This is a genomic window from Achromobacter sp. MUI-25009338 (assembly GCF_057359325.1).
This window is the reverse complement of sequence record NZ_CM170627.1, coordinates 4,554,943-4,667,399: the sequence shown is the minus strand read 5'-3', so window position 1 is coordinate 4,667,399 and position 112,457 is coordinate 4,554,943. Positions and strand designations below refer to the sequence as shown.

Annotated in this window: 98 protein-coding genes (2 of these 98 only partly in view); 53 read left to right on the top strand and 45 right to left on the bottom strand. The window is 68.0% G+C overall.

What is annotated here, in order from left to right:
* Both AC1IQ6_RS22020 and AC1IQ6_RS22015 read left to right on the top strand, forming a co-directional pair.
* A protein-coding gene (locus AC1IQ6_RS22020; protein ID WP_102774314.1) for a sulfatase family protein crosses the window boundary here: on the top strand, positions 1 to 307 show its final stretch. 1,280 nt of this gene lie to the left of the window's left edge; only the last 307 of its 1,587 coding nucleotides appear in the window; the start codon falls outside the window, past its left edge; it ends in the stop codon at positions 305 to 307.
* Between the two features lie 20 nt (positions 308 to 327).
* Entirely contained in the window at positions 328 to 1,299 is a 972-nt protein-coding gene (locus AC1IQ6_RS22015) for a Bug family tripartite tricarboxylate transporter substrate binding protein (RefSeq protein WP_111826530.1), read from the top strand.
* Positions 1,300 to 1,305: 6 nt separating this feature from the next.
* Here AC1IQ6_RS22015 and AC1IQ6_RS22010 read toward each other — a convergent pair whose 3' ends face one another.
* Positions 1,306 to 2,805, bottom strand: coding sequence for a methyl-accepting chemotaxis protein (locus tag AC1IQ6_RS22010; protein ID WP_102774315.1), 1,500 nt, complete (start codon positions 2,803 to 2,805; stop codon positions 1,306 to 1,308).
* Positions 2,806 to 2,971: 166 nt separating this feature from the next.
* Between AC1IQ6_RS22010 and AC1IQ6_RS22005 the strand changes: the two genes are divergently transcribed.
* On the top strand, positions 2,972 to 3,400 hold the full coding sequence (locus tag AC1IQ6_RS22005; RefSeq protein ID WP_102774316.1) for a VOC family protein: 429 nt from the start codon (positions 2,972 to 2,974) through the stop codon (positions 3,398 to 3,400).
* Positions 3,401 to 3,431: 31 nt separating this feature from the next.
* Here the strand turns inward: AC1IQ6_RS22005 and AC1IQ6_RS22000 are convergent, their stop codons facing one another.
* From AC1IQ6_RS22000 to AC1IQ6_RS21980, 5 genes are all read right to left on the bottom strand, one after another.
* Positions 3,432 to 3,722: a DUF4148 domain-containing protein gene (locus AC1IQ6_RS22000; RefSeq protein ID WP_111826532.1), complete on the bottom strand. Its 291-nt coding sequence runs from the start codon at positions 3,720 to 3,722 to the stop codon at positions 3,432 to 3,434.
* Between the two features lie 190 nt (positions 3,723 to 3,912).
* A complete protein-coding gene (locus AC1IQ6_RS21995) occupies positions 3,913 to 4,998 on the bottom strand; it encodes a LuxR family transcriptional regulator (protein ID WP_479730389.1) in 1,086 nt (361 codons plus the stop codon).
* Positions 4,999 to 5,118: 120 nt separating this feature from the next.
* Positions 5,119 to 6,249, bottom strand: coding sequence for an ABC transporter substrate-binding protein (locus AC1IQ6_RS21990; protein WP_485865297.1), 1,131 nt, complete (start codon positions 6,247 to 6,249; stop codon positions 5,119 to 5,121).
* Entirely contained in the window at positions 6,239 to 7,648 is a 1,410-nt protein-coding gene (locus AC1IQ6_RS21985; protein ID WP_479730387.1) for a sensor histidine kinase N-terminal domain-containing protein, read from the bottom strand. The genes AC1IQ6_RS21990 and AC1IQ6_RS21985 overlap by 11 nt, the downstream gene beginning before the upstream one ends.
* 3 nt (positions 7,649 to 7,651) lie before the next feature.
* Entirely contained in the window at positions 7,652 to 8,341 is a 690-nt protein-coding gene (locus AC1IQ6_RS21980) for a response regulator transcription factor (protein ID WP_102774321.1), read from the bottom strand.
* Positions 8,342 to 8,493: 152 nt separating this feature from the next.
* On the opposite strand from AC1IQ6_RS21980, the gene AC1IQ6_RS21975 reads away from it, so the two are divergent.
* Entirely contained in the window at positions 8,494 to 9,834 is a 1,341-nt protein-coding gene (locus tag AC1IQ6_RS21975) for a CitMHS family transporter (protein ID WP_485865296.1), read from the top strand.
* A gap of 9 nt (positions 9,835 to 9,843) precedes the next feature.
* Positions 9,844 to 10,584, top strand: a complete 741-nt coding sequence (locus tag AC1IQ6_RS21970) for an SDR family oxidoreductase (protein WP_102774323.1) — start codon at positions 9,844 to 9,846, stop codon at positions 10,582 to 10,584.
* A 10-nt stretch (positions 10,585 to 10,594) separates the two neighbouring features.
* Here AC1IQ6_RS21970 and AC1IQ6_RS21965 read toward each other — a convergent pair whose 3' ends face one another.
* A complete protein-coding gene (locus tag AC1IQ6_RS21965) occupies positions 10,595 to 11,560 on the bottom strand; it encodes a tripartite tricarboxylate transporter substrate binding protein (RefSeq protein ID WP_111826536.1) in 966 nt (321 codons plus the stop codon).
* A 53-nt stretch (positions 11,561 to 11,613) separates the two neighbouring features.
* Entirely contained in the window at positions 11,614 to 12,945 is a 1,332-nt protein-coding gene (locus tag AC1IQ6_RS21960) for an arylsulfatase (protein ID WP_102774550.1), read from the bottom strand.
* Positions 12,946 to 13,044: 99 nt separating this feature from the next.
* Here AC1IQ6_RS21960 and AC1IQ6_RS21955 point away from each other — a divergent pair, with 99 nt between their 5' ends.
* The gene (locus AC1IQ6_RS21955) at positions 13,045 to 13,947 is read left to right on the top strand and encodes a LysR family transcriptional regulator (protein WP_111826537.1); all 903 of its coding nucleotides are present in this window, start codon (positions 13,045 to 13,047) and stop codon (positions 13,945 to 13,947) included.
* Positions 13,948 to 13,973: 26 nt separating this feature from the next.
* On the opposite strand, the gene norR is transcribed toward AC1IQ6_RS21955, so the two are convergent.
* Positions 13,974 to 15,506 carry a nitric oxide reductase transcriptional regulator NorR gene (gene norR / locus AC1IQ6_RS21950; RefSeq protein WP_485865295.1) on the bottom strand — a complete coding sequence of 511 codons (1,533 nt, stop codon included), beginning with the start codon at positions 15,504 to 15,506 and terminating at the stop codon, positions 13,974 to 13,976.
* 151 nt (positions 15,507 to 15,657) lie between these two features.
* On the opposite strand from norR, the gene ytfE reads away from it, so the two are divergent.
* The gene (ytfE, locus tag AC1IQ6_RS21945; protein WP_209165044.1) at positions 15,658 to 16,353 is read left to right on the top strand and encodes an iron-sulfur cluster repair protein YtfE; all 696 of its coding nucleotides are present in this window, start codon (positions 15,658 to 15,660) and stop codon (positions 16,351 to 16,353) included.
* A gap of 32 nt (positions 16,354 to 16,385) precedes the next feature.
* Here ytfE and AC1IQ6_RS21940 read toward each other — a convergent pair whose 3' ends face one another.
* Entirely contained in the window at positions 16,386 to 16,694 is a 309-nt protein-coding gene (locus AC1IQ6_RS21940) for a DUF1272 domain-containing protein (RefSeq protein ID WP_209165043.1), read from the bottom strand.
* 151 nt (positions 16,695 to 16,845) lie between these two features.
* On the opposite strand from AC1IQ6_RS21940, the gene AC1IQ6_RS21935 reads away from it, so the two are divergent.
* Positions 16,846 to 17,760 carry a DUF808 domain-containing protein gene (locus AC1IQ6_RS21935; RefSeq protein ID WP_102774329.1) on the top strand — a complete coding sequence of 305 codons (915 nt, stop codon included), beginning with the start codon at positions 16,846 to 16,848 and terminating at the stop codon, positions 17,758 to 17,760.
* On the opposite strand, the gene AC1IQ6_RS21930 is transcribed toward AC1IQ6_RS21935, so the two are convergent.
* From AC1IQ6_RS21930 to AC1IQ6_RS21920, 3 genes are read right to left on the bottom strand one after another with little or no spacing between them, the layout of a single operon-like run.
* Positions 17,726 to 19,207, bottom strand: a complete 1,482-nt coding sequence (locus AC1IQ6_RS21930; protein WP_485865294.1) for an efflux transporter outer membrane subunit — start codon at positions 19,205 to 19,207, stop codon at positions 17,726 to 17,728. The two genes, AC1IQ6_RS21935 and AC1IQ6_RS21930, sit on opposite strands and share 35 nt — an antisense overlap.
* The gene (locus AC1IQ6_RS21925; RefSeq protein ID WP_209165042.1) at positions 19,204 to 22,350 is read right to left on the bottom strand and encodes an efflux RND transporter permease subunit; all 3,147 of its coding nucleotides are present in this window, start codon (positions 22,348 to 22,350) and stop codon (positions 19,204 to 19,206) included. Before AC1IQ6_RS21925 ends, AC1IQ6_RS21930 begins: the two co-directional genes overlap by 4 nt.
* On the bottom strand, positions 22,347 to 23,438 hold the full coding sequence (locus tag AC1IQ6_RS21920) for an efflux RND transporter periplasmic adaptor subunit (RefSeq protein WP_209165128.1): 1,092 nt from the start codon (positions 23,436 to 23,438) through the stop codon (positions 22,347 to 22,349). The genes AC1IQ6_RS21925 and AC1IQ6_RS21920 overlap by 4 nt, the downstream gene beginning before the upstream one ends.
* A 197-nt stretch (positions 23,439 to 23,635) precedes the next feature.
* On the opposite strand from AC1IQ6_RS21920, the gene AC1IQ6_RS21915 reads away from it, so the two are divergent.
* Complete coding sequence (locus AC1IQ6_RS21915; RefSeq protein ID WP_102774333.1) at positions 23,636 to 24,274, top strand: TetR/AcrR family transcriptional regulator; 639 nt, start codon at positions 23,636 to 23,638, stop codon at positions 24,272 to 24,274.
* Here AC1IQ6_RS21915 and AC1IQ6_RS21910 read toward each other — a convergent pair.
* Entirely contained in the window at positions 24,271 to 24,651 is a 381-nt protein-coding gene (locus AC1IQ6_RS21910; protein ID WP_102774334.1) for a VOC family protein, read from the bottom strand. The two genes, AC1IQ6_RS21915 and AC1IQ6_RS21910, sit on opposite strands and share 4 nt — an antisense overlap.
* Before the next feature lie 141 nt (positions 24,652 to 24,792).
* Between AC1IQ6_RS21910 and AC1IQ6_RS21905 the strand changes: the two genes are divergently transcribed.
* The 5 genes from AC1IQ6_RS21905 to AC1IQ6_RS21885 all read left to right on the top strand — a co-directional run bounded on the left by AC1IQ6_RS21905 (position 24,793) and on the right by AC1IQ6_RS21885 (position 33,356).
* Positions 24,793 to 26,760, top strand: a complete 1,968-nt coding sequence (locus AC1IQ6_RS21905) for a BCCT family transporter (protein ID WP_102774335.1) — start codon at positions 24,793 to 24,795, stop codon at positions 26,758 to 26,760.
* A gap of 179 nt (positions 26,761 to 26,939) precedes the next feature.
* Positions 26,940 to 28,073: an efflux RND transporter periplasmic adaptor subunit gene (locus tag AC1IQ6_RS21900; protein WP_485865293.1), complete on the top strand. Its 1,134-nt coding sequence runs from the start codon at positions 26,940 to 26,942 to the stop codon at positions 28,071 to 28,073.
* Between the two features lie 16 nt (positions 28,074 to 28,089).
* Positions 28,090 to 31,179, top strand: a complete 3,090-nt coding sequence (locus AC1IQ6_RS21895) for a MexW/MexI family multidrug efflux RND transporter permease subunit (protein ID WP_485865292.1) — start codon at positions 28,090 to 28,092, stop codon at positions 31,177 to 31,179.
* Between the two features lie 14 nt (positions 31,180 to 31,193).
* The gene (locus AC1IQ6_RS21890; protein WP_485865291.1) at positions 31,194 to 32,633 is read left to right on the top strand and encodes an efflux transporter outer membrane subunit; all 1,440 of its coding nucleotides are present in this window, start codon (positions 31,194 to 31,196) and stop codon (positions 32,631 to 32,633) included.
* A 66-nt stretch (positions 32,634 to 32,699) separates the two neighbouring features.
* A complete protein-coding gene (locus AC1IQ6_RS21885; RefSeq protein ID WP_102774338.1) occupies positions 32,700 to 33,356 on the top strand; it encodes a helix-turn-helix transcriptional regulator in 657 nt (218 codons plus the stop codon).
* 4 nt (positions 33,357 to 33,360) lie between these two features.
* On the opposite strand, the gene oprZ is transcribed toward AC1IQ6_RS21885, so the two are convergent.
* Genes oprZ through AC1IQ6_RS21870 form a run of 3 tightly spaced genes read right to left on the bottom strand, consistent with a single transcriptional unit; the run spans position 33,361 to position 39,041 of the window.
* Positions 33,361 to 34,743 carry a multidrug efflux RND transporter outer membrane subunit OprZ gene (oprZ, locus tag AC1IQ6_RS21880; RefSeq protein ID WP_485865290.1) on the bottom strand — a complete coding sequence of 461 codons (1,383 nt, stop codon included), beginning with the start codon at positions 34,741 to 34,743 and terminating at the stop codon, positions 33,361 to 33,363.
* A complete protein-coding gene (locus AC1IQ6_RS21875) occupies positions 34,740 to 37,877 on the bottom strand; it encodes a multidrug efflux RND transporter permease subunit (protein WP_209165036.1) in 3,138 nt (1,045 codons plus the stop codon). The genes oprZ and AC1IQ6_RS21875 overlap by 4 nt, the downstream gene beginning before the upstream one ends.
* Positions 37,878 to 37,883: 6 nt before the next feature.
* Entirely contained in the window at positions 37,884 to 39,041 is a 1,158-nt protein-coding gene (locus AC1IQ6_RS21870) for a MexX/AxyX family multidrug efflux RND transporter periplasmic adaptor subunit (RefSeq protein ID WP_485865289.1), read from the bottom strand.
* Between the two features lie 219 nt (positions 39,042 to 39,260).
* Here AC1IQ6_RS21870 and axyZ point away from each other — a divergent pair, with 219 nt between their 5' ends.
* The 7 genes from axyZ (at position 39,261) to AC1IQ6_RS21835 (ending at position 46,855) form a co-directional block, all read left to right on the top strand.
* Positions 39,261 to 39,899 (top strand): multidrug efflux transcriptional repressor AxyZ, encoded by a 639-nt coding sequence (gene axyZ, locus AC1IQ6_RS21865; protein ID WP_111826545.1) that lies wholly within the window; start codon positions 39,261 to 39,263, stop codon positions 39,897 to 39,899.
* A 43-nt stretch (positions 39,900 to 39,942) separates the two neighbouring features.
* Positions 39,943 to 40,839, top strand: a complete 897-nt coding sequence (locus tag AC1IQ6_RS21860) for a LysR family transcriptional regulator (protein WP_209165034.1) — start codon at positions 39,943 to 39,945, stop codon at positions 40,837 to 40,839.
* Positions 40,840 to 40,951: 112 nt separating this feature from the next.
* A complete protein-coding gene (locus tag AC1IQ6_RS21855; protein WP_485865288.1) occupies positions 40,952 to 42,454 on the top strand; it encodes an ABC transporter substrate-binding protein in 1,503 nt (500 codons plus the stop codon).
* 18 nt (positions 42,455 to 42,472) lie between these two features.
* Positions 42,473 to 44,272, top strand: a complete 1,800-nt coding sequence (locus AC1IQ6_RS21850) for a gamma-glutamyltransferase family protein (RefSeq protein ID WP_485865287.1) — start codon at positions 42,473 to 42,475, stop codon at positions 44,270 to 44,272.
* A gap of 52 nt (positions 44,273 to 44,324) precedes the next feature.
* A complete protein-coding gene (locus tag AC1IQ6_RS21845) occupies positions 44,325 to 45,299 on the top strand; it encodes a diacylglycerol/lipid kinase family protein (protein ID WP_485865286.1) in 975 nt (324 codons plus the stop codon).
* On the top strand, positions 45,296 to 46,078 hold the full coding sequence (locus tag AC1IQ6_RS21840) for a metallophosphoesterase family protein (protein WP_485865285.1): 783 nt from the start codon (positions 45,296 to 45,298) through the stop codon (positions 46,076 to 46,078). Before AC1IQ6_RS21845 ends, AC1IQ6_RS21840 begins: the two co-directional genes overlap by 4 nt.
* A gap of 39 nt (positions 46,079 to 46,117) precedes the next feature.
* Positions 46,118 to 46,855, top strand: coding sequence for a phosphatase PAP2 family protein (locus AC1IQ6_RS21835; RefSeq protein ID WP_111826551.1), 738 nt, complete (start codon positions 46,118 to 46,120; stop codon positions 46,853 to 46,855).
* On the opposite strand, the gene AC1IQ6_RS21830 is transcribed toward AC1IQ6_RS21835, so the two are convergent.
* The 3 genes from AC1IQ6_RS21830 to AC1IQ6_RS21820 are packed head-to-tail and all read right to left on the bottom strand — an operon-like array spanning position 46,803 to position 48,345.
* Complete coding sequence (locus AC1IQ6_RS21830; RefSeq protein ID WP_111826552.1) at positions 46,803 to 47,294, bottom strand: NAD(P)-binding domain-containing protein; 492 nt, start codon at positions 47,292 to 47,294, stop codon at positions 46,803 to 46,805. The genes AC1IQ6_RS21835 and AC1IQ6_RS21830 overlap by 53 nt on opposite strands.
* On the bottom strand, positions 47,291 to 47,734 hold the full coding sequence (locus tag AC1IQ6_RS21825) for a PaaI family thioesterase (RefSeq protein ID WP_111826553.1): 444 nt from the start codon (positions 47,732 to 47,734) through the stop codon (positions 47,291 to 47,293). Before AC1IQ6_RS21825 ends, AC1IQ6_RS21830 begins: the two co-directional genes overlap by 4 nt.
* Positions 47,731 to 48,345, bottom strand: a complete 615-nt coding sequence (locus tag AC1IQ6_RS21820) for a TetR/AcrR family transcriptional regulator (RefSeq protein ID WP_111826554.1) — start codon at positions 48,343 to 48,345, stop codon at positions 47,731 to 47,733. The genes AC1IQ6_RS21825 and AC1IQ6_RS21820 overlap by 4 nt, the downstream gene beginning before the upstream one ends.
* A 480-nt stretch (positions 48,346 to 48,825) precedes the next feature.
* Between AC1IQ6_RS21820 and AC1IQ6_RS21815 the strand changes: the two genes are divergently transcribed.
* The 17 genes from AC1IQ6_RS21815 to AC1IQ6_RS21735 all read left to right on the top strand — a co-directional run bounded on the left by AC1IQ6_RS21815 (position 48,826) and on the right by AC1IQ6_RS21735 (position 67,739).
* Positions 48,826 to 49,935: a porin gene (locus AC1IQ6_RS21815; RefSeq protein WP_485865284.1), complete on the top strand. Its 1,110-nt coding sequence runs from the start codon at positions 48,826 to 48,828 to the stop codon at positions 49,933 to 49,935.
* 295 nt (positions 49,936 to 50,230) lie between these two features.
* Entirely contained in the window at positions 50,231 to 50,590 is a 360-nt protein-coding gene (locus tag AC1IQ6_RS21810) for an NADH-quinone oxidoreductase subunit A (RefSeq protein WP_006217959.1), read from the top strand.
* A 39-nt stretch (positions 50,591 to 50,629) separates the two neighbouring features.
* Positions 50,630 to 51,106, top strand: a complete 477-nt coding sequence (locus AC1IQ6_RS21805) for a NuoB/complex I 20 kDa subunit family protein (protein WP_006217960.1) — start codon at positions 50,630 to 50,632, stop codon at positions 51,104 to 51,106.
* A 73-nt stretch (positions 51,107 to 51,179) separates the two neighbouring features.
* Positions 51,180 to 51,806, top strand: a complete 627-nt coding sequence (locus AC1IQ6_RS21800; RefSeq protein ID WP_102774344.1) for an NADH-quinone oxidoreductase subunit C — start codon at positions 51,180 to 51,182, stop codon at positions 51,804 to 51,806.
* A gap of 3 nt (positions 51,807 to 51,809) precedes the next feature.
* On the top strand, positions 51,810 to 53,066 hold the full coding sequence (locus AC1IQ6_RS21795; RefSeq protein ID WP_102774345.1) for an NADH-quinone oxidoreductase subunit D: 1,257 nt from the start codon (positions 51,810 to 51,812) through the stop codon (positions 53,064 to 53,066).
* Between the two features lie 47 nt (positions 53,067 to 53,113).
* Positions 53,114 to 53,608: an NADH-quinone oxidoreductase subunit NuoE gene (gene nuoE, locus AC1IQ6_RS21790; protein WP_043543414.1), complete on the top strand. Its 495-nt coding sequence runs from the start codon at positions 53,114 to 53,116 to the stop codon at positions 53,606 to 53,608.
* A complete protein-coding gene (gene nuoF, locus AC1IQ6_RS21785) occupies positions 53,605 to 54,972 on the top strand; it encodes an NADH-quinone oxidoreductase subunit NuoF (RefSeq protein WP_102774346.1) in 1,368 nt (455 codons plus the stop codon). Before nuoE ends, nuoF begins: the two co-directional genes overlap by 4 nt.
* A 15-nt stretch (positions 54,973 to 54,987) precedes the next feature.
* Entirely contained in the window at positions 54,988 to 57,315 is a 2,328-nt protein-coding gene (nuoG, locus tag AC1IQ6_RS21780; protein ID WP_102774347.1) for an NADH-quinone oxidoreductase subunit NuoG, read from the top strand.
* Positions 57,315 to 58,388 carry an NADH-quinone oxidoreductase subunit NuoH gene (gene nuoH / locus AC1IQ6_RS21775; protein WP_102774348.1) on the top strand — a complete coding sequence of 358 codons (1,074 nt, stop codon included), beginning with the start codon at positions 57,315 to 57,317 and terminating at the stop codon, positions 58,386 to 58,388. The genes nuoG and nuoH overlap by 1 nt, the downstream gene beginning before the upstream one ends.
* Before the next feature lie 21 nt (positions 58,389 to 58,409).
* Complete coding sequence (gene nuoI, locus AC1IQ6_RS21770; protein ID WP_043543405.1) at positions 58,410 to 58,898, top strand: NADH-quinone oxidoreductase subunit NuoI; 489 nt, start codon at positions 58,410 to 58,412, stop codon at positions 58,896 to 58,898.
* Between the two features lie 17 nt (positions 58,899 to 58,915).
* Positions 58,916 to 59,566 carry an NADH-quinone oxidoreductase subunit J gene (locus tag AC1IQ6_RS21765; RefSeq protein ID WP_102774349.1) on the top strand — a complete coding sequence of 217 codons (651 nt, stop codon included), beginning with the start codon at positions 58,916 to 58,918 and terminating at the stop codon, positions 59,564 to 59,566.
* Entirely contained in the window at positions 59,563 to 59,871 is a 309-nt protein-coding gene (nuoK, locus tag AC1IQ6_RS21760; protein ID WP_050448548.1) for an NADH-quinone oxidoreductase subunit NuoK, read from the top strand. The genes AC1IQ6_RS21765 and nuoK overlap by 4 nt, the downstream gene beginning before the upstream one ends.
* A 17-nt stretch (positions 59,872 to 59,888) precedes the next feature.
* Entirely contained in the window at positions 59,889 to 61,904 is a 2,016-nt protein-coding gene (gene nuoL / locus AC1IQ6_RS21755) for an NADH-quinone oxidoreductase subunit L (protein ID WP_485865283.1), read from the top strand.
* Positions 61,901 to 63,403 (top strand): NADH-quinone oxidoreductase subunit M, encoded by a 1,503-nt coding sequence (locus AC1IQ6_RS21750; protein WP_102774351.1) that lies wholly within the window; start codon positions 61,901 to 61,903, stop codon positions 63,401 to 63,403. Before nuoL ends, AC1IQ6_RS21750 begins: the two co-directional genes overlap by 4 nt.
* A 9-nt stretch (positions 63,404 to 63,412) precedes the next feature.
* Positions 63,413 to 64,897: an NADH-quinone oxidoreductase subunit NuoN gene (gene nuoN / locus AC1IQ6_RS21745; RefSeq protein ID WP_102774352.1), complete on the top strand. Its 1,485-nt coding sequence runs from the start codon at positions 63,413 to 63,415 to the stop codon at positions 64,895 to 64,897.
* Between the two features lie 14 nt (positions 64,898 to 64,911).
* Positions 64,912 to 65,241, top strand: coding sequence for a DUF2818 family protein (locus tag AC1IQ6_RS21740; RefSeq protein WP_102774353.1), 330 nt, complete (start codon positions 64,912 to 64,914; stop codon positions 65,239 to 65,241).
* Between the two features lie 257 nt (positions 65,242 to 65,498).
* Complete coding sequence (locus tag AC1IQ6_RS21735) at positions 65,499 to 67,739, top strand: TonB-dependent receptor (RefSeq protein ID WP_485865282.1); 2,241 nt, start codon at positions 65,499 to 65,501, stop codon at positions 67,737 to 67,739.
* A gap of 189 nt (positions 67,740 to 67,928) precedes the next feature.
* On the opposite strand, the gene serB is transcribed toward AC1IQ6_RS21735, so the two are convergent.
* Together serB and mfd are read right to left on the bottom strand one after the other, a co-directional pair.
* Positions 67,929 to 68,786: a phosphoserine phosphatase SerB gene (serB, locus tag AC1IQ6_RS21730; protein ID WP_111826558.1), complete on the bottom strand. Its 858-nt coding sequence runs from the start codon at positions 68,784 to 68,786 to the stop codon at positions 67,929 to 67,931.
* Positions 68,787 to 68,808: 22 nt separating this feature from the next.
* Positions 68,809 to 72,279 carry a transcription-repair coupling factor gene (gene mfd, locus AC1IQ6_RS21725; protein WP_485865281.1) on the bottom strand — a complete coding sequence of 1,157 codons (3,471 nt, stop codon included), beginning with the start codon at positions 72,277 to 72,279 and terminating at the stop codon, positions 68,809 to 68,811.
* A gap of 29 nt (positions 72,280 to 72,308) precedes the next feature.
* Between mfd and ispD the strand changes: the two genes are divergently transcribed.
* The gene (ispD, locus tag AC1IQ6_RS21720; protein ID WP_102774356.1) at positions 72,309 to 72,992 is read left to right on the top strand and encodes a 2-C-methyl-D-erythritol 4-phosphate cytidylyltransferase; all 684 of its coding nucleotides are present in this window, start codon (positions 72,309 to 72,311) and stop codon (positions 72,990 to 72,992) included.
* The gene (gene ispF / locus AC1IQ6_RS21715) at positions 72,989 to 73,474 is read left to right on the top strand and encodes a 2-C-methyl-D-erythritol 2,4-cyclodiphosphate synthase (protein ID WP_102774357.1); all 486 of its coding nucleotides are present in this window, start codon (positions 72,989 to 72,991) and stop codon (positions 73,472 to 73,474) included. The genes ispD and ispF overlap by 4 nt, the downstream gene beginning before the upstream one ends.
* Before the next feature lie 60 nt (positions 73,475 to 73,534).
* On the opposite strand, the gene AC1IQ6_RS21710 is transcribed toward ispF, so the two are convergent.
* The 4 genes from AC1IQ6_RS21710 to risA form a co-directional block, all read right to left on the bottom strand.
* Entirely contained in the window at positions 73,535 to 74,056 is a 522-nt protein-coding gene (locus AC1IQ6_RS21710) for a carboxymuconolactone decarboxylase family protein (protein ID WP_102774358.1), read from the bottom strand.
* A gap of 75 nt (positions 74,057 to 74,131) precedes the next feature.
* Positions 74,132 to 74,680: a peroxiredoxin gene (locus tag AC1IQ6_RS21705; protein WP_003813886.1), complete on the bottom strand. Its 549-nt coding sequence runs from the start codon at positions 74,678 to 74,680 to the stop codon at positions 74,132 to 74,134.
* A 57-nt stretch (positions 74,681 to 74,737) separates the two neighbouring features.
* Positions 74,738 to 76,132, bottom strand: a complete 1,395-nt coding sequence (risS, locus tag AC1IQ6_RS21700) for a sensor histidine kinase RisS (RefSeq protein WP_168202245.1) — start codon at positions 76,130 to 76,132, stop codon at positions 74,738 to 74,740.
* A gap of 34 nt (positions 76,133 to 76,166) precedes the next feature.
* Positions 76,167 to 76,901, bottom strand: a complete 735-nt coding sequence (risA, locus tag AC1IQ6_RS21695) for a response regulator transcription factor RisA (protein WP_003813882.1) — start codon at positions 76,899 to 76,901, stop codon at positions 76,167 to 76,169.
* A 131-nt stretch (positions 76,902 to 77,032) separates the two neighbouring features.
* On the opposite strand from risA, the gene tsaB reads away from it, so the two are divergent.
* Entirely contained in the window at positions 77,033 to 78,286 is a 1,254-nt protein-coding gene (tsaB, locus tag AC1IQ6_RS21690) for a tRNA (adenosine(37)-N6)-threonylcarbamoyltransferase complex dimerization subunit type 1 TsaB (protein WP_485865280.1), read from the top strand.
* Entirely contained in the window at positions 78,283 to 79,203 is a 921-nt protein-coding gene (locus tag AC1IQ6_RS21685; RefSeq protein ID WP_485865279.1) for a uracil-DNA glycosylase, read from the top strand. Before tsaB ends, AC1IQ6_RS21685 begins: the two co-directional genes overlap by 4 nt.
* 66 nt (positions 79,204 to 79,269) lie before the next feature.
* Here AC1IQ6_RS21685 and lplT read toward each other — a convergent pair whose 3' ends face one another.
* Positions 79,270 to 80,583 carry a lysophospholipid transporter LplT gene (lplT, locus tag AC1IQ6_RS21680; RefSeq protein WP_111826561.1) on the bottom strand — a complete coding sequence of 438 codons (1,314 nt, stop codon included), beginning with the start codon at positions 80,581 to 80,583 and terminating at the stop codon, positions 79,270 to 79,272.
* 283 nt (positions 80,584 to 80,866) lie between these two features.
* Between lplT and smc the strand changes: the two genes are divergently transcribed.
* Genes smc through ligA form a run of 3 tightly spaced genes read left to right on the top strand, consistent with a single transcriptional unit; the run spans position 80,867 to position 87,611 of the window.
* The gene (gene smc, locus AC1IQ6_RS21675; RefSeq protein WP_485865278.1) at positions 80,867 to 84,400 is read left to right on the top strand and encodes a chromosome segregation protein SMC; all 3,534 of its coding nucleotides are present in this window, start codon (positions 80,867 to 80,869) and stop codon (positions 84,398 to 84,400) included.
* 46 nt (positions 84,401 to 84,446) lie between these two features.
* On the top strand, positions 84,447 to 85,511 hold the full coding sequence (locus AC1IQ6_RS21670) for a cell division protein ZipA C-terminal FtsZ-binding domain-containing protein (protein ID WP_102774364.1): 1,065 nt from the start codon (positions 84,447 to 84,449) through the stop codon (positions 85,509 to 85,511).
* Positions 85,512 to 87,611: an NAD-dependent DNA ligase LigA gene (ligA, locus tag AC1IQ6_RS21665; RefSeq protein WP_485865277.1), complete on the top strand. Its 2,100-nt coding sequence runs from the start codon at positions 85,512 to 85,514 to the stop codon at positions 87,609 to 87,611.
* A 211-nt stretch (positions 87,612 to 87,822) separates the two neighbouring features.
* On the opposite strand, the gene AC1IQ6_RS21660 is transcribed toward ligA, so the two are convergent.
* From AC1IQ6_RS21660 to msrB, 4 genes are read right to left on the bottom strand one after another with little or no spacing between them, the layout of a single operon-like run.
* Entirely contained in the window at positions 87,823 to 88,599 is a 777-nt protein-coding gene (locus tag AC1IQ6_RS21660; RefSeq protein ID WP_102774371.1) for a peptidylprolyl isomerase, read from the bottom strand.
* A 16-nt stretch (positions 88,600 to 88,615) separates the two neighbouring features.
* Complete coding sequence (locus tag AC1IQ6_RS21655) at positions 88,616 to 88,885, bottom strand: BolA family protein (protein WP_102774372.1); 270 nt, start codon at positions 88,883 to 88,885, stop codon at positions 88,616 to 88,618.
* 53 nt (positions 88,886 to 88,938) lie between these two features.
* Entirely contained in the window at positions 88,939 to 89,520 is a 582-nt protein-coding gene (locus AC1IQ6_RS21650) for a septation protein A (RefSeq protein ID WP_102774373.1), read from the bottom strand.
* Positions 89,521 to 89,919 (bottom strand): peptide-methionine (R)-S-oxide reductase MsrB, encoded by a 399-nt coding sequence (gene msrB / locus AC1IQ6_RS21645; protein WP_102774374.1) that lies wholly within the window; start codon positions 89,917 to 89,919, stop codon positions 89,521 to 89,523. It abuts the gene before it with no gap.
* A 52-nt stretch (positions 89,920 to 89,971) separates the two neighbouring features.
* On the opposite strand from msrB, the gene AC1IQ6_RS21640 reads away from it, so the two are divergent.
* From AC1IQ6_RS21640 to AC1IQ6_RS21610, 7 genes are all read left to right on the top strand, one after another.
* A complete protein-coding gene (locus tag AC1IQ6_RS21640) occupies positions 89,972 to 90,649 on the top strand; it encodes an energy-coupling factor ABC transporter ATP-binding protein (RefSeq protein WP_102774375.1) in 678 nt (225 codons plus the stop codon).
* Positions 90,646 to 91,242 carry an energy-coupling factor transporter transmembrane component T family protein gene (locus tag AC1IQ6_RS21635; RefSeq protein WP_485865276.1) on the top strand — a complete coding sequence of 199 codons (597 nt, stop codon included), beginning with the start codon at positions 90,646 to 90,648 and terminating at the stop codon, positions 91,240 to 91,242. The genes AC1IQ6_RS21640 and AC1IQ6_RS21635 overlap by 4 nt, the downstream gene beginning before the upstream one ends.
* Before the next feature lie 25 nt (positions 91,243 to 91,267).
* Positions 91,268 to 91,822 (top strand): biotin transporter BioY, encoded by a 555-nt coding sequence (locus AC1IQ6_RS21630; RefSeq protein WP_479730366.1) that lies wholly within the window; start codon positions 91,268 to 91,270, stop codon positions 91,820 to 91,822.
* A 241-nt stretch (positions 91,823 to 92,063) separates the two neighbouring features.
* Positions 92,064 to 93,227 (top strand): ABC transporter substrate-binding protein, encoded by a 1,164-nt coding sequence (locus AC1IQ6_RS21625; protein WP_102774378.1) that lies wholly within the window; start codon positions 92,064 to 92,066, stop codon positions 93,225 to 93,227.
* Positions 93,228 to 93,360: 133 nt separating this feature from the next.
* Entirely contained in the window at positions 93,361 to 94,398 is a 1,038-nt protein-coding gene (locus tag AC1IQ6_RS21620; RefSeq protein WP_102774379.1) for a branched-chain amino acid ABC transporter permease, read from the top strand.
* A 5-nt stretch (positions 94,399 to 94,403) separates the two neighbouring features.
* Positions 94,404 to 96,239, top strand: coding sequence for a branched-chain amino acid ABC transporter ATP-binding protein/permease (locus tag AC1IQ6_RS21615; RefSeq protein WP_111826569.1), 1,836 nt, complete (start codon positions 94,404 to 94,406; stop codon positions 96,237 to 96,239).
* Positions 96,239 to 97,000: an ABC transporter ATP-binding protein gene (locus AC1IQ6_RS21610; RefSeq protein WP_102774381.1), complete on the top strand. Its 762-nt coding sequence runs from the start codon at positions 96,239 to 96,241 to the stop codon at positions 96,998 to 97,000. Before AC1IQ6_RS21615 ends, AC1IQ6_RS21610 begins: the two co-directional genes overlap by 1 nt.
* 60 nt (positions 97,001 to 97,060) lie before the next feature.
* Here AC1IQ6_RS21610 and AC1IQ6_RS21605 read toward each other — a convergent pair whose 3' ends face one another.
* Positions 97,061 to 98,533, bottom strand: a complete 1,473-nt coding sequence (locus AC1IQ6_RS21605; protein WP_246842513.1) for an MFS transporter — start codon at positions 98,531 to 98,533, stop codon at positions 97,061 to 97,063.
* A 101-nt stretch (positions 98,534 to 98,634) separates the two neighbouring features.
* Between AC1IQ6_RS21605 and AC1IQ6_RS21600 the strand changes: the two genes are divergently transcribed.
* A complete protein-coding gene (locus tag AC1IQ6_RS21600; RefSeq protein ID WP_479730364.1) occupies positions 98,635 to 99,267 on the top strand; it encodes a TetR/AcrR family transcriptional regulator in 633 nt (210 codons plus the stop codon).
* Positions 99,268 to 99,306: 39 nt separating this feature from the next.
* Here AC1IQ6_RS21600 and AC1IQ6_RS21595 read toward each other — a convergent pair whose 3' ends face one another.
* The 13 genes from AC1IQ6_RS21595 to fdxA all read right to left on the bottom strand — a co-directional run.
* On the bottom strand, positions 99,307 to 101,460 hold the full coding sequence (locus AC1IQ6_RS21595; protein ID WP_485865275.1) for a phosphocholine-specific phospholipase C: 2,154 nt from the start codon (positions 101,458 to 101,460) through the stop codon (positions 99,307 to 99,309).
* Between the two features lie 60 nt (positions 101,461 to 101,520).
* A complete protein-coding gene (locus AC1IQ6_RS21590) occupies positions 101,521 to 102,366 on the bottom strand; it encodes a branched-chain amino acid aminotransferase (protein WP_102774384.1) in 846 nt (281 codons plus the stop codon).
* A 94-nt stretch (positions 102,367 to 102,460) separates the two neighbouring features.
* The gene (locus AC1IQ6_RS21585; protein WP_485865274.1) at positions 102,461 to 103,486 is read right to left on the bottom strand and encodes an ABC transporter substrate-binding protein; all 1,026 of its coding nucleotides are present in this window, start codon (positions 103,484 to 103,486) and stop codon (positions 102,461 to 102,463) included.
* Between the two features lie 121 nt (positions 103,487 to 103,607).
* Positions 103,608 to 104,591 (bottom strand): branched-chain amino acid ABC transporter permease, encoded by a 984-nt coding sequence (locus tag AC1IQ6_RS21580; protein ID WP_102774386.1) that lies wholly within the window; start codon positions 104,589 to 104,591, stop codon positions 103,608 to 103,610.
* Positions 104,588 to 105,475 (bottom strand): branched-chain amino acid ABC transporter permease, encoded by an 888-nt coding sequence (locus AC1IQ6_RS21575; RefSeq protein ID WP_102774387.1) that lies wholly within the window; start codon positions 105,473 to 105,475, stop codon positions 104,588 to 104,590. The genes AC1IQ6_RS21580 and AC1IQ6_RS21575 overlap by 4 nt, the downstream gene beginning before the upstream one ends.
* 91 nt (positions 105,476 to 105,566) lie before the next feature.
* A complete protein-coding gene (locus tag AC1IQ6_RS21570; protein WP_102774388.1) occupies positions 105,567 to 106,781 on the bottom strand; it encodes an ABC transporter substrate-binding protein in 1,215 nt (404 codons plus the stop codon).
* Positions 106,782 to 106,846: 65 nt separating this feature from the next.
* A complete protein-coding gene (locus AC1IQ6_RS21565; protein ID WP_102774389.1) occupies positions 106,847 to 107,557 on the bottom strand; it encodes an ABC transporter ATP-binding protein in 711 nt (236 codons plus the stop codon).
* Positions 107,554 to 108,327, bottom strand: a complete 774-nt coding sequence (locus AC1IQ6_RS21560) for an ABC transporter ATP-binding protein (RefSeq protein WP_102774390.1) — start codon at positions 108,325 to 108,327, stop codon at positions 107,554 to 107,556. Before AC1IQ6_RS21560 ends, AC1IQ6_RS21565 begins: the two co-directional genes overlap by 4 nt.
* A 328-nt stretch (positions 108,328 to 108,655) precedes the next feature.
* Entirely contained in the window at positions 108,656 to 109,291 is a 636-nt protein-coding gene (gene nth, locus AC1IQ6_RS21555; protein ID WP_111826574.1) for an endonuclease III, read from the bottom strand.
* Positions 109,288 to 109,920 (bottom strand): electron transport complex subunit RsxB, encoded by a 633-nt coding sequence (gene rsxB / locus AC1IQ6_RS21550; RefSeq protein WP_209165126.1) that lies wholly within the window; start codon positions 109,918 to 109,920, stop codon positions 109,288 to 109,290. Before rsxB ends, nth begins: the two co-directional genes overlap by 4 nt.
* Before the next feature lie 52 nt (positions 109,921 to 109,972).
* Positions 109,973 to 111,196 carry a polyhydroxyalkanoate depolymerase gene (locus tag AC1IQ6_RS21545; RefSeq protein WP_102774392.1) on the bottom strand — a complete coding sequence of 408 codons (1,224 nt, stop codon included), beginning with the start codon at positions 111,194 to 111,196 and terminating at the stop codon, positions 109,973 to 109,975.
* Between the two features lie 203 nt (positions 111,197 to 111,399).
* Positions 111,400 to 112,200 carry a ferredoxin--NADP reductase gene (locus tag AC1IQ6_RS21540; RefSeq protein ID WP_102774393.1) on the bottom strand — a complete coding sequence of 267 codons (801 nt, stop codon included), beginning with the start codon at positions 112,198 to 112,200 and terminating at the stop codon, positions 111,400 to 111,402.
* A 47-nt stretch (positions 112,201 to 112,247) separates the two neighbouring features.
* Positions 112,248 to 112,457, bottom strand: the 3' portion of a protein-coding gene (gene fdxA, locus AC1IQ6_RS21535; protein WP_102774394.1) for a ferredoxin FdxA. Its footprint extends 114 nt past the window's final position; the window shows 210 of its 324 coding nt (coding positions 115–324); the start codon falls outside the window, past its right edge — the gene reads right to left on this strand; its stop codon occupies positions 112,248 to 112,250.

Sequence of the window (112,457 nt, the reverse complement as noted above, 5' to 3'; positions counted from 1 at the left end):
GCTGATGTCCGGCGCGGCGACGGCGGTGCGCGACGCTGCGCTGATCGAAGAAGAGGGCCAGCGCACCATGTTCGGCTTTGCGGGCCGCACCCGCATGCGCACGCTGCAGACGCCGCGCCACCGCCTCAGCGTGTACGCGGACGCGGACTGGGGCGAACTCTACGACCTGCAGGAAGACCCTCACGAACTGCGCAACCTGTGGAGCGATCCGGCCGCCGCCGCGCTGCGCGGCGAGCTGCTGATGACGCTTGCGCGCAGCATGATCCGCCACGCCGAAACCAGCCCGCACCCCACCGCCATCGCCTGACATCCAGGCAGGAGACAACCATGATCAAGCCCATGCTGCTGTTCTGTACCGCGATGTTGCTGGGAGGCGCCGCGGCCGCCGCGCCGTCGGACTACCCCACGCGCCCCATACGCCTGGTCGTCAATTTTCCGCCCGCCGGACCGCTGGACCTGGAGGCCCGGGCCATCGCGCAGCATGCCGGACAACTGCTGGGGCAGACCGTGGTGGTCGAGAACCGCTCGGGCGCGTCCGGCAACATCGGCGCCCAGTCCGTGGCCCAGGCCGCTGCCGACGGCTACACACTGCTGATGACCCTGGACACGCTGATGACGGTCAATCGCTTTATCTTCAAGGACCTGGAGCGCGACGTCACCGCCCGGCTGGAACCGGTGAGCCTGGCCGGCAGCTTCGGCATGGCCCTGGCGGTGCGGCCCGAACTGGGCGTCGCTTCCCTGGACGAGTTCCTCAGCTACGCCAGGTCGCATCCCATCAGCTACGCCTCCGCCGGCTACGGCAGCCCGGGCAACCTGGCCTTCGAAAAGCTGCGCCTGGCCGTCGGCATACCGGCCGCGCACGTGCCTTACCGCGGCAACGCCCCGGCCGTCAACGCGCTGCTGGGCGACCAGATACAGGCCGCCTTTCTCGCCACGCCCGGCATTCTGCCGCACGTCAAGGCGGGCAAGCTGCAGGCCCTGGCCGTGTCGGGCGGGCAACGCGACGCCGACCTGCCCGAGGTGCCGACGGTGGCGCAGTCCGGCGTGGCCGGCCTGAAGAACTACGACGTGGCCTTCGGTTTCCTGGTGATGGCGCCCAAGGGCACGCCCGAGCCGATCGTGCGGATCTGGGAAAAGACCCTGGCGCAGGTCTATGCCATGCCGGAATTCCAGCGCAGCATGGCGAGCCTGGGCATACGCCAGCCTTACGCCGGCCAGGCGCAGGCCCGCGAATGGGTGCGCAAGGAATCCGAGGGCTGGAAGGCCGTGATCGAGCAGGCCGGCATCAAGGCGCAATAAGTCCCGTCACGCGCCGGCCAGCGCCGGCGCCGGCGGATGGCCGGGCGCCGCCTGCGCGCGCAGGCGCGGCGCTTCGGCGGAAGGGCCGTCGTCCTGCAGGCGGAACACGCCCACGGCCTGCAGCAGATGCGCGGCCTGCGATTGCAGCGCCGTCGACGCGCTGGCGGCCTGGGCCACGCGGGCTGCGGTCTGGCGGGTCAGCTCGTCCATCTTGTCGACCGCCTGGTTGACTTCTTCGATGCCGGCGCTCTGGGCGCGGCCGGCCTCGCCGATCTCGGCGACGATGCCGGCGACGCGGTCGATGCTGGAGACGACCTCGCGGATCACGCCGGCGGCGGCGTCGGCCTGGCGGAACCCGTTGCTGGTTTTCTCCAGCGAGCCGTCGATCAGGCCGCGGATCTCGCGCGCCGCGCCGGCGCTGCGCTGGGCCAGCGCGCGGACTTCGCTGGCCACCACCGCGAAGCCGCGTCCGCTTTCGCCCGCGCGGGCCGCTTCCACCGCCGCGTTCAACGCCAGGATGTTGGTCTGGAACGCGATGCTGTCGATCAGGCCGGTGATCTCGGAGATCTTCTGCGATTCCTGCTGGATCTCGCCCATCACGGCCGCCACGCCGGCCACCGCGGCGCTGCCCTGTCCGCCGATCTGCCGCGCCTGCTCGCTGAGCTGGCCGGCCTGCTGGGCGCGCTGCGCGTTGTCATGGACGTTGGCGGCCAGCGCATGCATAGAGGTTGCGGTGCGCGCCAGCGATTCGGCCTGGGTGCGCGCGCGTTCGTCCAGCTGCAGATTGTCCTGCATCATGTGGTGCGAGGCGGCCGACAGGGCCGACGCGGTGGAGCGCACTTCGCTCATGGTGCGATGCACGGCGTCCATGGTGGTCTTGAAGCTGCGGCCCAGGCCGCTGGCCATGCTCAGCCCGCCGAAGCGCAGGTCGAACATGCCGGGTTCGCGTCCGATGTGCGCGCTGAGCCGCGCCAGTTCTTCGGCGGCGACGGCGGCGCGCTCCATTTTCCAGGCCAGCCATCCCAGCGCCGCGGCCTGCACCACCACATAGGCCGCATGCAGCAGCACCATGCCCAGGCTGGGCTCGGTGAAACAGAGCGTGCCGTATCCCCATTGCTGCAGGTAATTGAAGGACAGGTGATGCACGGCGATCACCAGCGCCGCGCACAGGATGGTGCGCCAGTCGCGATAGGCCAGCAGCAGCGACAGCAGCACGAAAATGCCGAAGTGCACTTCCGTCTGGCCGGATGCGAGGTGGATGTGCAGCGCGGCCAGCACCATCAGGCCACAGGCCACGGCCAGGCGGGTGGAGAGGCGGCCGGGACGCCAGAGGATCAGCAGCGTGGGTATACCCGCCGCCAGCAGCCCCGCGGTGGTGGCTTCGCCCCAGCGGTTGTAGAGCGGCGCCATGCCCAGCCCTACGATGAACAGCAGCCACAGGAGCGGCAGCATGGCGCGGTCAGTCCGGCGATACGAGTCTTCCAGCAAGCGGCTTGCGGTGCTCATGGGGCGGTTCCTCGGGCTAGGTGGCGCGCGGTGTCGCGCAACCGCGATTCTGCTCGAAAAATCGCAATTTGTGAACAATTATGGCAAATTATGCAGCGATGCAACAAAGGCCCCGGCGGCGGCCGGCGCTATAGTCGAAATCCACACTCTTCCCACGGGAGCTCCCATGCAGACGCACGAAATCCATCGCGGCCGGCTGATCGACCACATCCAGCTGGTGGTGCGCGACCTGGCCGCCAGCAGGCGCTTCTATGAGGCGGTGTTCGACGTGCTGAAGGTGCCGCTGGGCGGCGCCGGCGAGGACTATTTCTGGGCCGACGAGCTGTTCGTGTCCACGGCCGACAGCAAGGCCGCGCTGGGGCAATTGACGGGCCGCCACCATCTGGCGTTCCAGGCGCGGGACCAGGCCATGGTGGATGCCTTCTACCAGGCGGCGCTGGCAAACGGCGGCAAGGACAACGGCGCGCCGGGACCGCGCAACTATCACCCGGGCTATTACGGGGCCTTCGTGCTGGACCCGGACGGCAACAATATCGAAGCGGTATTCCACGGCGAGGCGCAGCGCAGCGCGCCGTCGGTCAAGGTGACGTTCTGACCGAAGGCGGCGCGCCGGCTGCGGACCGGGTTCACTGTGCGCGGACCGGGGGCGCGGCGGCGGGCTTCACCGTGTCCATGTATTGCCGGTAGCTGGCGCGGTATTGCGGGCTGTAGACGTCAGGCGTGCTGTCGCCGCTCCAGCTGTTTTCCAGTCCGGCCTGCTTCCAGGCGGCCAGGTCGCGCATGACGTCCTCGCGGGTGACGGTGGAATTGTCGTCGGGCGAGGCCGCGGCCGATTGCGCGCTTGCCGTACCGGACAGCAGCGCGGCGGCCGCCAGGGCGGCCGGGACGGCGACACGGAAGAATAGGGCGGTTTTCATGAGGTGCTCCTCGATGGCAAGAGTGAGCGCGGCGTTGGGACCGGTGTCCTCGGGGCTTGCGGGAAGGCAGTCTCGGCAAGGGCAGCCGCGCGACCGGTTACATGCATCCGGCTTCATGCTTTCGAGTCCATCGTAGGTCGCATACCGATGCGGCCGCATACCCAAAATGGAGTACGCGGCCGGGCGCGGCCTACAGCAGGGAGGCGAGCCGCACCAGTTCGGACTGGCGGCTGCATTCCATCTTGCTCAGCAGCGACGCCACCTGTTTGCGCACGGTCAGCACCGAGGCCTGGCGCAGCGTGGCGATCTCTTCGACGCTGTGGCCGGCGGCCAGTCCGGCCAGCACGGCGGCTTCGGCATGCGTGATGGCGAACACGGATACCAGCCGGTCGATGTCGGGCGGCGCGAAGGCGCTTTTGCGCCGCATGCGCACCAGCAGCATGTGCTCGCCGACCAGGTTGAGCGCTTCCGGCGCCACGCTGACGTCGATCCAGCACAGCTCGCCCCAGCCGGTGGACGAGGCCAGCGAATGCGTGCGTCCATCGCGCACGACGGCCGCGCGGCAGGCGTCGAGCTGCGCCTGCATCTTTCCATCGGCATGGCGCAGGCGCCCGCCGTTCACGTTCCAGCCGTGTCCGTCGTCCAGGTAGCGCGCGGCCAGCGGCGACATCCTGGCCACCAGGCCGTTGTTGGTCATGAGCAGGACCGCTTCGCCGACGTCGCCGAATGCGCTCTCGATGGAGCGCCAGCCGATGGCCAGCGCTTGCTCGCGTTGCGCCAGCAGGCCGCGCAGCATGCGGAAATAATGCGCGTAGGCGCCTTGCTGGACGCGTTCATAGGTCTTGTCGTCGATCGTCGAACGCTGGAAGCCGATGCCCGCGTGCATGGTGGCGTTCGATTCGACCACCAGCGACACGATCTGCGCCATGCGGTGCTTGACCATGAAGTCCGCGTAGTATTCGGTGCGATGCAGCTGTCCGCGCTGGTGGAGGTTGGCGGTGTCCAGCCACGTGCCGGCCGGCGACAGGCGCGCATCCTTTTCGAGCACGTCGTGGCGGTAGTAGTGCTGCTGGTAGTCCGCGGTGCAGCCCTCGGGACAGCCGTGCGAATACAGGTTCACCAGGTTGTTGCGCCTGTCGAACACCAGCAGCGCGCTGCTGTCGGCGCCCACCATGTCGCGCGCGGTAGTGAGTATGTCCTGCCAAGGCGGATCGGGATCGGTAAGGTGGCTGACGGCCTCGATGGCTCGCCGGACCGCAAGCATGTGTTCGGCCATTTGACGCCTCCGACTCTGGTTCAGGCAGGCATGGCAGCCGCTGCCGCTTTTGCAAATTATCCTCGCAAATGCGCGCTTCGGATGAGAATCATCGATCTGGTGCGGCCGTACCGGAGCGTTTCAATCAAGCGCGCCGCCGGGGCCCGGGCCGCCCGTCGCCGGCGCGCCCGCGGGACCGGCGGCCGGCGCCTGGACCGCCGCACGCCACAGGTCCAGGAAGTGTTTTTTCTTCAGCGGGTCCAGGTACACCAGCAGGCCCACGCCCAGGCCCACCGGGCGCACGCCGGCGGCGGCGATGACCGAGGCGTTCACCGGCCGCATGCCGGATTGCTCCTGCACCATCTGCTGGCCGCGCGGCGACAGCAGGTAGTCCAGGAATTGCGCGCCGAGATCGGGACGCGGCGCCTGGCGCGGGATGATGGCCGAGCGCGACAGCATCAGCGTGTAGTCCTGCGGGTACACGATGGCCAGCGGCGCGCCGCGCGCGATGCGGTGGCGCGTATAGGATTCCAGCAGGTTGTAGGCCAGCGTGGTCTGGCCGCGCTCGAGCTGATCCAGCGCATGTTCGGTGGACGCGTGCATGGCGACGCGGTTGCGTCCGAACGCGGCCAGCAGCGCGCCGGCCATGCTGTCCAGGCGCGTGTCCTGCGTGGCGGCCAGATAGCCGATGCCGCTGCCCTGCACGTCATAGGTCGAGATGCTGCCGGCCAGCGGCTGGTCCGGCGCCTGCAGCAGCGACAGCAGTTCGCGCCGCGTGCGCGGCGCGCGCGCGGCCGGCAGCCTGTCGGTGTTGTAGACCATCACGATGGGATCGGTGCCGATGCTGAAGACCTCGTCGCGCCAGTTCGCCCAGCGCGGCAGCGACTGCGTCTGCGGCGACACATGGGGCAACGCGTAGCCGTCGTTGACCAGCTTGGTCTGCAGGTCCATGGCGCTGCTGATGACGATGTCCGGGCCGGTGCGCGCGCCGGGCGCCTGCCACGCGCGCGCCACGGCCTGCGCGTACAGGTCCTGCGTGGAGATCTCGGTGTATTCCAGCCGCACGGAGGGATTGAGCCGGCTGAAATCCTCCAGCACGCCGCGAAACACCTGCACGCTGTTGGAGGCATGCACCACCAGCACGTTGCGGCTGTCGGCCGGCCCCAGCGTCAGCCCGTCGCCGCTGGTTTCGGCGGCCTGGCCGGCCAGCGGCAGCAGCACGGCGGCGGCGATGGCGAGTCCGCGCCAGGCGGCGATGAGCCTACTTTTCATGGGCCGTCCCCGGCAGCGTGATTGCGGCTTCCAGTCCGCCGTCCACCCGGTTGCTCAGGACCAGCCGGCCCTGGTGGATCTCGACCACGCGCTTGACGATGGACAGCCCCAGGCCGGCGCCGGACGAGCGCGGATTGGGGCCGCGGGTGAAGCGCTCGAACGCCGCGTGGGCCAGCGCCGGCGGTATGCCGGGGCCGCGGTCCGACACGGCGACGCGCCAGCCCGCGTCCGCGCGCTCCAGCCGCACTTCGATGTGGCCTTCTTCGTTGGCGCCGTGGCGCAGCGCGTTGTCGATCAGATTCTTGAAGGCTTCGCGCAGCATCAGGCTGTCGCCCGGCACGACCGGCGGATGCGCGTCGCCGGCGTCGGGCAGGCGCAGCCGCACGTCGGGCTGCGGGTCGGCCTGCGGCACCGTGTCATACACCGCCTGGCCGAGCAGTTCGGCCAGGTCCACCGGCTGGAACTGCCTGACGTTGCTGCGGTGGATCACGCTGGCGTCGGACAGCAGCTGGTTGACCAGGCGCGAGAGTTTCTCGGCGTTGCGCAGCACCGCCAGCAGGCTGCGGCGCTGCTCGGCCGGGTCTTCCTCGTCCAGCGCCACTTCCATCTGGGCGTGCAGCGCGGCCAGCGGCGTGCGCAGCTGGTGCGCGGCCTCGGCGATGAACAGGCGCAGCGTGTCCAGGTTTTCCGACAGGCGCGCCATGAAGCCGTCCAGCGCATGCACCAGGGTGTCGAGCTCCTGCGGCACGGGCGCATCGATGGGATGCAGTTCGGAGGCGCCGCGCGCGGCCAGTTCGCGCTCGATGCGCTGGATCGGCGAGAGCGAGCGCTGCAGGCCCCAGTAGGCCAGCGCCAGCGCCGCGGCGGCAAAGCCGATCAGGGCCAGCGTGCCCTGCCACAGTATGCCGGCGGCCAGCGCGTTGCGCGCCTCGCGCGTCTGGGCGACTTCGATGACGGCGGTTTCTGCGTCGCGCGGGCCGGCGATCTTGCGCTCCATCCAGGCCACGCGCACCGGCTCGTCCTGGTAGCGGGCCTCGAACAGGCGCGGCGTGTCGGCCGGCGCGGCCTCGGCGCGCGCGGGCGGCGAGGGCAGGTCGGCGTAGCCCGAGACCAGTTCGCCGCCGCCGGCGGTGACGCGGTAGAACACGCGGTCGCGCGGCGCCTGCTCCAGCAGCGCCAGCGACGCGTAGGGCATGTCCATGCGCCATTCGCCCTGCACCAGCTGCAGGCTGTCGGCGATCGACAGCACCGAGGCGCGCAGCAACTGGTCGTAGGTGGTGTCGGCGGTCTGGTAGGCGTAGCCGCGCACCAGCAGGTAGAGCGCGGCCAGGGCGGCCGCGAACAGCGCCAGCAGCGTGGCCAGCATGCGGCGGCGGACGGAGATTCGGCGCTGCGGCACGGGCTACTCGGAATCGTCGGCCGCCTCGCCGACCGCCGTCAGCAGGTAGCCGGTGCCGCGCTGCGTTTCGATGCGCAGCGGCGTGCCTTCGAGCTTGCGGCGCAGGCGGGCGATGTAGACCTCGATGGCGTTGGGGGCGGCGTCGTCGTCGAAGGCGAACAGCTTGCTGGCGATTTCGGCCTTGCTGACGCTGCGGTTCATGCCGGCCAGCAGGATCTCCAGCAGGCTGTATTCGCGCTTGGGCAGTTCGATGCGCCGTCCGCCCAGCGTGACCTGGCGCGCCGCGCTGTCGATGGCCAGTTCGCCGAAGCGCAGCACGCCCGCGGCCTGGGCCGCGGGCCGGCGCAAGAGGGCGCGGCAGCGCGCCTCCAGCTCGCGGAAATCGAAGGGCTTGGCGAGGTAGTCGTCGGCGCCGGTATCCAGGGCGTGGACCCGGTCTTCGATGTCGATGCGCGCGGTCAGCGCCAGCACCGGCGTCTTGCTGCCCCGGTCGCGCAGGCGCAGCAGGATGTCGAAGCCCGACATGCGCGGCAGGCCGATGTCCAGGATGACCAGGTCGAAGGTCTCGTATTGCAGCACGCCGTCGGCGCTCAGGCCGTCGTTCTGGCTGTCGACCGCATGGCCGAGCCGGCGCAGCCGGCGCACGATGGCGTCGGCCAGGTCCTCGTCGTCTTCGATCACCAGTATGCGCATGGCGGGAATTGTCGCACGGAGATTCAGGGGGACGGACCAGCGTCCGCCACGAAAAAGACAGGTTGTCGACAGCTTTAGTTTCTAGTCTTGCGGTCCAGCTTCCCCCGCCGGAGGCTGCCTCGCATAACAACGACGAGTCGGAGATAACCCTCATGCTATTGACCCTGCTTGGCTTCGGCATGGTGATCACGTTCATGACGCTGATCATGACCAAGCGCCTGTCGCCCCTGGTGGCGCTCATTCTTGTTCCCATTCTTTTTGCCTTGCTGGGCGGCTTCGGGGCGGGCATAGACAAGATGATGCTGGACGGCATCCGCAAGATCGCGCCGACCGGCGTGATGCTGATGTTCGCCATCCTGTACTTCGGCGTCATGATCGACGCCGGCCTGTTCGACCCCATCGTGGGCCGCATCCTGCGCGCGGTGAAGGGCGATCCGCTGAAGATCGTGGTGGGCACGACCGTGCTGGCGCTGGTGATCTCGCTGGACGGCGACGGCTCGACCACCTACATGATCGTGGTGGCCTCGATGCTGCCGCTGTACCGGCGTCTGAAAATGAACGCATTGGCCATGACCTGCCTGGCCATGCTGGCCAGCGGCGTCATGAACCTGACGCCCTGGGGCGGGCCCACGGCGCGCGCGGCCAGCGCGCTGCACGTGGACGCCGGCGACATCTTCGTGCCGCTGGTGCCGGTGATGGGCGTGGCCATCGTCGCCATCCTGGTCCTGGCGTTCTGCCTGGGGCTGCGCGAACGCCGCCGCCTGGGCGTGCTGTCGCTGCCCGAGGGCGCGTCGCTGCACGCGGGCTACGACGAGGACGGTCCCAAGACGCTGCCCGAGATCGAGGTCGACCACGACCTGCGCCGTCCGCGCCTGCTGTGGGTGAACGCCGGCCTGACGCTGGCGCTGATGGTGAGCCTGGTCCTGGGCGTGCTGCCGCTGCCGGTGCTGTTCATGATCGCCTTCGCGATCGCGCTGGTCATCAATTATCCGGACCTGGCCGAGCAGCGCCGCCGCGTGACGCAGCACGCCGGCAACGTGCTGTCGGTGGTGTCGCTGATCTTCGCGGCCGGCATCTTCACCGGCATCCTGTCGGGCACCGGCATGGTCGAGGCCATGTCGCGCAGCCTGCTGGCGGTGATCCCGGACGCGATGGGGCCGTACCTGGCCGGCATCACCGCGCTGGTGAGCCTGCCCTTCACCTTCTTCATGTCCAACGACGCTTTCTACTTCGGCGTGCTGCCGATCCTGAGCGAAGCGGCGCAGGGCTACGGAATTTCCGCGGTCGAGATGGCGCGCGCCTCGCTGGTCGGCCAGCCCGTGCACCTGCTCAGCCCCCTGGTTCCTTCCACCTACCTGCTGGTGGGCCTGGCCGGCGTCGACTTCGGCGACCACCAGCGCTATTCGCTGAAGTGGGCCACCATGGTCTGCCTGGTGATGCTGGCCGCCGCGCTGGCGTTCGGCCTGTTCCCGCTAGTGGGTCAAACTTCCTGAGGACTTGTCATGGCTTTGCGCATTGCTTATGTCACCAGCGGAATGGGCCACACCGGCACCGCGATCTGCCAGGCGCTGCACCTTGCGGGACACCGTGTGGTGGCGGGCTGCGGCCCGCGCTCCACGCGCAAGGATCACTGGCTGAAGGAACAGAAGTCGCTGGGCTACGACTTCATCGCCTCCGAGGGCGACGCCACCGACTGGGCCTCGACCGAGGCGGCCTTCGCCAAGGTGCGGCGCGAGGTCGGCGAGATCGACGTGCTGGTCAACAACGCCGGCGCCATGCTGGACATGCGTTTCCGCCAGATGAGCCACGCCGACTGGTCGGCGGTGCTGCGCAGCAACCTGGACACGCTGTTCAACAGCACCAAGCAGGTGGTCGACAGCATGGCCGACCGCGGCTGGGGCCGCATCATCAACATCGGTTCGGTGGCGGCCGAGAAAGGCCAGATCGGCCAGATCAACTACGCTACGGCCAAGGGCGCGGTCATCGGCTTCACGCGCTCGCTGGCGCAGGAAGTGGCCGCGCGCGGCGTGACCGTCAACCTGGTGTCGCCGGGCTTCATCGCCGACGATACGGTCAAGGCCTTCCCGCCGGCGCTGCTGGACCGCATCGTCGAAAGCGTGCCGGTCGGCCGCCTGGGCACCGCCCAGGACCTGGCCGGGCTGTGCGCGTGGCTGGCCTCGGACGAGGCCGCTTTCGTCACCGGCGCGAACTACGCGATCAACGGCGGCGTCTACATGAGCTGAAGCGCCTGCTTCAGTTCTGCAGCTTGACCGCGCCGCTGTCGAGCAGCTTCTTCCACTTGGCGTCGTCGGCCTCGATGAACTTCTGCAGGTCGGCCGGCGAGCCGCCGCCGGCGATCATGCCGGCGTTGTCGACGGCGGCCTTGAATTCCGGGGTGGCGATGGCGGCACGCAGCGCCGCGTTCACCTGTTCCAGCTGCGCCGCCGGGATGCTGTTGGCGGCGGCGACCGAGAACCATTGCGTGGCGGCGTAGCCCTTGAAGCCGGTTTCCTCCACCGTGGGCACGTCGGGCAGGCTCTTGAGGCGGTACGGCGTGGTGACCGCGTAGGCCTTGAGCGCGCCGGCCTTGATCTGTGGCATGACGGGGGCCGAGCCCAGTATCGCCAGCGGAATCTGGCCGCCGGCCACGTCCGACACCGCCTGTCCGCCGCCCTTGTAGGGCACGTGCACCATGCGCGTGCCGGCATACTGGTTCAGCAGTTCGCCGGCCAGGTTCTGCGAAGTGCCGTTGCCCGAGCTGCCGTAGCTCCACGCTTCGGGCCGGCGCCTGGCGTCGGCCAGCACGTCCTGCAGCGTGGCGCGCGCGTTCTTGGCCGGTCCGACGATGACCATGGGGCCTTCGGCCATCAGGATGACGGGCGACAGTTCATGGCCGATCCGCGGCTGCGGCGTGGGGTAGACCAGCGGCCCCGGCACGGTCAGCAGATAGCCGTCTTCCGGCTTGCTGCGCGCCACCAACTGCAGCGCGATGGCGCCGGCCGCGCCCGGGCGGTTTTCCACGATCACGTTCAGCCCGCTTTGCCGCGCCAGTTCCTGGGCGGCGATGCGGGTCAGGACGTCGGCGGTGCCGCCGGGCACGAAGCCCACGACCCAGGTGATCTGCCTGGCGGGCCAGTCCAGCCCGGCCTGCGCCGCGCCGGCGGCGGCGAAGGCCGCGGCGCCGAACAGCAGCGCGCCGCAACGGATGACGAACTTCATGGTATTCCCCTGATGCTTTTTCTTGTGTTGTGTTGGCGGTTCCACCCGGGCCTTCAACTGGGGTCCGGCTTGCCGGGCGGCGTGTTCGGGTGGGCGAGGCACGACTGGTTGAACGCCTGCACCATTTTCAGAATGGGGCCGAGCACCCAGGTGTTGAAGATGAGGATGTCGCTCTCTTCCTTGGGGTCCTGCTTCAGGTTGAACAGATAGGGCGACTCCAGCTTGCCCTTGCCTTCGTTGACCTCCGGCTCCCAGTAGAAATGCAGTTTCCAGTCGCGCCACTTGACCGCGCGCAGGTCGTTCTTGATGTAGAACAGAAAGCCCTCGCGCGCCGAGGCCGGGCTGGCGCCGGTGAAGAAGTCGGTCTGGTCCACGCCGTCGATGGGCCGGTCCTGCGGAATCGGCGCGCCGCCGATGCGCGACAGCGTGGTGTACAGGTCGGTAACGTGCACGATCTCGTTGGAGACCCGGCCCGGCTCGACCTTGCCGGGCCAGCGGATGATGAAGGGCACGCGCAGGCTGCCTTCCATGGCGGTATGGTAGGTGCCGGTCCAGGGGCCGGCGGTGCCGCGGTACGGCTTGCGGAACTCGGGGCCGTTGTCGCTGCAGAAGATGAAGACGGTATCGTCGCGCAGGCCCAGCTCGTCCACCGCCTGCGAAATCTGGCCCACGCGGTGGTCCATTTCCACCATGGAGTCGGCGAAGTCGCCGGCCCCGGTGCGTCCGGCGAAATCCGGGTGCGGCAGGGTGGGGAAATGCAGGTGCACCAGCGGCAGGTACAGGAAGAAGGGGCGCGCGGCCTGCGCGTGCCTGCGCATGAAGCCGATGGAGCGCTCGACCAGTTCGGCGTCGATGCCGCGGCGCGTGTCCAGGTCGTAGACCTTCACGTTCTCCGAGGGCGAGCCGGCCTGCCCCTGCATGATGTGCGGGATGTCGGCGACCGCGGGATCGAAACCGATCGAGGACGTGAACTGGCTCTCGTCGGTGGTGCGCGGAATGCCGTACCACTCGTCGAAGCCGCGGTCGCTGGGGTAGCGGCCGGGGATGTCGCCCAGGTGCCATTTGCCGTAGTGCGCGGTGGCGTAGCCCTGCGCCGACAGCTGCTGCGCCAGCGTGATTTCGTCGCGCGCCAGCCCCTGCGGCAGCCCGGGAGGCACCGATTGCAGGCAGCCGGTGCGGATCGGATGGCGGCCGCTCATCAGCGCGGAGCGGGTCGGCACGCAGTCGCTTTCCACGTTGAAGTTCTGCAGCAGCAGGCCTTCGGCGGCGAGATGGTCGATGTGCGGCGTGGGCGCGCCGCGCAGGGCGCCGCCGCCATAGCAGCCCAGTTCTCCCCATCCCAGGTTGTCGGCCACGATCAGTACGATGTTGGGCTTGTTTGCCACGCGCTGCACCCTCTGTTTTTTGTCGGTTACGACGGAAATTCTAGGTCGGGGCGCTTGGCGTAATATTCCTGAAGGTATGAATTTCCATAAATAATATTCATGAACCTGTCGCTGCGTGACATCGAATACTTCCTGGCGGCCGTGGAACACGGCAACCTGGGCCGCGCCGCGGCGGCCTGCGACATCAGCCAGCCGGCGCTGTCCAAGTCGCTGCAGCGCCTGGAGGCCGACACCGGCCTGGCGCTGCTGGACCGCGGCGGGCGCGGCCTGCGCCTGACCTCGGCGGGCCTGGTGTTCCTGGAGCACGCGCGCAAGCTGTGGGCCGAGTATCGCGACGCGGTCAGGCACGCGATGGAGTTGCGGGTGGGCGCGGCCGGACTGCTGCGCGTGGGCGCGACCGGCGCCACGGTGGACAGCTTCGTGATGCCGGCGCTGCGCCTGCTGCTGCCGCGCCGTCCGGCCCTGCGCATCGAGCTGACCCAGGGCCTGTCCGACGACCTGAACGAACAGGTGGCCAGCGGCCGGCTGGACCTGGCGGTGACGCCGGTCTATGCGCCCGCGCCGGCGGCGCTGCTGCAGGAGCCCATCATCGAGGACCAGTTGTGCGTGGCGGCCAGCCGCAAGCATCCCCTGGCCGCGCGCCGCAAATTGTCGCTGCGCGATCTGCAGGGACAGCGCTGGATACTGCCGGCTTCCAGCTCCATCGCGCGCAAGGCGCTGGACGCGCGCTATGCCGAAGCCGGCCTGGGCCTGCCGACGGCCGCGCTCGAGGTGGAGCATTTCTCCAAAGGCACGCTCGCGCTCCTGGCCGGCTCGGACCTGCTGGCGGTCGCGCCGCAAAGCGCGCTGGACGCCGAGCGCAGCATCGCGGTGCTGCCGGTCGCGCTGGGCCGGCCCCTGCAGCGCCACATCGCGCTGATTTCGCGCCACGACACCACCTGGTCGCCGTTGATGACGGAGTTCCGCGAGGCGATTCTGGATAGCACGGGGATGGGCGGGTAGATGGCGGCAGGGGCCGCCTCAGACCCTCACCCCTTCAACCCGATACGCCGCGCCAGCTTGTGCAGGTTGCTCGGGTCCACCTCCAGCGCGCGCGCGGCGTTGGCCCAGTTGCCCTGGTGCGCCTGCAGCGCGCGGCGGATCGCCTGGCGCTGGCAGGCGTCGACGGCGGCGCGCAGCGGCTGCGTCACGCCGGCGGCGTGCGCGTCGGAATCCGCGTCGTCTTCCGGCGGCGGCGAGGGCATGTCGCCGTCGGCCAGGTCCAGCAGCTTGGCGCCCAGCGTCACGATTTCATTGCGGCTGGCGCCGTGGCTGACGGCCTTGATGGCCGCGCGGCTGATGACGTGCTCCAGCTCGCGCACGTTGCCCGGCCAGCGGTAGCGGCGCATCACTTCCTCGGCCTCGGCCGACAGCCTCAGGCTGCGCAGGCCCAGGCGCGCGCGGTCCAGTTCCAGGTAGCGGCCGGCCAGCAGCAGCACGTCGTTGCCGCGGTCGCGCAGCGGCGGGATCGGGATCGGGTAGACCGACAGGCGGTGATAGAGGTCGGCGCGGAAATCGCCCGCCTGCACCAGGTCGCGCAGGCTGCGGTTGGTGGCGGCCACGATGCGCACGTCCACCCGGCGCGGGCGGTCGTCGCCCAGGCGCTGGATTTCGCCGTTCTGCAGGGTGCGCAGCAGCTTGGCCTGCACCAGCAGCGGCAGTTCGCCCACTTCGTCCAGGAACAATGTGCCGCCGTTGGCGGCCTCGAAGCGGCCGGGGCGGTCGGTGACCGCGCCGGAGAAGGCGCCCTTGGCGTGACCGAACAGTTCGCTCTCGGCCAGCGATTCGGGCAGCGCGGCGCAGTTCACGTGGACCAGCGGCTTGTCGCGGCGGCGCGAGAGGCGGTGCACGCGGTGCGCGAACAGCTCCTTGCCCACGCCGGTCTCGCCCAGCAGCAGGATGGGCAGCTCGGAATCGGCCACCACTTCGATCTCGTGCAGCAGCCGGCCGATGGATTCGCTCTGCCCCAGGATCTCGTTGCCGTCGAGCGCGGCGCTGTCAGCCGGTTCGGCGCCGCGCGCCACGCGCAGCGCGCGGATCTCGGCTTCCAGCCGGGTGGTGCGCAGCGCCGCTTCCAGCAGCACGATGTAGTCGCGCAGGTCGGCCTGGGCCTCGGCGTCGAAGGTGCCCACCTCCAGCGCGTCCAGCGTCAGCACGCCCCAGGGCCGGCCCTCGGTGTGCAGGCTGGTGCCCATGCAGTCGTGCACCGGCAGCGGTTCGCCGGCCATGCCGTTGATCAGGCCGTCGTAGGGATCGGGCAGGGTGCTGTCGTGGTGGAAACAGGTGACCCCGCGCCGCGCCAGGATGGCGGCCAGCCGCGGGTGCTGCTGCACCGCGAAGCGGCGCCCCAGCGCGTCCTGGGTCAGCCCGTCGACCGCGACCGGGCGCAGGTGGTCTTCTTCCAGTTGCAGCAGCGCCACCGCGCCGCAGCGGAAATGCGTGCGCAGGCTGGAGACCAGCCGCTGCAAGCGGATGGCGGGAGGCAGGTCTACGACCAGGTCGGCGAGCAGGAGGTTTTGCATGGGGTGAATTCTACCGCCGAGGGTGATTATTACCCAGAATCGATAGGGTGATATTCACCCATTAAATTGCAGGCAATTGATAAATAACAAGTTTTTCCTGGCACGGATTTCGCTCTATTCCAGTTACCCGTTACGCACACTGGAGAATACGATGAGCTTGGTTGAGCAATCCCTGGGGCAATTGGCCCGCAGCATTCCTGGCGCCACCCAGGTCTTTCACGAGTATGAGCTGGACTTCTGCTGCGGCGGCAAGAAAAGCCTGGCCGAGGCCGCCGCCCAGCGTTCGCTGGACGTGGCGCAGATCGAAGCACGCCTGGCCGAACTGGCCAGGAACCCGTCCACCGAAACGGACTGGGGCCTGGCCACGCCGGCCGACCTGATCGACCACATCGTGCAGCGCTATCACGAGGTTCATCGCCGCCAGCTGCCCGAACTGATGCGGCTGGCGCTGAAGGTCGAGCAGGTGCACGCCGACAGCCCCGACTGCCCCGCCGGCCTGGCCGACCACCTGCGCGTCATGCAGCAGGAACTCGAAAGCCATATGCAGAAAGAGGAACAGGTGCTGTTCCCGATGCTGGCCCGCGGCCACGGCGCCATGGCCACCATGCCGATCCGCGTCATGCGCATGGAGCACGACGACCACGGCGTGGCGCTGGAACGCCTGCTGGCCCTGACCAACAACGCGACCTTGCCGCGCGCCGCGTGCAACACCTGGCGCGCGCTGTACCTCGGCATCCGCGCCTTCAAGGAAGACCTGATGGCGCACATCCACCTCGAAAACAACATCCTGTTCGAGAACGGTTCCGGCGACGGCGGCGCGTGCTGTGGCGGGCAGGCGTCAGGCTGACGACGCGGCAGGTGAGCCCGCATCGAAACGCGCTAGCGCTCCTCGGGCGCAACGCCTTCCAGGCTGCGGCGCAGGGCCTCATGCGCCGCAAGATCCACCGGCCGGTGCCGGCGTTCCTGGCTGGCCGGATACCGGCCCAGGTAGTTGCCGCCCTTGCGGTCGCTGGCCGGCCGCACCGGCCGGGGGGCGAAGCCGCCGCCGCAATTGGGGCAGACGTTGCCCAGCAGGCCTTCGGCGCAATCGGCGCAGAACGTGCATTCGAAGCTGCATATCCGGGCCTGGGTGGAGGCCGGCGGCAGCGCGGCGTCGCAGTGTTCGCAGGTGGGGCGCAGGGCGAGCATGGCAATCTCCCGGGACGGAAAACCTACAGAGTAGGCGGCGGCGGGCCGTCCGGCCATGCCGATCCGGACACAAAAGGAATGAAAACGGCCATACGCGCGGCGGTGCGCCGCCTGTACACTCGGAAAACCTTACGAGGACAGGGGTCTGCCGATGGCCGGAAGCAGTTTCTTCGCGTTGTTCGACGATATCGCCACCATCCTGGATGACGTCTCCGTCATGACCAAGGTGGCGGCCAAGAAAACCGCCGGCGTGCTGGGCGACGACCTGGCCTTGAACGCGCAGCAGGTCACCGGGGTGCCGGTGGACCGCGAACTGTCGGTGGTCTGGGCGGTCGCCAAGGGCTCGTTCGTCAACAAGCTGATCCTGGTTCCGGCGGCGCTGCTCATCAGCGCCTTCGCGCCCTGGGCGATCACGCCGCTGCTGATGCTGGGCGGCGCGTTCCTGTGCTACGAGGGCGTGGAGAAGCTGGCCCACAAATACCTGCCGCACGGCGATTCGCCCGAAGGCAACCATGCGGCCCGGGCCGAGGCCCTGCAGGACCAGGCGGTCGACATGGTGGCGTTCGAGCGCGACAAGATCAAGGGCGCGGTGCGCACCGACTTCATCCTGTCGGCGGAAATCATCGTCATCAGCCTGGGCGCGGTGGCCGACGCCGACTTCACGCGCCAGGTGCTGGTGCTGTCCATCATCGCCATCGCCATGACGGTGGGTGTCTACGGCCTGGTCGCCGGCATCGTCAAGCTCGACGACCTGGGCCTGTACCTCAGCCGCAAGTCCTCGCAGGCCCTGGCCTGGCTGGGCCGGCGCATCGTCGGGGCCGCGCCCTATCTGATGAAGACGCTGTCGGTGGTGGGCACGGCGGCCATGTTCATGGTCGGCGGCGCCATCCTGACCCATGGCATCGCGCCGGTGTCGGCCGCGATCGAACACGCCGCTTCCGCGGTGGGCGGCGGCGTGGCCGCGGCGCTGGTCTCGACCCTGCTCAACGCCTTGTTCGGCATGGCGGCCGGGGCCGTGGTGCTGGGCGCGGTCAGCCTGGTGAAGCGGCTGCTGGGGAAGCGCTGACCGGCGCGGGGCTCGCTGGCGAGCCCATGGCCTGGAACAGCGCCGCCGTTTCGGTCAGGCGCGCCTCGGCGTAATCGAGTTCGCGCAGCCGGGCGGCGACGTAATGCTGCTCGGCCGCGTATTCGGTGTAGGGCGGCAGCGCGCCCAGCCGCACGCGGCTGGCCGTGTTGCGGTAGGACTGTCCGGCCGCCTGCCGCGAGGCTTCGGCCGAAGCCAGCGCCTGGCCGCCGCCCTCCAGCCGCGACAGCGTGTCGGCCACGTCCCGGAACGCCATCAGCACCGTCTGCCGGTATTGCAGCAGCGAGGCCTGGTAGCGCTCCTTGGCCGCATCGCGTTCGGCCAGCAGCGCGCCGCCGTGGAACAGCGGCTGCGTGAGCGAGGCGCCCACGGCCCAGATCGCGCCGGCGCCCGACATGGCCGCGGGCCAGTTGAAGCCGGCCTGGCCCATGGAGGCCGACAGCGACAGGCTGGGAAAGAGCTGCGCGGTGGCCGCGCCCACGTCGGCCGCGGCGGCCTGCACCACGGCGTCGGCCAGCAGAATGTCCGGGCGCGAGGCCAGCAGTTCGGACGGCACCACCACCGGCACCTGCTGCGGCACGGCCAGGCTGTCGAAATCCAGGTCGGGCGGCGCCTGGTCGGGGTTGCGGCCCAGCAGCACGGCCAGCGCATGGCGTGTGGCGTGCCAGCGCGCCCGCAGCATCGGCAGCGCGGCTTCCAGCGCGGCGGCGTCCTGGTCGGCGTCGAGCGCGTCGTTCTGCGAGGCCGCGCCCAGCTCGTAGCGGCGTTGCGTATCGCGCGCCACCTGCCGCGCCAGCAGCGCCTGCTTTTCGTTCAAGGCCACGCGCTGCGCTAGCGCCGAGGCGGAGATGGCGCCGGTGACGATATTGCCGGCCAGTGCGCGCCGCGCGGATTCGAGCCGGAACGCCTGCTGCGCGAACTGCGCCGTCAGCGACAGGTTGGCGAAGCGCGCCGCGCCGAACAGGTCCAGGTCGTAGCGGGCCTGCACCTGGCCGGTGAAGACGTTGTAGCGGGCCGTGGGCTCCGGCAGGTTGGGCATGGTGAGCGCGCGCCGGCGCGTGGCGTCGGCGCCGGCGTCCACGGCCGGCATCAGCGACGAATTGACCTGGCCGCGCAGCTGTTCGCGCGCGCCGGCCAGGTTGCGCTCGGCCGCGGCCAGGTCGGGACTGTTGGCCAGGCCTTCCTGCACCAGCGCGTCCAGCGCCGCGGAGCCGTAGCGCTTCCACCATTCGGGCACCGGCCGCGCGCCGTGTTCGAAGCGCTGCGCCACGCCCTGGGCCGTGGCGCCGGCGGCCGGCGTGGGGGCCACGCCGTATTGCGCGGGCTGCGTCACGGCCGGCGGCTTGCCGTCGGGCGCGAAGGCGCAGCCGCCCAGGGCCAGCAGCAGCGCCAGGACGGCGGGACGGATCGGGGTTCGTGGCATCGTCATGCTCCGCGCTCCACGGTATCGCCGGCGTTGGCGCCGGGCGGCACGCCCGCGGGTTCGTCGCGCTCGTCGCGGCGCACGCGGAACCAGGCCGCATACAGCGCCGGCAGGAAGAACAGGGTCAGCACCGTGGCGCTGGTGATGCCGCCCATGAGGGCGGTGGCCATCGGGCCGAAGAAGTTGCTGCGCAACAGCGGGATCAGCGCCAGCACGGCGGCCGCGGCCGTCAGCGTGATGGGCCGGAAGCGCCGCACCGTGGCGCCGACGATGGCGTCCACGCGCTTGTGGCCGGCGGCGATGTCCTGTTCGATCTGGTCCACCAGGATGACCGAGTTGCGCATGATGATGCCGAACATGGCGATCACGCCCAGCATGGCGACGAAGCCGAACGGCTTGCCGAACAGCAGCAGCGCGGCGACCACGCCGATCAGCCCGAGCGGGGCGGTCAGCACCACCATGAGCACCCGCGCGAAACTCTGCAGCTGCACCATCAGCAGCGTCAGCACGGCCACCGCCATCAGCGGCATCTGCGCGTTGATGGACGACTGGCCCTTGCCGCTTTCCTCCACCGGCCCGCCCACTTCGATGCGGTAGCCCACCGGCAGGCCGGCGCGCAACTTGTCGAGCCGGGCGTCGATGGCGCGGGTGACGTCGATGCCCTGGGCGTCGCCCAGCACGTCGGCCTGCACCGTGATGGTGGGCTGGCGGTCGCGTTCCCAGATGACGCCGTATTCCAGGTCGTAGCGCACCTGGCCCAGGCTGCCCAGCGGCACCGGGCCGTTGGGCGTGGGCATGGCCAGCGTGGCCAGGCGCGCGGGGTCGACCCGTTCGTCGCGCGGCGCGCGCAGGCTGACGGTGATCAGCTTGTCGCGTTCGCGGTATTGCGTCACCGCGTAGCCCGACAGCGTCATGGCGAGGAAGTCGGAAATGTCGCTGGAGCTCACGCCCAGTTCGCGCGCCTTCTGCTGGTCGATCTCGAAGCGCACCGAGCGCTCGGAGGGTTCGTCCCAATCGAACTGCACATTGGTCGAGCGCGCGTCGGCGCGGACTTCGGCGGCCACCTGCTCGGCCACCGCGCGCACGTCGGCGATCTGGTCGCCGCTGACGCGGAACTGCACCTGGAAACCCACCGGCGGCCCGTTCTCCAGCCGCGACAGGCGGCTGCGGATGGCCGGGAATTTTTCGCGCAGCATGGGCTGCAGCCATTGCGCCAGCTTTTCGCGGTCTTCCACCGAATGGGTGGTGATGACCAGCTGGGCGAAGTTGGGCGTGGCCAGCTGCTGGTCCAGCGGCAGGTAGAAGCGCGGCGCGCCGGCGCCGACGTAGCTGACCGAATGCTCGATCTCGGGACGGCCCTGCAACGCCTGTTCCAGCCGTTCCACCTGGCGCAGCGTGGCGTCGAACGAGGCGCCTTCCTGCAGGCGCAGGTCCACCAGCAGTTCGCTGCGGTCGGAGCTGGGGAAGAACTGCTGCGGCACCAGCCCGAAGCCGGCCATCGCCAGCGCGAAGGCCGCGACCGTGCCGCCCAGCACCAGGTAGCGGCGCTCCACGCACCAGGCGACCCAGCGCCGCAGCCGCCGGTAAAAGCCGGTGTCGTAGATGTCGTGTTCGTGGTCCTCGGGCAGGTGGGCTTCGCGCTTGCGCTCGGGCAGCAGGCGATAGCCCAGCAGCGGAATCAGCACCACGGCGGCGAACCACGAGACGATCAGCGCGATGGCCGAGACCTGGAAGATGGAGCGGGTGTATTCGCCGGTGCTGGACTTGGCCAGCGCGATCGGCAGAAAGCCCGCCACCGTCACCAGCGTGCCGGTCAGCATGGGAAAGGCGGTGCTGGTGTAGGCGAACGCGGCCGCGCGCGCGCGGCTCCAGCCCTGTTCCAGTTTCACCGCCATCATCTCGACGGCGATGATGGCGTCGTCCACCAGCAGGCCCAGGGCCAGCACCAGCGTGCCCAGCGACACCTTGTGCAGGCCGATGCCGAACATCTCCATGAAGAGCGCCGTGACGGCCAGCACCACCGGAATCGAGATCACCACCACCATGCCGGTGCGCAGCCCCAGCGAGACCAGGCTCACGATCAGCACGATGGCGACCGCTTCGGCCACCGAGCGCAGGAATTCGTCGACCGAATGCGACACCGCCCGCGGCATGCTGGAGACTTCCTTCAGGGTCAGGCCCGCCGGCAGCTGCGCCTGCAGCTCGCCGAACCTGGCGCTCAGCGCGCGGCCCAGGTGGACCACGTCCTGGCCGGGCTGCATGGTGATGCCGATGCCCAGCGCCAGGCGTCCGCCCAGGCGCATCTGCTCCACGGGCGGGTCGTCGTAGCCGCGGCGGATGGTGGCGATGTCGCCCAGCCGCAGCGACTTGCCGTCGATGCGGATCAGCGTGTCGGCCAGGGCCTGCGGGCTGTCGTACTGGCCGGTGGGGCGCACGAAGACGCGGTCGTCGGCGGTGGTCAGGGTGCCGGCGGCGGTGACGGCGTTCTGGCTGTTGATGGCCTGCGCGATCTGCTGCGGCGACACGCCCAGCCGGCTCAGCCGGGTGTTGGAGATCTCGATGTAGATGTGTTCGGGCTGCTCGCCGAAGTAATCCACCTTGGCCACGCCGGGCACGCGCAGCAGCACCGTGCGCAGCTTGTCGGCGTAGTCGCGCAGCTGCGCGGGCGTGAAGCCGTCGCCCTGCAGGGTGTAGATGTTGGTGTAGACGTCGCCGAATTCGTCGTTGAAGAAGGGGCCCTGTACGCCGGGCGGCAGCGTGGCCGAAATATCCCCGACCTTCTTGCGGATCTGATACCACTGGTCGGCCACGGTGCCGGCCGGCGCCGAGTCCTTCATGGTGTAGAAGATCAGCGACTCGCCGGGCCGCGAATAGCTGCGCAGGAAGTCGGTGTTGGCGGCTTCCTGCAGTTTTCTGGCGATGCGGTCGGTGACCTGTTCCTGCACCTGGCGGGCGGTGGCGCCGGGCCACATCGTCTTGATCACCATGACCCGGAACGTGAAGGGCGGGTCTTCCGATTGCGCCAGCCGGGAGTAGGACAGCACGCCGAACAGCGTCACCAGCGTGATGATGAATATCACCAGCGGCTGGTGGCGCAGCGCCCAGGCCGAGAGGTTGAAGCGGCCTTCCTCGTGGCCCGGCGCGCTCATGAGGCGTGGTCCTCGGGATGCAGCGGCGCCACCGGGCGTACTTTTTCGCCGGCGGACACGGTATGCACGCCTTGCCACACCACGCGTTCGCCGGCCTGCAGGCCGCCGGCCAGGGTCACGGTGCGCGCGTCGAAGCGCAGCACCTCGACGCGGCGCAGCTCCAGCGTGTCTTCGCCCTGCCTGACGATCCACACCGCGGGCGCGGGGCCGTCATGGAACAGCGCGGTGGCCGGCAGCGTATACGTGGGCGGCCCGTCGCCGGCCGGGTTGTCGAAACGGATATTGGCCGTCATGCCCAGGCGCACGTCCGGGGTGGGCGCCTGCAGCGTGAGCTTGGCGCGATAGGTGCGGCTGCGCGGATCGGCGGCCGGCGATATTTCGCGCAGCACGGCGGCAAAGCTGCGGCCGGGCAGGGGGCCGAGCGTGACGCTGGCCTGCTGGCCGATCTCCAGGCCCGCCAGCACGCTTTCCGGCACGTCGCAGATGGCGTCGATGTCGCCGGACCAGGCCAGGCTGTACACCGGTTGGCCGGCGGCCACGTTCTGGCCGGTGTCGGCCTGCTCGGCGGTGATGACGCCGGCATGGTCGGCCCGCAGCGTCGTGTATTCGAGCTGGTCGGCCGCCAGCCCCGCCTGCTGCGCGGCCTGGTCGCGCTGCGCCAGCGCCGCGGCGTAGGCGTTGCGGGTCTGTTCCAGTTGGGTCGTGGCGATCAGGTTTTCGCGCGCCTGGGCGCGGTCGCGGTCGAGCTGCCGGCGCGCATAGTCCAGCTGGTGCTGGGCGGCGGTCAATTGGGCGCGGGCGCTGGCCGCGTTCTTGCTGGCGTCGGCGGGATCGAGCCTGGCCACGACCTGGCCGGGTTCGACCGCGTCGCCCAGCCTGACCGCGCGTTCGACGATCTTGCCGCCCACGCGAAACGACAGCGGCGTGCTGTAGCGCGCCTGGACTTCGCCGGGCAGGGTCCAGGCCGGCAGGCGTTCGTCGGCCTGGGCCGGCATGGCGACGACCGGGCGCGGCGCCGGCGCGGGCGCCGGCTCGCGTCCGCAGCCGGCAAGCGCAAGCGCCAGCAGCGCGGCGGCGGGCAACCGCAGCAAATGGGTACTCGGGGAAGAGGACGCCGCGCCGGGGGCGGCACGGCGCAGGCCTGGGCCAGGGCAATTCACGGAACACCTCGCGGCGCGGAGAAACAGGCGGCCGCTACCGGCCGATACGGCCTGGATTCTAATACATCAATGTATCTGGATTCAATGGTGAATCCGAAACTGCGTCCGATGCTAAACTTGCCGCCATGTCAAAAGTCCGTCTTACGCGAGAGCAAAGCCGTGACCAGACGCGGCAGCGTCTGCTCGACGCTGCGCAATCGATTTTTCTTGCCAAGGGGTTCGTGGCCGCCAGCGTCGAGGACATCGCCGAGCAGGCGGGGTACACGCGCGGGGCGTTCTATTCCAATTTCTCCAGCAAGTCCGAGCTCTTCCTGCAGCTGCTCAAGCGCGACCACGAAAGCGTGATGGCCGACATGCGCGCCATCTTCGAGGACGGCGAGTCGCGTGCGCAGATGGAGGCGCGGGTGCTGGAGTATTACTCCACGCACTACCGCGAGAACGATTGCTTCCTGCTGTGGATGGAAGCCAAGCTGCAGGCCGCCCGCGATCCGGAGTTCCGCGTCGGTTTCGCGACCTGTATGCGCGAGCTGCGCGAGGCCACCACCGAATACATCCGCCAGTTTTCGGCCCGCGTCGGCACGCCTTTGCCGCTGCCGGCCGAACAGCTGGCGCTGGGCCTGCTGGCCCTGTCGGACGGCATGCAGTTCAGCTATGCCTTCGATCCGCAGGCCGTCACCCCGGAGATGACCGAGGCCGTGCTGGCCGGATTCTTCCGCCGCGTGGTGTTCGGCGAATCCGGCCCGCCGCAGGCGGAGCAGCCCTAGGGCAGCAGCTCGGAAATCTCGATCAGGTTCAGGTCGGGGTCGCGCAGGTACACCGAGCGGATCTTGCCGGTGGCCCCGGTGCGCGGCACCGGGCCTTCGATGATGGCGGCGCCGGCCTGGCGCAGCCGCTCGATGACTTCATCCAGCGGGCGATCGGCGATGAAGCACAGGTCCAGCGCGCCCGGCACCGGCAGATGGGCCTTGGGTTCGAACTCGCGGCCGCGCACGTGCAGGTTGATCTTCTGGTTGCCGAAACGCAACGCCTGCCGGCCTTCCCCGAAAGTTTCCAGGCGCATGCCCAGGATACGGGTGTAGAAATCCACTGTGGCTTCCGGGTCGGTGCAGGTCAGGACCAGGTGGTCCAGATGGTCGATCATGAGGGCTCTCCGGCTGGCCGCCTGCATTGGGATCGAGTTTGGCAGACGGCGCTTGGCCGTGATAGTAATACTTGCGGCGCGCAGCCGGACTGAGGGGGGCGCGCGCCGGATTTTCCCACCCTCGCCGCAAGGATCTGCTGCATGACTTCAGAAACCCGGCCATCCACCATAAACCGACCCGTGTTCTTTCCCGCGGCCCTGTTCACGCTGCTGCTTGTGGGCTTCGCGATACTCGCGCCCAAGGCCGCGCAAAGCCTGTTCGGGTCCGTGCAAAGCTGGATACTGGGCAACGCCAGCTGGTTCTACATACTGGTGGTGGCCATCATTCTGCTGGCCGTGGTGTTCCTGGCGGTCAGCCGCTACGGCGACATCAAGCTGGGCCCCGACCACAGCGAGCCCGACTACCGCAACTTCACCTGGTTCGCCATGCTGTTCTCGGCGGGCATGGGCATCGGCCTGATGTTCTTCGGCGTGGCCGAGCCGGTCATGCACTTCATGTCGCCGCCGGTGGGCGAGGGCGGCACGGTCGCGGCCGCGCGCGAAGCCATGAACATCACCTTCTTCCACTGGGGCCTGCACGCCTGGGCCGTGTACGCGGTGGTGGCGCTGATCCTGGCGTTCTTCAGCTATCGCCACGGGCTGCCGCTGACCCTGCGCTCGGCGCTCTATCCGCTGATCGGCAACCGCATCCACGGGCCGATCGGCCATGCCGTCGACATCTTCGCCATCATCGGCACGGTGCTGGGCGTGGCGACCTCGCTGGGCCTGGGCGTGGCGCAGATCAACAGCGGCCTGAACCAGCTGTTCGGCATCTCGGTGGGCGTGCCCACCCAGATCGTCCTCATCATCATCACCTGTGGCCTGGCGACCCTGTCGGTGGCCAGCGGCCTGGACAAGGGCATCCGCATCCTGTCCGAAACCAACCTGGCGCTGGCGGCGGTGTTGCTGCTGTTCGTGCTGGTCGCCGGTCCCACCGTGTTCCTGCTGCAGACCTTCGTGCAGAACACCGGCGCCTACCTGTCCGACATCGTCAACAAGACCTTCAACCTGTACGCCTACGAACCCACCGACTGGATCGGCGGCTGGACCCTGTTCTACTGGGGCTGGTGGATCGCCTGGTCGCCCTTCGTGGGCCTGTTCATCGCGCGCATCTCGCGCGGACGCACCATCCGCGAATTCGTGACCGGCGTGCTGCTGGTGCCGGCCGGCTTCACCCTGTTCTGGATGACGGTGTTCGGCGATACCGCCATCCACATGATCCTGGTCGACAAGGTGCAGGGCTTCGCCGAGGTCGTGCAGGCCGATTCGTCGCTGGCGCTGTTCGCGTTCCTCGACCAGCTGCCCTGGAGCAGCGTGCTGTCGGTCATCGCCATCGCGATGGTGGCCGTGTTCTTCGTGACGTCGGCCGACTCCGGCGCGCTGGTGGTGGACCTGCTGGCTTCCGGCGGTTCGGACCGCACGCCCGTGTGGCAGCGGATTTTCTGGTCGCTGCTGATGGGCGCGGTGGCCATCGCGCTGCTGCTGGCCGACGGGCTGACCGCGCTGCAGACGGCCACCATCGCCAGCGCGCTGCCGTTCTCCATCATCCTGCTGCTGTCCCTGTGGGGGCTGTTCAAGGCGCTCAAGCTGGATGCCACCAAGCGCGGCATCCGCTACCAGTCGCTGACCCTGTCGCGTCCGGCCCGCGGCGGCCAGTCCTGGGAGCGGCGCCTGCGCAACATGGTCATGATGCCGCGCCGCGCCCACGTGCTGCGCTTCATCGCCGACGTGGTGCGCCCGGCGCTGGAAGACGTGGCCGACGAACTGCGCCGCCAGGGCTACGCCGTGGCCGTGCGCGACGACGAGAACGAAGGCGCCGTCACGCTGGAGGTCTCGCATGGCGATTACCTGGACTTCTGGTACGCGGTGCGCCCCGAGGCCTTCGTGCGGCCCAGCCTGACGCCGGAAGAGGCGGCCGACGAAGACGAACGCAAGTACTTCCGCGCCGAAGTCCACCTGCGCGAAGGCGGGCAGGACTACGACATCATGGGCTGGAGCCGGGATGCCGTGATCGGCGACATCCTCGACCAGTACGAACGGCACCGCCATTATCTGCACATGGTCCGCTAGCGCGCGCCGCCGCACCATCCATCGCCGCCGGATTTTTCCGGCGGTTTTTTTTCGCCGGGCCATCCCCGTTCATCAGCAATAGGCCGACGCTATGTAGGGTTTTGCGTTTTCTTCTTTGACGAAATCTACGATTTCAAGGATTATTCAAAGCCGTGTCTTTGATAAATAACGAGACGGGCATGAGATCGAATTCTGGAACGTGGAAGGCGGGCGCCGTGGTGCTGGCGGTGGCGCTGGCCGGCGCGGGGCTGTACTGGAAGTATGGCGGCGCGAAGCAGAACGGCGGCTGGAGCATGGCGCCGGTCAAGGTGGCGGTGGCGGCGGCGCAGCAGGCGGATTTCCCGGTGACGCTGGGCGGCATCGGGTCGCTGGAGGCCACGCGCCAGGTGCAGGTGGCCGCCGAGGTCGACGGCCGCCTGGCCCGCATCCTGTTCTCGCCGGGCGAGCGGGTGCGGGCCGGCCAGCTGCTGGCGCAGCTCAACGACGCGCCCGAGCAGGGCGAACTGGCGCGGCTGCAGGCCCAGGCCCGCAATGCGCGGGCGCAGCTGGAACGCACCCGCCGCCTGCTGCCGCAGCAGGCGGCCACGCGCGAGCAGCTGGACCAGGCCCAGGCCGACTACGACCAGACGGCCGCCGATATCAGGCGGGTGCAGGCGCTGATCGAGCAAAAGCACATCAAGGCGCCGTTCGACGGCGTGCTCGGCGTGCGCCGGGTGCACCTGGGGCAGTTCCTGCGGGCCGGCGATCCGCTGGTGTCGCTGACCGACGCGTCCGTCATGTACGCCAACATCACGCTGCCCGAACAGGCGCTGGGGGCGTTGCAGGTGGGCCAGCCGGTGACGCTGACGGTCGACGCCCATGCCGGGCGCGAGTTCACCGGCAAGGTCACCACTGTCGAGCCGCAGGTGGACCCGGGTTCGCGCACCGTGCGCATCCAGGCGACGCTGCCCAACGCCGACGGCGCGCTGGCGGCCGGGATGTTCGCGCATGGCGAAGTCGGCCTGCCCGCCCGTCCCGGCGTGATTACCGTGCCGGAAACCGCCATCAGCTACAGCGCCTACGGCGATTCGGTCTATGTGCTGACCCCGCCCGAGGCCGGGCAGGAGTCGGCCCCGCCGACCGTCAGGCAGGCCTATGTCAGGACCGCCGAGCGCGTGCGCGGCCGGGTGGTCGTGACCGAGGGCCTGCGGCCCGGCGACCGGGTGGTGACCTCGGGCCAATTGCGGCTGCACAACGGCGCCGCGGTGGCCGTCAGCCCCGACGACACGGTGGCGCTGGACGGCGCGCCGCGGGCCGTGGCGCAGGCTCGGTGACGGCGCGGAGACCGACATGAAATTCACCGATCTCTTCGTGCGCCGGCCGGTGCTGGCCCTGGTGGTCAGCACCCTGATCCTGCTGCTGGGCATCAAGGCCCTGAGCGGGCTGCCGGTGCGGCAGTATCCGCTGACCGAAAGCACCACCATCACCATCACGACGCAGTATCCGGGCGCCTCGCCCGACCTGATGCAGGGCTTCGTGACCCAGCCCATCGCGCAGTCGGTGGCCACCGTCGAGGGCATCGACTACCTGTCCTCGTCCTCGACCCAGGGGCGCAGCGTCATCACGGTGCGCATGAAGCTCAACGCCGATTCGAACAAGGCCATGACCGAAGTGATGGCCAAGGTCAACGAGGTCAAGTACCGGCTGCCGCAGGACGCCTACGACCCGGTGCTGGTGAAGTCCTCGGGCGAGGCGACCGCCGTGGCCTATGTGGGCTTCTCCAGTTCGACCCTGTCGCTGGCCGCGCTGACCGACTATCTGTCGCGCGTGGTGCAGCCGCAGCTTTCCTCGATCGACGGCGTGGCCAGCGTGGAGCTGTACGGCGGCCAGAAGCTGGCCATGCGCGTGTGGCTGGACCCGTTCCGCATGGCCGCGCGCGGCATCTCCGCCGGCGAGCTGGCCGACGCGCTGCGCCAGAACAACGTGCAGGCCGCGCCGGGCCAGGCCAAGGGCCTGTACGTGGTGTCCAACATCCAGGTCAACACCGACCTGGTCAACGTGGCCGAGTTCCGCGACATGGTCGTCAAGCACGACGGCGACGCCATCGTGCGGCTGGGCGACGTGGCCACGGTCGAGCTGGGGGCGGCGTCCTCGGATTCCAGCGGCCTGATGGACGGCGAGCCGGCCGTGTACTTCGGGCTGAACGCCACGCCGGTGGGCAATCCGCTGGTCATCGTCGAGCGCCTGAACGAACTGCTGCCCGGCATCAAGCAGAACCTGCCGCCGGGAACCAGCGTGCAGGTGCCGTTCGAGCTGGCGCGCTTCATCAGCGCCTCGATCGACGGCGTGGTGCGCACGCTGCTGGAGGCCGTGGTCATCGTGGTGGCCGTGATCTTCCTGTGCCTGGGCTCCTTGCGGGCGGTGCTGATCCCGGTGGTGACGATCCCGCTTTCCATGCTGGGCGGAGCGGCCATCATGGCCCTGTTCGGCTTCAGCGTGAACCTGCTGACCCTGCTGGCGATGGTGCTGGCCATCGGCCTGGTGGTGGACGACGCCATCGTGGTGGTGGAAAACGTGCACCGCCACATCGAAGAGGGCAAGTCGCCGGTGCGCGCCGCGCTGATCGGCGCGCGCGAGGTGGCCGGGCCGGTGATCGCCATGACGATCACGCTGGCCGCGGTGTACGCGCCCATCGGCCTGATGGGCGGGCTGACCGGCTCGCTCTTCAAGGAGTTCGCCTTCACGCTGGCCGGGGCGGTGGTGGTCTCCGGAGTCATCGCGCTGACGCTGTCGCCGGTGATGAGTTCGTTCCTGCTGGACAGTCGCGTCTCGGAAAACTGGATGGCGCGCCGCGCCGAGCATTTCTTCGGCTGGCTGGGCGCGGCCTACGGCCGGCTGCTGGACGTGTCGCTGCATCACCGCTGGGTCACCGGGCTGGTCGCGGTGGCGGTGCTGATCAGCCTGCCGTTCCTGTACAACGCGGCCCAGCGCGAGCTGGCGCCGGTGGAAGACCAGTCCACCGTGCTCACCGCGATCAAGTCGCCGCAGCACGCCAACATCGACTACGTGGAGAAGTTCGGCAAGAAGTGGGACGACGTGATGAAGACCCTGCCCGAACAGAACGGGCGCTGGCTCATCAACGGCTCCGACGGTGTGTCCAACAGCATCGGCGGCGTGGATTTCGTACCGTGGGAGCAGCGCAGGCGCTCGGCCGACGAGATTCAGGCCGACATGCAATCCATGGCCAACCAGGTCGAAGGCAGCAATATTTTCGCTTTCCAGCTGCCATCGCTGCCGGGATCGACCGGCGGGCTGCCGGTGCAGATGGTGCTGATGAGCGCCGCCGACTACCCGGTGGTCTACGAGGCCATGGAAGCGCTCAAGCAGGCGGCGCGGGAAAGCGGCCTCTTCATGGTGGTAGACAGCGACCTGGACTACAACAACCCCGTCGTGCGCCTGAAGGTGGACCGGGCCAAGGCCAACAGCCTGGGCGTCACCATGAAAGCCATCGGCGATACCCTGGCCGTGCTGGTGGGCGAGAACTACGTCAACCGCTTCGGCATGGACGGGCGATCGTATGACGTGATTCCGCAGAGCCTGCGAGCCCAGCGTATTTCGCCCGAATCGCTGGCCCGCTACTACGTCAAGAGCGCCAGCGGCGCGCAGGTGCCCCTGTCGAACCTCGTGAGCGTGTCCATGGGCGTCGAGCCCAACAAGCTGACCCAGTTCAACCAGCTCAACGCCGCCACCTTCCAGGCCATCCCCATGCCGGGCGTGACCATGGGCGACGCGGTGCAGTTCCTGACCCGCCAGGCGCAGGCGCTGCCGGCCGGCTTCAGCTACGACTGGCAGTCCGACGCGCGCCAGTTCAGCCAGGAAGGCGCGGCGCTGATGATCACCTTCATCTTCGCCATCATCGTGATCTACCTGGTGCTGGCGGCGCAATACGAAAGCCTGCGTGACCCCTTCATCATCCTGGTGAGCGTGCCCATGTCCATCTGCGGCGCGCTGATTCCGCTGGCGCTGGGCATGGCCACGGTGAACATCTATACCCAGATCGGGCTGGTGACGCTGATCGGCCTGATCAGCAAGCACGGCATCCTGATGGTGGAGTTCGCCAACGAGATACAGGTCAGCCACGGGCTGGACCGGCGCGCCGCCATGGAGCAGGCCGCGCGCATCCGCCTGCGCCCGATCCTGATGACGACCGCCGCCATGGTGATGGGGCTGATCCCGCTGCTGTTCGCCACCGGCGCGGGCGCGCACAGCCGCTACAGCCTGGGCCTGGTCATCGTGGTGGGCCTGCTGGTGGGCACGCTCTTCACGCTGTTCGTGCTGCCCACCGTCTACACCGTGTTCGCCCGCGACCACCGGGCGGCGAGCGATACGCCGCGCGCGCGGGAACTGGCGCTGGCGCAGGCCGAGGACGCCGCGGCCTGACCGAAGGAATCATCATGAAACACTCGACCCCGGATTTTCCTCTCCGCACACGGCTGCGCCGCGGCGCCGTCGCGCTGCTGGCGGCGCTGGCCGCCGCGGGCTGCGCCGTGGGGCCCGACTACCGGGCGCCCAGGCCCGATCCCGTCACCCTGGCCAGCCCCGAGCAGGCCCTGTTCTCCACCGACCGGGTGCAGCGCGACTGGTGGAAGCAGTTGCAGGACCCGCAGCTGGACCGGCTGATCGCGCTGGCGCTGGAGCGCAACCTGGACATCCGCCAGGCGCAGGCGCGGCTGGCCGAATCGCGCGCGGTGCTGGACGAGCGCGAACTGGACCGGCTGCCCGCCGTGACTCTGGGCGGGGGCTACGAACGCAGTCTGTCGCAGGCCAACCCCGGGCCTGCCGGACGGCGCAATCTGGCCGAAAGCTACCGGGTCGGCTTCGACGCCACCTGGGAGCTGGACCTTTTCGGACGCCTGCGCCGGGCGGCCGAGGGCGCGGCGGCGCGCAGCGAGCAGCAGGCCGCCGACCTGGCCCAGACCCGCATCGTCGTGGCCGCCGAGGTGGCGCGCAATTACTTCGAGCTGCGCGGCGCGGAACAGCGGCTGGCGGTGGCGCGCGCCAATCTGGCGAGCCAGCGCGACAGCCTGCGCGTGATCCAGGCGATGGTGACGGCCGGGCGCGGCGACGAGGGCGACCTGGCCAGCGCGCGGGCCGAACTGGAAACCGTGCAGGCCAGCGTGCCGGTGCAGATCGCGGCGCGCCGGCTGGCGTTGTACCGGATCGCGGTGCTGGCGGCGCTGCGCCCGGTGGAGCTGGGCGAGCTGGAGGCGGGCAAGCCCCTGGCTCCGCTCAACGTGCGCCTGCCGATCGGCGACGTGAGCGCCTTGCTGTCGCGCCGTCCCGACGTGCTGGCGGCCGAGCGCGGCATGGCGGCCGCCAACGCGGACGTGGGCGTGGCCACCGCGGAGCTGTATCCGCGCATCGACCTGGGCGGCTTCCTCGGCTTCGTCGCTCTGCGCGGGGCGGACTTCGGCTCGTCGTCCAGCCGCGCGTTCAGCGTGGCCGCCGGCGCCGACTGGCCCGCGTTCCACCTGCCCACGGCGCTGGCGCGCAAGCGCGGCGCGGTGGCGCGGGCCGACGGCGCCACCGCCGGCTACGAGCAGACCGTGCTGCGCGCGGTCGAGGAACTGGAATCGGCGCTGACCGAATACGGCCAGACCCAGCAGCGCCTGGGCAGCCTGGTGCAGGCGGCCGCGCACAGCGGCCGGGCGGCGGAGCTGGCGCAACTGCGCTACCGCGAAGGCAGTGCGCCGTATTTGACGGTGCTGGACGCGCAGCGTACGCTTTTGCGCGCCCAGGACGCCGTGGCCGTGGCCGAAACCGAGTCCTATACCCGGCTGATCGCGCTGTACAAGGCGCTAGGCGGCGGATGGGAGGCGCCGGACGCCGGCTGACCGGCGGCCGCGGTTCGTGGCACCATAGCCGAACATCCCAGGCAAACATCCGGAGAATCCACATTCATGTCTGACAGCCCGTCCCGCCCCGTCGTCTGGGAGCACCAACCCGCGGACCGCGTGCTCATGACCTTGAAGACGCGCGGCCCGCAATCCGTGACCGTCATCGCCAAGGCCCTGGACGTGACGGCCGAGGCGGTGCGCCAGCAGATGGCGCGCCTGCACGCGGAAGGACTGGTGGATTGCGAAAGCCATAGCGCCGGCCGCGGACGGCCCACGCAGATCTGGTTCCTGACCGATGCCGGGCACGGCCGCTTTCCGGACACGCACGCCGAAATGACGGTGCAGATGATCGGTGCCATCCGCCAGGTGTTCGGCGAAGAGGGCGTCGAAAAGCTGATCGCGGCGCGCGAAGCGGCCATGCTCAACGGCTATCGCCAGGCCATGCAGGGCGCGCGCAGTCTGAAGGAGCGCCTGGAGCGGCTGGTGGAAGTCCGCTGCGCCGAAGGCTATATGGCCGAGCTGCGCAAGGACGGTCCGGACTTCCTCTTCATCGAGAACCATTGCCCGATCTGTTCCGCGGCGAAAACCTGCATGGGCTTTTGCCGCAGCGAACTGGAACTCTTCCACAAGGTGCTCGGAGACGAGTTCCGGGTCAGGCGCGAGGAGCACATCCTCACGGGCGCGCGCCGCTGCGCCTACCGCATCGACAAGGCCGGATAAGCCCTCATGAGCCGGGCGGCTCCCAGCCGCCCAGCGCCTTGTAGAGCGCTACCGCATTGACCAGCCGGCGCTGCTGCAGCCGGATGAATTCCTGCTCGGACTCGAACAGGCTGCGCTGCGCCTCCAGCATTTCCAGATAACTGGCCACGCCGCGCTCGTAGCGCCTTTCGGTCAGGCGCTGGCGGTCGCGGTCGGCGTCGCGGACCTTGCGCTGCGCATCGATCTGGGCGCGCAGCGTGTCGCGCGCGGAAAGCGCGTCGGCCACTTCGCGAAAGGCCTGCTGGATGCTGCCTTCGTACTGCGCCACCGCGATGTCCTTGCGCGCCTCGGCCAGCGACAGGTTGGCGCTGTTGCGTCCGGCGTTGAAAATGGGCAGCGTCAGCCTGGGCGCGAAGGTCCAGGCGCCCGTGCCCGCGCCGAACAGGTCCGAGAAGCTGCCGGCCGTGGTGCCGATGTCGGTCGTCAGCTGCACGGACGGAAAGAACGCCGCGCGCGCCGCGCCGATGTCCGCATTGGCGGCCCGCAGCATGTCCTCGGCCTGGCGCAGGTCCGGGCGCCGGACCAACAGGGCCGAGGGCAGGCCGGCGGCCAGCGGCGTCAGGCTCTGGCTTTCCAGCGTGACGGCGTCGGTGTCCGGCGGCAGGGTGAAGTCGCCCGCCAGCAGGCCCAGGGTGTGCACGGCCTGGCGGTATTCCCGGCTCAGCTCGGCATGCGTGGCGCGCGAGGATTCCACCAGCATCTGCGCGGTGCGCAGGCCCACCGCGGTTTCCAGCCCGGCGTCGTAGCGGCGCTGGGTGAGCCTGAGCGTCGCCTCGCGCAGCGCCAGCGTGCTGTCGGTCAGGCGCAGCTGCTCGGCCAGCGAACGCTGGTTGAAGTAGGCCGTGGCCGTTTCCGACACCAGCGACAGCGTGGCGGCGCGGTGCGCTTCCTCGCTGGCCAGGTAGCGCGACAGCGCGGCGTCGCTCAGGCTTTTCACGCGGCCGAAGAAATCCAGCTCGAACGCGGCGATGCCGACGGCGGCGCGATAGCGGTCCGCCACCGGCATGCGCGGCTGGCCCGGTTCGACGGCGCGTCCGCGGCTGAACTCGGCCGCGCCGTCGATGGCGGGCAGGCGGTCGGCCTGCTGCACGCCGTACAGCGCGCGGGCTTCCTGGATGCGCAGCGCCGCCACCCGCAGGTTGCGGTTGTTGCGCAAAGCGGCGTCGATCCAGGCCTGCAGCGCCGGGTCGTTGAAATAGGCGCGCCAGTCCTGCGGCATGGCGGCCTGTCCGTCGGCGGCGGGCGCGCCGTAGGCGTCGGGGACCGGCGCGGCCGGACGTTCATACACAGGGGCCAGCGAGCAGCCGGCCAGGGCCAGCGCAAGCAGGGGTGTTGCCATAGCCTTCATGGCGAGGTCTCCAGCGGTTCGCGGCCTTGCGGACGCGCGGGGCGCACGCGCATGCCGAGCGCGCGGCCCACGATGAGAAAGAAAAGCGGCACCAGGAAGATGGCCAGCACCGTGGCGGTGACGATGCCGCCCAGCACGCCCGTGCCGATGGCGGCCTGGGCGCCCGACGCCGCGCCGGTGGCCAGCGCCAGCGGCAGCACGCCCACGCCGAAGGCCAGCGAGGTCATCACGATGGGCCGCAGGCGCAGCCGCGCCGCCTCCAGGGTAGCGGACACGATGCCCTGGCCGTCGCGCACCAGGTCCTTGGCCACTTCGACGATCAGGATCGCGTTCTTGGCCGACAGCCCGATCGTGGCGATGAGGCCGACCTTGAAGTAGATGTCGTTGGGCATGCCGCGCAGCGTCACGCCCAGCAGCGCGCCGATCACGCCCAGCGGCACCACCAGGATCACCGCCAGCGGGATGGACCAGCTTTCGTACAGCGCGGCCAGCGCCAGGAACACGACCAGCACCGACAGCGCGAACAGCATGGGCGCCTGGTTGCCGGACAGCCTTTCTTCATACGACTGTCCCGACCAGTCGAAGCCGATGCCGCGCGGCAGCTCGGCCGCCAGCGCCTCCATGGCGCGCATGGCCTCGCCGCTGCTGTGCCCGGGCGCGGCAGCGCCGTTGATGGTGAAGGAAGGAAAGCCGTTGTAGCGCTCTAGCTGCGGCGGTCCCATCGACCATTTCAGCGTGGCGAAGGCCGACAGGGGCACCATCTGGCCCTGCACGTTGCGCACGTGCAGGCGCGACACGTCGTCCATGTCGACGCGGCTCCGGCCGTCGGCCTGCACGGTCACGCGCCGCACCTGGCCGTTGAGCATGAAGTCGCCGATGTAGTCCGACCCGTACATCACCGCCAGCGCGGTGTTGATCTCGTCCATCGGCACGCCCATGGCCTGGGCCTTGTCGCGGTCGATGCGCAGCTCCAGCTGCGGCGCCTCTTCCTGGCCGGCGAAGACGACCTCCGCGAGCGCGGGATGCTCGGACGCGGCCGCCAGCAACTGCCGGCGGGCCCGGGTCAGCGCCTCGTAGCCCAGGCCGCCGCGGTCCTGCAGGCGGAAGTCGAATCCCGACGTGGAGCCCAGGTCCGGCAGCGGCGGGGCGTTCAGCGCGTGCACCATGACGTTCTTGCGGTCGGCGAAGGCGTCGTTGATGCGGTCCACCACGGCGTTCACGTGCAGGTCGGCGGCGCCGCGCTCCTTCCAGTCCTTCAGCGTGACGAAGAACATGGCCGAGTTGGGCCCGCTGCCGTAGTTGCTGAAGCCGTTGACCGAATACACGTACTCGACGGGTTCGTTCTCCATCATGTAGCGCTCGACCTCTTTCACCATCGCCATGGTTTCGGCCTGCGGCGACCCCTGGGGCAGGATGACCATGGCCATGAAGCTGCCCTGGTCCTCGTCCGGCAGGAAGGAGGAGGGCAGCCGCGCGAACAGCAGCGCCGCCGCGGCGATCACCGCCAGGTAGGCCAGGCCGAAGCGCACGGGGCGCGCCAGCACGCCGGACACCTTTGCCGTGTAGCGCGCGGTCAGGCGCGCGAAGGCCCGGTTGAACCAGCCGAAGAAGCCGCGCTTGTCGTGATGGCCGGCGGCGATGGGCTTGAGCAGGCTGGCGCACAGCGCCGGCGTCAGCGACAGGGCCAGGAACGCCGAGAAGGCGATCGAAACGGCCAGCGTCACGGCGAACTGGCGGTAGATATTGCCCACCGCGCCGTCGAAGAACGCCATGGGCACGAACACCGACACCAGTACCACCGTGATGCCCACGATGGCGCCGCTGATCTGGCCCATGGCCTTCACCGTGGCCGCGCGCGGCGGCAGTCCCTCTTCGGCCATGATGCGCTCGACGTTTTCCACCACCACGATGGCGTCGTCCACCAGGATGCCGATGGCCAGCACCATGCCGAACATCGTCAGCACGTTGATGGAATAGCCCAGCCCCAGCATCACGCCCAGGGTGCCCAGCAGGGCCACCGGCACGACCAGCGTCGGGATCAGCGTGGCGCGCAGGTTCTGCATGAACAGGTACATCACGCAGAACACCAGCGCCACGGCTTCCAGCAGGGTCATCAGCACCTTGCTGATGGAGATCTCGACGAAGGTGGAGGTCTCGTAGGGAATGTCCCAGGTCACGCCCGGCGGGAAGTACTGGGCCAGCTCCTCCATGGTCGCGCGGATGCGCCGGGTGGTGTCCACGGCGTTCGAGCCCGGGGCCAGCTTGATGCCCAGGCCGGTGCCCGTCATGCCGTTCACGCGCGACAGGTACATATAGTCGGTGCCGCCCAGCTCCACCCGGGCCACGTCCTTCAGGCGCAGGGTGGCGCCGTCCGGCTGCGCGCGCAGCGGAATGTTGCCGAACTGCTCGGGCGTGCGCAGGGATTCGCCGGCGACGATGCTGGCGTTCAGCGGCGCGTCCTTGGGCACGGCCTGGTTGCCCAGCTCGCCGATGGTGACGCGCGCGTTGTGGCTGCGCAGGGCCGAGACGATGTCGCCCGGCGTCAGGGACATGGCCGTCAGCTTGGCCGGGTCCGGCCAGATGCGCATGGCGGCCTCCGCGCCGAAGGCCTGCACCTTGCCCACGCCTTCCACGCGGCGCAGCGCCTGCAGCACGTTGGAGGCGGCCAGCTCGCCAAGCTGCATGTCGTCCAGGCTGCCGTCCGACTTCAGCGACACCACCAGCTGGATGTTGTCGGCCGCCTTCTCCACGCGCACGCCGTCGCGGCGCACGGATTCGGGCAGGCGCGGCTCCACCGCCTTCAGGCGGTTCTGCACTTCCACGGCCGCCAGGTCCGGATTGGTGCCCTGCTTGAAGGTCAGGTTGATGCTGGCCCAGCCCGTCGAGTCGCTGCTGGACGAGGTGTACATCAGCCCCGGGGCGCCGTTCATCTCGCGTTCGATGATGGCGGTGACGGCCTCTTCGACCACCTTGGCCGAGGCGCCGGGATAGCTTGCGCCGACGTTGACCACCGGCGGTGCGATGTCGGGATATTGCGCCACGGGCAGCGCGCGGATCGACAGGATGCCGACCAGCACGATGAGCAGCGAGATCACCCAGGCGAAGACGGGGCGATCGATGAAAAAACGCGCCATTGCGGTTTATCCTTGGTGGCCGGATGCGGGCGCGGCTGCCCGTTCCACCGGCTTGATTTTCTGTCCCGCCGCCAGCTGCGCGGCGTTCTCGACGACGATGCGCTCGCCGCCCGCCAGTCCCTGCGTGACGACCCAGTTCGGGCCTTGCAGCCGTTGCGCGGTGACGGCGATTTTCTGCAGTTCCCCGTCCGGCCCGGCGGCCAGCACGTGCGCGCCGTCGGCGCTGCGCAGCAGGGCGTTGCGCGGCACCAGGTAGGTGTCGCGGTTGATCGCCTGTTCCAGCCGCACCCGCACGTACATGCCGGGCAGCAGTTCGCGGTTCGGGTTTTCGAACAAGGCCCGCATCGTGACGTTGTCCGTGCCCGGGTCCACCGCCAGGTCGGCGAAGGACAGCGCGCCGCCGCGGCCGTACTCGGTGCCGTCGGGCAGCAGCAGCCGCACCCGCACCTGTTCCGGCGCCACGCCCTCCAGCGCGCCCGCGCGGATCTGCTTCTGCAGCTGCATCACCTCGGCGGCCGGCTGCGCGAAGTTCACGTAGATGGGGTCGATCTGCTGCACCACCGTCAGCGGCGTGGCCTGGCCTTCGCCCACCAGCGCGCCCTCGGTCACCAGCGCGCGCCGCGCGCGGCCGTCGATGGGCGAAGTGACGCGCGCATAGTCCAGCTTGAGCCTGGCGCTTTGCAGGTTGGCGCGGGCCAGGGCGACTTCGGCGCGGGCCTGCCGTTCCTGCGCCACGCTTTCGGCGTGGTCGCGTTCGCTGATGGCGCGGTCCGACACCAGGTCGGCGTAGCGCCGCAGCTTGTCGGCGGCGGCGGACAGGTTGGCCTGGGCGCGCGCCAGGTTCGCGGCTTCGGAGTCGTAGGCGGCCTGCAGCGGCTCGGGATCGATCTGGAACAGCGCGGCGCCGCGCGCCACGTCCTGGCCTTCCTCGTACAGGCGGGCGGTCACGATGCCGGCCACGCGCGCGCGCACTTCCGCTTCGCGGTAGGGCTCCAGGCGGCCCGGCAGTTCGGTGGCGACGCTGGTGGGCGTGGCCCGGGCGACGATGACGCCGATCTCGGCCGGGGCGTCGGCGGCTTGCGGGGTTTCGGGCTTCGAGCACCCGGTAATAAGAATTAATACGGAAGATAGGGCGAGCGTGCGTAGGGAGACTTTTTGCTTCATTTTTGAAATTGTCTTGATGGGCCCGCGGCGGGGCTTACGTGGGGAAAGGCGCCAACTTTCCCGGGTGGGGAAGCGAGTCTATCATTTAATCCGTCACGCTTGATTAATTATTTTGTTCGGAAGTATGCTCTTCGCTTCACACATGTTCACAGTGTCCAAAAAGGCGGCTTCGAGGCCGCCTTTTTTTTGCACCCCGTTTTTTGAGAAGGAGGTCCCCGCATGGCCCGCAAGACGAAAGAAGAGTCCCAACGCACCCGCGACCGCATCCTGGATGCGGCCGAGCACGTGTTCCTGTCCAAAGGGGTGGCCGCCACCACCATGAGCGACATTGCCGACCACGCGGGCGTGTCCCGGGGCGCCGTCTACGGCCACTACAAGAACAAGATCGACGTCTGTATCGCCATGTGCGACCGCGCGCTCGGCGAGGCGGCGCCGCTCACCCAGGTGTCGACCGAGGGCGAGGCCCTGGAATCGCTTTACGCCTCCATGCGGCAGTACATCCAGATCTACGCGCAGGAAGGATCGGTGCAGCGCGTGCTGGAAATCCTGTACCTGAAATGCGAGCGCAGCGACGAGAACGCGCCGCTGCTGCGCCGCCGCGACCTGTGGGAGCGCCATGCGCTGCGCACCTCGGAGAAACTGCTGCGCGCCGCCGTCAGGCGCGAGGACCTGCCGCGCGCGTTGGATGTGCGCCTGTCCAATCTGTACCTGCACGCCCTGGTCGACGGGGTGTTCGACAGCATCTGTTGGTCCGATCGCCTCAAGGGCGATATGTGGCCGCGCGTCGAGCGCATGCTCCGCGCCGCCATCGACACCCTCCGGTTCTCCGCGCACCTGCTGACGCCCAAAACCGCGTGATTCCACGGGTCGCCCGGGCGCTGCGCGCCTCTACAATCCGGGCATGACCCTCAAGCAACTCGAAGCCTTCTACTGGGCCGCCACCTGCGCAAGTTTCGCCGTGGCGGCCGAGCGCCTGCATCTGTCGGTGTCGTCGCTGTCCAAGCGCATCGCCGAACTCGAACAGGCGCTGGGCCAGCCGCTGTTCGACCGCAGCGGCCACAAGGCGGTGCTGACCGACGCCGGCCAGCGCCTGTTGCCGCAGGCCGGCGAACTGCTGGCCGCGGCCGAGCGGGTGCGCGCCTCGCTGGCGCAAAGCCCGGGCCTGCGCGGACGCTGCCGCTTCGGCGTGGGCGAACTGAGCGCGCTGACCTGGCTGCCGCGCCTGATCCGGGGCGTGCGCAGCGCCTACCCGGAGCTGGTGCTCGAACCCTATGTGGACATCGGCCAGGTGCTGGAGCAGCGCGTGGCCGACGGCGAACTGGATTTCGCCGTGATCGCCGGCCGTTCGTCGCGGCCCGGCATCGCCTCCGCGCCCATCGGCCAGGCCGAATTCTGCTGGACCGCGGCGCCGGCCGCGCTCGACGGCGCCACGCGCATGTCGCCCGAACTGCTGGCGCGCCTGCCGCTGGTCACGCTGCCGGCCGGGGCCGGCACCACGCGCATCATCGACGACTGGCTCGCCGGCCGCGACGCCGGCGGCGAACGCCTGTGCTGCAACAACTGGGGGGCGGTGGTCGGCCTGCTGATCGAAGGCACCGGCGTGGGGCTGCTGCCCAGCCATTGGGCCCGCAAGCTGCAGGACGAAGGCAGCCTGCGCGTGCTGGACTGCGAGCCGGCGCTGGCGGCCTTGCCCTACGCGTTTCAATACCGGCGCGACGACGCGCGTCCGCTGGTGGCCAGCCTGCGCGAGCAGGTCCAGGCCTGCGTGGACTTCGCCGCGCCCTGCCGGATTCCCTGAAGCGTCCGCATGGCGGCCGCCGCCGGCGCCCCGGGCGTGAGGGGCGTCCGCCGCTCTATACAATCCCCGCGCGCCTGGCGCAGAATCGAACCCTATATAGACGGAGACAAGCATGCGTAAACTTTGCCTCGCCATGGCCATGGCCGGAATGCTGGCCAGCGGATGGGCCCAGGCCCAGTCCACCCTGCGTATCGGCCTGCAGGACGACCCGGACGTGCTCGATCCGGTGCGCGCCCGCACCTTCGTCGGCCGCATCGTGTTCGCCTCGCTGTGCGACAAGCTGGTGGACATCACGCCGGACCTGAAGATCGTGCCGCAGCTCGCGCAGTCCTGGACGGTGGCCGACGACGGCAAGACCCTGACCTTCAAGCTGCGCACGGACGCCGTGTTCCATGACGGCACGCCGATAGACGCCGCCGCGGTCAAGGCCAACCTGGACCGCGCCCGCACCCAGCCCGACAGCAACCGCAAGAGCGAGCTGGCCACGGTCGCCAGCGTCGAGGCGCCGGACGCCGGGACCGTGGTGCTCAAGCTGTCCGAGCCCGACGCGTCGCTGTTGTCGCAGCTGTCGGACCGCGCCGGCATGATGATGTCGCCGGCCAGCTTCGACAAGGACCCGGGCGGCAAGCCGGTGTGCTCCGGTCCGTACCAGTTCAAGGAGCGCGTGCAGAACGACCGCATCGTGCTGGAGAAATTTCCCAAGCACTGGGACGCGGCCAACTATCACTTCGACCGTCTGGTCTACACGCCGATTCCCGACACCACGGTGCGCCTGAACAACCTGCGCGCCGGCGACCTGGACATCATCGAGCGCGTCGCGCCCAGCGACGCCAAGGCGGTGAAGGACGACAAGAACCTGCGGCTCGCGCCGGTCACCGGCCTGGGCTTCCAGGCGATCTCGGTCAACCTGGGCAACGGCGCGCGCGCCGACAACCCGCTGGCCAAGGACAAGCGCGTGCGCCAGGCGCTGGACCTCGCGATCGACCGCGACGTGCTCAACCAGGTGGTCGGCGAAGGCATGTTCCAGCCCGCCTACCAGCCGTTCCCGCCCGCCAGCTTCGCCTACGACAGGGCCTTCGAGCACAAGGGCCGCGACCCGCAGAAGGCCCAGGCGCTGCTCAAGCAGGCCGGCTACGACCGCGTCAAGTTCGAGATCACCTACGGCAACAACACCACCATGCAGCAGGTGTTCGAGCTGGTGCAGGCCATGGGCGCCGAAGCGGGTTTCGATATCACGCTGCGCCCGGTGGAATTCGCGTCGCTGCAGTCTTCGCTGGCGCGCGGCGACTTCGAAGTGGGCCAGAGCGGCTGGTCCGGCCGGGTCGATCCCAGCGGCAACATCCATCAGTACGTGAGCTGCAAGGGCAACCTGAACGACGGCAAGTTCTGCGATCCCGCCGTGGACAAGCTGCTCAACGACGCCCGCGCCGAATCCGACGAGGCCAAGCGCCGCGCCCTGTATGACCAGGTGCTGGCCGCCATGCAGGACCAGCGTCCCATCGTCTACCTCTTCTACCTGCCGTGGACCTTCGGCGTGCAGAAGAAGCTCGATGGCTTCGTGCCGTATCCCGATGGCCTGATCCGCCTGAAGGGCGTGAGCCTCGCCAAAAAGTAAATCAGCCCAGGTGCCCCCATGTTCACCACGCGTCCGGAAATCCTCGGCACCTTCGGTGTCGTCACGTCTACGCACTGGCTGGCCAGCGCGGCCGGCATGTCGCTGCTGGAACGCGGCGGCAATGCGTTCGACGCCTGCGTCGCCTCGGCCTTCGTGCTGCAGGTGGTCGAGCCCCACCTGGTGGGGCCGGCCGGCGAAGTGCCCGCCGTGTTCTATTCGGCCCGCACCGGCCGCGTCGAGGTGCTGTGCGGGCAGGGCGCCACGCCGGCGGCGGCCACGCTGGAGCGCTACCGCGCCGAAGGCCTGGCGCTGATTCCCGGCAACGGCCTGCTGGCCACGGTCATTCCGGGCGCGTTCGACGCCTGGATGCAGCTGCTGCGGGACCACGGCACCATGCGCGTGCGCGACGTGCTGGAACCGGCCATTTATTACGCCGAGCACGGCCACGCGCTGATGCCGCGCATCGCCAACACCATCGCCGGGCTCAAGGACTTTTTCGAGACCCACTGGCCGACCACGGCCCAGGTCTACGTGCCGGGCGGCCAGGTGCCGCAGGCCCGCAAGCTGTTCCGCAACCCGGCGCTGGCCCGCACCTGGACCCGGGTGCTGCAGCAGGCCGAAAGCGCGGGCGGAGACCGCGACCGGCAGATCGAGGCGGCGCGCGACGCGTTCTACCGCGGCTTCGTGGCCGAGGCGATCGACCGCTACGCGCGCGGCAACGAGGTCATGGACGAGAGCGGCGTGCCGCATCGCGGCGTCATCACGGCCGACGACCTGGCGGGCTGGTCGGCCGGCTACGACACGCCGGTCACCTACGATTACCACGGCTATACCGTGGCCAAGGCCGGCGCCTGGAGCCAGGGACCGGTGTTCCTGCAGACCCTGGCGCTGCTCAAGCACATGGATCTGGGCGCCGCCGGGCCGAACAGCGCCGAGTTCGTGCACCGGCTGACCGAGGCCATGAAGCTGGCCTTCGCCGACCGCGAGGCGTATTACGGCGATCCGGCATTCGTCGACGTGCCGCTGGCGCATCTGCTGTCGGACGCCTACAACGACGAACGCCGCGCGCTGATCGGCGCCGCGGCCTCGCACGAACTGCTGCCCGGCATCGTGCCGGGCTACGAGGCGCAGGTGGCGCGCGTCATGGAGACGCTCGCGCGCCTGTCGCCGGTCACGGCGCCCGGCAGCGCCACCAACGAGCCCACGCTGGCCGACATGCGCGCCTCGGCCAGGCGCGGCGACACCACGCACGTGGACGTGATCGACCGCTGGGGCAACATGATCTCGGCCACGCCGTCGGGCGGCTGGTTTCAGTCCTCGCCGGTCATTCCCGAACTGGGCTTCGGCCTGAACACGCGCGCCCAGATGTTCTGGCTGGAAGAGGGGCTGCCGGGCACGCTGGCCCCGGGCAAGCGGCCGCGCACCACGCTCACGCCCTCGCTGGCGCTGCGCGAAGGCAAGCCTTACCTGGCCTTCGGCACGCCCGGCGGCGACCAGCAGGAGCAATGGCAGCTGCTGTTCTTCCTGCGCCACGTCCACCACGGGCTGAACCTGCAGGAAGCGATCGACCTGCCCATGTCGCACACCATGCATTTCCCCACTTCCTTCTATCCGCGCGACCGCAAGCCGGGGCACCTGGCGCTGGAGGCCGGTTTCGGCGCCGAGGTGATCGAGGCGCTGCGCCAGCGCGGCCACCGGATCGAAGAGGTGCCGCAATGGTCGGTGGGGCGCCTGACGGCCGCCTCGCGCGACGCCGACGGCCTGCTGCACGCGGCCGCCACGCCGCGCCTCATGCAGGCCTACGCGATCGGCCGCTGATCGGCCAGGGGCTTTGTTGCGGCGCGTCGCCGGCATGGGGTATGTTTTACCCATGACGCCATCCCAGCAGAGCCCCGCGGCGGGGGCCCGGTCCCTGACGGGACAAGAGCCGCTCTTCATCGTCCTCAATACCGGATCGGGGCGCGGCGACGCGCAAGCGCTGCAGGACACCATCCGCGGCATGCTCGATGCGGCCGGACGGCGCTACGAACTGATGCCCGTGCAGGACCCGTCCCGTTTGACCGAACAGGCCCGCGAGGCGCTGCGGCGCGCCCAGCAGGAGCAGGGCGTGGTGATCGCCGCCGGCGGCGACGGCACGCTCAGCGCCGTGGCCGGCGCCGTGCTGGGCCAGGGCGTGCCCTTCGGCATCCTGCCCCAGGGCACCTTCAATTACTTCGGCCGCAGCTACGGCATTTCCCAGGATACGGAAACGGCGCTGCGCGGGTTCCTGCAAGGCCGGATCCAGCCGGTGCAGGTCGGCCTGCTCAACGGCCGGCTGTTCCTGGTCAACGCCAGCCTGGGCCTGTATCCGCAACTGCTCGAAGACCGCGAAGCCTACAAGCAGAAGTACGGCCGCAGCCGGCTGGTGGCCCTGTGGTCCGGCATGGTCACGCTGCTGCGCGCGCCGCGCCAGCTGAGCCTGACGCTGGACTACGAGGGCAAGGCGCGCAGCCTGCGCTCTCCCACCCTGGTGGTCGGCAACAATCCGCTGCAGCTCGAACACATCGGGATTCCGGCCGAGGAACTCGAACGCGGACGCCTGATCGCCATGGCGGCGCGGCCGGTCGGCACCCTGGCGCTGTACGGCCTGCTGCTGCGCGGCCTGGCCAGCCGGCTGGGCGACGCCGAGCACGTCGTCAACTTCGCCTTCGACCGGCTGTCGGTGGGCGTGCGCGGACGGCGGCGGGTCAAGGTGGCGATGGACGGCGAGATCTCCTGGATGGACACGCCGCTGGAATTCAAGGTGGCCCCCGAGCGGTTGCCGCTGGTGGTGCCCACGGACCCGCAATACCTGGACCGTTCATGACGCGCATCCTGCATCTTTCCGATACGCACTTCGGCACTGAACGCAAGCCGGTCGTCGAGGCCGTGCTGGACCTGGCCCGCAGCCTTGCGCCCGACCTGGTGGTGCTGAGCGGCGACATCACGCAGCGCGCGCGGCGCGGCCAGTTCGCCGCCGCCCGCAAGTTCATCGAGCGCCTGTCGCTGCCGGTGCTGGCCGTGCCGGGCAACCATGACATCCCGCTTTTCAACGTGTTGGCGCGCGCGCTCAACCCCTACGGCAACTACAAGCGCGCCCTGGGCGCGGTGCTCGAACCGGTCTTCGAAAGCGACGGCCTGCTGGCCATCGGCCTGAACACGACGCGCCCGCGCCGCCACAAGGACGGCGAAATCTCCGGCGGCCAGATCGCCCGCGTGGCCCAGCGCCTGCGCCAGGCCCGGCCGGGCCAGCTGCGGGTGGTGGTGGCGCACCATCCGGTGCGCGCCAAGGTCGAGTCCGACCTGTCCAACCTGCTGATCGGGCGCGAGCGCGCGCTGCAGGCCTGGGGCGAGGCCGGGGTGGACCTGGTGCTGGGCGGCCACATCCATCTGCCTTATGTGCTGCCGCTGCGCCCCGAGGCCGGGGGCGGGGGCTGGATCGTGCAGGCCGGCACCGCCTGCTCGCACCGCGTGCGCGGCAGCATTCCCAATTCCGTGAACGTGATCGAGCGCGACGCCGACGGCGGCTGCCGGGTCGAGCGTTGGGACTACGCCGCCGGGACCCATGCTTTCGCACCGGTCGACAAGACGCTGGTCGCGCTGTAGCGTGGCCGGCGGCGTGAATTTCCTCATGGACGCTTGCAAATGACCAACGTCTATGCGGCGTGGGTCGCGTCCCATGCCTTGCTATTGTTCATCGCGCTGCCGCTTCTGAGCGGCGCGGCGGCGATGCTGGCCGCGCGCGGCTGGCAGCAGCTGCCGTGCCGCGGCCGCGCGCCGTGTTTCGCGGCGGCCGCCGGCGCTTCGTTCGCCCTGTTCCTGGTCTTCGCCTACGCGGTCGGGCAGCAGGGCGCCGTGGTGGCGTTCGACGAGGCGCTGGCCGGCGCCCTGAGCCTGTCCATGTCGATGTGGCTGCTTTGGCTGCTGTCCTGGTTCACCTACCTGGGCGACCGGAATTTCCTGACAGTGGTGAGCGTGCTGATGACGCTGGGCCTGCTGTGGAACCGGCAGTGGCGGCTGGCCCTGTTCTGCGCGGTCGCCACCGCCGCGGGCGGCGCGCTCAACTGGATGCTCAAGCACAGCTTCGAGCGCGTGCGCCCCGAGCACGGCTACGGCTACATCAACGTGTCGGGCTGGAGTTTCCCCAGCGGCCACGCCTCGGCGGCGATGGCGGTCTACGGCACGGCCTGCTACCTGGTGTGGCGGCTGGCGCCGCCGGCCTGGCGGCTGCCGGCGGTCGCGATCATGGCGGCGCTGGTCATGGCGGTGGGGCTCAGCCGCATCCTGCTGCAGGTCCATTTCGCCAGCGACGTATTCGCCGGCTTCGCGGTCAGCTTCGGCTGGCTGGCGCTGTGCGTGGCGGCGGCGCAGCGCTGGCGCTGAACGCCAGCGCCAGCAGCAGGCGGGCCTCGGCGCTGCCGGGGGCCGCGGCGCCGGGCAGCGGCGCGCAGATATAGCGCCCGCCGGCCTCCACGATCGCCTGGTCCAGCCGGCGCGCGCGTTCGGCCGAGGGCGGCTCCAGGTCCACGATCAGCTTGCCGGCCACCGGCGCGGTGACGTGGCCGTCGCTGAAGCGTTCCAGGGTGCGGTCGATCTCGCGCTCGCGCGGCAGGGCCAGCACGATGGTGTCGGACTCGGCCAGGGCCTCGCGCGCGGAGGTGGCCAGCGTGGCGCTGCCGCGGAAATCCTCGCAGCGGTCGGGCTCGATGTCGTAGAGGGTCAGCGCGATGTCCGGTTCGGCCGCCAGCAGGCGGCGCGCGGCCCGCGTGCCGGTCCTGCCCATGCCGACGATGCTGACGCGCAGGCTGGCGGGCGGGTTCATGGCCTGGGCACCGACCAGGTGCTGACGATATGGGCCAGGGGCTCGTCCGAGCCTTCGCCCGTCAGTATCACTTCGCCGGCCGACAGCCGCCCGACCTTGAGCAGGCGGGCGTCGGCGTAGATCGCGCCGGCGGGACTCTTGCGCAGGAAATTGATGGTCAGGCTGGCGGTGACGGCGTGCGCCTGCCCGGTGGCGCCCACCACCGCCGCATACATGGTCAGGTCGGCCAGGCCCATCAGCATGGGACCGGCCACGATGCCGCCCAGCCGCTGGTGGGCGTCGCGCGCCGGCAGCACGGCGCGCGCGGTGCCGTAGCCGATGCTGATCACGTCGATGCCGAGCAGCATGGAGAACGGATGCTGGTCGGCCAGCAGGATGTGGAAGTCGGCCAGGCTGATGAGCGGGGCCTCGGCGCGGGTGTCCAGGTCGGTTGCGGTCATCGTTGCTCCAGGGCGTTGCAATAGCTGTCCAGCAGCGCGTCGGCGCGCTGGCCCAGGGATTTCAGGCGGTGGGTGTGCTGCAGCAGGAGCAGGCCCATCAGGTAAGTGAAGAGATTCATCTGTTCGACCTCGACCACGGCGGCGTCCCAGGACTTGGTGCGGGCCAGGGCCAAGCCCAGCAGGTCCACGCATTGCCGCAGCCGGGCGTTGAGGCGTTCGTCCATCTCGCGGCCCAGTCCGCGCGGGCCCAGGCCCTGGAACAGGTACATGCCCAGGGAGAAATCGGTGCGGCGCTCGGCGTAGTAGCCATAGAAGGCGTGGATCGCCCGGCGCGCGGCCGTGCGCGCCTCGCCCGTGGCCGCGGCTTCGCTCAGGTGGGCGTGCAGGCGCTGCAGCGAGGCTTCCAGCAGCGCACCGTAAATGGTTTCCTTGCCCGCGAACCAGGGGTAGATGGCGCCGGTGGTGCAGCCGGCCTCGTTGGCGATGGCGCGGATCGTGGTCTTCTCCAGCCCGTCGCGTTCGAACACGCGCTGGGCGGCGTCGAGGATGAGCTGGCGGCGCAGCGCGTTCAGGCTTTCGCTACGGCCGCTGCGGGGGGAAGTGGAGGGCATGGCGCGGGAACCGGTTGTCGATGCGTTCGATCATAGCGGCGATTTTTATTGATAACAATGTTATTGAAAGCCGGGGGACGGAAACGGATCGGCATATGGATTGCAGCCGCCAAACCGATCGCGGCTGAAAGGTTTGTTCCGGCCGGGCGCGCCGGATCGCGGCCGCGCGGCAACGTAGCTCGCGCCAAAAACAGGGCTCCGAAATGCCTCAAAAAATTAGGGGCAGGGCTGAAAGTCGCATGAATAGGGGCTTGGTCAGTTTCATCAGGGTTAGCCCTAGGCCGATCGGCCAGGCCTTGCCGTGATGTTGCAATATCCCAACAAGCCTGTCGCAAACCTGCACTTTTCTGATGCCGGCCGTAGCCAGCCCCCCTGATTTTTGATGCAATAGCGTCAACTTCCCTTCGCGGAGTTAGGGGGGCGGCAGGCTGGTTTGCTGGATTGCTGCTCTTGTCACTCAAATCAACGGAGATTTCTTAAATGAAAAAGACTCTGCTCGCTGCCGCCCTGCTCGCCGGTTTTGCCGGTGTCGCCCAGGCAGAAACGTCTGTCACCCTGTACGGCATCATCGACACGGGTATCGGTTACAACAAGGTCAAGGGTGACGGCTTCGACGGCAGCCGTATCGGCATGATCAACGGCGTGCAGAACGGTTCGCGCTGGGGTCTGCGTGGTTCGGAAGATCTGGGTGACGGCCTGCGCGCTGTTTTCCAACTGGAATCGGGCTTTGACTCGGGCAACGGCAAGTCGGCTCAAGGTGGCCGTCTGTTCGGCCGTCAAGCCACGATCGGTCTGGCCTCCGACAGCTGGGGTCAGCTGGACTTCGGCCGTCAGACCAACATCTCGTCGAAGTACTTCGGTTCGATCGATCCGTTCGGCGCCGGTTTCGGCCAAGCCAACATCGGCATGGGCATGAGCGCCATGAACACGGTTCGCTGGGACAACATGGTCATGTACCAGACCCCGTCCTTCAGCGGCTTCCAGTTCGGCGCTGGCTACTCGTTCAGCGTTGATGACAACGCTGGTGCCGACCGCGTCGGCTTCCGCACCGCCGACAACGTCCGCGGCATCACCACCGGCCTGCGCTATGTCAACGGCCCGCTGAACGTCGCTCTGTCGTACGACCAACTGAACGCCAGCAACAACCAGTCCCAAGCTGCTGTTGACGCCACCCCGCGTTCGTATGGCATCGGCGGTTCGTACGACTTCGAAGTGGTCAAGCTCTCGCTGGCCTACGCTCGCACGACCGACGGCTGGTTCGGCGGCCAAGGCATCAACGGTATCACCTCGGGTGACACCCTGGGCACCAACATCTTCGCTGACGGCTTCAAGGCCAACTCGTACATGGTCGGTCTGTCGGCCCCCATCGGCGGCGCTTCGAAGCTGTTCGGTTCGTGGCAGATGGTTGACCCGTCGAACGACAAGCTGACGGGCGGCGACGACAAGATGAACGTCTTCTCGCTGGGCTACACCTACGACCTGTCCAAGCGCACCAACCTGTACGCCTACGGTTCGTACGCCAAGAACTACGCCTTCATCGACGACGTCAAGTCGACCGCCGTCGGCGTCGGTATCCGTCATCGCTTCTAATCCAACGCAGGGCGCAAGCCCTGCCTGGATTTGAAAAAGTGCGCGAACGGGCTTCGGCCCGTTCGTACGAAAACCACTCTCCGGAGTGGTTTTTTTTCGTTCCGGCGTTGTTTTTCGCCGCCTTGTCGACGGCGCGCAAAGCGCTTGTAGTAAGCTTGTCCGGTCGCTGCGCAAGCCGCGATTGTTCCGGTGAAGAAATGCAGTCTTTCACCCGCTGTTCAGGCTACAGAGTTCAGCCAGAAGTAACCCCGCGAATGCTACAATCCTAAGGTTTGCGCATTTGACGGACGCCTGAATGAACCTGCAACAGTATTTCCCCGTCCTGCTGTTTATCGTAGTGGCCACCCTCATCGGGTTCGCGCTGCTGACGGCCGGCTCCCTCCTTGGTCCGCGGCGTCCGTACGCCGAAAAGCTTTCGCCGTACGAGTGCGGCTTCGAAGCTTTTGAAGACGCCCGCATGAAGTTTGACGTGCGCTACTACCTGGTGGCGATCCTGTTCATTCTTTTCGACCTCGAAATTGCGTTCCTGTTCCCGTGGGCCATCGCCCAGGGCACGGTCGGGCTCGTCGGATTCTGGACGGTCATGGTCTTCCTGGCCGTGCTCACCGTCGGCTTCATCTATGAATGGAAAAAGGGCGCGCTGGACTGGGAATAAGCCCCGGGCTTCCTGTACAGCACGCTATCAGAGACGAATATGGCTATAGACGGCATTCTCAAGCAAGGGTTCATCACAACCAGCGCCGACAAGTTCCTTAACTGGGCGAAGACCGGCTCCATGTGGCCCATGACCTTCGGTCTGGCCTGCTGCGCGGTTGAGATGATGCACGCGGGCGCGGCCCGCTACGACCTGGACCAGTTCGGCATCATTTTCCGGCCCAGCCCGCGCCAGTCCGATCTCATGATCGTGGCCGGCACGCTGTGCAACAAGATGGCGCCGGCGCTGCGCAAGGTCTATGACCAGATGCCCGAGCCGCGCTGGGTGGTCTCGATGGGCTCCTGTGCCAACGGCGGCGGCTACTACCACTATTCGTATTCGGTGGTCCGTGGCTGCGATCGCATCGTACCGGTAGACGTCTACGTGCCGGGCTGTCCGCCTACGGCCGAGGCGCTGGTCTACGGCTTGCTGCAAATGCAGAACAAGATCCGCCTGACCAACACGATTGCGCGCTGAGCCTTCGCCCGCCGGGCGGCAACCCGCCGCCGGCCTCGCGAAACCAGCGTATCGGTTCACCTAAGCGTACAAGATGATGACCAGGCTCGAAACCCTGAAAAACAATTTGCAGACCACCCTCGGCGCCGATATCGCGCTGACCGAGGCGCTGGGCGAGCTGACGCTCGAAGTGCCCGCGCAGCAGTGGTTCTCGGTCTGCAACAAGCTGCGCACCGAAGCCGGCCTGCGCTTTGAAACCTGTATCGACCTCTGCGGCGTCGACTACCTGACCTGGGGCAACGGCACCCGCCAGATGCCCGAGGAAGCCAACGCCAAGGTCCAGCGCGCGCGCTTCGCCGTCGTCGTGCACCTGCTGTCGATCGAGCACAACTGGCGCCTGCGGGTGCGCACCTGGGCCGAGGACGACGAGTTCCCGGTGGTCGCCTCGCTGATCGAGTGCTGGCCGGGCGTGGGCTGGTTCGAGCGCGAAGCCTTCGACCTGTACGGCATCGTCTTCGAAGGCCACCCGGACCTGCGCCGCATCCTTACCGACTACGGCTTCATCGGTCACCCGTTCCGCAAGGACTTCCCGTTGTCCGGCACCGTCGAAATGCGCTACGACCCCGAACAACGCCGCGTCATCTACCAGCCGGTCACGATCGATCCGCGCGAGATCACCCCGCGCGTGGTCCGCGAAGATTCCTACGGCTTGGGGCGTTAAATCATGGCAGAAATCAAGAACTACACGCTCAACTTCGGTCCCCAGCACCCGGCCGCGCACGGCGTGCTGCGCCTGGTGCTCGAGCTCGACGGCGAAGTGATCCAGCGCGCCGACCCGCACATCGGCCTGCTGCACCGCGCCACCGAAAAACTGGCCGAACACAAGACCTACATCCAGGCGCTGCCCTACATGGACCGCCTGGACTACGTGTCCATGATGTGCAACGAGCACGCCTACGTCATGGCCATCGAGAAGCTGCTGGGCATCGAAGCGCCGCTGCGCGCCCAGTACATCCGCGTGATGTTCGACGAAATCACGCGCCTGCTGAACCACCTGATGTCGCTGGGCTCGCACGCCCTGGACGTGGGCGCCATGGCGGTGTTCCTGTACGCCTTCCGCGAGCGCGAAGACCTGATGGACTGCTACGAAGCGGTCTCGGGCGCGCGCATGCACGCGGCCTACTACCGTCCGGGCGGCGTCTACCGCGACCTGCCGGATTCCATGCCGCAGTACGGCGCCACCAGCAAGTACCGCGGCGACAAGGAACTGCGCGCCATGAACGACGCGCGTTCGGGTTCGCTGCTGGACTTCATCGAAGACTTCACCAACCGCTTCCCCGGTTGCGTGGACGAGTACGAAACGCTGCTGACCGACAACCGCATCTGGAAGCAGCGCCTGGTCGGCATCGGCGTGGTCGATCCCGAGCGCGCCAAGGCGCTGGGCTTCACCGGCCCGATGCTGCGCGGTTCGGGCGTGGCCTGGGACCTGCGCAAGATGCAGCCCTACGAGGTCTACGACCTGGTCGATTTCGACATCCCGGTGGGTGTCAACGGCGATTGCTACGACCGCTACCTGGTCCGCGTCGCCGAAATGCGTGAAAGCAACCGCATCATCCGCCAGTGCGTGGAATGGCTGCGCAACAATCCGGGCCCGGTCATGATCGAGAACCACAAGATCGCCCCGCCCAAGCGCACCGCCATGAAGACCAACATGGAAGAGCTGATCCATCACTTCAAGCTCTTCACTGAAGGCTTCCACGTTCCTCCCGGTGAAGCGTATGCCTCGGTGGAACACCCCAAGGGCGAATTCGGCATCTACGCGGTGTCCGACGGCGCCAACAAGCCCTACCGTCTGAAAATTCGGGCGCCGGGCTTTGCCCACCTCCAATCGCTGGATGAAATGTCTCGCGGTCACATGATCGCCGACGCCGTCACCATCATTGGCACGCAGGACATCGTTTTCGGCGAGATCGATCGCTGATCCGCCCAGACAGTCACGAGCACGCCCGCATAACCCGGATTCAAACTATGCTGCTTTCCGAACAGGCCTACCAGAAAATCGACCGAGAACTCGCCAAGTTCCCGGCCGACCAGCGGCAGTCCGCCATCATGGCCTCGCTTGCCATCGCGCAAGAAGAGAAGGGCTGGTTGGCTACCGAAATCATCGAAGATGTGGCCAACTACATCGGCGTCCCGCCCATCGCGGTCCAGGAAGTCGCCACTTTCTACAACATGTTCGACGTCAAGCCCGTCGGCAAGAACAAGATCGCCGTCTGCACGAACCTGCCCTGTGCCTTGCGCGACGGCGAACGCGCCGGCGACTACCTCAAGCGCAAGCTGGGCGTCGACTACCGAGAAACCACCGCCGACGGCCAGTTCACGCTCGTGGAAGGCGAGTGCATGGGCGCTTGCGGCGATTCGCCGGTGCTGATCGTGAACAACAAGCATATGTGCGTGCGCATGACCGAAGAGAAGCTGGACGCGCTGGTCGCGGCCCTCAAGGCGCAAGGAGAGTCGGCATGAACGCGCCCGACCTGTACAAGCAGTTTGCGCAGGGGCTGGACCCCAACCCGCTGAACGACCTGACCAACTCGATGTGCCTGCACGGCCGGCACATCCAGCCGCAGATCCTGGCCGACGTCGACGGCGCCAACTGGCGCCTGGCCGACTACGTCAAGCGCGGCGGCTACGAAGCCCTCAAGAAGATCCTGACCACCGGCATGAAGCCGGAAGACGTGATCGCCGAAGTCAAGGCCTCGGGCCTGCGCGGCCGCGGCGGCGCAGGCTTCCCGACCGGCCTGAAGTGGAGCTTCATGCCGCGCGCCTTCCCCGGCCAGAAGTACCTGGTGTGCAACTCCGACGAAGGCGAGCCGGGCACGTTCAAGGATCGCGACATCCTGCGATTCAACCCGCACATCGTGATCGAAGGCATGGCCATCGCCGCCTACGCCATGGGCATCAGCGCGGGCTACAACTACATCCACGGCGAAATCTTCGAAGTCTACGAGCGCTTCGAGGAAGCGCTGGAGGAGGCGCGCGCCGCCGGCTTCCTGGGCGACAAGATCCTGGGTTCGGATTTCAGCTTCCAGCTGCATGCGTTCCACGGCTATGGCGCCTACATCTGCGGCGAGGAAACCGCGCTGCTGGAATCGCTGGAAGGCAAGAAGGGCCAGCCGCGCTTCAAGCCGCCGTTCCCCGCCAGCTTCGGCCTGTACGGCAAGCCCACCACGATCAACAACACCGAGACGTTCGCGGCCGTGCCGTGGATCATCCGCAACGGCGGCCAGGCCTACCTGGAAGTCGGCAAGCCGAACAACGGCGGCACCAAGCTGTTCTCGATCACCGGCGACGTCGAGCGTCCCGGCAACTACGAGATCCCGCTGGGCACCCCGTTCTCGACCCTGCTGGAACTGGCCGGCGGCATGCGCGGCGGCAAGAAGCTCAAGGCCGTGATTCCCGGCGGCTCCAGCGCCCCGGTGCTGCCCGCCGACATCATGATGGAATGCACGATGGACTATGACTCCATCGCCAAGGCGGGCTCGATGCTGGGCTCGGGCGCGGTGATCGTCATGGACGAGACGCGCTGCATGGTGAAGTCGCTCATGCGCCTGTCGTATTTCTATTTCGAGGAAAGCTGCGGCCAGTGCACGCCGTGCCGCGAAGGCACCGGCTGGCTTTACCGCATGGTGCATCGCATCGAAAACGGCCAGGGCCGTCCGGAGGACCTGGACCTGCTCGACAGCGTGGCCGGCAACATCATGGGCCGCACCATCTGCGCCCTGGGCGACGCCGCGGCCATGCCCGTGCGTGGCTTCCTCAAGCATTTTCGCGACGAATTCGCGCACCACATCGAGCACAAGTCTTGTGTGGTCCCGCAATATCTGTAGGTCTCAGGAACAGCAATGGTTGAACTAACCGTCGACGGCAACAAGGTCGAAGTGCCCGAAGGCAGCATGGTCATGCATGCCGCCCAGAAGATCGGGCTTTACGTGCCGCATTTCTGCTACCACAAGAAACTGTCCATCGCGGCCAACTGCCGCATGTGCCTGGTTGAAGTGGAAAAGGCGCCCAAGGCGCTGCCCGCCTGCGCCACGCCCGTAACCAACGGCATGGTCGTCCACACCTGCTCTGAAAAGGCGCGCGCCGCCCAGAAGTCGGTGATGGAATTCCTGCTCATCAATCACCCGCTCGACTGCCCGATCTGCGATCAGGGCGGCGAATGCCAGCTGCAGGACCTGGCCGTGGGCTACGGCGCCTCCTCCTCGCGCTACAACGAGGAAAAGCGCGTGGTCTTCCACAAGGACCTGGGCCCGCTGGTTTCCGCCGAGGAAATGAGCCGCTGCATCCACTGCACCCGCTGCGTGCGCTTCGGCCAGGAAATCGCCGGCATCATGGAGCTGGGCATGCTCAACCGCGGCGAGCACTCCGAGATCACGACCTTCGTCGGCCGTTCGATCGAGTCCGAGCTCTCCGGCAACATGATCGACATCTGTCCGGTGGGCGCGCTGACCTCCAAGCCGTTCCGCTACAGCGCCCGTACCTGGGAGCTGGCGCGCCGCCGTTCGGTCAGCCCGCACGACAGCCTGGGCGCCAACCTGGTGATCCAGGTCAAGGGCGACCGCGTCATGCGCGTGGTGCCGTTCGAAGACGAAGCCATCAACGAATGCTGGATCTCCGACCGCGACCGCTTCTCGTATGAAGGCCTGAACAGCGAAGACCGCCTGTCGGCCCCGATGATCAAGGGCACCGACGGCAAGTGGCAGGAAGCCTCCTGGTCCGACGCGCTGGCCGCCGTGGCCCAGGGCCTGTCGCGGGTGCGCGACAGCTTCGGCGCCGGTCAGATCGGCGCGCTGGCCTCGGAATACGCCACCACCGAAGAATACGCGCTGCTGGGCCGCCTGGTCCGCGCGCTGGGTTCGGAAAACATCGACTTCCGCCTGCGCCAGACCGACGCGGCCTTCGACGCCGCCCTGACGGGCGCGCCGTGGCTGGGCATGCCGATCGCCGAACTCGACAACCTGGACCGCGTCCTGGTCGTGGGCTCGTTCCTGCGCAAGGACCACCCGCTGATGGCGCAGCGCCTGCGCCAGGCCGCCAAGCGCGGCACGCAGATCCTGATGCTCGACAGCGCCGCCGACGATCCGCTGATGCCGGTCGCCGCCCGCGTCACCGTGGCCCCGTCCGAACTGGCGCGCGCGCTGGCCGAAGTGGCCGTCGCGCTGGCCCAGGCCAAGGAACAGGCCGTGCCGGCCGAGTTCGCCTCGGTCGTCCCGGGCGACAATGCGAAGGCCATCGCCGCCAGCCTGGCGTCCGGTTCCAACACCGCGGTCCTGATGGGCAACCTGGCCGTGGCCAGCCCGCAGGCCTCGACCCTGGCGGCCAACGGCCGCGCCGTGGCCGACCTGGCCGGCGGCAAGTTCGGCTTCCTGACCTCCGGCGGCAACACCGTCGGCGGCTACCTGGCCGGCGCGATTCCGGGCAAGGGCGGCAAGAACGCCGCCGCCATGCTGGCCGAGCCGCTCAAGGCCTACGTGGTGCTGCACGCCGAGCCGCTGCTCGACGCCGACAACGGCCAGCAGGCGCTGGCCGCGCTGCGCGGCGCGCAGTTCGCCGTGGCCCTGACGCCTTACCGTTCGGCCGCCGCCGAATGGGCCGACGTCATGCTGCCGGTCTCGCCCTTCACCGAAACCTCGGGCACCTTCGTCAACGCGCAAGGCCTGGCCCAGAGCTTCAAGGGCACGGTCGCGCCGTTCGGCCAGACCCGTCCGGGCTGGAAGGTCCTGCGGGTGCTGGGCAACGTGCTGCACCTGGCCGGCTTCGACGACGAGACCTCCGAGTCCGTGCGCGACGCCGTGCTGGCCGGCGGCGTCGAAGGCCGCCTGTCCAACGACATCAAGGCGCCGCTGGGCCTGGGCCAGGCGGCAGCCGGCCTGGAGCGCGTCGCCGACGTGCCGATCTACCGCAGCGACGCCATGGTGCGCCGTTCCGAGCCGCTGCAGGCGGCTCCGGCCTCGAAGAAGCCGGCCGCCGCCATGAACGGCCGCACGCTCACCAGCCTGGGCCTGACGGCCGGGGCCAAGGTGCGCGTGTCGGGCGGGCAGGGCGCCGTCGAACTCGAAACCGTGCAGGACGATGCCGTGGCCGACCGCGCCGTGCGCATTTCGGCTGCCTTTGAAAACACCGCGGCCCTGGGTGGCGCATTCGGTCAAATCAGCGTGGAGCGTGCCTGATGGAATGGCTTAATGTTCTTGAGAGCCAGGGTACGGCATTGCTGGGCCCGACGGTCTGGATGGTCCTCTGGACCCTCATCAAGATTGTGATCATCGCGGTGCCCATCATCCTGTGCGTGGCCTACCTCACGTACTGGGAACGCAAGATGATCGGCGCCATGCACGTGCGCATGGGTCCGAACCGCGTCGGCATCAAGGGGCTGCTGCAGCCGTTCGCCGACGTGTTCAAGCTGCTGACCAAGGAAGTGGTGGTTCCGTCGCAGGCCAACAAGGTGCTGTTCGTCGTGGCCCCGGTGGTCACGCTGATGCCGGCCCTGGCCGCCTGGGCGGTGGTGCCGTTCGGTCCCGACGTGGTGCTGGCCAACGTCAACGCCGGCCTGCTGTACATCATGGCCATCACGTCCATCGGCGTGTACGGCGTGATCGTCGCCGGCTGGGCGTCGAACTCCAAGTACGCGTTCCTGGGCGCGCTGCGCGCCTCGGCGCAGATGCTGTCGTACGAACTGGCCATCGGCTTCGTGCTGGTGACGGTGCTGCTGGTCTCGGGCAGCCTCAACATGTCGGAAATCGTGCACGTGCAGAACCGCGGCTGGTTCGCCGACAAGGGCCTGACGTTCCTGTCCTGGAACTGGCTGCCGCTGTTGCCGCTGTTCGTGGTCTACGTGATTTCGGCCGTGGCCGAAACCAACCGCCACCCGTTCGACGTGGTCGAAGGCGAATCCGAAATCGTGGCCGGCCACATGGTCGAATATTCGGGCATGGCGTTCGCGCTGTTCTTCCTGGGCGAATACGCCAACATGATCCTGCTGTCCTGCATGGCCTCGATCATGTTCCTGGGCGGCTGGGCCTCCCCGATCGACATCGCGCCGCTGACCTGGATTCCGGGTTGGATCTGGCTGGGTATCAAGACGTTCGTCGTGGTCTCGTTGTTCGTGTGGTTCCGCGCGACTTTCCCGCGCTACCGCTACGACCAGATCATGCGTTTGGGTTGGAAAATCTTCATCCCGCTGACCGGCGTGTGGCTGGTCTTGGTGGCGATCTGGATGCAGACGCCCTGGAACATTTGGCGCTAAGCCGCCAGGCAGAGGCAGGATATGGAAGCGATCAAGGATTTCTTCGGCAGCCTGATGCTGACCGAATTGCTCAAGGGCATGCGCCTGACGGGCAAGTATTTCTTCAAGCGCAAGGTGACCTTGCGCTACCCCCAGGAAAAGACGCCCGCGTCGGCGCGTTTCCGTGGCCTGCACGCGCTGCGCCGCTACCCCAACGGGGAAGAGCGCTGCATCGCGTGCAAGCTGTGCGAAGCCGTGTGCCCGGCCCTGGCGATCACCATCGAGTCGGACCAGCGCGACGACGGCACCCGCCGCACCACGCGCTACGACATCGACCTCACCAAGTGCATTTTCTGCGGCTTCTGTGAGGAAAGCTGCCCGGTGGACTCCATCGTGGAAACGCATATCCACGAATACCACGGCGAAAAGCGCGGCGACCTGTATTTCACCAAAGACATGCTGCTCGCCGTGGGCGACCGCTACGAAGCCGAAATCGCCCAACGCCGGGCCGAAGACGCTCCCTATCGTTGAAGCCCAGGGTCTGATCCATGACTTTTACCACTGTCCTGTTTTACATACTGGCCGCCGTGCTGGTGATCGCGGCCTTCCGCGTGATCACCGCGCGCAGCCCGGTCACCGCCGTCCTGCACCTGATCCTGGCGTTCGCCAACGCGGCCATGCTGTGGATGCTGCTCGGCGCCGAGTTCCTCGCGCTGCTGCTGGTGCTGGTGTACGTGGGCGCCGTGATGGTGCTCTTCCTCTTCGTCGTGATGATGCTGGACATCCGCATGGATGCGCTGCGCCAGGGCATGAAGACCTACCTGCCCCTGGGGCTGGTGATCGGCCTGGTGCTGGTGCTCGAGATGTCCTTCGTGCTGGGCTCGACCTGGTACGGCGCGGGCCCGCAGGCCCCGGTCGCCGGCGACTACAACAACGCCCGCGCGCTGGGCGAGGCCATGTACACCCAGTACATCTACGCCGTTGAAGTCGGCGCCGCGCTGCTGCTGGTCGGCATGGTCGCCGCCATCGCGCTGACCCTGCGCCGCCGCCGCGACGTCAAGTACAACGACCCCGTCGCCGCCGTGCGCGTGCGCGCCAAGGACCGTTTCCGCCTGGTGAGCATGCAGCCCCAGAGCGAACGCGCCCAGTCGCAGATCGGTGCCTCGTCCGCCGCCGCGCCCCAAGGAGAACAAAAATGACGCTGACGCTGGCCCATTACCTGATCCTGGGGGCGGTGCTGTTCGCCATCGGGATCTTCGGCATCTTCCTGAACCGCCGCAACCTGATCATCCTGCTGATGTCCATCGAGCTCGTGCTGCTGGCCGTCAACATGAACTTCGTGGCGTTCTCCAGCTGGTTCGGCGACACCGCCGGCCAGGTGTTCGTGTTCTTCATCCTGACCGTGGCCGCCGCCGAAGCGGCGATCGGCCTGGCCATCCTGGTGCTGCTGTTCCGCAACCTGAACACGATCAACGTTGACGAACTCGATCGCCTGAAGGGCTGACGGGGTATTGGAAGAAAATGTCTAGCTCACCCAATCTCTACTTGCTCATCGCGCTGGCCCCGCTGGCCGGAGCGATTCTCGCGGGCCTCTTCGGCACCGGCTTCCTGGGCCGTCCCATCGGCCGCCGCGCTTCGCACGTGATCACCATCCTGGGCGTGCTCGTCTCCACCATCGGTTCGGTGGTGGTGCTGAACGACGTGCTCAACGGCCTGCGCTTCGACGGCGCGGTCTACACCTGGAGCCTGATCGGCCAGACCAAGCTGGAAATCGGCTTCCTGATCGATCCGCTGTCGGCCATGATGATGGTCGTGGTCACCTCCGTGTCGCTGATGGTGCACATCTACACCATCGGCTACATGGCCGACGATCCCGGCTACCAGCGCTTCTTCTCGTACATCTCGCTGTTCACGTTCTCCATGCTGATGCTGGTGATGTCGAACAACATGGTGCAGCTGTTCTTCGGCTGGGAGGCGGTGGGCCTGGTGTCCTACCTGCTGATCGGCTTCTGGTACACGCGCCCGACGGCGATCTTCGCCAACATGAAGGCGTTCCTGATCAACCGCGTCGGCGACTTCGGCTTCGTGCTGGGCATCGGCCTGCTGTTCGCCTACGCCGGCACCATGCAGTACGCCGAAGTGTTCGCCCAGGCCGACAAGCTGGCCGCCCTGACGCTGCCCGGTTCCGACTGGATGCTGCTGACCGTGGCCTGCATCTGCCTGTTCATCGGCGCCATGGGTAAATCGGCTCAGGTTCCGCTGCACGCCTGGCTGCCCGACTCGATGGAAGGCCCGACCCCGATCTCCGCGCTGATCCACGCCGCCACCATGGTGACGGCCGGCATCTTCATGGTCGCGCGCTTCTCGCCGCTGTTCGAGCTGTCCGACACCGCGCTGTCCTTCATCATCGTGATCGGCGCCATCGGCGCGCTGTTCCTGGGCATCCTGGGCATCATCCAGAACGACATCAAGCGCGTGGTGGCCTACTCCACGCTGTCGCAGCTGGGCTACATGACCGTCGCGCTGGGCGCCTCGGCCTACTCGGTGGCGATCTTCCACCTGATGACCCACGCCTTCTTCAAGGCGCTGCTGTTCCTGGGCGCGGGCTCGGTCATCATCGGCATGCACCACGACCAGGACATCCGCAACATGGGCGGCCTGCGCAAGTACATGCCCATCACCTGGATCACCTTCCTGCTGGGCACGCTGGCCCTGGTCGGCACCCCGTTCTTCTCGGGCTTCTACTCGAAGGAACACATCATCGAGGCGGCCGGCGCCGCCAACGTGTGGGGCGCGAACTTCGCCTACTACGCCACGCTGATCGGCGTGTTCGTGACTTCGCTGTACTCGTTCCGCGTGTACTTCCTGGTCTTCCACGGCAAGGAACGCTTCGACACCTCCGACCACGGCCACGGCCACGATGCGCACGGCCACGACGACCACGGCCACCACGGCGGCAAGCCGCATGAGTCGCCCTGGGTGGTCACGCTGCCGCTGGTGCTGCTGGCGATCCCGTCGGTGCTGATCGGCGCCTGGGTGGTCGACCCGATGCTGTTCGGCAAGTTCTTCGACGGCGTCATCAAGGTCCTGCCGCAGCATCCCGCCATGCACGAGCTGCATGAAGAATGGCACGGCTGGGTGGCCTTCGGCCTGCACGCCTTCCAGACGGTTCCGTTCTGGCTGGTCGTGGCCGGCGCGGTCATCGCCTGGTACTGCTACCTGATCAATCCCAAGGTTCCGGCCAAGATCCAGTCCAGCCTGTCGGGCATCAACAAGCTGCTCGAAAACAAGTACTACGTCGACTGGATCAATGAACAGATCATCGCCCGCGGCGCGCGCTGCCTGGGCCGTGGCCTGTGGCAGACCGGCGACCGCGGCATCATCGACGGCCTGCTGATCAACGGCAGCGCCCGTGTGGTGGGCTGGGTGGCAGCGATCAGCCGCCACCTGCAGTCCGGCTTCATCTATCACTACGCGTTCGCGATGATCATCGGCATCATGGCGCTGGTGACTTTCTTTGTGCTGATTCCCCAATGATGGCAAGCGAGATGGCATCCAACACTTTTCCCTGGCTCACGCTTGCGATCTTTGTTCCGATCGTATTCGGCCTGCTGGTGCTGGCGGTTGGCCGTGACGACCGCCCCGGCCTGACGCGCGGCCTGTCGCTGATCGGCTCGATCGCGGGTTTCCTGGTCACGATTCCGCTCTACACCGGGTTCGACTCCTCCACGGCCGCCATGCAGTTCGTGGAGAAGACCTCCTGGATCGAGGCCTTCAACGTCAACTACCACCTGGGCATCGACGGCATCTCGATGTGGTTCGTGCTCCTGACCGCCTTCATCACCATCATCGTGGTGCTGGCCGGCTGGGAAGTCATCACCAGCCGCGTCGCCCAGTACATGGCCGCCTTCCTGATCCTGTCGGGTCTGATGGTGGGCGTGTTCGCGGCGGTCGACGGCATGCTGTTCTACGTGTTCTTCGAAGCCACGCTGATCCCGATGTACATCATCATCGGCGTCTGGGGCGGCCCGAACCGCGTGTACGCGGCGTTCAAGTTCTTCCTGTACACGCTGATGGGCTCGCTGCTGACCCTGATCGCGTTCATCTACCTGTGGAACGCCTCGGGCGGCTCGTTCGACATCCTGACCTGGCAGCAGACCAAGCTGGGCTACACCCCGCAGATCCTGATCTTCGTGGCGCTGCTGGCGGCCTTCGCCGTCAAGGTGCCGATGTGGCCGGTCCACACCTGGCTGCCGGACGCCCACGTCGAGGCGCCCACGGGCGGCTCCATCGTGCTGGCCGCGATCATGCTGAAGCTGGGCGCCTACGGTTTCCTGCGCTTCTCGCTGCCGATCGCCCCTGACGCCTCGCACAGCCTGGCCGGCCTGATGATCACGCTGTCGCTGATCGCCGTGATCTACATCGGCCTGGTCGCCATCGTGCAGGACGACATGAAGAAGCTGGTGGCCTATTCGTCGGTCGCCCACATGGGCTTCGTGACGCTGGGCTTCTTCATCTTCAACACGGCCGGCGTCGAAGGCGCCATCGTGCAGATGATCTCCCACGGTTTCGTGTCGGGCGCCATGTTCATGTGCATCGGCGTGCTCTACGACCGCATGCACTCGCGCCAGATCGCCGACTACGGCGGCGTGGTCAACGTGATGCCGCGCTTCGCCACGTTCTTCATCCTGTTCTCGATGGCCAACAGCGGCCTGCCCGCCACCAGCGGTTTCGTCGGCGAATTCATGGTCATCATGGGCGCGGTCGAGCACAACTTCTGGATCGGCCTGCTGGCGGCGACCGCCCTGATCCTGGGCGCCTCGTATTCGCTGTGGATGGTCAAGCGCGTGGTCCTGGGCGACGTCGCCAACGACCATGTGCGCGAGCTGACCGATATCAACCGCCGCGAGTTCGTGATTCTTGGCGTGATGGCGATCGCCGTGTTGTACATGGGGATCTATCCCAAGCCCTTCACCGACGTGATGCACGTTTCGGTGGAGGCCCTGCTGCAACACGTTGCCGTCTCGAAACTGTAAGACAAGACAATGATGCAATCCCAAATCGATTTCGCCCTGGCGACACCGGAAATCCTCTTGCTGGTTTTCGGCCTGGCTATCCTGCTCATCGACGCGGTCAGCAATCACCCCGAGCGCAAGCCGACGTTCCTGCTGACCATGCTGGCCTTGGGAGTGCTGACCGTCGTGTCGGCGCTGCAATGGAGCAACGGCGTGACCGGGTCGACCTTCAACGGCCTGTACGTCACCGACGAGCTGTCGCACCTGCTGAAGATCGCGTCCTACATCGCGGTCGCCGTGACCCTGGTGTATGGCCGCCTGTACGCGCAGGTGCGCGACATGATGCGCGGCGGCGAGCTCTACGTGCTGACGCTGTTCGCGCTGCTGGGCCAGATGGTCATGATCTCCTCCGGGAACCTGATCTCCATCTACCTGGGCCTGGAGCTGATGTCGCTGGCGCTGTACGCGCTGATCGCCCTGCGCCGCGACAACGTCACGGCCACCGAAGCCGCCATGAAGTACTTCGTGCTGGGCGCGCTGGCCTCGGGCTTCCTGCTCTACGGCATGTCCATGGTCTACGGCGCCACCGGCCACCTGGACCTGGCCGAAGTGGCCAAGGTCATCGCCGCCGGCAAGGCCGAGAACCTGGCGCTGGTGTTCGGCATCGTGTTCCTGGTTTCGGGCCTGGCGTTCAAGCTCGGCGCCGTGCCGTTCCACATGTGGGTGCCTGACGTCTACCAGGGTTCGCCGACCGCCGTCACGCTGATCCTGGGCGCCGCGCCCAAGCTGGCCGCCTTCGCCATCACGCTGCGCCTGCTGGTCGATGGCCTGCACGGCCTGGCCGCCGACTGGCAGCCCATGCTGATGATCCTGGCGGTGCTGTCGCTGGCCATCGGCAACCTGACCGCCATCGCGCAGACCAACTTCAAGCGCATGCTGGCCTATTCGACCATCTCGCACATGGGCTTCGTGCTGCTGGGCCTGATGTCGGGTTCGGTCGCCGGCAAGCCGGACCTGGCTTCGGCCGCCTACGGCGCCTCGCTCTTCTACATGCTGACCTACGTGCTGACCACGCTGGCCAGCTTCGGCATCATCCTGCTGCTGTCGCGCCAGGGTTTCGAGTGCGAGCAGATCGACGACCTGAAGGGCCTGAACCGCCGCAGCCCGTGGCACGCCGCCATCGTGCTGCTGCTGATGTTCTCGCTGGCCGGCATCCCGCCGCTGGTGGGCTTCTACGCCAAGCTGGCCGTGCTGCAGGCGCTGATCAGCGCCGGCCACGTCACGCTGGCCGTGATCGCGGTGCTGTTCTCGCTGATCGGCGCGTTCTACTACCTGCGCGTGGTCAAGGTGGTGTACTTCGACGAGCCGGCGGCCGACGCCGCGCCCATCGCCGCCACCTGCGGCCAGCGCGGCGTGCTGTCGGTCAACGGCGCGCTGATCCTGGTGCTGGGCGTGCTGCCAGGCGGCCTGATGGCGCTGTGCGTGCAGGCCATCCGCAGCTCGCTGAACATGTAAGAGGGCGGCCGGGCATGAACCAGACCCTGGCGGTATGGCTGTTGATCGCGCTGGCCCTGGTCAGCGCCAACCTGCCGTTCCTGACCGAGCGGGTGTTCGCCGTCATGCCCTGGAAGCGGGGCGGGGCGGCGGCGGTCAAGCCGCTCTGGGTCCGCCTGATCGAGGTGCTGGTGTTCTACCTCGTCGTCGGCGCGCTGGGCTTCGCGTTCGAATCCGCGCTGGGCAACCGGTTCTCGCAGACCTGGGAGTTCTACGCCATCACGCTCAGCCTGTACCTGGTGCTGGGTTATCCGGGTTTCGTCTACCGGTATCTGTTCAAGCGGCATCCGCGCCTGCGCACCTGAAGCCCGGATCCGTTTTCTGAAAAACGCCCCTTTGGGGCGTTTTTTTATGCGGACATGGATAGGTGCCAACCACCGGCCGCGGCGCGCCCTGAGCCGATCCTGGAGGCTCTGGAAGGCCTTGGGACGGCAAAAGGTGTTGTATTTTCATCTTTCATGACCGTTTGGTGGAAATGTTCAGGTTCCATTCAGCCAGTGGGTTCAGAATCGCAAACGTTTAAAAAACAAGAATCGTTGCTATTCACACTGGAGAAGCTGGTTTGAAGCCCCAAGACTCGTATTCGCTGAATACGCTCGCCACCTCGCTGGCCGCCGCCATCGCCGTTCCCGCGCTGTTCGTCAGCCCCCACGCCGCCGCCCAGTCCGCCGACGGCGTGACGCAGCTTGCGCCGGTGCGCGTGGAAGGAGAGGGCTCGTCGTACCAGACCACGACCGTGTCGTCGCCGAAGATGACCGCGCCGCTGCTGGACACCCCGCGCACCGTGCAGGTCGTGCCCAAGCAGGTGATCCAGGACCAGTCGGCGTCGACCCTCCAGGACGTGCTGCGCAACTCGCCGGGCATCACCTTCGGCGCCGGCGAAGGCGGCCGTCCGGGCGGCGACCTGCCCATCATCCGCGGCCAGAACTCGGCCGGCAGCATCTTCCTGGACGGCATCCGCGACTCCAGCACGCAGGTGCGCGACACCTTCAACCTGGAAGAAGTGGAAATCATCAAGGGCCCGGACTCGGTGTACTCCGGCCGCGGCGGCGCCGGCGGCAGCATCAACATGGTCAGCAAGACCCCGCGGGCCACCGACTTCACCGAAGGCACGATCCAGCTCGGCACGGACAACAACTACCGCGCCACCATCGACAGCAACTGGCGCCTGGACGAAAAAGCCGCCTTCCGCCTGAACGTGATGGGCAACAAGGGCGACGTGCCGGGACGCGACGACGCGGTGGACTTCGAGCGCTGGGGCGTGGCCCCGTCGCTGACGCTGGGCGTGGGCACGCCGACCCGCATCACGCTGAGCTACTACCACTATCAAGACGACAGCATGCCGGATTACTCCATCCCGTATGACCCGAAGACGGGCCAGCCGGTGACGGAGACCATGGGCGTGAGCCGCAAGAGCTTCTACGGCCTGACCGGCCGCGACTTCATGAAGACGCGCGACGACGTCGCCACGGCCGACTTCCAGCACGATTTCTCCGACAAGCTGCAACTGCGCAGCGTGCTGCGCTACGGCCGCGGCACCACCGACTTCGCCGCCACCAACCCGGACGACAGCAAGGGCAACGTGCCCAACGGCCTGGTGTACCGCGCGCTCAAGTCGGGCTATTACGTCACCAAGACCTTCGCCAGCCAGACCGACCTGACCGGCGAATTCGAGACCGGCAGCCTCAAGCACAGCTTCGACCTCGGCTTCGAATACAGCAACATCAAGCAGGACAAAGACGGCTACACCCAGTCGGGCGTGCCGACCAGCGCGACCTGCACCGGCCTGTCGGTGGTGTGCGCCTCGCTGTGGGACCCGGACCCGCACACCGATTACACGGGCCGCCTGACCCGCAACAACAATCCGGCCCGCTACAACACCGACACCATCGCGCTCTACGGCTTCGACACCATCAAGTTCAACGAGCAGTGGCAGGCCAGCCTGGGGCTGCGCTGGGACAACTACCGCACCAGCGGCAGCAACATCGCCCGCGGCCGCAACGACCCGGCCGGCACGCCCGCGTTCTACAGCACCAGCCGCGAGGACAACCTCTTCAACTACCAGATCGGCCTGGCCTACAAGCCCCTGCCCAACGGCACGATCTACGCCACCTACGGCACCTCCTCGACGCCGTCGGCCATCGCCGCCGGCGCCATCAGCGACGCCGCGTCGGCCGTGAGCGAGTCGCTGGAGCCCGAAAAGAGCCGCACGGTGGAACTGGGCACCAAGTGGGACGTGTTCGACGACCGCCTGACGCTGTCGGCGGCCGCCTTCCAGGACATCCGCAAGAACACCAGCGTGGCCGTGTCGGCCACCGAGACCGAGCAGATCGGCGAGGCCAAGGTGCGCGGCATCGAACTGGGCTTCTCCGGCAGCATCACGCCGCGCTGGAACGTGTTCGGCGGCTACACATTCATGGACAGCGAAATGACCAAGGGCGCCTTCAACAGCGGCGCCGTGGGCCAGGACCTGCCCAACACCCCGCGCAACGCCTTCAGCCTGTGGACCACCTACAAGGTGCTGCCCAAGCTGACGGTGGGCGGCGGCGCCTACTACGTGGACAAGGTGTACGGCAACTCGGATTCGAGCAAGAACCCCGACGGCACGCCCAAGGCGCGCTGGGTGCCCTCGTACTGGCGCTTCGACGCGATGGCGTCGTATGAATTCAACCCGAACGTGTCGGCCCAGCTGAACGTGATGAACATCTTCGACGAGACGTATTACACCAAGGCCTATGCCGCGCACTATGCGGCGCTGGGCGGCGGGCGTGCGGCGTTGCTGTCGCTGCGTGTGCGGTATTGACGGGAGAAGGGGAGGCGCCTGCCGCGAAAGGCGGCGGCTGGCGCCGCCCGATGGGTTTCGCGCGCTCGAGCGGATCGGTTCGGTCGACGTTCATCGCGAACCGGTATCGTAGGATGGGTGTAGCGCGGCAATCGGCGGACAAGAACGCCGGTGCGCAACGCGCGCAACCCATCAGCCGGCTTTATTTCATTACCCCTCGAACCAGCTCAACACCCCGTCCAGCCCCGACACGTTGAGCGCATAACGCGTCTGCTGGCGCACCAGCGGCTTGGCGTGGTAGGCCACCGGAAAACCGGCCGCGGCCAGCATCTTCAGGTCGTTGGCGCCGTCGCCCATGGCGATGATCTGTTCCTGGGCGGCGCCATGGCGGCGCGCGAATTCGCGCAGGTGCATGGCCTTGGCGTCGGCGTCGAGGATGTCGCCCAGCACCTTGCCGGTCAGCACGCCGTTGTCGATCTCCAGCGTGTTGGCGTGCGCGCTGTCGAGCTTGAGGCGTTCGCGCAGGCGGTCGGTGAAGAAGGTGAAGCCGCCCGAGACCAGCAGCACCTTGATGCCGGCGGCCTGGGCCGTGGAGATGAGGCGTTCCGCGCCGGGGTTCAGGCGCAGCTTTTCCGCGTAGACCTGGTCCAGCGCCTCGGCCGGCACGCCCTCGAGCAGGGCGACGCGGCGCCGCAGGCTTTCGGCGAAGTCCTTGATCTCGCCGCGCATCGCGGCCTCGGTGATTTCCGAGACCTTGTCTTTCACGCCGACCACGCCCGCGATCTCGTCGATGCATTCGATGTTGATCAGCGTGGAGTCCATGTCCATGGCCAGCACCTTGCAGTCCGACAGCTTCAGCCCGGCGGGCAGGAAGGCGGTGTCGATGCCGCGGCCCTCGGCCCACGCCACGACCTCGGCGCGGGTGGACTCGTCGTGCTGCACGTCGAGCAGGCGGGCGGCGGTGGCGCTGATGCGCGCGATGCCCTGCGCCTGGGCCAGGGCCGCGAGCTGTTCCGCGTGTTCGGCGCTCAGGGCGGGGGATTGGACGACTAGGTGGTGGGTGGTCATGGGGTTCGGGTGATGGCTACGGTTACTTCAGGGCGCGCAGCACGGCGCGCACGGCGTCGACGCGGGCCGGCACCTGCGCGGCCTTGATCTCGACCCGTAATTTATCCTGTCCCGCCAGTTTGATGTGGCGCTGGCGCTGGACCAGCTCGATGATCCTGGCCGGGTCGACCGAGGTCTTGGCGCCGAACTGCAGCAGCGCCTGGGTTTCGCTGGCGTCGATCTTGACCACGCCCAGCGGCTGCGCCGCCAGGCGCAGGCGATGCGTGGCCAGCAGGGTCTGCGCGGCTTCGGGCAGCTTGCCGAAGCGGTCGATCAGCTCTTCCTGGATGTGGATCAGGTCGTCCTCGCCCGCGGCGTGCGCCAGGCGCTTGTAGATGCCCAGGCGCGCGTGCACGTCGGCGCAATAGTCCGAGGGCAGCAGCGCCGGCGCGTGCAGGTTGACCTCGCAGGCCAGGTTGAAGGGCGCTTCCAGGTCGGGTTCTTCGCCGGCGCGCAGCGCGCGCACGGCCTCGTTGAGCATCTCGTTGTACATGGAGAAGCCCACCTCCTGGATATTGCCCGACTGCGAGTCGCCCAGCACCTCGCCGGTGCCGCGGATTTCGAGGTCGTGCATGGCCAGGTAGAAGCCCGAGCCCAGTTCCTCCATCGCCTGGATCGCTTCCAGCCGCTTCTTGGCGTTGCTGGTGATGGCGTCTTCGCCGGGCGTCAGCAGATAGGCGTAGGCCTGGTGGTGCGAGCGCCCGACCCGTCCGCGCAGCTGGTGCAGCTGGGCCAGGCCGAAGCGGTCGGCCCGGTGGATCACGATGGTGTTGGCGCTGGGCACGTCGATGCCGGTCTCGATGATGGTGGTGCACAGCAGCACGTTGTAGCGCTGCTGGTAGAAGCCCTTCATCACCTGTTCCAGCTCGCGCTCGGGCATCTGGCCGTGGGCCACGGCGATGCGGGCCTCGGGCACCAGTTCTTCGAGGCGGGCGCGGCGGTTGTGGATGGTCTCGACCTCGTTGTGCAGGAAATAGCACTGGCCGCCGCGCTTGAGCTCGCGCAGCAGCGCCTCGCGCAGCGTGCTGCCGTCCTCGCGGCGCACGAAGGTCTTGATGGCCAGGCGTTTCTGCGGCGCGGTGGCGATGACCGAGAAATCGCGTATGCCTTCCAGCGACATGCCCAGGGTGCGCGGAATCGGCGTGGCCGTCAGGGTCAGCACGTCGACCTCGGCGCGCAGCGCCTTCAGCGCCTCTTTCTGGCGCACGCCGAAACGGTGCTCCTCGTCGATGATGACCAGGCCCAGGCGCTTGAACTTCACGTCCTTGGACAGGATCTTGTGGGTGCCGATGACGATGTCCACGCGCCCGTCGTTGATGCCCTCGATGGCGGCCGACACTTCCTTGGCCGAGCGGAAGCGCGACAGCTCGACCACCCGCACCGGCCAGTCGGCGAAGCGGTCGGAGAAGGTCTGCGCGTGCTGCTCGGCCAGCAGCGTGGTGGGACAGAGCAGGGCGACCTGCTTGCCGTTGGCCACGGCCAGGAAGGCGGCGCGCAGCGCCACCTCGGTCTTGCCGAAGCCCACGTCGCCGCACACCAGCCGGTCCATGGGGCGTCCGGAGGTCATGTCGGCGATGACGGCCTCGATGGCGGCGGCCTGGTCGGCGGTCTCCTCGAAGCCGAAGCCTTCGGCGAAGGCCTGGTAGTCGTTGAGCGGCAGGTTGAAGGCGTAGCCTTCGCGCGCGGCGCGCTGGGCGTAGAGCGCCAGCAGCTCGGCGGCGGTGTCGCGCACCTGCTTGGCGGCCTTGCGGCGCGCCTTGTCCCATTGGCCCGAGCCCAGCTGGTGCAGCGGCGCGGCCTCGGGGTCGGCGCCGCTGTAGCGCGCGATCACGTGCAGCTGCGAGACCGGCACGTACAGCGTGCTGCCGCTGGCGTATTCGAGGTGGAGGAACTCCATCCCGCCTTCGCCCATGTCCATGTTGACCAGGCCGTGGTAGCGGCCGATGCCGTGCTGCGCGTGGACCACCGGGTCGCCCTCGCGCAGTTCGGACAGGTCGCGCACCATCGCCTCGACGTTGCTGGCGCGCTCCTGGTCGCGCTTGCCGCGCCGGCCCGTGGCCGCCAGGCCCGGGTAGAGGTCGTTCTCGGTCAGGAAGGCCAGGTTGGCCTGGGGCAGCTGGAAGCCCGTGGACAGCGGCGCGGCGACGATGCCGAAATGCGCGTCCGAGGCCAGGAAGGCCTCGATGGCGTCGGGCTGCGCGTCCGGGGTGAGGCCGAATTCGTTCAGCATCTGCACCAGCGTCTCGCGCCGGCCGGCGGAGTCCGCGCACAGCAGCACGCGCGTCTGGCTGCCCGCCACCAGCGCGCGCAGCTTGGCGATGGGGTCGTCCGAGCGCCGCGCCACGCTGACGTCGGGGGCGGCGCGGAAATCCGGATGCGGCTGGCCGGAGCTGAGCGCCAGCCGGCGGAAGGCCTTCAGGCCGGCGTAAAGCGCCTCGTTGTCCAGGAACAGCGCCGAAGGCGGCAGCACCGGGCGTTCGCGGTCGCTTTTCAGAAAGCCGTAGCGGCTGGCGGTGTCCTGGTTGAAGCGCTGGATGGCGTCGTCGATATCGCCGACGGTGACCGTGACGGTGCCTTCGGTCAGGTAGTCGAACAGCGTGGCCGTGTCCTCGAAGAACAGCGGCAGGTAGTACTCGACGCCGGCGAACGGAATGCCGTTGCCGATGTCCTTGTACGGCAGCGCGCGCGAGGGATCGCCCTCGAACACTTCGCGAAAGCGCGCGCGAAAACGCGTGCGCGCCTCGTCGTCCATCGGGAATTCGCGTCCCGGCAGCAGCTGCACCTCGCGCACCGGGTACAGGCTGCGCTGCGTGTCCACGTCGAAGCTGCGGATGGTCTCGATTTCGTCGTCGAACAGGTCCAGGCGGTAGGGCACCGCCGATCCCATGGGGAACAGGTCGATCAGGCCGCCGCGCAGGCAGAATTCGCCGGGCGCCGTCACCTGCGTGACGTGGTTGTAGTTGGCCAGCGTCAGCTGCGCGCGCAGCGCGGCTTCGTTGAGTTTGTCCTTCTGCCTGAAGGAAAAGGTGTAGGCCGCCAGGAACGCGGGCGGCGCCAGCCGGTACAGCGCGGTGGTGATCGGCACCGTCAGCACGTCCACCGATTTGGTCATCAGCGCGTGCAGCGTGTGCAGGCGTTCCGAGATCAGGTCCTGGTGCGGCGAGAACGCGTCGTAGGGCAGGGTTTCCCAGTCGGGCAGCTGGCGCACGCGCAGTTCGGGCGCGAACAGCTGGATCTCTTCGGCCAGGCGCTGGGCCTCGACCGGCTCGGCGGTCAGGATGACCAGCGGCGCCGCGGCCTGGCGCGCCAGGTCGGCCAGCAGCCAGGCGTCGCCGGAACCGGGCGGGCGCGGTTGCGCGTAGCGCGCGCCGGGCTTGAGCGCGGACAGGGTGGGAGCCGTGGCGGGGACGGGGGCGACGAGAGTGGGGGAGGGCATCAGGCTGGCAGCAGGCATCAAGCGGAAGATTATAAAATCACCGCACCATGTCTGCCTCCATCATCGCAATCGTGCCTGCCGCCGGCGTCGGCGCCCGCGCCAGCCGGCCCGGACACGAAGCCGTGCCCAAGCAATATCGCCCCTTGTCCGGCCAGCCCATGCTGCGCCACGCGGTGTCCGCGCTGCTGGCCGACGACCGCATTTCCCAGGTGCGCGTGGCCGTGACGCCGGGCGACGGCTGGGTGGACGCGGCGCTGGCCGGGCTGCCCCGCACCGTGTGGCGGGCCTGCGGCGGCGCGACGCGCGCCGACACCGTGGCCGGCGCGCTGGCCGACAGCGGCGTCGCCGACGACACCTGGGTGCTGGTGCATGACGCCGCGCGCCCCGGGCTGCCGGCGGCCGCGCTGGCCCGGCTCATCGACGCCTGCCTGGCCGATCCGGTGGGCGGGCTGCTGGCGCTGCCGGTGGCGGACACGGTCAAGTCCGGCGACGCGCGCGTGGAGCGCACGCTGGACCGCAACGGCCTGTGGCTGGCGCAGACCCCGCAGATGTTCCGCGCCGGCGTGCTGCGCGATGCGCTGACGGCGGCCTCGGTAAGCGGCGCCGCCGTCACCGACGAGGCCTCCGCGATCGAGGCGGCCGGCTATGCGCCGCTGCTCGTGCCGGGCGCCTTGCGCAACTTCAAGGTGACCTGGCCGGATGATTTCGAACTGATGGAAAAATGGCTATGAGCATTCCCTTTCGCGTCGGGCAGGGCTTTGACGTGCACGCCCTGGTCGAGGGCCGTCCGCTGATCATCGGCGGCGTCACGATTCCCCACACGCACGGCCTGCTGGGCCATTCCGATGCCGACGTGCTGCTGCACGCCATCACCGACGCGCTGCTGGGCGCGGCCGGCCTGGGCGACATCGGCCGCCACTTTCCCGACACCGACCCGGCCTTCAAGGGCGCCGACAGCCGCGTGCTGCTGCGCGAGGCGATGGCGCGGGTGCGCAAGGCAGGCTGGACGCCGGTCAACATCGACGCCACGCTGCACGCGCAGGCGCCCAAGATCGGCCCGCATGCGCCGGCCATGGTGAAGAACATCGCCGCCGACACCGGGCTGGCGGAAACCGAAGTCAACATCAAGGCCAAGACCAACGAAGGCCTGGGCTATCTGGGCAGGAAGGAAGGGATCGCGGCGACGGTCGTCGCGCTGCTGGCGCGAGCCTGACCCCGGAGGGGGCCAGGCTGCGCAGGGAGTACCGGGCGGCGGGGGAGCCGCCCGCGGGCCTTAGGCCTTGCCTTGGGCCGCCAGCGCCAGGGCGGCGGCGTTGACGACTGCGGCGATGCGGCCGACGTCGCGCATCTGTTCGACCGACAGGCCGTCGTTCTTCAGGTTCTCGTAGTGCGAAGCCACGCAGAAATGGCACTTGCCGATGATGGAGGCGGCCAGCGCGAACAGCTCGAAGCGCTTTTTCTCGACGCCGCCGTGGGTGGCGTAGGCGTTCATGCGCAGCTGCGCGGGCAGGCTCTTCAACTGGGCGTCGCCGGTCATTTCCACGTAGGGATACCAGGTGTTGTTCATGCCCATCAGGGACGAAGCGGTCAGCGCGGCGTTGGCGTCGGTTTCCGACAGGCCGCTCTTGAAGGCTTCGACCAGCGCCGGGCTGCGCGCGGCGAAGGCGGCCGACAGGGCGGCGCCGACGGCGTCTTCGGGCGCCAGGGTCGAACGGGCGATCACGGCGTCCAGATTCAGGCGGATGTCCTTGGCCCAATCCGGCAGTTGATCCTTAATGGTGGCGAGAAATTCCATAGTTTTTACCTATCATCTAGCGCAGTTAAAGCCCAGCGCGGGACCTGCTGGGCAGATCCCGGGCCGGGCTGGAAATTACAGCGTGGCGCCGCCAACCGAGCGGTTGCACGGGCACAGCTCGTCGGTTTGCAGGCCGTCGAGCAGACGCAGGACTTCTTCGGGGTTACGGCCGACGTTCAGGTTGTTCACCGAAACGTGCTGGATCGTGTTGTCCGGGTCGACGATGAACGTGGCGCGCAGGGCAACGCCAGCGCCCTTTTCACGCACGCCCAGCTGGTCGATCAGGGCGCCGGTGGTGTCGCCGAATTGGTAGTGACCCAGCTTGTTCAGGTCCGGGTGCTCACGGCGCCATGCCAGCTTGACGAATTCGTTGTCGGTGGAGCCGCCCAGCAGAACGGCGTCGCGGTCTTCGAAATCCTTGGCCAGCTTGTTGAAGCCGACGATTTCGGTCGGGCAAACAAACGTGAAGTCTTTCGGGTAGAAGTAGATCACCTTCCACTTGCCGGGGAACGAGCTTTCGGTGATGTCTTCGAATGCCGACACGCCGTTTTCTTCGTGTTGGTTGAAGCCGGGCTTGACGCCGGTGACCTTGAAGGGCTCGAGTTTGTCGCCAACAGTTTTCATGTTTACTCCCAGTTTGTCGGTGAAATTAAGGCACTGCCTCAAACCCCAAATTCTACGCTATGGATTGTCGTTGTCTAATTGATAATTCCTAAACTTGGCTTTGGGCAACTCTATCCGGGCGGTCAGGCCGCCGCCCTCGCGGGCGAGCATGCGCAACGAGCCGCCCACATGCTTGAGCAGGCGCTCGACGATGGCCAGGCCCAGGCCGGCGCCGCTGACGCCGGTGCGCGCCGCCTCGCCGCGCGAGAACGGCCGCAGCAGGCGGTCGACGTCCTCGGGGGCGATGCCGGGGCCGCGGTCGGACACCTCGATCGCGATCATGGCGCCGTCGGCCTGCAGCGTCATGGTCAGATGGGCCATGCCGTCGGGCGAGCGGCCGTAGCGGCGGGCGTTCTCGATCAGGTTGCTGACGATACGCTTGAGATCCAGCGCCGTGATGCGGGCCCGCAGGCCCGGCTCCAGCGAGGCGTCCAGTTCGCCGCCCAGCGACGCGGTATGGCTGCGTTCGCGCTCGTAGAGTTCGGCCAGCACGGCGGAAATGTCGGTGGCCAGCTGCGGCAGCGTGCCGGCCGGGCGCGCGTACTCCATCAGCTGTCCGATACTGTGGTCGATCTGGCCCAGGTCTTCGTCGATGGCCTGACGGGCGTCCTCGGACACGCCGCTCAGCTCGATCTCCAGCCGCATGCGCGCCAGCGGCGTGCGCAGGTCGTGCGAAATCCCCGCCAGCATCAGTTCCCGGTCGGCTTCCGCCTGTCTGAGATCCTTGGCCATGCGGTTGAAGGAAGCGTTCAGGTCGCGGATTTCCAGCGGCCCCTGCTCGGGCAGGGCGGCCGGCGTCTCGCCGCGCGAAAGCACCTGGGCGGCGCGCGCCAGCCGCGACAGCGGCCGGTTGACGAAGCCCACGCTGACCGCGGCTCCCACCAGAGACAGCAGCAGCGCCGTGGCGCCCCAGCCCAGCCATTCGATCCCGCCCGTCAGGCCGATCTGCTCGCGCTCGAACACCAGCCAGTACAGGTCTTTCTCTATCTGGAAGCTGACCCAGAAGCCGGGCACCTGGTTCACGCCCCAGGCGATCTGCGTCTCGGGGCCGAAGCGCGTGCGGATGTGCTGGGCCACGCGCTGCCAGTAGTCGTCGTCGGGCAGGGCTTCGGCGAAGTCCGTGACCTCGCGCGGATAGACCTGGATGCCTTCGTTGGTGGCCAGGTCCAGCAGCAGCTTGCTGCGCTCGTCGTTATGGGAATAGATCAGCGCGGTGCGCGTGATATTGACGGCCGTGATCACCCGCTGCGCCATTTGATTGGCGCGCGGTCCCAGCTCCATGCTGAAGAAGACTTGTAGCCACGCGCCCAGGCTGACGAGCATCAGCGCGGCGAGCAACAGGAACGTGCGGCCGAACAAGCCGAGCCGCAAACGTGAAGTCAGGTTCCTGAAGGTTCTGCGCAAGCGGGGCACGAGGCTGCGCTCCTGCCCGGGGCGGGCGAGCCGGTCAGCTGCCACCGTCCGGCACGAACACGTATCCCAGGCCCCAGACGGTCTGGATGAATACGGGCTTGGACGGATTCGGTTCGATCAGCTTGCGCAGGCGCGAGATCTGGACGTCGAGGCTGCGGTCGAAGGCTTCGTATTCGCGGCCACGGGCCAGCTCCATGAGCTTGTCGCGCGACAGCGGGATCTTCGGGTGGCGCGCAAACACCTTGAGCACCGAGAATTCGCCCGTGGTGATGGGGACTTGTTCGCCGTTGCGCGTGAGCGTGCGGGTCGACAGGTTCAGCACATAGGGGCCGAACGCGATGGATTCGTTCTCCTGGCTGGGGGCGCCGGGGTGTTCCTCGGTGCCGCGGCGGCGCAGGATCGCATTGATCCGCGCGAGCAGTTCCCGGGGGTTGAACGGCTTGGACAGGTAATCGTCCGCGCCCATCTCCAGGCCGACGATGCGGTCGATCTCTTCCGCCTTGGCCGTCAGCATGATGATGGGGGTATTGTCATGGCCACCGCGCAGCCGGCGGCAGATGGACAGGCCATCCTCACCGGGCAGCATCAGGTCCAGCACGAGCAGGTCGAAATGCTCGCGTTGCCAGAGCTTGCCCATCTCTTTCGCGTCTTCGGCAACGAAAACGTTGAATCCCTGCTCGGACAAATACCGGCGCAGCAGATCGCGCAAGCGCGGATCATCGTCGACGACGAGGATTTTTCGGGTGGGGGTGGTGTTTTGCGTATTCATGGCCGGAAATGTAACAGTGGCAAGAACCAGCGGCTAGTGGGCGTTCACAAGATATTACACATTGCGATCCATGGTTGAAATCCCCCTAATAACCGGGGGCGGAGCCGCCGTATTTCGTACAATCTGCATCTATGGAACTAAACCTGCTGGCCCTGGAAACCTCTTCGTCCCGCTGCGGCGTGGCCCTCTTGCGCGCGGCCGACGGCCGGGTGGAGGTCAGCGTCAGGGAGCACGAGGGCTCCCAGGAGCACGCGGAACGGCTTTTGCCCATGGCCAGCGAGCTGCTCGCGGCCAGCGGGCTGGCCCCGGACGCCCTGCATGCGGTGGCCTTCGGCCAGGGGCCGGGCGGCTTCACGGGGCTGCGCGTGGCCTGCGGCGTGGCCCAGGGCATGGGGCTGGGGCTGGGCATTCCGGTGTTACCCATTGTCTCTCATATGGCGGTCGCCGCCCAGGTGGACGCGACCCCTGCCGACGCCATCGTGGTGGCGCTGGACGCCCGCATGAATGAAGTCTATCTGGCCGTGTACCGGCGGCTGGAGGGGACCGACGGCGAAACCGGCTGGGATACCCTGCAGGCGCCGCTGCTGATCGCGGCGGCCGAGGTCGCGCCCTGGACCGAACATCATCTGCCCGGCTGGTCGGCGCGCGCGGGCCGTCCGCTGAACGCGGTGCTGGCCGGCGACGCCTGGGACGCCTACGCGGCCGACATGGCGGCGCCCGCGGACTGGCGCCGCGCCGCCGGCGCGCAGCGGCCCGAGGCGGCCAGCGTGGCGCGCCTGGCGCGCCAGGGCTGGCTGCGCGGCGAGGCCGTGGCCCCGGAACTGGCCGCGCCGCTCTACGTGCGCGACAAGGTGGCTTTCACCACCGCCGAACGCCTGCGCGGCGAGGGCGGCAATCCCAAGGCCCGGCCCGCGCTGGCGCCCTGGGTGCCGCAGCCCATGACCGACGCCGACCTGGACGAGGTGGTGGCGCTGGAGGCGCACGTGCAGGCCTTTCCCTGGACCCGCGGCAATTTCGCCGACGCGCTGGCGGCCGGCTACGGCGCCTGGGTGCTGCGCCGCGAAGGCCGGCTGGCGGGGTTCTGCATCGTCATGCACGCGCCCGACGTGGCGCATCTGCTGGTGATCGCGGTGGACAAGGCGCTGCACCGCCAGGGCCTGGGCGGCCTGCTGCTGGACTGGTGCGAGCAGCAGGCGCGCGAACACGGACTCGAAGGCGTGCTGCTGGAAGTGCGCCCCTCCAATGCATCGGCCGTTTCTTTCTACAAGCGTCACGGCTACCTGCAGATCGGCGTGCGCCGCGGCTACTATCCGGCCGAGAAGGGCGGACGCGAAGACGCCCTGGTCATGCAGAAGCGCGTTGCGGCGGCGGGAGCGGCCGCATGATGCCGCCCGTCGCGCCCCGGCCGCCCAGCGTCAACCCGCTGCAGCGCTTCTGGCTGCGCGAGATCGGCATGGAACGTTTGTGGCTGCGCCCGACGCCGGCCGCCGAGCAGCCCGCGCCCCAGCCCCAAGTCCCTGTTTCCAAACCGGTTTTGCCGGCCGAAGCGCCCGCCGCGCCCGCAAGCGCGCCGGCGCCGGCCCGCCCGGCCGCGGCCGAACCCGCGGCGCCGCCCGCGACCGGGCGTCCGGGCATTCCGGCTTCCATCCTGAACCGCAGAGGCCCGCCGCCGCGCCCGGCGCCCAAGGTGGCCGAGGAAGCGCCGCCGCCGGCGCCGATTCCGGTGGCCGAGGCCGTCCGCAACGCCAGCCTGGACGAAATGCGCGAACAGGTCGTGGCCTGCGAGGCCTGCGGCCTGTGCAAGGGGCGCCGCAACGCGGTGTTCGGCCACGGCGGCCAGCCCACGCGCTGGCTGGTGGTGGGCGAAGCGCCGGGCGAGCAGGAGGACCGGCAGGGGCAGCCCTTCGTGGGCCGCTCGGGCCAGTTGCTCGACGCCATGCTGTCGGCCGTGTCCATGAGCCGCGAGCGCGACGTCTTCATCACGAACGTGATCAAGTGCCGCCCGCCCGGTAACCGCAATCCCAAGCCCGAGGAAATCGCCGCCTGCAGCCCGTACCTGATGCGGCAGATCGCGCTGCTCAAGCCGCAGCGCATCCTGGTGCTGGGCCGTTTCGCGGCCCAGACGCTGCTGGGCACGGACGCCACCATCGGCAGCCTGCGCGGCCGCATCCATCAACTGAAGACCGAGGACGGCCAGCAGATCCCGGTCGTGGTCAGCTACCACCCGGCCTATCTGCTGCGCAGCCCCGCCGAGAAGGCGCGCGCCTGGCAGGACCTGAAGCTGGCGGCCCGCATGGACTGAGGCCGCCGGCCGCGCAGACGAAAAAAAACCGGGCGCCAGCCCGGTTTTTCTTTGCAGCGTCCGTATTCAGTGCGAGGAATCCAGCGCGCGGCCGTGGCCTTCCTGGCCGATCTGCTCATGCAGTTCGGGGTTGGCCTGCAGATTGCGCTTGCTCCAGCGCATGAACACCACCATCAGCACGGTGACCACGGTGCCGAAGATCACGATGATCAGGTTGATCGGCAGTTGCAGCCACAGCAGCAGGGTGTACATCGCCACCATGAGCAGGATGTTGAGCTGTTCGTTGAAATTCTGCACGGCGATCGAATGGCCGGCCGACAGCAGCACGTGGCCGCGGTGCTGCAGCAGCGCGTTCATGGGCACCACGAAGAAGCCGGCCAGCCCGCCGGTGATCAGCAGCAGCAGGTAGACGCTCCAGGGCGAATACACCAGCGGCATCAGCAGCACCACCAGGCCCATGGCGGCGCCGACGGGCAGCACGGCCAGCGCGCGGCGCAGCGGGATGCGGCCGGCCAGGATGGAGCCGACCACCGTGCCCAGGGCGGCCACGCCCATCAGCATCGAGGCCTTGTCCAGCTGGTATCCGAGGTGGCTGCGGCCCCATTCGATGACGATGAGCTGCAGCGTGGCGCCGGCGCCCCAGAACAGGGTCGTGACCGCCAGCGAGATCTGGCCCAGCTTGTCCTTCCACAGCACACAGACATAGCCCCAGAAGGTGCGGACCAGGCGGACCGGGTTCTTCTGCTGCGGCGGGTAGCGCACGTGGGTGTGCGGAATCATCAGGTTGCACAGCGCCGCCAGCAGATACACGAAGGCGATGACCAGGATCGCGGCCTCGGCCGGGGTGTGGACCAGGCTGCCGATGAACGAGTGGCTGAGCAGGGCGGTCGAGACGGAAGACGAAATCAGCAGGCCGCCCAGCACGGTGCCCAGGATGATGGAGAAGACCGTCAGGCCCTCGATCCAGCTATTGCCTTTGACCAGCATGGCCGGGGGCAGCATTTCGGTCACGATGCCGTACTTGGCCGGGGAATAGGCCGCCGCGCCGATGCCCACGATGCCGTAGGCGACACAGACGAGATAGGTCTGGTAGTGGGGCGGAATGCCGATATTGGCGTAGGAGAACATCAGCAGGCAGCCGCCCACCTTCAGTGCATTGGTGGAGAACATCACGCGGCCCTTGGGGAAGGAATCCGCCAGCGCCCCGACGAAGGCGGCCAGCACCACATACGCCAGCGCGAACGACCATTTCATCATGGGGGCCAGCCAGTCGGGCCCGTGCAGCTCCTGTATCAAGGCGATGGCTGCGATGAACAGCGCATTGTCCGCCAATGATGAGAAGGCCTGCGCGGCCATGACCAGATAGAAACCACGTTTCAAGAATGTCCCCGTGCTTGGGCCGGAGTCCGGCCGGTCCGCGTGAAAATTTTGTGTGTCGTGCCAAAAAGTGTCAGGGAGTATAGCCGGACGCCAGGCGGCGGCCATTGCGCGTTTGCCCGCGTGTTGACCGTTGCTAACGTTCTGGCCGGGGGCGCCTGCGGTATCATACGGACCATATGAGAGCCGGCCCTGAATGGGCCGGTTTGCAATCTGCGCGGCAGGTCCAGGTCCCCAGGTCCATTAACGCCTTTGGTTCAACCCCTCCGTCGTCACCCATCGTACTGTGCGTCTTACTCAGCTCAAACTCGCCGGCTTCAAGTCTTTCGTCGATCCCACCGTGATTCCCGTGCCCAGCCAGCTGGTGGGCGTGGTGGGTCCCAATGGCTGCGGCAAGTCGAACATCATCGACGCCGTGCGCTGGGTGCTGGGCGAGGCCAAGGCCTCGGAGCTGCGCGGCGAGTCCATGCAGGACGTCATCTTCAACGGCTCGGGCAACCGCAAGCCGGCCGCCCGGGCCTCGGTGGAAATGGTGTTCGACAACAGCGAAGGACGCGCCGCCGGCCAATGGAGCAGCTACGCCGAAATCGCCGTGCGCCGCGTCCTGACCCGCGACGGCACCAGCAGCTACTTCGTCAATAACCAGCAGGTCCGCCGCCGCGACATCCACGACATCTTCCTGGGCACAGGCCTGGGCGCCCGCGGCTACGCCATCATCGGCCAGGGCATGATCAACCGCCTGATCGAGGCGCGCCCCGAAGAACTGCGGGTGTTCCTCGAAGAGGCGGCCGGCGTGTCGCGCTACAAGGAACGCCGCCGCGAGACCGAGAACCGCCTGTCCGACACCCGCGAGAACCTGACCCGGGTCGAGGACATCCTGCGCGAACTCAACAGCCAGCTCGAAAAGCTGGAGGCGCAGGCCGAAGTGGCCACGCGCTACCGCGAGCTGCAGGCCGACGGCGAAAAGAAGCAGCACGCGCTATGGCTCCTGAAGGAAACCGGGGCGCGCGAAGAGCGCGCCCGGAAGGCCCAGGAAATGGCGCAGGCCCAGAACGAACTGGAAGCCGCCATCGCCGGCCTGCGGGCGGGCGAGGCGGCGCTGGAGTCGCGGCGCCAGGCCCATTACGCGGCCAGCGACGCGGTCCACACGGCCCAGGGCGCGCTGTACGAAGCCAATGCCCAGGTCAGCCGCCTGGAGGCCGAGATCCGCCACGTGGTGGATTCGCGCAACCGCCTGCAGGCGCGCCGCGAGCAGCTGCAGCAGCAGATCGGCGAATGGACCGCCCAGCGCGAGCACTGCACCGAGCAGATCGCCCAGGCCGAGGACGACCTGGCGACCGGCGCGGCCCGCACCGAAGAGGCGCGCGCCAAGGCCGAGGACGCCCAGGCCGCGCTGCCGGCCATCGAACAGCGCGTGCGCGAAGCCGCCTCCGGACGCGACGAGATGCGCGCCGCGCTGGCCCGGGTCGAGCAGAACCTGGCCCTGGTCGCCCAGACCCAGCGCGACGCCGACCGCCAGATGCAGTCCCTGGAGCAGCGCCGCGAACGCCTGCAGCAGGAACTGCGCGAACTGCACAGCCCCGACCCCGTGCGCCTCGAACAGCTGGCCGGCGACCGCCTGGCCGGCGAGGACCAGCTCGAGGAAGCCCAGCAGGAACTGGCCGCCCTGGAAGGCCGGGTGCCGGAAGCCGACGCCGAGCGCAGCCGCGCCCAGGCCGCCGCCCAGACCGAGGCGCAGAACCTGGCGCGCCTGGAGGCCCGCCTGTCGGCGCTGGTCAAGCTGCAGGAAGACGTGCAGAAGCAGGGGGCGCTGGAGCCCTGGCTGGCAAAGCACGAACTGGCCGGCCTGGCGCGCCTGTGGCAGAAGCTGCACGTCGAGCCGGGTTGGGAAACCGCCCTGGAGGCCGCCCTGCGCGAACGCATGGCCTCCATGGAAGTGCGCAGCCTGGACTGGGCCCACGCCTTCGCCGAGGACGCGCCGCCGGCGCGCCTGGCGTTCTATCAATTGCCCGTGGCCGCGCCCACGCCGCCGGCCCCGGCCGGGCTGACCCCGCTGGCCAGCCTGCTGCGCATCACCGATCCCGACCTGCGCACGCTGCTCAACGAGTGGCTGGGCGGCGTCTACACGGCCCCCGACCTGACCCAGGCCCTGGCCATGCGCGCCAGCCTGCCGGCCGGCAGCGCCTGCGTGGTCAAGGCCGGCCACCTGGTCGACGCGCACAGCGTGCGCTTCTACGCGCCGGACTCCGAACAGGCCGGCCTGCTGGCCCGCCAGCAGGAAATCGAAAACCTGCAGCGCGAGATCAAGGCCCAGCAGCTCATCGCCGACCAGGCGCGCGCCGCGGTGGCCCGCGCCGAGGCCGGCTGGCAGCAGGTGTCGCAGGCCATCGCGCCGGCGCGCCAGCGGGTCGCCGAGGTCACCCGCCGGGTCCACGACATCCAGCTCGAACATTCGCGCCTGCAGCAGCAGGCCGAACAGTCGGGCGAGCGCGCCTCGCGCCTGCGCCAGGACCTGGAGGAAATCAAGGTCCAGGAAGAAGACCTGCGCGCCACCCGCGAAGAGGCCGAAGCGCGCTTCGAGACGCTGGACGAGGAACTGGCCGAGCACCAATCCCGCTTTGCCGACGCCGAAATGGACGGCGAGACCCTGGCCGCCCAGGCCGAGGCCGCCCGCAACGCCCTGCGCGAGCTGGAACGCGCCGCCCAGGAAGCCGAATTCGCCGAACGCAGCATCCAGGTCCGCATCACCGAGCTGCAGCGCAACCAGCAGCTGGCCGCCGACCAGAGCCAGCGCGCCAGCGTCGAACTGGAACAATTGCAGGACGACCTGGCCGAACTGGACGCCTCGGCGTCCCAGGCCGGCCTGCAGGACGCCCTGGAAGTGCGCGCCGAGCGCGAGGAAGCGCTGTCGCGCGCGCGCCAGGAGCTCGAAAACCTCGCGGCCCTGCTGCGCGGCGCCGACGAAGAGCGCATGCAGCAGGAGCAGACCCTGGAACCGCGGCGCGCCCGCATCATGGAATTGCAGCTGCAGGAACAGGCCGCCCGCCTGGCCGAAGAACAGTTCACCGAGCAGCTCAACGCGCGCGAAGTCGACCGCGAGGCCCTGGCCCAGGAACTGGCCAACCAGCCCGACGAATGGCGCCGCGCCAGCTGGCTGCAGTCGGAAGTCGGCCGCATCTCGCGCCAGATCGAGTCGCTGGGCTCGGTCAACCTGGCCGCGCTGGACGAACTCAACACCTCGCGCGAGCGCAAGGGCTTTCTGGATTCGCAGCACCAGGACCTGATGACCGCCATCGAGACCCTCGAGGACGCCATCCGCAAGATCGACCGCGAGACCCGCGAGCTGCTGCAGGAAACCTTCAACGTCGTCAACGGCCACTTCGGCGAGCTCTTCCCCAAGCTGTTCGGCGGCGGCGAGGCCAGGCTGACCATGACGGGCGAGGAAATCCTCGACGCCGGCGTGCAGGTCATGGCCCAGCCTCCGGGCAAGCGCAACAGCACCATCCACCTGCTGTCCGGCGGTGAAAAGGCCCTGACCGCGACCGCCCTGGTGTTCGCGCTGTTCAAGCTCAACCCCGCGCCGTTCTGCCTGCTGGACGAGGTGGACGCGCCGCTGGACGACGCCAACACGGAGCGCTACGCGAACCTGGTCGCCAACATGAGCGAGCAGACCCAGTTCCTGTTCATCTCGCACAACAAGATTGCGATGCAGATGGCCAAGCAACTGATCGGTGTAACCATGCAAGAGCAGGGGGTTTCGCGTATCGTTGCGGTAGATATAGATTCGGCCGTCCAGATGATGGCCTCCGAAGCGGCATAAACCAATACTAAGAAGGGCGCCGGGCGTTTCGGCGCGGGATTGATACATGAGTGATTTGCAGATCGGGCTGATTGCCCTGGGCGTCCTGCTGATACTGCTGGTGCTGGGATTCAACTGGTGGCAGGACCGGCGCGTGCGGCGCAGGATGCAGACCCATTTCCCGGCCTCCGAGCAGGACCCCCTGCTGGGGGCGGGAGCCGCCGCGGGCGGCGCGGCCGCGGCGCGGCGTGAACCCGGCATGGGCGGCGAGCCCGCGCGCGCCCAGCCCGGCCAGCCGGCCCCGGTCGATCCGGGCACGGACGCCGACGACACGGTCGAGCCGGACCCCGCCTGCGAGGTCGTGATCGAAATCAACTTCGCCGAACCGGTGCGCGGCGCCGAGCTGCTGCCCTACATGCAGAGCCTGCGCCACGTGGGCCGCAAGCCCATGCGCGTGTTCGCCGAGACCGACCAGCGCCGCCACCGCGCGCACATCCACGCCGACGAATCCTATGCCTCGATGCAGCTGGCCGTGCTGCTGGCCAACCGCAGCGGTCCGCTGACGGCCATCGAGTGGTCGCAGGCCTGGGCCCGCGCCCAGGACATGGCCGAACGCTTCGACGCCACCATCGAAGGCCCCGACCAGCAGGCCGTGCTGGAGCAGGGCGCCCGCCTGGACGATACCTGCGCCGCGCTGGACACCCAGGTCGGCCTGACCCTGCTGCTGGGCACGGCCCAGCCGGCCGCCGAAGTGCTGGCCGTGGCGCGCGAGATCGGCTTCGTGCCGGACGGCAACCGCCTGGCCTGGCCGGCCGAGAACGGCGTGGCCCGCTTCACGCTGGCGCGCGCCGACGGCGCCGCCTTCGACGCGGGCATGGGCGGCATCGAACGCCTGTACCTGCTGCTCGACGTGCCCTGCAGCCCGGCCGACAGCCGCGCCTTCGGCCGCATGGTCGACGTGGGCCGCGACCTGGCCGCGCGCCTGCGCGCCGAACTGGTCGACGACCAGGGCAAGCCGCTGGCCGAGGGTTCCGAGACGGTCATCGACGAACGGCTGCAGGTGCTGTTCGGCCAGCTGGAACAGGCGGGCCTGCCCGCCGGCAGCGAACGCGCCCAACGGGTCTTTGCTTGAATGAAGACAGGCTCTTCCGGTGAAAGCGCGGCGCAGGCCGCCGCGCGCCTGCGCGCAGAAATCGAACAGCACAACGTCCGCTACTACGTCTACGACGAGCCCTCCATCTCGGATGCCGAGTACGACGGGCTGATGCGCGAACTGCAGGCCCTGGAGGCCGAGCATCCCGAACTGGTCACGCCCGAGTCGCCCACCCAGCGGGTCGGGGCCGCGCCGGTGTCGGCCTTCGGCGCCGTGCGCCACGCGGTGCCCATGCTGTCGCTGGGCAATGCCTTCGACGAGGAAGACGTGCTGGCCTTCGACCGCCGCGTGACCGACACGCTGCGCGGCGCCGGCCTGCTCGGCCCGGCGCAGCAGGCCGATTATTTCTGCGAACTCAAGCTCGACGGGCTGGCCATCAGCCTGCGCTACGAGGACGGCCGCCTGGTGCAGGCCGCCACCCGCGGCGACGGCCAGACCGGCGAGGACGTCACCTCCAACATCCGCACCATCAAGGCGATCCCGCTGCAGCTCAAGGGCCCCGCCCCGAAAGTGCTGGAAGTGCGCGGCGAGGTGCTGATGAACCGCGCCGATTTCGTCAAACTCAACGAAGCCCAGGCCAGGCGCGACGAGAAAGTATTCGTCAACCCGCGCAACGCGGCCGCCGGCAGCCTGCGCCAGCTCGATCCGCGCATCACCGCCAAGCGCCCGCTGCGCTTTTTCGCTTACGGCTGGGGCGAGGTGCATGGCCTGCCGGGCTCGCAGGGCGGCCTGTTCGCCGAGGCCTCGGCCGGCGCCGCCGAGACCTCGCAGCTGCCCGAGAAGTCCCACGGCGCCATGCTGGACTGGCTGGCCTCGCTGGGGTTGCCGGTCAACGTGAAGCACAACCACCGCGCCACCGGCGCGGAGGGCCTGATGGCCTTCTACGCCAAGGTCGGCGCGCTGCGCGCCGAGCTGCCCTACGACATCGACGGCGTGGTCTACAAGGTCGATTCGCTGCCGGCGCAGAAAGTGCTGGGCTTCGTGGCGCGCGCGCCGCGCTTCGCGCTGGCGCACAAGTTCGCCGCCGAAGAAGCCACCACCACGCTGCTGGACATCGAGGTCCAGGTCGGCCGCACCGGCGCCATCACGCCGGTCGCCCGCCTCAAGCCCGTGTTCGTCGGCGGCGTGACCGTCACCAACGCCACGCTGCACAACGAAGACGAAATCCGCCGCAAGGACGTGCGCATCGGCGACACGGTCATCGTGCGCCGCGCGGGCGACGTGATACCCGAGGTGCTGGGACCGGTGCTCGACAAGCGCCCGGACGACGCCCGCGAATTCGCCATGCCCACGGCCTGCCCGGTCTGCGGCTCGGCCATCGAACGCCTGGAAGGCGAGACCATCGCGCGCTGCACCGGCGGCCTGTTCTGCGGCGCCCAGCGCAAGCAGACCCTGTGGCACGCCGCCAGCCGCAAGGCGCTGGACATCGAGGGCCTGGGCGAGAAACTGGTGGACCAGCTGGTCGACAGCGGCCGGGTCAAGACCCTGGCCGACCTGTACAGCCTGCGGCCGCTCGAACTGGTGGGGCTGGACCGCATGGGCCAGAAGTCCGCCGACAACCTGGTCGCCGCCATCGAAAAGGCGCGCACCCCGAGCCTGTCGCGCCTGCTGTTCGCGCTGGGCATTCGCCACGTGGGCGAAACCACGGCGCGCGACGTGGCGCGCCATTTTGGCAGCATCGACGCCATCATGGACGCCGATGAGGAAGCCCTGTCCGCCGTGCCCGACGTGGGCCCGGTGGTGGCGGCCTCGATCCGCCATTTCTTCGCCGAGCAGCACAACCGCGACGTGATCGGGCAGTTGAAGGCCCAGGGCGTGAACCCCGTGGCCGAGGCCGCGCCGCAAGGCACCACGCTGGCCGGCAAGACTTTCGTGCTGACCGGCACCCTGCCCAACTGGACGCGCGAAGAGGCCTCCATGCATATCCAGGCCGCCGGCGGCAAGGTCAGCGGCTCCGTGTCCAAGAAGACCGCCTACGTGGTGGCCGGCGAGGACGCCGGCAGCAAGCTCGCCAAGGCCCAGGAACTGGGCGTGGCGGTGCTGGATGAGGATGGGTTGAAGGCGTTGCTGGGCGTCTGAGCGCCTATCCTGCGTTCGTTGCGCCGATCGTAGGATGGGTGTGGCGCGGCAAGATCCGGACAAGAACGCCACCGCTGTACGCGCGAAACCCATCAGGCGGCGCCAGCCGCCGCTTTTCTGGGCACGAAAAAAAGCCGGCTTTCGCCGGCTGATGGGTTACGCGCGTTGAGCGGTCGAGTGCTTGCGCAGAATCTCTCGCGCTCCACCCATCCTACTGGATCTTGGCCTTTTCGCGCAGTTCCTTCTGGTAGTCGGCCAGGGTTTGCTGGCGCAGCATTTCTTCCAGTTGGGTGCGCACCTGGTCCAGCGGCGGGAATTCCACCGGGCGGGTGTCGTCGACCATGATGATGTGCCAGCCGAACTGGGTCTGCACCGGCTTGTCGACCAGTTCGCCCTTCTTCAGCTGGGTCACGGCCTGCGCGAACGGCTGGACGTAGTTGGTCGGGGGCGCCCAACCCAGGTCGCCGCCCTTTTCGGCGCTGCCGGGGTCCTTGGAGTTCTTCTTGGCCAGGTCGTTGAACTTGCTCTTGTTGCTCTTGATCTGGGCCAGCAGGTCATTGGCCGTCTTCTCGTCTTCGACGAGGATGTGACGGACCTTGTATTCCATCTTGCCGGCCTGTTCCTTCTTGATCTTCTCGTATTCGGCGTTGACCTTGGCTTCCGAGACCGGATGCTTGGCCAGGTAGTCGGCCATCAGAGCGCGGACCAGGATGCCCTGGCGGGCCAGTTCGATCTCGGTCTGGACGTCGGCCTGCTTGGCGATGCCGCTGGATTCGGCGGCCTGCACGAAGATCTGGCGGTTGATCATTTCCTGCTTGACCTGTTCGCGCAGTTGCGGCGAATCGGTCGCGCCCTGGCTGACCAGCAGCTTGACGAATTGATCCAGGCTCTTTTGCGAAATGGCCTTGCCATTGACGGTGGCCACGTTCTGGGCAATAGCCGGCACGGCGATGACGCAGGCCGCAGCCAGCATGACGATGCGTTTCATGAATATCCTTTGCTTTCTATTTGGGAGCCTGGGCATCTAGCGCAAGCGCATGAATCGGATAAGGGATCAAATCTTGCAAATGATGATACACCAGCCGATGCCGCGCGACCGGCGAGAGCCCCGCGAAGCAAGGCGCTACGATGATCACGCGATAGTGGCCGGCGCCGTTTTTACTGCCTTCGTGTCCGGCGTGCAAATGGGAGTCGTCGATGATTTCCAGGCTGGCGGGTTCCAGGACGGCGAGCCGTTCCCGGATCAGGGCGATGCGGTCGGTGGTGTCTGACATGGCTGAGGAAGTATGGACGCCGGCGCGCGGGGCGCCGGACGGAGCAGGGCGGTTCAGGGCTTGCCGGCCGGGGAGTCGGGGCCGGAGGGCGTCTGTTCGTCGGACTGGATGTGCTTGCCCAGCCAGATCGACTGCCCGATCACGAAAACCACCATCAGGCCCATCAGGCCGAAGGCCTTGAAGCTGACCCACTGCGACTCCGTGAACTGGCCGGAAAACGCCACGTAGAGATTGAGCGCGCCGGCGATCAGGAAGAAGGCGGCCCACACCAGGTTCAGCCGCTCCCAGGCCGCGTCGGGCAGCTGGATCTGCTTTTCCATCAGGCGGCGGATCAGGTTGCGGCCGAAGAACAGGCGCGCAAACAGCAGCGCGCCGCCGAACAGCCAGTACAGCACCGTGGGCTTCCATTTGATGAAGACGTCGCTGTGCAGCCAGATCGTGGCGCCGCCGAACACCAGGATGACCGTGAGGTTGATCCAGTGCATGGCCTCGGTGGCGCGGCCGGTGGCCTTGAGCCAGACGATCTGGACGACTGCGGCGGCCATGGCCACGCCGGTGGCGATGAAGATGTCCGTGTACCGGTAGGCGATGAAGAAAAGGAACAGCGGAAACAGGTCGAACAGGAACTTCTTCATTCAGTCGTCTACGGGTTCGAACGTCATTGACAGGGAATTGATGCAATAGCGCAGGCCGGTGGGCTCGGGGCCGTCGGGAAAGACGTGGCCCAGGTGCGAGTCGCAGACGTTGCACAGCACTTCGGTGCGCACCATGCCGTGGCTGGTGTCGCGCTCTTCGCGCACGTTTGCCGGATCCAGCGGCTGGAAGTAGCTGGGCCAGCCACAGCCGGCGTCGAATTTGGTGTCGGACGCGAACAGCGGCGTGCCACAGCCCACGCAGCGGTAGATGCCGTGCGTGAACGTATTCCAGTAACGCCCCGTGAACGCGCGTTCGGTACCCTTTTCACGGGTGACAACGTATTCTTCCGGGGAAAGCTGGGCGCGCCATTCGGCGTCGGATTTGCGTACTTTGTCCATATGAGCTCTTGGAGTCCCGATGCCCGAAATGGTTCGGGCATAATCCCGCCCCATGTTAATCGAGTTTGACCAGGCGGTTGTTTCCACGCCCCGGGCCGAAGTGCTGCGCGGGGTGAGCGCGACGCTGGCCGAACGCCGCATCGGCATCGTCGGCCCCAACGGCGCCGGCAAGAGCACGCTGGCGCGACTGGTCAACGGGCTGGTGCTGCCCTCGGCGGGCAGCGTGCGGGTGGGCGGGCTGGACACCCGCCACGACCTGAAGGCGGTGCGCCGGCAGGTCGGGTTCGTGTTCCAGAATCCCGAGAATCAGATCGTATTTCCCATCGTGCGCGAGGACCTGGCCTTCGGTCTGAAGCAGCTGGCGCCGGACCGGCGCCAGCGCGAGGCTCGCATCGAGGCCCAGCTGGACAGCCTGGGCGTGGGGCACCTGGCCGACCGGACCAGCCACACCCTGTCCGGCGGCGAGCGCCAGCTGGTGGCGCTGGCGGCGGTGCTGGTCATGGAGCCGGCCCTGATCGTGTTCGACGAGCCCACCACCCAGCTGGACCTGCGCAACCGCAACCGGGTGCGCGACGCCATCGGCGCGCTGCCGCACGACGCCATCGTGGTCAGCCACGATCTGGAGCTGCTGGAGGATTTCGACCGGGTGCTGGTCGTGCGCGACGGCAATATCGCGGCCGACGACGCGCCGGCCGCCGCGCTGCGCTGGTATCGGGAGCACTGCGCATGATGGAGCCGCTGTACGTGCCCGGCGCCACCGCGCTGCACCGGCTGCCGGCCGGTTTCAAGCTGGCGGCGCTGGTGCTTGCGGGGGCGGGGCTGTTCCTGCTGCGCGATCCGCGCTGGCTGGCGCTGGCCTGCCTGGCGGCGGCCGTGCTGGTCTGGTCCACCGGCGTGGCGGCGGCCGCGGTCTGGCGGCAGGTGCGGGGGCTGGTCTGGGTGCTCGCGGCGGTGGGCGGCTTCACCGCGTGGTTCCAGGGCGGGGAGGCGGCGCTGGCGGTGCTGCTGCGCGTGGGCGCGCTGGTGGGCCTGGCGCTGGCCGTCACGCTGGCGACGTGCACGTCGGACCTGATCGCCGTCTGCGAAAAAGCATTGATGCCGCTGCAGCGCGTCGGACTGGTCGACGCCGGCAAGGTCGCGCTGGCGCTGGCGCTGGCCTTGCGCTTCGTGCCCGAGATCTGGCGCAATTTCCAGGAAATCCGCGAAGCCCAGGCCGCGCGCGGCCTGGGCGCCAACCCTGTCGCGCTGATCGTGCCGCTGATCGTGCTGACCCTGAAACGGGCCCAGGAAGTCGCCGAGGCCATCGACGCGCGCAGCGCCTGACCTTATCCACCAGCAAGGAACCACCATGAAATCCAGCAACACCGTGCTGATCGCGCTGTTCGCGGCGCTGATTGTCGTCCTCAGCCTGATCCCGCCCATCCCGCTGCCGGCCATTCCGGTGCCGATCACCTTGCAGACGCTGGGCGCGATGCTGGCCGGCGCGATGCTGGGGCCGTTGCGCGGCGCGCTGGCGTGCCTGCTGTATCTGGCGCTGGCGGCCATCGGCCTGCCGGTGCTGCCGGGCGGGCGCGGCGGGCTGGGCGCGTTCTTCGGGCCGACCGGCGGCTTCCTGGTGGGCCTGGTGGCCGGCGCCTGCGTGACCGGCTGGCTGGCCCGGCGCCTGGCCGCGCGAGCCCGCGGCGCCGCGCAGGCGGCGGCCTACGTGCTGGCCTGCGTGGTCGGCGGCATTCTGGTGGTGTATGCGTTCGGCGTGCCGTGGCTGGCGGTGGTGGCCAAGATGGAACTGGCCAAGGCGGCGCTGGCCGTGGCGGTGTTCCTGCCGGGCGACGTGGCCAAGGCGCTGGTGGCCGGCTGGGTGGCGTGGCGGGTGGAGCGGGTCTGGCCGATGCTGGAGCGCTGAAGCCCGGGCATGGTCCAAGGGAATCCCCCAACTGACGCGCCGCGGGCTTTTCTAGTACAAGTTCGCCATTAACGAATGCGTTTGCTGAAAGCGCTTCTTGTAGCACATCAGGGATTTACCGGATTTGCGCGTAGTCATCTGATACTGTTTTAACCCTATAATATTTTTTTCTGTATAACTTTAACTAGGCTCGCACCAGCCTCGACCGAGGCGCTCGCAAGCCACCACAGGAGACAAAAATATGCGCAAGCACTTCGGCTTGTCCGCGGCGGCTGCCGCTCTCGCCCTGACGCTGCCGCTGCTGGCGAGCGCGCAGGTCAAGGTAGGCGTGACGGTCGCCAGCACCGGCCCGGCCGCGTCGCTGGGCATCCCCGAGCGCAACACCGTGGCGCTCTTGCCCAAGGAAGTGGCCGGCCAGAAGATCGAGTGGATCGTCCTCGACGACGCCACCGACACGACGCAAGCCGTCAAGAACTCGCGCAAGCTGGCTTCCGACGACAAGGTCGACGTGCTGATCGGCACCTCGGTCACGCCGGGCTCGCTGGCCATGGTCGACGTGGCCGCCGAAGCCAAGGTCCCGATGATCAGCGTGGCCGCCAGCGCCAAGATCGTCGAGCCCGTGGACGAGAAGCGCCGCTGGGTCTTCAAGACCCCGCAGAACGACGCGCTGATGGCCGGCGCCCTGGCCGACGCGATGGCCAAGTCCAAGGTCAAGACCCTGGGCTTCATCGGCTTTGCCGACGCCTACGGCGACGGCTGGCTGGACGTGATGCAGAAGGCCGCCAAGGCCAAGGGCATCGAGATCGTCGCCATCGAGAAATACGGCCGCACCGACACCAGCGTCACCGGCCAGGTGCTCAAGCTGGTCAGCGCCAAGCCCGACGCCATCCTGATCGCCGGCGCCGGCACGCCCTCGGCGCTGCCGCAAAAAGAACTGAAGGCCCGCAACTACGGCGGCACCATCTACCAGACCCACGGCGCGGCCAACAACGACGTGCTGCGCGTCTGCGGCAAGGACTGCGACGGCATGCTGCTGCCGGCCGGCCCGCTGCTGGTGGCGGCGCAGCTGCCGGACAGCAACCCGGTCAAGAAGTCGGCCCTGGCCTACGTCGAAGCCTACGAGAAGGCCAACGGCGCCGGTTCCACCAACACCTTCGGCGGCCACATGTGGGACGCCGGCCAGCTGGTGGTGGCGGCCCTGCCGACGGCCCTGAAGTCGGGCGCCAAGCCGGGCACGCCGGAGTTCCGCGCCGCCATGCGCGACGCGCTGGAAGGCGTGAAGGACCTGGCCGCCTCGCAGGGCGTGTTCAACATGTCGCCGACCGACCACGCCGGCTTTGACGAGCGTTCGCGCGTCATCGTCAAGGTGCAGGGCGGCAAGTGGGTGTACCAGCCCGATCTGTAAATCCCTGGATCGCCCGATCCACGGGGGCCGCCCGCGGCCCCCGCGCAATGCCACACACCGGCCTTTCCGGCCGGTGTGTCGTATCGGCGTCCCGGATGCCGCGGAACGCCCAGAACCCAAAGGTAGTTGTTAGATGGATTCCTCAATTGCGCTGATCCTGCTGCAAGACGGAGTGGTCAACGGCGCCATCTATGCCCTGCTGGGCATGGCCCTGGTGCTGGTCTTCGCCGTCACGCGCGTCATTTTCATACCCCAGGGCGAGTTCGTGGCGTTCGGCGCCCTGACCCTGGCCATGCTGGTCGACGGCAAGGTGCCCGGCACCGCGTACCTGCTGCCCCTGCTGGGCGCCGTCTGCCTGGTGCTCGAACTGCTGCGCGCGCTGCGCACCCGCAGCGCCGCCGGCCTGCCCAGGACCGTGGCGACCTGCGTGGTCCTGCCGCTGGCGCTGCTTTGGCTGACGCTGACCTACACCGCCGCCGGCAACTCGCTGTGGCTGAACATGCTGCTGACGCTGCTGCTGGTGATCCCGATGGGCCCGATGGTCTACCGCATCGTCTACCAGCCGCTGGCCGAAGCCACCGTGCTGGTGCTGCTGATCGTTTCCGTGGCCGTGCACTTCGCGCTGACCGGCCTGGCGCTGGTGTTCTTCGGCGCCGAAGGCTGGCGCACCCCGGCATTCGTCAGCGGGCAGGTCGACCTGGGCTTCGCCACGTGGTCCGCGCAAAGCCTGTTCGTGGTCGCGACCTGCGCGATCCTGATCGTGGGACTGTGGCTGTTCTTCGGCAAGACGCTCTACGGCCGCGCGCTGCGCGCCACGGCGGTCAACCGCCGCGGCGCCCGCCTGGTCGGCATCAGCACCACCATGTCCGGCAGCCTGACCTTCACGCTGGCCGTGGCTATCGGCGCGATGTCCGGCATGCTGATCGCGCCCATCACCACCGTCTATTACGACACGGGCTTCCTGATCGGCCTGAAGGGCTTCGTGGGCGCCATCATCGGCGGCCTCGCCAGCTATCCGGTGGCGGCCGCGGGCTCGCTGCTGGTGGGCGTGCTGGAATCCTTCTCTTCCTTCTGGGCCAGCGCCTACAAGGAAGTGATCGTCTTCACCCTGATTATCCCGGTTCTGGTCTGGCGTTCGTTCAGCACCCATCACGCGGACGAAGAGGAATAAGCGTCATGAACCGTATCCTGCTTGCCGTTTTCATCGTCGTCCTGGCGGGCCTGCCGCTGGTGTCGGCCACGCCCGAATTCTGGGTCACGCAACTGAACTACATCGGGCTGGCCAGCCTGGTGGTGCTGGGGCTGGTGCTGCTGACCGGCGTCGGCGGCCTGACCTCGTTCGGCCAGGCGGCGTTCGTGGGCCTGGGCGCCTACACCACCGCCTACCTGACCACGCAGTACGAGCTGTCGCCGTGGCTGGCGCTGCCGGCCGGGCTGATCCTGACCGCCGTGGTCGCCTATCTGCTGGGCGCCATCACGCTGCGCCTGTCGGGCCACTACCTGCCGCTGGGCACCATCGCCTGGGGCCTGTCGCTGTATTTCCTGTTCGGCAACATCGACTGGCTGGGCAAGCATGACGGCATCGCCGGCATCGAGCCCATCAGCATTTTCGGCATCTCGCTGGCCAGCGGCCGCCATATCTATTACCTGATCTGGATATTCGTGCTGCTGGCGCTGTGGGCCACCCGCAACCTGCTGAACTCGCGCCCGGGCCGCGCCATCCGCGCGCTCAAGAGCGGGGCCGGCATGGCCGAGTCCATGGGCGTCAACACCGCCGCCTACAAGATCGTGATCTTCGTCTGGGCCGCGCTGCTGGCCTGCGTGTCGGGCTGGCTCTACGCCCACATGCAGCGCGCGGTCAGTCCCAGCCCCTTCGGCATCAACTACGGCATCGAATACCTGTTCATGGCCGTGGTCGGCGGCGCGGGCTACGTCTGGGGCGCGCTGCTGGGCTCCAGCGTCATCCTGGTGCTGAAGGACCAGCTGCAGAACCTCCTGCCCAAGCTGCTGGACACCAACGCCAACTTCGAGATGATCGTCTTCGGCGTGCTGCTGATCCTGATGCTGCAATACGCGCGCAACGGCCTGTGGCCGATCCTGGCCGGCTGGTGGGACAGCCTCACCGGCGCCGACGGTTCGCGCCGCAACCTGGCGCCGCCGGCGCAGGCGCCGGCCCTGCCGACGCGGGTGCGCCCGCAGGCCGGGCAGGTGGTGCTGGAAGTCGACGCCATCCGCAAGGAGTTCGGCGGCCTGGTCGCGGTCAACGATATTTCGTTCAAGGTCAGCTCCGGCGAGATCATGGGCCTGATCGGCCCGAACGGCGCCGGCAAGAGCACCACGTTCAACCTGATCAGCGGCGTGCTGCCGGTCACGCGCGGCAAGGTCACGTTCATGGGCCAGCGCATCGACAACCGCTCGGCGCGCGAGATCGCCAAGCTGGGCGTGGGCCGGACCTTCCAGCACGTGCAGCTGCTGCCGGGCATGACGGTGCTGGAAAACGTGGCGCTGGGCGCGCACCTGCGCTCCGACGTGGGCGTGCTGGCCGGCGCGCTGCATTCGGACCGCGCGCGCGAAGCCCAGCTGCTGCACGAGGCCGCCGAACAGCTCAAGCGCGTCGGCCTGGGCGAATACCTGTACGAGCAGGCGGGCAACCTGGCGCTGGGCCAGCAACGCATCCTCGAAATCGCGCGCGCCCTGGCCGCCGATCCGGTGCTGCTGCTGCTGGACGAACCCGCCGCCGGCCTGCGCTACAAGGAAAAGCAAGACCTGGCCCGCGTGCTGGAGCAGCTGCGCGCCGAGGGAATGAGCATTCTGCTCGTCGAACACGATATGGATTTTGTGATGCGCCTGACCAACCACCTCGTGGTGATGGATTTCGGCACCAAGCTGGCCGAAGGCGTGCCGGCCGACGTGCAAAAGAACCCTGCGGTGCTGGAAGCCTACCTGGGCGGGATCGACGACGACCTGCCCGAGTCGGACCAGGCCAAGCCCGTGTCGGCAGGAGGCGTGTGATGAGCGCGACGCAATCCCCCGTCCTCGAAGTCAGCCAGCTGTCGGCCCGCTACGGCAAGGTCGGCGCGCTGGTGGGCGCCTCGCTCACGGTGCCGGCCGGCAGCATCGTCACGGTGATCGGCGCCAACGGCGCCGGCAAGTCCACCATGCTCAACGCCATTATGGGCTCGCTGCCCCACACCGGCCATGCGGCCGGCGCGGTGCAGTACGCCGGCGCCGACGTGTCGGGCTGGCAGGTCGAGCGCCGCGTGGCCGCCGGCATGTCGCTGGTGCCCGAGCGCCGCGAGCTGTTCGGCACCATGTCGGTGGAAGACAACCTGCTGCTGGGCGGCTTTCGCCGCTACCGCAGCCGCGAAAGCGGCTGGCGCGATACCTTGAACGAGGTCTTCGACCTGTTCCCGCGGCTGCGCGAGCGGCGCACGCAGCAGGCCGGCACGCTGTCCGGCGGCGAACGCCAGATGCTGGCGGTGGGCCGCGCGCTGATGGCCAAGCCCAACCTGCTGATGCTCGACGAGCCCAGCCTGGGCCTGGCCCCGCGCATCGTGCGCGAGATCTTCCACATCATCGCGCGCCTGCGCGAAACCGGCGTGGCCATCCTGCTGGTCGAGCAGAACGCGCGCGCGGCGCTGCAGGTGGCCGACTACGGCTACGTGCTGGAAACCGGCGAAGTCATCCTGCACGGTCCGGCGCGCGAGCTGGCCGGAGACCCCAAGGTCATCGAGAGCTACCTGGGCCTGGGCAAGGGCGGCGAGGAAGGCTGACGCTTTCCGTCCTCGTCTTGCCGCTCACGAAAGCGCCGGGCCCAGCCCGGCGTTTATCTTCTATTCCGGCAATTTGCGCGGCAACCACACCCAGGCCGCCAGTCCGACCAGCAGCATCAGCAGGCCCCCCACGCCGACTGCCAGATGCAGCCCCGAGAGAAAGGCTTCCCTGGCCTGCATCGCGGCAGCTTCTGTGATCCCGGGATGGCCCAAGGTCTCGTTCAATGTTCCCGCCACGCCCGGGCCGGACAGCCGGAACACCAGCGCCGCCAATGAACCCAGCAAGGTGATGCCCAAGGCATTGCCGATCTCGTTGCTGGTTTCCGCGATGGAGCCTGCCGCCCCGGCGCGCTCGCTCGGCACCGCCGACACGGCGATTTCGGCGACGAGGCTGAACGACAGGCCATAGCCCACACCCGCAATCACCGTCGAAGCCACGAACGCGATGACTCCGGCCTCGGTCGTGGTGAACAGCAGCAGGAACACGCCCAGGCCAATCAGGAAATGCGTGCCCACCAAGGCGGCCTTGCGCCCGATGCGCTCGACGATGCGGCTGGTTCCCACGCAGGTGGCCGTAAGCACCACCGCGCCCGGCAAGGCCATCAGCGCCGCCGTGAAGACCTCATGGCCCAGCACCGACTGCAGATAGATGCCAGACAGATAGCCTGCCGCCGACCAGACCACCAGCGACAACAGCCCGGTCAGGATGGCGATCGAGAAAATCCGGTCCTTGAACAAGCTCAGGTCCAGCAGCGGAAAAGCGATCTTCGTCTGTCGGCCCAGGAAGGCCGCCAGGGCAAGCAGCCCCGCGATTCCTGCGACGGACTGCACCGGTGTAAAGCCCGCGGCCGCCGCGCTCTTGATCGAGTAGGTGAACAGCAGGATTCCTGCGAAGGACAGCAACAGGCTCGGCACGTCAATGCGGCCGGAGGTGGTGGTGCGCACTTCGCGCAGCAGCGCTGGCGCGACCAGCAGGAAGGCCAGCACCACCGGCACGTTGATCAGGAACACCACGCCCCAGTCGAAGCGTTGCAGCAGCAGCCCGCCGATGATCGGCCCGATGGCAAATCCCGCCGCGAATGTGGCCGCAAAGATTCCGATGGCCTGCGCCCGCTGCCGTGGGTCGGGGAACAAGGCGCTGACGATGGCCAGCCCCGACGGCAGCAGCGTGGCGCCGCCCAGTCCCATCAGCGCGCGAAAGCCGATCATGCTGGCGGGCGTCGTGGAGTGCGCCGCGCCCAGAGATCCCAGCCCGAAGATCACGGCCCCCGTCATCATCAGCTTCAACCGTCCATAGCGGTCGCCGATGTTGCCGAAGGCGATGAGCAGAGAGCCGACAACAAAGCCGTAAATGTCCAGAATCCACAGCGCCTGGTCCGCCGTCGGCAAGATGGCGGCCGTCATGCGCGGCATGGCGAGGTACAGGACGGAGCCGTCCATCGCCACCAGCAACACCAGGGCGAGAACGGTCAGAAGCCCCAGCCATGCCTTGCGGCTGGCGGGCTGTGGAAGTGAAAGCGTATTGGAGGTCATGGTCATGGTCCGGTTGTGGACGCCACCCGGTTGCCTGCCGGGCCGCGATCCAATATACTGAAAGTAACTTACGGATGGTAAGTTACCTTTGGTATATAGCGATGTCAAGCCCCCTGAAAAAACCTGTTCCCTCCAAGGACTCCCCCCGTCGCCGCCTGTCCAGGGACGAGCGGCTGCGCCAGCTTCTCGATGTTTCATGGCAGTTGATCCGGGCCGAAGGCACGGATGCCTTGACTCTGGGACGGCTGGCCGATGTTGCGGGTGTCACCAAGCCCGTTGTCTATGACCACTTCGGCACCCGCAATGGACTGCTGGCAGCGCTCTACCAGGATTTCGATGTGCGTCAGACGGCCGTGATCGACGCGGCCATCGCCGCCAGCAAGCCTACGTTGAAGGACAAGGCCAGCGTCATCGCCGGCAGCTACGTCGATTGCGTGCTGACCCAGGGCCGTGAAATTCCGGAGGTGCTGGCCGCCCTCAGCGGCTCGCCGGAATTGGCGGCCGTCAAGCGCCAGTACCAGCAGGCGTTCATCGAGAAGTGCCAGAAAATCCTTGAACCCTTTGCCGGGCCGCGGAGCGTTTCGCCGGCAAGCCTGTGGGCGATGTTGGGCGCGGCGGAGGCGCTGTCTCAGGCGGCGGTGGCCGGAGACCTCAGTGAAGCGCAGGCGCGGGACGAGTTGACGGAAACCATTCTGGCGATGGTCAAGCGCAGCAGGCTCGTCGATAGTCAGTGATCGCGGCGGCGTTGCAGGAAAAACCTGACGACGGACACTTCATGCCGCCGGCGTCCAGCGCAATACCGGCTCGCCGCCCATCGCGGGATCGGAGGTGGAGGGCGCGCCGGTTTCGATGCGCCCGGCCAGCCGTCGGACGTAGGCCGGATCGCTTTCGTCGCGCACCGTCACGTCGTACCAGCCCGCGCTGCGCGCCATGTCCCAGGACAGGCTGATGGCCTCGTCCGCGGCCAGCGCCGTGGCGGCCTGCGCCGGATAACCGTAGGCGTTGGCCTCCACGCGGAACGCGCGGGTTTGCGGGCCGGGGTTGCTCACGGTCAGGCGTAGCGGCGCGCCCGGCCCTGCGTGATCGGCCGTGACCTCCAGCGGCGGCTGGGCCGCCGTGTCCAGGCGTCCGCAGCAATGCCGGTGGAATCCGTTGGGGCCGAGCACCCACAGGTCGTAGCGGGCGCCGTCGACCCAGGCCGGCCATGCGTCCTGCAGGGACTTGCCGGCCTCGACGGTATAGCGGCGCGGACCGCGTTGCAGGTCGAGGCGGTCGTACACATGGAACACGGCGCCGGCCCGGCCGGTGTTCTCGAAGCGCAGCGCGATGCGTCCGTCCCGCGCCTGCGCGTGGACCTGCAGCGCATAGGGCAGGGGGCGCGACGGGCGCGTGCCGGCCGGCTGCCGGGCCACGTCGGGGCGCAGCGGAGCCGCCGGGACGACGGTCTGCGGCAGCGCGCGGGCCAGCCCGGCGCGCTCGGCCGTGGGCGGCAGGCCGCGCAGCAGGTCGGCGTCGTCGGGCGCGGCGAAGTCGAAAATCGAAGTCAAGTCGCCGCAGACCGCGCGCCGCCACGGCGAAATATTGGGCTCGGCCACGCCGAACCGCTGCTCGACGAAGCGCAGCACGGAGGTGTGGTCGAACACCTGCGAATTGACCCAGCCGCCCTTGGTCCAGGGCGACAGCACGTACATGGGCACGCGCGGCCCCAGCCCGTACACCCCATGCAGATGGGCCGCCGTGTCGTCCTTTTCGAGGCCGGTGACGATCTCGTGGTATTCGCCCTTCGTATCGACCGTGGACGCGCCGGCCAGCGCGCCGGCGGCATCGCGCGAGGGCGGCGCGGGCGGCGGCGCGTGGTCGAAGAAGCCGTCGTTCTCGTCGAACATCAGCAGCAGGACGGTCTTGCTCCAGACCTCCGGGTTGGCCGTCAGCGCGTCCAGCACGCGGGCGGTGTAGTCCGCGCCCTGCGCCGGGCTGGACGGGCTGGGATGCTCCGAGCCGGCCTTGGTCGCGCAGATCCACGACACCTGCGGCAGCCTGCCGTCCTGCACGTCCTGGCGCAGCAGGTCCAGGCCGCGGGTGGTCAGCGCCTTCTCTTTCAGCGCGGGCTGAGAGCCGGGCGCGCCGTGGTAGGCGTCGCGGTAGGCCTTGAAGCCGGCCATGGGGTTGAGCGAATAGTTGTCCGCCATGTCCTGGTAGATGCGCCAGCTGACGCCGGCGGCCTCCAGCCGTTCGGGATAGGTGGTCCAGGTGTAGCCGCCGGCCGGATCGCCGCCCGACAGCTTGTTGTAGAGATTGCCCAGCGCCGGGCCGTTGCCGCGTCCCAGGCCGTCGTTGGTGCCGGTCCACAGGAACAGCCGGTTGGTGTTGGTGCCGCCGGTGAACGAGCAGTGATAGGCGTCGCACACGGTGAAGGCGCGCGCCATGGCGTACTGGAAGGGCATGTCGTCCTCCGTGAAGTACGCCATCGAATGGTTTTTCTTGGCCGCCGGCCAGTTGCCCATGCGGCCGGCGTCCCAGGCGTCCTGGGCGTTGGACCAGGTATGCGGCGTGCTGGCCACGCGCATGGTCTCGAAGGCCTCGCGGGTATCCAGGTGAAACGGCAGCACGGTGCGCGGCGCGCCTTCCTCGGGCCTGTCGTTGTATTGCGCCCAGACGGTGCGGTGGCGCGCGTCGGGGCTGTCGGGCGCCGGTGCGGGGAAGCGGTCGCCGAACCCGCGCACGCCGGCCAGGGCGCCGAAGTAATGGTCGAACGAGCGGTTCTCCTGCATGAAGATCACGATGTGCTCCACGTCGCGGATCGTGCCCGTGCGGCGCGCGGCCGGAATCGCGAGCGCGCGGCGGATGGAGGCGGGCAGCAAGGCCAGCGCGCTGCCGGCGCCGGCCAGCGAGGCGCCGCTGCGGAGAAAATCACGTCGGGTCTGCATGAGGACTCCTGAGAACGACGCTGCCCGCACGGGGCGGGCAGCTTTGGGGAAGAGGGCGACCTATCTGGCGCGCGTGCTTTCCGCGTAGTCCATGTACAGCTTGTGCGCGCGGCGGGCCATGGGGCCGTATTCCAGCTTGCGGTCTTCGACGCGGTTGACGTGCACCACCTTGCCGTAGTTGCCGGACGAGAACACTTCGTCGGCTTGCTCGATGTCGGCGCGGGTCAGGCTGCGTTCCTGGACCTCGACGCCGTCGGCCTGGAGCAGGGCCAGCACGCGGCGGCGCGTGATGCCGTTCAGGAAGGTGCCGTTGTCGACCGGCGTGGACACCACGCCGTCCTTGGCGATCCACAGGTTGCTGGTGGCGAACTCGGCGATGTTGCCCGCGCCGTCGAGCATGATCGCGTTGTCGAAGCCTTTTTCGGCGGCCTCGCGGATGGCGCGCTGGCCGTTCGGATAGAGGCAGGAGGCCTTGGCGTCGGTGGGCGCCATATTGGGCCAGGAGCGCGCGTAGCTGGAGAAGCAGGCCGAAAAGCCCTGGTCGCCGGGCATGGGCACCTTGAACACGTGCAGCACGAACTGCGTCTTGTCCGCGTCGGGCAGCAGGAAACCGTCGGCGCAATAGAACATCGGCTTGATGTAGAGCTCGGTGCCCTCGGGGAACTTGGCCACGGCCTGCAGGCACAGCGACTGGATCTCTTCCCAGCCGAGCTGCGGCTTCATCAGCATTTTCTCGGCCGAGCGCACCACGCGCTGGCAGTGCAGGTCCAGGTCGGGCGTCAGGCCGCGAAAGGCGCGCGCGCCGTCGAAGACCATGCTGGCCATCCAGAAGGCGTGGTCGGCGGGGCCGAGCAGTTTGGGGTTTTCAGTGGTCCAGCGACCGTCGTGCCAGTACAGGGCGTCCATGGTTGTCTTCCTTCGTTCGTATGGGGTGGCGTGTGGGCCGCGTCGAGGGCGGCCGCGCCGAAACGTCAGGATACATGAGCCCGGGCCGTGCGCCTCATTCCCGCGCCAGCGCCGCCTCCACGCGGGCGGCCGCGTCGGCCGGCATCCACTGCCGCCAGACGGCGCCGTACTGCTTGAGGAAGTAGCGGGCAGCGTCTTCGGGTTCCTTGCCTTCGTTTTCGAGCCAGCCCAGGGTGGCGTCGATGGCGTCGTCCGGCACGGCCAGCCTGGCGAAGAAGGCGGCCAGCTGCGGCGCCTGCCGCGCGAACTCGGCGTTCAGGCCGGTGACCACCGGGTTGGGCTTGAATTCCGTGGCCACGGGGTGTTCGCACTTGGGATCGGTCATGCAGGTATAGGCCTCCTGGTCGAAGGGCGGCAGCTCCAGCTTGACCAGGTCCAGCGCGCCGACCAGCGAGGTCGGGGTCCAGTAGTAGAAGACGATGTCGCGCTTGCGCTTGTAGGCCGAGACGATGGCGGCTTTCTGCGCGGCGCCCGAGCCGGGCGCGAACAGCGAGTAATCCTTTTCCAGGCCGAGGGCGCGCAGCAGGTTGCCGTTGAGCGTGCCGCAGGCCCAGCCCGCCGGGCAGCCGTAGATGCGGCCGCGGCCCGGGTCCTCGGGATCGGCGAAGACCTGCTTGAAGCGCGCCAGATCGGAAGCCGACTTCAGGTCGGGATGGCGCTCCACGGTGTAGCGCGGCACGTACCAGCCTTCGCCGGCGTCGTACACGTGGCCCACGCCGAGCACGCGCCCGCTGGCCAGCGCCTTTTTCCATGCGCCTTCGATCTGCCCTGGCCAGACTTCGGGCGTGACGTCCACGTCGCCGCGCTGCAGCGCGGCCAGCATGGGCAGGGTCTCGCCGATTTCCACCTGGGTCTTGCAGCCGTAGCCGTGTTCCAGCACATAGCGTTCGATGCCGGCCAGCACCAGGTTGGATTCCCAGTTCAGGCCGCTGAAGCGCACGGGACGGTCGACTTCACAGACGGGCGCGGCGGGCGCGGGCTGGGCCGCGCTGGCGGCCGGGGGAACGGCCGCGGCCAACGCCACGGCGAAAAGGGCGGAGGCGACGTGCAAGTTGCGCATGGTCAGGCACCTGTCGAGTGGTTTGCGCCATTGTAAGGCGCAGCACCGGCGGGGCCGCCGCGGCCCGAACGACGAAGGGGCCGCTGTCGCGGCCCCTTGCGGCAATCACCGGTCTGGCGTGTCAGGCGCGGGCGGCGCGCCGGCGCTGCATGAAGGCGCCGATCTCGCCCACGATGCCGCGGCGGAACGCCAGCACGCAGATCACGAAGATCAGGCCGATCACGATGGTGACCGATTCGCCCAGGCGCAGGAACCAGTCCATGCCGGTGGCGCGCGCCAGCATCTGGCCGAAGTCGCCCACCTTGTTTTCGAGCAGCACCACGATGAAGGCGCCCAGCACGGGGCCGGTCAGGGTGCCCAGGCCACCGATCAGCGTCATCAGGATCACCAGGCCCGACATCTGCCAGGTGGCGTCGGACAGCGTGGCGGACACGAACACCAGGGTCTTGGTGGCGCCGGCCAGTCCGGCGATGGCGGCCGACAGCACGAAGGCCAGCAGCTTGAAGCGGTCGACGTCGTAGCCGAGCGAGACCGCGCGCGGCTCGTTCTCGCGCAGGGCCTGCAGCACCTGGCCGAACGGCGAGTGCACGGTGCGCCAGATGATGAAGAAGCCCAGCGCGAACACGCCCATCACCACGTAGTACAGGTTCAGGTCTTCGGACAGGTCCACCAGTCCCAGCAGGGTGCCGCGCGGCACGCCCTGCAGGCCGTCTTCGCCGCCGGTGAAGTGCGCCTGCAGGAAGAAGAAGAACACCATCTGCGCCAGCGCCAGCGTGATCATGGCGAAGTAGATGCCGCTGCGGCGGATCGCCAGCGCGCCCATGGCCAGGCCCAGCAGCGCCGCGACGGCCACGCCGAACAGCAGGCCGATCTCGGTGGGAAAGCCCCAGACCTTCAGCGCGTGTCCGGCGGCGTAGGCCGCGCTGCCCAGGAAGGCGGCGTGGCCGAAGGACAGCAGCCCGGTGAAGCCCAGCAGCAGGTTGAACGCGCAGGCGAAGAGGGCGTAGCACATGACCTTCATGGCGAAGATCGGATACACCCCGACGAAGGGAAGAATGGCCACCACGATGGCCACTGCCGCATAGCCCAGGAATTGACGATTCATTTCTCTTTTCCGAACAGCCCGGCCGGGCGGATCAACAGAACAATGGCCATGATGATGAAGACGACCGTGCTGGAGGCTTCGGGCCAGAACACCTTGGTCAGGCCTTCTATGACGCCCAGGCCCAGCCCGGTGACGATGGCGCCCAGGATGGACCCCATGCCTCCGATCACGACGACCGCGAACACGACGATGATGAGGTTGGAGCCCATCAGCGGGGAAATCTGCAGGACCGGCGCGGCCAGCACGCCGGCGAAGCCCGCCAGCGCCACGCCGAAGCCGTAGGTCAGCGTGATCATGCGCGGCACGTTCACGCCGAAGGACTCGACCAGCTTGGGATTCTCGGTGCCGGCGCGCAGCAGCGCGCCCAGGCGGGTGCGTTCGATCACGAACCAGGTGGCCAGGCACACCACGACCGAGGCCGCCACGACCCAGCCGCGGTAGTTCGGCAGGATCATGAAGCCCAGGTTGGTCGCGCCGCGCAGCGCGTCGGGCGTGGGATAGGGCTGGCCCGACACCCCGTAGAAGCTGCGGAACAGGCCCTCGATGAGCAGCGTCAGCCCGAAGGTCAGCAGCAGCCCGTAGAGGTGGTCGAGCTTGTACAGGTGCTTGAGCAGCAGCTTCTCGATGATGATCCCGAACGCGCCCACGATCAGCGGCGCCAGGACCAGCATGATCCAGTAGTTCAGTCCGAAGTAGGACAGGCCCATCCAGGCGACGAACGCGCCCAGCATGTAGAGCGCGCCGTGCGCGAAGTTGATGACGTTCAGCAGCCCGAAAATGACCGCCAGCCCGAGCGAAAGCATGGCGTAGAAGGAGCCGTTGACCAGGCCTAGCAACAACTGGCCGAACAAGGCCTGTATGGGGATGCCGAAAATGTCAGTCATCTTGTAAAAATCCTGCGCTTACGGATAGAGGCGGGCGATTCGGGAAACTGCCCGGCGGGTGGCCGGGCAGCATCGGGACACGGGAGCCGGTTTACTTCTTGACCAGCTTGCAGGTGGACTCGGACAGCTTGGTGTAGACCTCGTCGCCCGGCAGCGTCGCCACGACCTTGTAGTAGTCCCACGGACCCTTGGATTCGGCCGGGGTCTTGACCTGCATCAGGTACATGTCGTGGATCATGCGGCCGTCTTCGCGCACATAGCCGCCCTGGGCGAAGAAGTCGTTGACCTTGTTCGACTTCATCCACTTCATGACGGCGTCGCCGTCGTCGGTGCCGGTGGCCTTGACCGCATTCAGGTAGAAGCTGAGCGCGGAGTAGTCGCCGGCCTGCAGCATGGAAGGCTTGCGGCCGACCTTGGCCTCGAACTTCTTGGACCAGGCGCGCGAGGCGTCGGATTGATCCCAGTACCAGCCGTCGGTCAGGTACATGCCCTGCGTGGCCTGCAGGCCCAGCGCGTGCACGTCGTTGATGAAGACCAGCAGGCCGGCCATCTTCATGGTCTTGGTCACGCCGAATTCGTTGGCGGCCTTGATCGAGTTGATGGTGTCGCCGCCGGCATTGGCCAGGCCCAGGATCTGCGCCTTGGAGGCCTGCGCCTGCAGCAGGAAGGACGAGAAGTCCGACGCGCCCAGCGGCGCGCGTACCTGGCCCTTGACCTCGCCGCCGGCGGCCTTGACCACGGCAATCGTGTCGCGTTCGAGCGCATGGCCGAAGGCGTAGTCGGCGGTCAGGAAGAACCAGCTCTTGCCGCCGTCCTTCACCACGGCCGAACCGGTGCCGCGCGCCAGCGCCACGGTGTCGTAGGCATAGTGCACGGTGTAGGGCGAGCACTGGGCGTTGGTCAGGTCCGAGGCGCCCGCGCCGATGGCCATGAAGGGCTTTTTCTTTTCGGCGGCCACGCCGGCCATGGCCAGGCTGGTCGACGAGTTGGTGCCGGCGATGATGACGTCCACCTTCTGCTCGTCGAACCATTCGCGCACGCGCGCCGAGGCCACGTCGGCCTTGTTCTGGTGGTCGGCCGACACGACTTCGATCTTCTTGCCGTTGATGGCGCCGCCGGCGTCTTCGATCGCCATGCGCACGGCCTCCAGGCCGGCCTTGCCGTCGATGTCCGAATACACGCCGGACATGTCAGTGATGAAGCCGACGCGGATGACATCGTCGGAGATACCCTGCGCGTGGACGGTAGCCCCGGCAAATCCCAGGCCAGCCATGGCCAGTGCAGCAGTGATGGTGTGCAGCTTCATGGGATGACTCCTCTTTTTTTCCTACGGTGTAGTGTTGCCGGGGGTCCGGCGGATGACAGGTGTGCTTACACGCCCAGCAGTTCGTTGAGCGTGTCCTGTTTTTCTGAAAGTTCGGTGGCTTCGAAGTGTTCGACGATCTGGCCGTGCTCCATGACGTAGAAGCGGTCGGCCAGCGGCGCTGCGAAGCGGAAGTTCTGTTCCACCATGACGATGGTGTAGCCGCGCTGCTTGAGCGCCGTGATCATGCGCGCCAGCGCCTGCACGATGACGGGCGCGAGGCCTTCGGAGATCTCGTCGAGCAGCAGCAGGTTGGCGCCGGTGCGCAGGATGCGCGCGACCGCCAGCATCTGCTGTTCGCCCCCCGACAGCCGGGTGCCGGGCGAGTTGCGGCGTTCCTGGAGGTTGGGGAACATGTCGTAGATTTCGGCCAGCGACATGCCGCCGCCCAGCGAACCGACCACCGGAGGCAGCAGCAGGTTCTCTTCGCACGACAGGCTGGCGAAGATGCCGCGTTCCTCGGGGCAGTAGCCGACGCCGAGATGGGCGATCTTGTAGGTCGGCAGGTCGATGGCCTCGGTGCCGTGGATGCGCACCGAGCCCTTGCGCGAGCCGGTCAGGCCCAGGATGGCGCGCAGCGTGGTGGTGCGGCCGGCGCCGTTGCGTCCCAGCAGCGTGACCACTTCGCCCTGTCCGACGCGCATATCCACGCCGTGCAGGATATGCGATTCCCCGTACCAGGCCTGCAGGCCCGAAATTTCCAGTGCCGGGGTGCTCATGCGTGTGCTCCTTGAAGTTCGCCCTCGGTGGTGCCCATGTAGGCCTGCATCACTGCCGGATGGCGGGAGACTTCGGCGTAGGATCCTTCCGCCAGTACGGAGCCGCGCGCCAGCACGGTGATGGTGTCGGCGATGGAGGACACGACGTTCATGTTGTGCTCCACCATGAGTATGGTGCGGCCGGCGCTGACCCGCTTGATCAGCTGGGTGACGCGGTCCACGTCCTCGTGGCCCATGCCCTGCGTCGGCTCGTCCAGCAGCATCAGCTCGGGTTCCATCGCCAGCGTGGTGGCGATCTCGAGCGCGCGCTTGCGGCCGTACGGCAGGTTCACGGTGGTCTCGTCGGCGAAGGCGGCGAGGTCGACCTGTTCGAGCAGCGCGCGCGCCGGCTCGTTCAGCGAGGCCAGCTGCTTGTCGCTTTTCCAGAAATGAAAAGACAGACCGGTCTTGCGCTGCAATCCGATACGCACGTTTTCCAGCACGGTGAGGTGGGGAAACACCGCCGAGATCTGGAACGAACGGATGATGCCGCGGCGCGCGATCTGCGCGGGGCGTTCGCCGGTGATGTCGATACCGTTGAACTTGATGGTTCCCGACGTGGGAGCCAGGAACTTGGTGAGCAGGTTGAAGCATGTGGTCTTGCCCGCGCCGTTAGGCCCGATCAAGGCATGAATCTCGCCGCGCTTGATACGCAAATCGACCCCATTGACCGCGACGAAACCGCGGAATTCCTTCGTGAGGCCTTTTGTCTCCAGGATCGTGTCGTCCATGTTCGCTGCACCAGCGTTGTATTTATTGGTCTGCACCCGCCGTTATCGCGGCGGGTCCCCGCAGGGTCGGAAGACTGCCGATGTAGCGCAGTTTTCCGGTGAGTTGCCGGCGAGTATGCGCACCTATTTATCAAAATTCCATGAGGGTTTGTCATAGGTTTTGCAGTGCGGAAAGGGCAATTGTCGGCAGGCCGACAATGCATGCGCAGCAGAGGGAGATGACAGTGCTGCAAGGGAAATGCATTGCAGCAAATACGCATTGACGAACGTCAACGCGTCACATTCTTCTGAACGAGGGAAAACCCGGTTTCGCGGCGGCGCGCGCCGCTCAGGCCGGGGTCTTCTGCTTGAATTCGCAGAGGTCGGAAATGCCGCACTGGGGGCATTTGGGCTTGCGCGCCACGCACACGTAGCGGCCCAGCAGAATCAGCCAATGGTGCGCGTCCTGCATGTATTCGCGCGGCACGAATTTTTCGAGCTTGCGCTCGACTTCCAGCACGTTCTTGCCGGGCGCGATGCCGGTGCGGTTGGAGACGCGGAAGATGTGCGTGTCCACGGCCATCGTGGGCTGGCCGAACGCGGTGTTGAGCACCACGTTGGCGGTCTTGCGGCCCACGCCGGGCAAGGCTTCGAGCGCCTCGCGCGTCTGCGGCACTTCGCCGCCGTGCTGCTCCAGCAGGATTCTGCAGGTGGCGATGGCGTTCTTGGCCTTGGTGCGGTAGAGCCCGATGGTCTTGATGTAGTCCGCCAGGCCTTCCTCGCCCAGCGCCAGCAGGCCTTCGGGCGTGCCGTGCTCGGGGAAGAACTTGCGCGTCGCGATGTTGACCGACTTGTCGGTGGCCTGCGCCGACAGCAGCACGGCGATCAGCAGCTGGAACGGCGTCTCGTATTCCAGCTCGGTGGTCGGGTGGGGATTGGCGGCCTGCAGGCGCGCGAAGATTTCCTGGCGTTTGGCGGCGTTCATGGCGTGGCGTTGCGGCGGGCGCGGGCGCGTGCCAGCGCGGATTCGATGGCGGAACGCTTGCGCTCCTCGTTGCCGGCGTCGGCGGGGGCGGAGGCGGGCGTTTCAGGGACCTCGGGCGCCATCAGGCGCGCGTTGTCGGCGGCCAGGCGCGCCATGCGCGCCAGATGGCGGCGATGGCGTTCGCGCCCGAGCGCGGCGTCCTCTGCGGTCCACGGGCGGCCGGCCGGCGTCATTTCGATGCAGTCTACAGGACAGGGCGCCACGCACAGGTCGCAGCCGGTGCACCAGTCGGCAAGCACGGTGTGCATCTGCTTGTTGGCGCCCACGATGGCGTCGACCGGACAGGCCTGGATGCACAGCGTACAGCCTATGCAGTGGGCTTCGTCGATGCGGGCGACCAGCAGGGGGCCGGGCTCGCCGCGCGTCGCGTCCAGCGGCAGCGCGGGCACGCCGAGCAGGCCGGCCAGCGCGGCGATGCCTTCATCGCCGCCCGGCGGGCAGCGGTTGATCGGGGCGGCGCCGTCGGCGATGGCCTCGGCATACGGCCGACAGCCGTCGTAGCCGCATTTGGTGCATTGCGTCTGAGGCAGCAAGGCATCGATGCGGTCTGCAAGGGAACAACAGGACATGAGGAAGAAAGGACGCGGGATGAATCCGACCGAGGTCGGATTCATCCTGCAATCACGATTGCCGGATGAATTCGGCGATTTTAGGACAGATCATTTCGCGCCAGCGGCGGCCCGAGAAAATCCCGTAGTGGCCGCAGTTCGGCGCGGTGTAATGCATCTTGCGCTCGGCCGGGATGTTCTTGCACAGCTTGATGGCGGCGCGCGTCTGGCCCTGGCCGGAAATGTCGTCCAGCTCGCCCTCGATGGTGAAGAGCGCGACCTTCTTGATGTCGGCGGGGCGCACCGGCTTGCCGTCGACCTCCCAGGTGCCGTTGGGCAGCTGGAATTCCTGGAACACCATGCGGATCGTGTCCAGGTAGAACTCGGCCGGCATGTCCAGCACGGCGTTGTATTCGTCGTAGAAGCGGCGGTGCGCCTCGGCGTCGCTGTCGTCGCCGCGCAGCAGGTCCAGGTAGAAGTCGTAGTGCGACTTCATGTGGCGGTCCGGGTTCATGGCCATGAAGCCCGCGTGCTGCAGGAAGCCGGGGTAGACCTTGCGGCCGGCGCCCGGATACCGCGGCGGCACCGGATGGATGACCTGGTTCTCGAACCACGAGTAAGGCTTGGTGGTGGCCAGGCGGTTGACCTGCGTGGGCGACTGGCGCGGGTCGATGGGACCGCCCATCATCACCATGCTGCGCGGCTGGCAGGGGTCGTTGGCCGAGGCCATCAGCGAAACGGCGGCCAGCACCGGCACCGTGGGCTGGCACACGGACATGACGTGCACGTCCGGGCCCAGGTGGCGGATGAAGTCCTGCACGTAGCGCACATAGTCGTTCAGGTGGAACGGGCCTGCCGACAGCGGCACCATGCGGGCGTCGATCCAGTCGGTGACGTAGATGTCATGGGCCGGCAGCAGGGCGCGCACGGTGTCGCGCAGCAGCGTGGCGTGGTGGCCCGAGAGCGGGGCCACCAGCAGGATGGTCGGATCGTCCGGGCGCGCGTGGCGGACGTCGCGGTGGAAGTGCACCAGGCGGCAGAACGGCTTGTCCATCGCCACGGATTCGGTGACGCGGACGGTCTTGCCGTCGATCTCGGTGGTGGGCAGGTTCCAGGCCGGTTTCTGGTATTCCTTGCCGATCCGGGTCATCAGCTCGTACCCGGCCGCCATCTGGCGGGAAATCGGGGTGTAGGCGAGAGGGCTGTATGGGCTGGAAAACAGTTGAGAGCCGGCGTCCGTAAATGCAGCAAACGGAGTCAGGAAGGCGCGCTGCATTTCGTGCAATTGATACAGCATTTGAAAAGGTCCTTCTGGGTCGTGCGTGTGCCCCGATTATTGCCCCGGGGATTAACGATATTTCCAGATAGCCTGAAGAAACACCGACAAAAAAAGCAAATATGTTGCTAAAAAACGACCCAATAGCGGTTATGCACCAGTGTAGGGCCGTGCGGGGACGCGGTGGCTGGGCCGTTTGGCGGAGTTATGCACTACGCCCGGGCTTACCAGTAGTTTTCCACCGCCAGGTTGCCGGGGATGCCGCGGCGGCCCGGCTTGAAGCCGCGCTCGCCCAGCAGCTTGCGGGCGTCGGCCAGCATGTCCGGATTGCCGCAGAGCATGATCTTGGCGTTCTCGGGGTCCAGCGGCTGGCCGGCCAGCTGCTCCAGGCGGCCATCGGCGATCAGCGTGGTGAGGCGCTCCCGGGGCATGCCGGGCAGCGCCTCGCGCGTGGCGATGGGCAGGTAGACGAGCTTGTGCGGGTCCGCCGCGAACATCTCGGCCAGCGCGGGCTGCTTGCGCCAGGACTCGATTTCTTCGCGATAGGCCAGCTCGGCCGCGGTGCGCACGCCGTGGACCAGGATGATGCGGCGATAGGCGCGCCAGGCGGCCGGGTCGCGCAGGATGGACAGATAGGCCGACAGCCCGGTGCCCGAGGCCACCAGCCACAGGTCGCCACCCGGGGCGAAGCGCTCCAGGGTCAGGAAGCCGTAGGGCGCTTTTTCGACGTACAGCGAATCGCCGGGCTGCAGCCGCGCCATGCGCGGGCTGAACAGCCCTTCGGGCACCACGATGGAATAGAACTCCAGCCAGGGCTCATGCGGCGCCGAGACCATGGAATAGGCGCGCCACAGCGTGGGCGCGCTGTCGGGCGCGTCGGCCTCGGGCAGGCCGACACGGGCGAACTGGCCGGGCTGGAACGTAAACGCGTCGTCGCGCGTCACGCGTACGGAGAAGAGTTTTTCCGGCACCCAGGTGTGGACGTGGGTGACTGTCTGGCGCGTGTATTTGGAGTCGTCGGTCATCGGGGCATCGCGCGATGCCGGCCGTCAGGCGGCCGGCGCTCGCGGATTCATCTTTCCAGGTATTGCAGCTTGTCCTCTTTGCCGTTCCAGTCGTCGGCGTCGGGCAAGGGCTTCTTGGCACGGCTGATGCTGGCGAACTCGGGAGAGAGCTCGGCATTCAGGGCGATGAAGTTCAGTTGGTCCTGCGGCACGTCTTCTTCGGCGTAGATCGCATTGGCCGGGCACTCGGGGATGCAGACGGCGCAATCGATGCATTC

Excerpts from the sequence above, each read along its gene's own strand:
- AC1IQ6_RS22015 (WP_111826530.1), top strand. The coding sequence starts at position 328 with ATGATCAAGCCCATGCTGCTGTTCTGTACCGCGATGTTGCTGGGAGGC.
- AC1IQ6_RS22010 (WP_102774315.1), bottom strand. The coding sequence starts at position 2,805 with ATGAGCACCGCAAGCCGCTTGCTGGAAGACTCGTATCGCCGGACTGAC.
- AC1IQ6_RS22005 (WP_102774316.1), top strand. The coding sequence starts at position 2,972 with ATGCAGACGCACGAAATCCATCGCGGCCGGCTGATCGACCACATCCAG.
- AC1IQ6_RS22000 (WP_111826532.1), bottom strand. The coding sequence starts at position 3,722 with ATGAAAACCGCCCTATTCTTCCGTGTCGCCGTCCCGGCCGCCCTGGCG.
- AC1IQ6_RS21995 (WP_479730389.1), bottom strand. The coding sequence starts at position 4,998 with ATGGCCGAACACATGCTTGCGGTCCGGCGAGCCATCGAGGCCGTCAGC.
- AC1IQ6_RS21990 (WP_485865297.1), bottom strand. The coding sequence starts at position 6,249 with ATGAAAAGTAGGCTCATCGCCGCCTGGCGCGGACTCGCCATCGCCGCC.
- AC1IQ6_RS21980 (WP_102774321.1), bottom strand. The coding sequence starts at position 8,341 with ATGCGCATACTGGTGATCGAAGACGACGAGGACCTGGCCGACGCCATC.
- AC1IQ6_RS21975 (WP_485865296.1), top strand. The coding sequence starts at position 8,494 with ATGCTATTGACCCTGCTTGGCTTCGGCATGGTGATCACGTTCATGACG.
- AC1IQ6_RS21970 (WP_102774323.1), top strand. The coding sequence starts at position 9,844 with ATGGCTTTGCGCATTGCTTATGTCACCAGCGGAATGGGCCACACCGGC.
- AC1IQ6_RS21965 (WP_111826536.1), bottom strand. The coding sequence starts at position 11,560 with ATGAAGTTCGTCATCCGTTGCGGCGCGCTGCTGTTCGGCGCCGCGGCC.
- AC1IQ6_RS21955 (WP_111826537.1), top strand. The coding sequence starts at position 13,045 with ATGAACCTGTCGCTGCGTGACATCGAATACTTCCTGGCGGCCGTGGAA.
- norR (WP_485865295.1), bottom strand. The coding sequence starts at position 15,506 with ATGCAAAACCTCCTGCTCGCCGACCTGGTCGTAGACCTGCCTCCCGCC.
- ytfE (WP_209165044.1), top strand. The coding sequence starts at position 15,658 with ATGAGCTTGGTTGAGCAATCCCTGGGGCAATTGGCCCGCAGCATTCCT.
- AC1IQ6_RS21940 (WP_209165043.1), bottom strand. The coding sequence starts at position 16,694 with ATGCTCGCCCTGCGCCCCACCTGCGAACACTGCGACGCCGCGCTGCCG.
- AC1IQ6_RS21935 (WP_102774329.1), top strand. The coding sequence starts at position 16,846 with ATGGCCGGAAGCAGTTTCTTCGCGTTGTTCGACGATATCGCCACCATC.
- AC1IQ6_RS21930 (WP_485865294.1), bottom strand. The coding sequence starts at position 19,207 with ATGACGATGCCACGAACCCCGATCCGTCCCGCCGTCCTGGCGCTGCTG.
- AC1IQ6_RS21925 (WP_209165042.1), bottom strand. The coding sequence starts at position 22,350 with ATGAGCGCGCCGGGCCACGAGGAAGGCCGCTTCAACCTCTCGGCCTGG.
- AC1IQ6_RS21915 (WP_102774333.1), top strand. The coding sequence starts at position 23,636 with ATGTCAAAAGTCCGTCTTACGCGAGAGCAAAGCCGTGACCAGACGCGG.
- AC1IQ6_RS21910 (WP_102774334.1), bottom strand. The coding sequence starts at position 24,651 with ATGATCGACCATCTGGACCACCTGGTCCTGACCTGCACCGACCCGGAA.
- AC1IQ6_RS21905 (WP_102774335.1), top strand. The coding sequence starts at position 24,793 with ATGACTTCAGAAACCCGGCCATCCACCATAAACCGACCCGTGTTCTTT.
- AC1IQ6_RS21900 (WP_485865293.1), top strand. The coding sequence starts at position 26,940 with ATGAGATCGAATTCTGGAACGTGGAAGGCGGGCGCCGTGGTGCTGGCG.
- AC1IQ6_RS21895 (WP_485865292.1), top strand. The coding sequence starts at position 28,090 with ATGAAATTCACCGATCTCTTCGTGCGCCGGCCGGTGCTGGCCCTGGTG.
- AC1IQ6_RS21890 (WP_485865291.1), top strand. The coding sequence starts at position 31,194 with ATGAAACACTCGACCCCGGATTTTCCTCTCCGCACACGGCTGCGCCGC.
- AC1IQ6_RS21885 (WP_102774338.1), top strand. The coding sequence starts at position 32,700 with ATGTCTGACAGCCCGTCCCGCCCCGTCGTCTGGGAGCACCAACCCGCG.
- oprZ (WP_485865290.1), bottom strand. The coding sequence starts at position 34,743 with ATGAAGGCTATGGCAACACCCCTGCTTGCGCTGGCCCTGGCCGGCTGC.
- AC1IQ6_RS21875 (WP_209165036.1), bottom strand. The coding sequence starts at position 37,877 with ATGGCGCGTTTTTTCATCGATCGCCCCGTCTTCGCCTGGGTGATCTCG.
- AC1IQ6_RS21870 (WP_485865289.1), bottom strand. The coding sequence starts at position 39,041 with ATGAAGCAAAAAGTCTCCCTACGCACGCTCGCCCTATCTTCCGTATTA.
- axyZ (WP_111826545.1), top strand. The coding sequence starts at position 39,261 with ATGGCCCGCAAGACGAAAGAAGAGTCCCAACGCACCCGCGACCGCATC.
- AC1IQ6_RS21860 (WP_209165034.1), top strand. The coding sequence starts at position 39,943 with ATGACCCTCAAGCAACTCGAAGCCTTCTACTGGGCCGCCACCTGCGCA.
- AC1IQ6_RS21855 (WP_485865288.1), top strand. The coding sequence starts at position 40,952 with ATGCGTAAACTTTGCCTCGCCATGGCCATGGCCGGAATGCTGGCCAGC.
- AC1IQ6_RS21850 (WP_485865287.1), top strand. The coding sequence starts at position 42,473 with ATGTTCACCACGCGTCCGGAAATCCTCGGCACCTTCGGTGTCGTCACG.
- AC1IQ6_RS21845 (WP_485865286.1), top strand. The coding sequence starts at position 44,325 with ATGACGCCATCCCAGCAGAGCCCCGCGGCGGGGGCCCGGTCCCTGACG.
- AC1IQ6_RS21840 (WP_485865285.1), top strand. The coding sequence starts at position 45,296 with ATGACGCGCATCCTGCATCTTTCCGATACGCACTTCGGCACTGAACGC.
- AC1IQ6_RS21835 (WP_111826551.1), top strand. The coding sequence starts at position 46,118 with ATGACCAACGTCTATGCGGCGTGGGTCGCGTCCCATGCCTTGCTATTG.
- AC1IQ6_RS21830 (WP_111826552.1), bottom strand. The coding sequence starts at position 47,294 with ATGAACCCGCCCGCCAGCCTGCGCGTCAGCATCGTCGGCATGGGCAGG.
- AC1IQ6_RS21825 (WP_111826553.1), bottom strand. The coding sequence starts at position 47,734 with ATGACCGCAACCGACCTGGACACCCGCGCCGAGGCCCCGCTCATCAGC.
- AC1IQ6_RS21820 (WP_111826554.1), bottom strand. The coding sequence starts at position 48,345 with ATGCCCTCCACTTCCCCCCGCAGCGGCCGTAGCGAAAGCCTGAACGCG.
- AC1IQ6_RS21815 (WP_485865284.1), top strand. The coding sequence starts at position 48,826 with ATGAAAAAGACTCTGCTCGCTGCCGCCCTGCTCGCCGGTTTTGCCGGT.
- AC1IQ6_RS21810 (WP_006217959.1), top strand. The coding sequence starts at position 50,231 with ATGAACCTGCAACAGTATTTCCCCGTCCTGCTGTTTATCGTAGTGGCC.
- AC1IQ6_RS21805 (WP_006217960.1), top strand. The coding sequence starts at position 50,630 with ATGGCTATAGACGGCATTCTCAAGCAAGGGTTCATCACAACCAGCGCC.
- AC1IQ6_RS21800 (WP_102774344.1), top strand. The coding sequence starts at position 51,180 with ATGATGACCAGGCTCGAAACCCTGAAAAACAATTTGCAGACCACCCTC.
- AC1IQ6_RS21795 (WP_102774345.1), top strand. The coding sequence starts at position 51,810 with ATGGCAGAAATCAAGAACTACACGCTCAACTTCGGTCCCCAGCACCCG.
- nuoE (WP_043543414.1), top strand. The coding sequence starts at position 53,114 with ATGCTGCTTTCCGAACAGGCCTACCAGAAAATCGACCGAGAACTCGCC.
- nuoF (WP_102774346.1), top strand. The coding sequence starts at position 53,605 with ATGAACGCGCCCGACCTGTACAAGCAGTTTGCGCAGGGGCTGGACCCC.
- nuoG (WP_102774347.1), top strand. The coding sequence starts at position 54,988 with ATGGTTGAACTAACCGTCGACGGCAACAAGGTCGAAGTGCCCGAAGGC.
- nuoH (WP_102774348.1), top strand. The coding sequence starts at position 57,315 with ATGGAATGGCTTAATGTTCTTGAGAGCCAGGGTACGGCATTGCTGGGC.
- nuoI (WP_043543405.1), top strand. The coding sequence starts at position 58,410 with ATGGAAGCGATCAAGGATTTCTTCGGCAGCCTGATGCTGACCGAATTG.
- AC1IQ6_RS21765 (WP_102774349.1), top strand. The coding sequence starts at position 58,916 with ATGACTTTTACCACTGTCCTGTTTTACATACTGGCCGCCGTGCTGGTG.
- nuoK (WP_050448548.1), top strand. The coding sequence starts at position 59,563 with ATGACGCTGACGCTGGCCCATTACCTGATCCTGGGGGCGGTGCTGTTC.
- nuoL (WP_485865283.1), top strand. The coding sequence starts at position 59,889 with ATGTCTAGCTCACCCAATCTCTACTTGCTCATCGCGCTGGCCCCGCTG.
- AC1IQ6_RS21750 (WP_102774351.1), top strand. The coding sequence starts at position 61,901 with ATGATGGCAAGCGAGATGGCATCCAACACTTTTCCCTGGCTCACGCTT.
- nuoN (WP_102774352.1), top strand. The coding sequence starts at position 63,413 with ATGATGCAATCCCAAATCGATTTCGCCCTGGCGACACCGGAAATCCTC.
- AC1IQ6_RS21740 (WP_102774353.1), top strand. The coding sequence starts at position 64,912 with ATGAACCAGACCCTGGCGGTATGGCTGTTGATCGCGCTGGCCCTGGTC.
- serB (WP_111826558.1), bottom strand. The coding sequence starts at position 68,786 with ATGACCACCCACCACCTAGTCGTCCAATCCCCCGCCCTGAGCGCCGAA.
- mfd (WP_485865281.1), bottom strand. The coding sequence starts at position 72,279 with ATGCCTGCTGCCAGCCTGATGCCCTCCCCCACTCTCGTCGCCCCCGTC.
- ispD (WP_102774356.1), top strand. The coding sequence starts at position 72,309 with ATGTCTGCCTCCATCATCGCAATCGTGCCTGCCGCCGGCGTCGGCGCC.
- ispF (WP_102774357.1), top strand. The coding sequence starts at position 72,989 with ATGAGCATTCCCTTTCGCGTCGGGCAGGGCTTTGACGTGCACGCCCTG.
- AC1IQ6_RS21710 (WP_102774358.1), bottom strand. The coding sequence starts at position 74,056 with ATGGAATTTCTCGCCACCATTAAGGATCAACTGCCGGATTGGGCCAAG.
- AC1IQ6_RS21705 (WP_003813886.1), bottom strand. The coding sequence starts at position 74,680 with ATGAAAACTGTTGGCGACAAACTCGAGCCCTTCAAGGTCACCGGCGTC.
- risA (WP_003813882.1), bottom strand. The coding sequence starts at position 76,901 with ATGAATACGCAAAACACCACCCCCACCCGAAAAATCCTCGTCGTCGAC.
- tsaB (WP_485865280.1), top strand. The coding sequence starts at position 77,033 with ATGGAACTAAACCTGCTGGCCCTGGAAACCTCTTCGTCCCGCTGCGGC.
- AC1IQ6_RS21685 (WP_485865279.1), top strand. The coding sequence starts at position 78,283 with ATGATGCCGCCCGTCGCGCCCCGGCCGCCCAGCGTCAACCCGCTGCAG.
- AC1IQ6_RS21670 (WP_102774364.1), top strand. The coding sequence starts at position 84,447 with ATGAGTGATTTGCAGATCGGGCTGATTGCCCTGGGCGTCCTGCTGATA.
- ligA (WP_485865277.1), top strand. The coding sequence starts at position 85,512 with ATGAAGACAGGCTCTTCCGGTGAAAGCGCGGCGCAGGCCGCCGCGCGC.
- AC1IQ6_RS21660 (WP_102774371.1), bottom strand. The coding sequence starts at position 88,599 with ATGAAACGCATCGTCATGCTGGCTGCGGCCTGCGTCATCGCCGTGCCG.
- AC1IQ6_RS21655 (WP_102774372.1), bottom strand. The coding sequence starts at position 88,885 with ATGTCAGACACCACCGACCGCATCGCCCTGATCCGGGAACGGCTCGCC.
- AC1IQ6_RS21650 (WP_102774373.1), bottom strand. The coding sequence starts at position 89,520 with ATGAAGAAGTTCCTGTTCGACCTGTTTCCGCTGTTCCTTTTCTTCATC.
- msrB (WP_102774374.1), bottom strand. The coding sequence starts at position 89,919 with ATGGACAAAGTACGCAAATCCGACGCCGAATGGCGCGCCCAGCTTTCC.
- AC1IQ6_RS21640 (WP_102774375.1), top strand. The coding sequence starts at position 89,972 with ATGTTAATCGAGTTTGACCAGGCGGTTGTTTCCACGCCCCGGGCCGAA.
- AC1IQ6_RS21635 (WP_485865276.1), top strand. The coding sequence starts at position 90,646 with ATGATGGAGCCGCTGTACGTGCCCGGCGCCACCGCGCTGCACCGGCTG.
- AC1IQ6_RS21630 (WP_479730366.1), top strand. The coding sequence starts at position 91,268 with ATGAAATCCAGCAACACCGTGCTGATCGCGCTGTTCGCGGCGCTGATT.
- AC1IQ6_RS21625 (WP_102774378.1), top strand. The coding sequence starts at position 92,064 with ATGCGCAAGCACTTCGGCTTGTCCGCGGCGGCTGCCGCTCTCGCCCTG.
- AC1IQ6_RS21620 (WP_102774379.1), top strand. The coding sequence starts at position 93,361 with ATGGATTCCTCAATTGCGCTGATCCTGCTGCAAGACGGAGTGGTCAAC.
- AC1IQ6_RS21615 (WP_111826569.1), top strand. The coding sequence starts at position 94,404 with ATGAACCGTATCCTGCTTGCCGTTTTCATCGTCGTCCTGGCGGGCCTG.
- AC1IQ6_RS21610 (WP_102774381.1), top strand. The coding sequence starts at position 96,239 with ATGAGCGCGACGCAATCCCCCGTCCTCGAAGTCAGCCAGCTGTCGGCC.
- AC1IQ6_RS21605 (WP_246842513.1), bottom strand. The coding sequence starts at position 98,533 with ATGACCTCCAATACGCTTTCACTTCCACAGCCCGCCAGCCGCAAGGCA.
- AC1IQ6_RS21600 (WP_479730364.1), top strand. The coding sequence starts at position 98,635 with ATGTCAAGCCCCCTGAAAAAACCTGTTCCCTCCAAGGACTCCCCCCGT.
- AC1IQ6_RS21595 (WP_485865275.1), bottom strand. The coding sequence starts at position 101,460 with ATGCAGACCCGACGTGATTTTCTCCGCAGCGGCGCCTCGCTGGCCGGC.
- AC1IQ6_RS21590 (WP_102774384.1), bottom strand. The coding sequence starts at position 102,366 with ATGGACGCCCTGTACTGGCACGACGGTCGCTGGACCACTGAAAACCCC.
- AC1IQ6_RS21585 (WP_485865274.1), bottom strand. The coding sequence starts at position 103,486 with ATGCGCAACTTGCACGTCGCCTCCGCCCTTTTCGCCGTGGCGTTGGCC.
- AC1IQ6_RS21580 (WP_102774386.1), bottom strand. The coding sequence starts at position 104,591 with ATGAATCGTCAATTCCTGGGCTATGCGGCAGTGGCCATCGTGGTGGCC.
- AC1IQ6_RS21575 (WP_102774387.1), bottom strand. The coding sequence starts at position 105,475 with ATGACTGACATTTTCGGCATCCCCATACAGGCCTTGTTCGGCCAGTTG.
- AC1IQ6_RS21570 (WP_102774388.1), bottom strand. The coding sequence starts at position 106,781 with ATGAAGCTGCACACCATCACTGCTGCACTGGCCATGGCTGGCCTGGGA.
- AC1IQ6_RS21565 (WP_102774389.1), bottom strand. The coding sequence starts at position 107,557 with ATGAGCACCCCGGCACTGGAAATTTCGGGCCTGCAGGCCTGGTACGGG.
- AC1IQ6_RS21560 (WP_102774390.1), bottom strand. The coding sequence starts at position 108,327 with ATGGACGACACGATCCTGGAGACAAAAGGCCTCACGAAGGAATTCCGC.
- nth (WP_111826574.1), bottom strand. The coding sequence starts at position 109,291 with ATGAACGCCGCCAAACGCCAGGAAATCTTCGCGCGCCTGCAGGCCGCC.
- rsxB (WP_209165126.1), bottom strand. The coding sequence starts at position 109,920 with ATGTCCTGTTGTTCCCTTGCAGACCGCATCGATGCCTTGCTGCCTCAG.
- AC1IQ6_RS21545 (WP_102774392.1), bottom strand. The coding sequence starts at position 111,196 with ATGCTGTATCAATTGCACGAAATGCAGCGCGCCTTCCTGACTCCGTTT.
- AC1IQ6_RS21540 (WP_102774393.1), bottom strand. The coding sequence starts at position 112,200 with ATGACCGACGACTCCAAATACACGCGCCAGACAGTCACCCACGTCCAC.